At 65.6% G+C, this 113,249-nt stretch carries 105 protein-coding genes and 2 tRNA genes (2 of these 107 running past the window's edge); 53 read left to right on the top strand and 54 right to left on the bottom strand.

What is annotated here, in order from left to right; translation table 11 throughout:
• Nucleotides 1-139, top strand: partial view of a ribosome maturation factor RimM gene (gene rimM / locus AC1ME3_RS01065; RefSeq protein ID WP_480954479.1) — the final stretch only. The gene continues 362 nt to the left of window position 1, outside the view; the window shows 139 of its 501 coding nt (coding positions 363-501); its start codon lies beyond the left edge, outside the window; the stop codon is at nt 137-139.
• A gap of 95 nt (nt 140-234) precedes the next feature.
• Here rimM and AC1ME3_RS01060 read toward each other — a convergent pair whose 3' ends face one another.
• Complete coding sequence (locus tag AC1ME3_RS01060; protein ID WP_480954478.1) at nt 235-1,140, bottom strand: NAD(P)/FAD-dependent oxidoreductase; 906 nt, start codon at nt 1,138-1,140, stop codon at nt 235-237.
• A 108-nt stretch (nt 1,141-1,248) separates the two neighbouring features.
• On the opposite strand from AC1ME3_RS01060, the gene trmD reads away from it, so the two are divergent.
• Nucleotides 1,249-1,980: a tRNA (guanosine(37)-N1)-methyltransferase TrmD gene (gene trmD, locus AC1ME3_RS01055; protein ID WP_480955879.1), complete on the top strand. Its 732-nt coding sequence runs from the start codon at nt 1,249-1,251 to the stop codon at nt 1,978-1,980.
• Complete coding sequence (rplS, locus tag AC1ME3_RS01050; RefSeq protein WP_031395442.1) at nt 1,977-2,369, top strand: 50S ribosomal protein L19; 393 nt, start codon at nt 1,977-1,979, stop codon at nt 2,367-2,369. The genes trmD and rplS overlap by 4 nt, the downstream gene beginning before the upstream one ends.
• A 1,002-nt stretch (nt 2,370-3,371) precedes the next feature.
• Here the strand turns inward: rplS and AC1ME3_RS01045 are convergent.
• The 6 genes from AC1ME3_RS01045 to AC1ME3_RS01020 form a co-directional block, all read right to left on the bottom strand.
• The gene (locus AC1ME3_RS01045) at nt 3,372-3,911 is read right to left on the bottom strand and encodes a pseudouridine synthase (protein WP_480954477.1); all 540 of its coding nucleotides are present in this window, start codon (nt 3,909-3,911) and stop codon (nt 3,372-3,374) included.
• A gap of 174 nt (nt 3,912-4,085) precedes the next feature.
• The gene (locus tag AC1ME3_RS01040; protein WP_480954476.1) at nt 4,086-5,126 is read right to left on the bottom strand and encodes a hypothetical protein; all 1,041 of its coding nucleotides are present in this window, start codon (nt 5,124-5,126) and stop codon (nt 4,086-4,088) included.
• Nucleotides 5,127-5,240: 114 nt separating this feature from the next.
• A complete protein-coding gene (rpoD, locus tag AC1ME3_RS01035) occupies nt 5,241-7,268 on the bottom strand; it encodes an RNA polymerase sigma factor RpoD (RefSeq protein WP_480954475.1) in 2,028 nt (675 codons plus the stop codon).
• Nucleotides 7,268-9,130, bottom strand: a complete 1,863-nt coding sequence (dnaG, locus tag AC1ME3_RS01030) for a DNA primase (protein WP_480954474.1) — start codon at nt 9,128-9,130, stop codon at nt 7,268-7,270. Before dnaG ends, rpoD begins: the two co-directional genes overlap by 1 nt.
• Nucleotides 9,131-9,144: 14 nt before the next feature.
• Entirely contained in the window at nt 9,145-9,477 is a 333-nt protein-coding gene (locus tag AC1ME3_RS01025; RefSeq protein ID WP_480954473.1) for an endonuclease domain-containing protein, read from the bottom strand.
• 135 nt (nt 9,478-9,612) lie between these two features.
• Nucleotides 9,613-10,065 carry a GatB/YqeY domain-containing protein gene (locus AC1ME3_RS01020; RefSeq protein ID WP_107952276.1) on the bottom strand — a complete coding sequence of 151 codons (453 nt, stop codon included), beginning with the start codon at nt 10,063-10,065 and terminating at the stop codon, nt 9,613-9,615.
• Nucleotides 10,066-10,206: 141 nt separating this feature from the next.
• Here AC1ME3_RS01020 and carA point away from each other — a divergent pair, with 141 nt between their 5' ends.
• The 5 genes from carA to AC1ME3_RS00995 all read left to right on the top strand — a co-directional run bounded on the left by carA (nt 10,207) and on the right by AC1ME3_RS00995 (nt 16,614).
• Nucleotides 10,207-11,508: a glutamine-hydrolyzing carbamoyl-phosphate synthase small subunit gene (gene carA, locus AC1ME3_RS01015; RefSeq protein ID WP_480954472.1), complete on the top strand. Its 1,302-nt coding sequence runs from the start codon at nt 10,207-10,209 to the stop codon at nt 11,506-11,508.
• Nucleotides 11,505-12,074 (top strand): DUF6680 family protein, encoded by a 570-nt coding sequence (locus tag AC1ME3_RS01010; RefSeq protein ID WP_480954471.1) that lies wholly within the window; start codon nt 11,505-11,507, stop codon nt 12,072-12,074. The genes carA and AC1ME3_RS01010 overlap by 4 nt, the downstream gene beginning before the upstream one ends.
• Nucleotides 12,074-15,406: a carbamoyl-phosphate synthase large subunit gene (gene carB / locus AC1ME3_RS01005; protein ID WP_480954470.1), complete on the top strand. Its 3,333-nt coding sequence runs from the start codon at nt 12,074-12,076 to the stop codon at nt 15,404-15,406. Before AC1ME3_RS01010 ends, carB begins: the two co-directional genes overlap by 1 nt.
• 75 nt (nt 15,407-15,481) lie before the next feature.
• The gene (gene greA, locus AC1ME3_RS01000) at nt 15,482-15,958 is read left to right on the top strand and encodes a transcription elongation factor GreA (RefSeq protein ID WP_056052861.1); all 477 of its coding nucleotides are present in this window, start codon (nt 15,482-15,484) and stop codon (nt 15,956-15,958) included.
• Between the two features lie 5 nt (nt 15,959-15,963).
• Nucleotides 15,964-16,614, top strand: coding sequence for a rhomboid family intramembrane serine protease (locus AC1ME3_RS00995; protein ID WP_480954469.1), 651 nt, complete (start codon nt 15,964-15,966; stop codon nt 16,612-16,614).
• Between the two features lie 404 nt (nt 16,615-17,018).
• Here AC1ME3_RS00995 and AC1ME3_RS00990 read toward each other — a convergent pair whose 3' ends face one another.
• The 5 genes from AC1ME3_RS00990 to AC1ME3_RS00970 form a co-directional block, all read right to left on the bottom strand.
• Nucleotides 17,019-17,246 carry a DUF4170 domain-containing protein gene (locus AC1ME3_RS00990; protein WP_056051043.1) on the bottom strand — a complete coding sequence of 76 codons (228 nt, stop codon included), beginning with the start codon at nt 17,244-17,246 and terminating at the stop codon, nt 17,019-17,021.
• 81 nt (nt 17,247-17,327) lie between these two features.
• A complete protein-coding gene (locus tag AC1ME3_RS00985) occupies nt 17,328-17,807 on the bottom strand; it encodes a hypothetical protein (RefSeq protein ID WP_480954468.1) in 480 nt (159 codons plus the stop codon).
• Between the two features lie 103 nt (nt 17,808-17,910).
• On the bottom strand, nt 17,911-18,183 hold the full coding sequence (locus tag AC1ME3_RS00980) for a hypothetical protein (RefSeq protein WP_056062302.1): 273 nt from the start codon (nt 18,181-18,183) through the stop codon (nt 17,911-17,913).
• Nucleotides 18,180-18,533, bottom strand: a complete 354-nt coding sequence (locus AC1ME3_RS00975; protein WP_480954467.1) for a phage holin family protein — start codon at nt 18,531-18,533, stop codon at nt 18,180-18,182. The genes AC1ME3_RS00980 and AC1ME3_RS00975 overlap by 4 nt, the downstream gene beginning before the upstream one ends.
• 4 nt (nt 18,534-18,537) lie before the next feature.
• Nucleotides 18,538-19,026 carry a hypothetical protein gene (locus AC1ME3_RS00970; RefSeq protein WP_121904094.1) on the bottom strand — a complete coding sequence of 163 codons (489 nt, stop codon included), beginning with the start codon at nt 19,024-19,026 and terminating at the stop codon, nt 18,538-18,540.
• Nucleotides 19,027-19,201: 175 nt separating this feature from the next.
• Between AC1ME3_RS00970 and eno the strand changes: the two genes are divergently transcribed.
• Nucleotides 19,202-20,482 carry a phosphopyruvate hydratase gene (gene eno / locus AC1ME3_RS00965; protein WP_480954466.1) on the top strand — a complete coding sequence of 427 codons (1,281 nt, stop codon included), beginning with the start codon at nt 19,202-19,204 and terminating at the stop codon, nt 20,480-20,482.
• A gap of 24 nt (nt 20,483-20,506) precedes the next feature.
• A complete protein-coding gene (locus AC1ME3_RS00960) occupies nt 20,507-20,833 on the top strand; it encodes an FtsB family cell division protein (protein WP_055878455.1) in 327 nt (108 codons plus the stop codon).
• Between the two features lie 142 nt (nt 20,834-20,975).
• Here AC1ME3_RS00960 and AC1ME3_RS00955 read toward each other — a convergent pair whose 3' ends face one another.
• Nucleotides 20,976-21,800: an alpha/beta fold hydrolase gene (locus AC1ME3_RS00955; RefSeq protein ID WP_480954465.1), complete on the bottom strand. Its 825-nt coding sequence runs from the start codon at nt 21,798-21,800 to the stop codon at nt 20,976-20,978.
• Nucleotides 21,801-21,926: 126 nt separating this feature from the next.
• Here AC1ME3_RS00955 and AC1ME3_RS00950 point away from each other — a divergent pair, with 126 nt between their 5' ends.
• Nucleotides 21,927-23,666 (top strand): DUF885 domain-containing protein, encoded by a 1,740-nt coding sequence (locus AC1ME3_RS00950; RefSeq protein ID WP_480954464.1) that lies wholly within the window; start codon nt 21,927-21,929, stop codon nt 23,664-23,666.
• 351 nt (nt 23,667-24,017) lie between these two features.
• On the opposite strand, the gene AC1ME3_RS00945 is transcribed toward AC1ME3_RS00950, so the two are convergent.
• Nucleotides 24,018-25,433 carry an MFS transporter gene (locus tag AC1ME3_RS00945; RefSeq protein WP_480954463.1) on the bottom strand — a complete coding sequence of 472 codons (1,416 nt, stop codon included), beginning with the start codon at nt 25,431-25,433 and terminating at the stop codon, nt 24,018-24,020.
• A 58-nt stretch (nt 25,434-25,491) separates the two neighbouring features.
• Between AC1ME3_RS00945 and AC1ME3_RS00940 the strand changes: the two genes are divergently transcribed.
• A complete protein-coding gene (locus AC1ME3_RS00940; protein WP_480954462.1) occupies nt 25,492-27,621 on the top strand; it encodes a prolyl oligopeptidase family serine peptidase in 2,130 nt (709 codons plus the stop codon).
• A 141-nt stretch (nt 27,622-27,762) separates the two neighbouring features.
• Here AC1ME3_RS00940 and AC1ME3_RS00935 read toward each other — a convergent pair whose 3' ends face one another.
• The 9 genes from AC1ME3_RS00935 to AC1ME3_RS00895 form a co-directional block, all read right to left on the bottom strand.
• On the bottom strand, nt 27,763-28,314 hold the full coding sequence (locus AC1ME3_RS00935; protein ID WP_056062326.1) for a glycine zipper 2TM domain-containing protein: 552 nt from the start codon (nt 28,312-28,314) through the stop codon (nt 27,763-27,765).
• A 77-nt stretch (nt 28,315-28,391) separates the two neighbouring features.
• Nucleotides 28,392-28,688, bottom strand: a complete 297-nt coding sequence (locus AC1ME3_RS00930; RefSeq protein ID WP_480954461.1) for a hypothetical protein — start codon at nt 28,686-28,688, stop codon at nt 28,392-28,394.
• A gap of 129 nt (nt 28,689-28,817) precedes the next feature.
• Nucleotides 28,818-29,111: a DUF1330 domain-containing protein gene (locus AC1ME3_RS00925; RefSeq protein WP_480954460.1), complete on the bottom strand. Its 294-nt coding sequence runs from the start codon at nt 29,109-29,111 to the stop codon at nt 28,818-28,820.
• 51 nt (nt 29,112-29,162) lie between these two features.
• Complete coding sequence (locus AC1ME3_RS00920) at nt 29,163-31,085, bottom strand: alpha-L-fucosidase (RefSeq protein WP_480954459.1); 1,923 nt, start codon at nt 31,083-31,085, stop codon at nt 29,163-29,165.
• Nucleotides 31,086-31,104: 19 nt separating this feature from the next.
• Complete coding sequence (locus AC1ME3_RS00915; RefSeq protein ID WP_480954458.1) at nt 31,105-33,402, bottom strand: GH92 family glycosyl hydrolase; 2,298 nt, start codon at nt 33,400-33,402, stop codon at nt 31,105-31,107.
• Nucleotides 33,399-34,829 carry a glycoside hydrolase family 125 protein gene (locus tag AC1ME3_RS00910; RefSeq protein WP_480955878.1) on the bottom strand — a complete coding sequence of 477 codons (1,431 nt, stop codon included), beginning with the start codon at nt 34,827-34,829 and terminating at the stop codon, nt 33,399-33,401. Before AC1ME3_RS00910 ends, AC1ME3_RS00915 begins: the two co-directional genes overlap by 4 nt.
• Nucleotides 34,830-34,840: 11 nt before the next feature.
• On the bottom strand, nt 34,841-37,375 hold the full coding sequence (locus AC1ME3_RS00905) for a glycoside hydrolase family 3 C-terminal domain-containing protein (protein WP_480954457.1): 2,535 nt from the start codon (nt 37,373-37,375) through the stop codon (nt 34,841-34,843).
• The gene (locus tag AC1ME3_RS00900) at nt 37,372-39,957 is read right to left on the bottom strand and encodes a beta-mannosidase (RefSeq protein WP_480954456.1); all 2,586 of its coding nucleotides are present in this window, start codon (nt 39,955-39,957) and stop codon (nt 37,372-37,374) included. Before AC1ME3_RS00900 ends, AC1ME3_RS00905 begins: the two co-directional genes overlap by 4 nt.
• Nucleotides 39,957-42,278: a beta-N-acetylhexosaminidase gene (locus AC1ME3_RS00895; RefSeq protein WP_480954455.1), complete on the bottom strand. Its 2,322-nt coding sequence runs from the start codon at nt 42,276-42,278 to the stop codon at nt 39,957-39,959. Before AC1ME3_RS00895 ends, AC1ME3_RS00900 begins: the two co-directional genes overlap by 1 nt.
• 251 nt (nt 42,279-42,529) lie before the next feature.
• Between AC1ME3_RS00895 and AC1ME3_RS00890 the strand changes: the two genes are divergently transcribed.
• Both AC1ME3_RS00890 and galA read left to right on the top strand, forming a co-directional pair.
• Complete coding sequence (locus AC1ME3_RS00890; RefSeq protein ID WP_056062350.1) at nt 42,530-43,267, top strand: GntR family transcriptional regulator; 738 nt, start codon at nt 42,530-42,532, stop codon at nt 43,265-43,267.
• 19 nt (nt 43,268-43,286) lie between these two features.
• Complete coding sequence (gene galA, locus AC1ME3_RS00885; protein ID WP_480954454.1) at nt 43,287-46,199, top strand: beta-galactosidase GalA; 2,913 nt, start codon at nt 43,287-43,289, stop codon at nt 46,197-46,199.
• Between the two features lie 147 nt (nt 46,200-46,346).
• Here the strand turns inward: galA and nagE are convergent, their stop codons facing one another.
• The 6 genes from nagE to AC1ME3_RS00855 form a co-directional block, all read right to left on the bottom strand.
• Nucleotides 46,347-48,053, bottom strand: a complete 1,707-nt coding sequence (nagE, locus tag AC1ME3_RS00880; protein WP_480954453.1) for an N-acetylglucosamine-specific PTS transporter subunit IIBC — start codon at nt 48,051-48,053, stop codon at nt 46,347-46,349.
• Complete coding sequence (ptsP, locus tag AC1ME3_RS00875) at nt 48,050-50,545, bottom strand: phosphoenolpyruvate--protein phosphotransferase (RefSeq protein WP_480954452.1); 2,496 nt, start codon at nt 50,543-50,545, stop codon at nt 48,050-48,052. Before ptsP ends, nagE begins: the two co-directional genes overlap by 4 nt.
• A gap of 52 nt (nt 50,546-50,597) precedes the next feature.
• Nucleotides 50,598-51,740, bottom strand: coding sequence for an N-acetylglucosamine-6-phosphate deacetylase (nagA, locus tag AC1ME3_RS00870; RefSeq protein WP_480954451.1), 1,143 nt, complete (start codon nt 51,738-51,740; stop codon nt 50,598-50,600).
• Nucleotides 51,737-52,813 carry an SIS domain-containing protein gene (locus AC1ME3_RS00865; protein WP_480954450.1) on the bottom strand — a complete coding sequence of 359 codons (1,077 nt, stop codon included), beginning with the start codon at nt 52,811-52,813 and terminating at the stop codon, nt 51,737-51,739. Before AC1ME3_RS00865 ends, nagA begins: the two co-directional genes overlap by 4 nt.
• A gap of 81 nt (nt 52,814-52,894) precedes the next feature.
• Nucleotides 52,895-53,695: a copper homeostasis protein CutC gene (locus tag AC1ME3_RS00860; RefSeq protein ID WP_480954449.1), complete on the bottom strand. Its 801-nt coding sequence runs from the start codon at nt 53,693-53,695 to the stop codon at nt 52,895-52,897.
• Entirely contained in the window at nt 53,692-54,714 is a 1,023-nt protein-coding gene (locus AC1ME3_RS00855; RefSeq protein ID WP_480954448.1) for a glycosylasparaginase, read from the bottom strand. Before AC1ME3_RS00855 ends, AC1ME3_RS00860 begins: the two co-directional genes overlap by 4 nt.
• A gap of 246 nt (nt 54,715-54,960) precedes the next feature.
• On the opposite strand from AC1ME3_RS00855, the gene AC1ME3_RS00850 reads away from it, so the two are divergent.
• Nucleotides 54,961-58,017 carry a TonB-dependent receptor domain-containing protein gene (locus tag AC1ME3_RS00850; protein ID WP_480954447.1) on the top strand — a complete coding sequence of 1,019 codons (3,057 nt, stop codon included), beginning with the start codon at nt 54,961-54,963 and terminating at the stop codon, nt 58,015-58,017.
• A gap of 116 nt (nt 58,018-58,133) precedes the next feature.
• On the opposite strand, the gene AC1ME3_RS00845 is transcribed toward AC1ME3_RS00850, so the two are convergent.
• Nucleotides 58,134-59,075, bottom strand: coding sequence for a LysR family transcriptional regulator (locus AC1ME3_RS00845; protein WP_480954446.1), 942 nt, complete (start codon nt 59,073-59,075; stop codon nt 58,134-58,136).
• A gap of 85 nt (nt 59,076-59,160) precedes the next feature.
• Here AC1ME3_RS00845 and AC1ME3_RS00840 point away from each other — a divergent pair, with 85 nt between their 5' ends.
• Both AC1ME3_RS00840 and AC1ME3_RS00835 read left to right on the top strand, forming a co-directional pair.
• Nucleotides 59,161-59,577, top strand: coding sequence for a hypothetical protein (locus AC1ME3_RS00840; RefSeq protein ID WP_480954445.1), 417 nt, complete (start codon nt 59,161-59,163; stop codon nt 59,575-59,577).
• 1 nt (nt 59,578) lies between these two features.
• Nucleotides 59,579-60,628 (top strand): alpha/beta fold hydrolase, encoded by a 1,050-nt coding sequence (locus tag AC1ME3_RS00835; protein ID WP_480954444.1) that lies wholly within the window; start codon nt 59,579-59,581, stop codon nt 60,626-60,628.
• A gap of 188 nt (nt 60,629-60,816) precedes the next feature.
• Here AC1ME3_RS00835 and AC1ME3_RS00830 read toward each other — a convergent pair whose 3' ends face one another.
• Entirely contained in the window at nt 60,817-61,305 is a 489-nt protein-coding gene (locus tag AC1ME3_RS00830) for a metallophosphoesterase family protein (RefSeq protein WP_480954443.1), read from the bottom strand.
• A gap of 145 nt (nt 61,306-61,450) precedes the next feature.
• Here AC1ME3_RS00830 and AC1ME3_RS00825 point away from each other — a divergent pair, with 145 nt between their 5' ends.
• Nucleotides 61,451-61,987 carry a GDSL-type esterase/lipase family protein gene (locus AC1ME3_RS00825; protein WP_480954442.1) on the top strand — a complete coding sequence of 179 codons (537 nt, stop codon included), beginning with the start codon at nt 61,451-61,453 and terminating at the stop codon, nt 61,985-61,987.
• A 40-nt stretch (nt 61,988-62,027) separates the two neighbouring features.
• On the opposite strand, the gene AC1ME3_RS00820 is transcribed toward AC1ME3_RS00825, so the two are convergent.
• From AC1ME3_RS00820 to AC1ME3_RS00810, 3 genes are all read right to left on the bottom strand, one after another.
• Nucleotides 62,028-62,103 (bottom strand) — tRNA-Thr (locus AC1ME3_RS00820).
• Between the two features lie 31 nt (nt 62,104-62,134).
• Nucleotides 62,135-63,007 carry a hypothetical protein gene (locus tag AC1ME3_RS00815; RefSeq protein WP_480954441.1) on the bottom strand — a complete coding sequence of 291 codons (873 nt, stop codon included), beginning with the start codon at nt 63,005-63,007 and terminating at the stop codon, nt 62,135-62,137.
• The gene (locus AC1ME3_RS00810) at nt 63,000-64,319 is read right to left on the bottom strand and encodes a replication-associated recombination protein A (protein ID WP_480954440.1); all 1,320 of its coding nucleotides are present in this window, start codon (nt 64,317-64,319) and stop codon (nt 63,000-63,002) included. The genes AC1ME3_RS00815 and AC1ME3_RS00810 overlap by 8 nt, the downstream gene beginning before the upstream one ends.
• Nucleotides 64,320-64,622: 303 nt before the next feature.
• On the opposite strand from AC1ME3_RS00810, the gene AC1ME3_RS00805 reads away from it, so the two are divergent.
• Nucleotides 64,623-65,210 (top strand): PadR family transcriptional regulator, encoded by a 588-nt coding sequence (locus AC1ME3_RS00805; protein ID WP_480954439.1) that lies wholly within the window; start codon nt 64,623-64,625, stop codon nt 65,208-65,210.
• Nucleotides 65,207-65,500 (top strand): DUF2218 domain-containing protein, encoded by a 294-nt coding sequence (locus AC1ME3_RS00800; RefSeq protein ID WP_480954438.1) that lies wholly within the window; start codon nt 65,207-65,209, stop codon nt 65,498-65,500. Before AC1ME3_RS00805 ends, AC1ME3_RS00800 begins: the two co-directional genes overlap by 4 nt.
• Nucleotides 65,501-65,655: 155 nt before the next feature.
• Here the strand turns inward: AC1ME3_RS00800 and AC1ME3_RS00795 are convergent, their stop codons facing one another.
• Nucleotides 65,656-66,807, bottom strand: a complete 1,152-nt coding sequence (locus AC1ME3_RS00795; protein WP_480955877.1) for a glycosyltransferase family 4 protein — start codon at nt 66,805-66,807, stop codon at nt 65,656-65,658.
• A 103-nt stretch (nt 66,808-66,910) separates the two neighbouring features.
• Between AC1ME3_RS00795 and radA the strand changes: the two genes are divergently transcribed.
• From radA to AC1ME3_RS00760, 7 genes are all read left to right on the top strand, one after another.
• Nucleotides 66,911-68,281, top strand: coding sequence for a DNA repair protein RadA (gene radA, locus AC1ME3_RS00790; protein ID WP_480954437.1), 1,371 nt, complete (start codon nt 66,911-66,913; stop codon nt 68,279-68,281).
• 394 nt (nt 68,282-68,675) lie between these two features.
• Complete coding sequence (locus AC1ME3_RS00785; RefSeq protein ID WP_480955876.1) at nt 68,676-69,008, top strand: hypothetical protein; 333 nt, start codon at nt 68,676-68,678, stop codon at nt 69,006-69,008.
• 48 nt (nt 69,009-69,056) lie between these two features.
• Nucleotides 69,057-69,617, top strand: coding sequence for a YkgJ family cysteine cluster protein (locus tag AC1ME3_RS00780; protein ID WP_480955875.1), 561 nt, complete (start codon nt 69,057-69,059; stop codon nt 69,615-69,617).
• Between the two features lie 59 nt (nt 69,618-69,676).
• Complete coding sequence (locus AC1ME3_RS00775) at nt 69,677-70,243, top strand: CvpA family protein (protein ID WP_480954436.1); 567 nt, start codon at nt 69,677-69,679, stop codon at nt 70,241-70,243.
• The gene (locus AC1ME3_RS00770; RefSeq protein WP_480954435.1) at nt 70,240-70,671 is read left to right on the top strand and encodes an iron-sulfur cluster assembly scaffold protein; all 432 of its coding nucleotides are present in this window, start codon (nt 70,240-70,242) and stop codon (nt 70,669-70,671) included. Before AC1ME3_RS00775 ends, AC1ME3_RS00770 begins: the two co-directional genes overlap by 4 nt.
• On the top strand, nt 70,671-72,434 hold the full coding sequence (locus AC1ME3_RS00765; protein ID WP_480954434.1) for a cation:proton antiporter domain-containing protein: 1,764 nt from the start codon (nt 70,671-70,673) through the stop codon (nt 72,432-72,434). Before AC1ME3_RS00770 ends, AC1ME3_RS00765 begins: the two co-directional genes overlap by 1 nt.
• Complete coding sequence (locus AC1ME3_RS00760) at nt 72,431-72,760, top strand: DUF423 domain-containing protein (RefSeq protein WP_480954433.1); 330 nt, start codon at nt 72,431-72,433, stop codon at nt 72,758-72,760. The genes AC1ME3_RS00765 and AC1ME3_RS00760 overlap by 4 nt, the downstream gene beginning before the upstream one ends.
• Nucleotides 72,761-72,911: 151 nt before the next feature.
• Here AC1ME3_RS00760 and AC1ME3_RS00755 read toward each other — a convergent pair whose 3' ends face one another.
• The 3 genes from AC1ME3_RS00755 to AC1ME3_RS00745 are packed head-to-tail and all read right to left on the bottom strand — an operon-like array spanning nt 72,912 to nt 74,712.
• Nucleotides 72,912-73,052, bottom strand: a complete 141-nt coding sequence (locus AC1ME3_RS00755; protein WP_082444318.1) for a DUF2256 domain-containing protein — start codon at nt 73,050-73,052, stop codon at nt 72,912-72,914.
• The gene (gene aroB / locus AC1ME3_RS00750; protein WP_480954432.1) at nt 73,052-74,152 is read right to left on the bottom strand and encodes a 3-dehydroquinate synthase; all 1,101 of its coding nucleotides are present in this window, start codon (nt 74,150-74,152) and stop codon (nt 73,052-73,054) included. The genes AC1ME3_RS00755 and aroB overlap by 1 nt, the downstream gene beginning before the upstream one ends.
• The gene (locus AC1ME3_RS00745) at nt 74,149-74,712 is read right to left on the bottom strand and encodes a shikimate kinase (RefSeq protein WP_056062416.1); all 564 of its coding nucleotides are present in this window, start codon (nt 74,710-74,712) and stop codon (nt 74,149-74,151) included. The genes aroB and AC1ME3_RS00745 overlap by 4 nt, the downstream gene beginning before the upstream one ends.
• 101 nt (nt 74,713-74,813) lie before the next feature.
• Between AC1ME3_RS00745 and AC1ME3_RS00740 the strand changes: the two genes are divergently transcribed.
• The 4 genes from AC1ME3_RS00740 to AC1ME3_RS00725 are packed head-to-tail and all read left to right on the top strand — an operon-like array spanning nt 74,814 to nt 78,642.
• A complete protein-coding gene (locus tag AC1ME3_RS00740) occupies nt 74,814-74,948 on the top strand; it encodes a hypothetical protein (RefSeq protein ID WP_258191373.1) in 135 nt (44 codons plus the stop codon).
• Entirely contained in the window at nt 74,932-76,767 is a 1,836-nt protein-coding gene (locus AC1ME3_RS00735) for a hypothetical protein (RefSeq protein WP_480954431.1), read from the top strand. Before AC1ME3_RS00740 ends, AC1ME3_RS00735 begins: the two co-directional genes overlap by 17 nt.
• Nucleotides 76,768-76,808: 41 nt before the next feature.
• Nucleotides 76,809-77,663 (top strand): tyrosine-type recombinase/integrase, encoded by an 855-nt coding sequence (locus tag AC1ME3_RS00730; protein ID WP_480955874.1) that lies wholly within the window; start codon nt 76,809-76,811, stop codon nt 77,661-77,663.
• 31 nt (nt 77,664-77,694) lie between these two features.
• Nucleotides 77,695-78,642 carry an acetyl-CoA carboxylase carboxyltransferase subunit alpha gene (locus tag AC1ME3_RS00725; RefSeq protein WP_480954430.1) on the top strand — a complete coding sequence of 316 codons (948 nt, stop codon included), beginning with the start codon at nt 77,695-77,697 and terminating at the stop codon, nt 78,640-78,642.
• Nucleotides 78,643-78,746: 104 nt separating this feature from the next.
• On the opposite strand, the gene AC1ME3_RS00720 is transcribed toward AC1ME3_RS00725, so the two are convergent.
• Together AC1ME3_RS00720 and AC1ME3_RS00715 are read right to left on the bottom strand one after the other, a co-directional pair.
• Nucleotides 78,747-78,920 (bottom strand): Flp family type IVb pilin, encoded by a 174-nt coding sequence (locus AC1ME3_RS00720; RefSeq protein WP_480954429.1) that lies wholly within the window; start codon nt 78,918-78,920, stop codon nt 78,747-78,749.
• A 126-nt stretch (nt 78,921-79,046) separates the two neighbouring features.
• A complete protein-coding gene (locus AC1ME3_RS00715; RefSeq protein ID WP_480954428.1) occupies nt 79,047-79,250 on the bottom strand; it encodes a Flp family type IVb pilin in 204 nt (67 codons plus the stop codon).
• Between the two features lie 31 nt (nt 79,251-79,281).
• Here AC1ME3_RS00715 and AC1ME3_RS00710 point away from each other — a divergent pair, with 31 nt between their 5' ends.
• From AC1ME3_RS00710 to AC1ME3_RS00700, 3 genes are all read left to right on the top strand, one after another.
• Nucleotides 79,282-79,722 carry a (deoxy)nucleoside triphosphate pyrophosphohydrolase gene (locus AC1ME3_RS00710; protein WP_480954427.1) on the top strand — a complete coding sequence of 147 codons (441 nt, stop codon included), beginning with the start codon at nt 79,282-79,284 and terminating at the stop codon, nt 79,720-79,722.
• A gap of 412 nt (nt 79,723-80,134) precedes the next feature.
• Nucleotides 80,135-80,749 (top strand): hypothetical protein, encoded by a 615-nt coding sequence (locus AC1ME3_RS00705; RefSeq protein WP_480954426.1) that lies wholly within the window; start codon nt 80,135-80,137, stop codon nt 80,747-80,749.
• Between the two features lie 149 nt (nt 80,750-80,898).
• Nucleotides 80,899-81,423, top strand: coding sequence for a hypothetical protein (locus AC1ME3_RS00700; protein WP_480954425.1), 525 nt, complete (start codon nt 80,899-80,901; stop codon nt 81,421-81,423).
• Between the two features lie 831 nt (nt 81,424-82,254).
• Here AC1ME3_RS00700 and AC1ME3_RS00695 read toward each other — a convergent pair.
• The gene (locus AC1ME3_RS00695) at nt 82,255-82,524 is read right to left on the bottom strand and encodes a hypothetical protein (protein WP_480954424.1); all 270 of its coding nucleotides are present in this window, start codon (nt 82,522-82,524) and stop codon (nt 82,255-82,257) included.
• A gap of 57 nt (nt 82,525-82,581) precedes the next feature.
• Nucleotides 82,582-82,842: a hypothetical protein gene (locus AC1ME3_RS00690; protein WP_480954423.1), complete on the bottom strand. Its 261-nt coding sequence runs from the start codon at nt 82,840-82,842 to the stop codon at nt 82,582-82,584.
• A gap of 218 nt (nt 82,843-83,060) precedes the next feature.
• Between AC1ME3_RS00690 and AC1ME3_RS00685 the strand changes: the two genes are divergently transcribed.
• The gene (locus AC1ME3_RS00685) at nt 83,061-83,258 is read left to right on the top strand and encodes a hypothetical protein (RefSeq protein WP_480954422.1); all 198 of its coding nucleotides are present in this window, start codon (nt 83,061-83,063) and stop codon (nt 83,256-83,258) included.
• 1,008 nt (nt 83,259-84,266) lie between these two features.
• On the opposite strand, the gene AC1ME3_RS00680 is transcribed toward AC1ME3_RS00685, so the two are convergent.
• Nucleotides 84,267-84,599 carry a hypothetical protein gene (locus tag AC1ME3_RS00680; protein WP_480954421.1) on the bottom strand — a complete coding sequence of 111 codons (333 nt, stop codon included), beginning with the start codon at nt 84,597-84,599 and terminating at the stop codon, nt 84,267-84,269.
• A gap of 218 nt (nt 84,600-84,817) precedes the next feature.
• On the opposite strand from AC1ME3_RS00680, the gene AC1ME3_RS00675 reads away from it, so the two are divergent.
• Complete coding sequence (locus AC1ME3_RS00675; protein ID WP_480954420.1) at nt 84,818-85,477, top strand: SOS response-associated peptidase; 660 nt, start codon at nt 84,818-84,820, stop codon at nt 85,475-85,477.
• Nucleotides 85,478-85,498: 21 nt separating this feature from the next.
• On the opposite strand, the gene AC1ME3_RS00670 is transcribed toward AC1ME3_RS00675, so the two are convergent.
• The 5 genes from AC1ME3_RS00670 to AC1ME3_RS00650 form a co-directional block, all read right to left on the bottom strand.
• Nucleotides 85,499-85,843, bottom strand: a complete 345-nt coding sequence (locus AC1ME3_RS00670; protein ID WP_480954419.1) for a hypothetical protein — start codon at nt 85,841-85,843, stop codon at nt 85,499-85,501.
• Between the two features lie 88 nt (nt 85,844-85,931).
• Complete coding sequence (locus tag AC1ME3_RS00665) at nt 85,932-86,459, bottom strand: ion channel (RefSeq protein ID WP_480954418.1); 528 nt, start codon at nt 86,457-86,459, stop codon at nt 85,932-85,934.
• A 106-nt stretch (nt 86,460-86,565) separates the two neighbouring features.
• Nucleotides 86,566-87,834, bottom strand: coding sequence for a Y-family DNA polymerase (locus AC1ME3_RS00660; RefSeq protein WP_480954417.1), 1,269 nt, complete (start codon nt 87,832-87,834; stop codon nt 86,566-86,568).
• On the bottom strand, nt 87,831-88,307 hold the full coding sequence (locus tag AC1ME3_RS00655) for a LexA family protein (RefSeq protein WP_480954416.1): 477 nt from the start codon (nt 88,305-88,307) through the stop codon (nt 87,831-87,833). Before AC1ME3_RS00655 ends, AC1ME3_RS00660 begins: the two co-directional genes overlap by 4 nt.
• 3 nt (nt 88,308-88,310) lie before the next feature.
• Nucleotides 88,311-88,514: a hypothetical protein gene (locus AC1ME3_RS00650; RefSeq protein ID WP_480954415.1), complete on the bottom strand. Its 204-nt coding sequence runs from the start codon at nt 88,512-88,514 to the stop codon at nt 88,311-88,313.
• Nucleotides 88,515-88,649: 135 nt separating this feature from the next.
• On the opposite strand from AC1ME3_RS00650, the gene AC1ME3_RS00645 reads away from it, so the two are divergent.
• The 3 genes from AC1ME3_RS00645 to AC1ME3_RS00635 all read left to right on the top strand — a co-directional run bounded on the left by AC1ME3_RS00645 (nt 88,650) and on the right by AC1ME3_RS00635 (nt 89,716).
• A complete protein-coding gene (locus AC1ME3_RS00645) occupies nt 88,650-88,886 on the top strand; it encodes a YozE family protein (RefSeq protein WP_480954414.1) in 237 nt (78 codons plus the stop codon).
• 122 nt (nt 88,887-89,008) lie between these two features.
• Entirely contained in the window at nt 89,009-89,350 is a 342-nt protein-coding gene (locus AC1ME3_RS00640; protein ID WP_480954413.1) for a hypothetical protein, read from the top strand.
• Nucleotides 89,351-89,527: 177 nt separating this feature from the next.
• Nucleotides 89,528-89,716, top strand: a complete 189-nt coding sequence (locus AC1ME3_RS00635; protein WP_480954412.1) for a hypothetical protein — start codon at nt 89,528-89,530, stop codon at nt 89,714-89,716.
• Between the two features lie 185 nt (nt 89,717-89,901).
• On the opposite strand, the gene AC1ME3_RS00630 is transcribed toward AC1ME3_RS00635, so the two are convergent.
• Nucleotides 89,902-90,405: a TIGR02594 family protein gene (locus AC1ME3_RS00630; RefSeq protein WP_480954411.1), complete on the bottom strand. Its 504-nt coding sequence runs from the start codon at nt 90,403-90,405 to the stop codon at nt 89,902-89,904.
• A gap of 304 nt (nt 90,406-90,709) precedes the next feature.
• Between AC1ME3_RS00630 and AC1ME3_RS00625 the strand changes: the two genes are divergently transcribed.
• Together AC1ME3_RS00625 and AC1ME3_RS00620 are read left to right on the top strand one after the other, a co-directional pair.
• The gene (locus AC1ME3_RS00625) at nt 90,710-90,928 is read left to right on the top strand and encodes a hypothetical protein (RefSeq protein WP_480954410.1); all 219 of its coding nucleotides are present in this window, start codon (nt 90,710-90,712) and stop codon (nt 90,926-90,928) included.
• Nucleotides 90,929-91,434: 506 nt separating this feature from the next.
• Nucleotides 91,435-92,094, top strand: a complete 660-nt coding sequence (locus AC1ME3_RS00620; protein ID WP_480954409.1) for a site-specific integrase — start codon at nt 91,435-91,437, stop codon at nt 92,092-92,094.
• Between the two features lie 27 nt (nt 92,095-92,121).
• Here AC1ME3_RS00620 and AC1ME3_RS00615 read toward each other — a convergent pair.
• A tRNA-Cys gene (locus tag AC1ME3_RS00615) sits at nt 92,122-92,195 on the bottom strand.
• A gap of 285 nt (nt 92,196-92,480) precedes the next feature.
• Here AC1ME3_RS00615 and AC1ME3_RS00610 point away from each other — a divergent pair.
• The 6 genes from AC1ME3_RS00610 (at nt 92,481) to AC1ME3_RS00585 (ending at nt 101,493) form a co-directional block, all read left to right on the top strand.
• Nucleotides 92,481-93,461: a helix-turn-helix domain-containing protein gene (locus AC1ME3_RS00610; RefSeq protein WP_480954408.1), complete on the top strand. Its 981-nt coding sequence runs from the start codon at nt 92,481-92,483 to the stop codon at nt 93,459-93,461.
• A gap of 364 nt (nt 93,462-93,825) precedes the next feature.
• Nucleotides 93,826-94,485 carry a protein-L-isoaspartate O-methyltransferase family protein gene (locus tag AC1ME3_RS00605; protein WP_480955873.1) on the top strand — a complete coding sequence of 220 codons (660 nt, stop codon included), beginning with the start codon at nt 93,826-93,828 and terminating at the stop codon, nt 94,483-94,485.
• Nucleotides 94,486-94,495: 10 nt separating this feature from the next.
• Nucleotides 94,496-96,025, top strand: a complete 1,530-nt coding sequence (locus AC1ME3_RS00600; protein ID WP_480954407.1) for a TolC family outer membrane protein — start codon at nt 94,496-94,498, stop codon at nt 96,023-96,025.
• Between the two features lie 35 nt (nt 96,026-96,060).
• Nucleotides 96,061-96,633, top strand: a complete 573-nt coding sequence (locus tag AC1ME3_RS00595; RefSeq protein WP_480954406.1) for a DUF2497 domain-containing protein — start codon at nt 96,061-96,063, stop codon at nt 96,631-96,633.
• A 66-nt stretch (nt 96,634-96,699) separates the two neighbouring features.
• The gene (locus AC1ME3_RS00590; RefSeq protein ID WP_480954405.1) at nt 96,700-99,507 is read left to right on the top strand and encodes a valine--tRNA ligase; all 2,808 of its coding nucleotides are present in this window, start codon (nt 96,700-96,702) and stop codon (nt 99,505-99,507) included.
• A 474-nt stretch (nt 99,508-99,981) separates the two neighbouring features.
• Complete coding sequence (locus tag AC1ME3_RS00585) at nt 99,982-101,493, top strand: MATE family efflux transporter (RefSeq protein ID WP_480954404.1); 1,512 nt, start codon at nt 99,982-99,984, stop codon at nt 101,491-101,493.
• A gap of 150 nt (nt 101,494-101,643) precedes the next feature.
• On the opposite strand, the gene AC1ME3_RS00580 is transcribed toward AC1ME3_RS00585, so the two are convergent.
• From AC1ME3_RS00580 to AC1ME3_RS00565, 4 genes are all read right to left on the bottom strand, one after another.
• Nucleotides 101,644-102,408 (bottom strand): NYN domain-containing protein, encoded by a 765-nt coding sequence (locus AC1ME3_RS00580; RefSeq protein WP_192238889.1) that lies wholly within the window; start codon nt 102,406-102,408, stop codon nt 101,644-101,646.
• 10 nt (nt 102,409-102,418) lie between these two features.
• Nucleotides 102,419-102,799, bottom strand: a complete 381-nt coding sequence (locus tag AC1ME3_RS00575; protein ID WP_480954403.1) for a DoxX family protein — start codon at nt 102,797-102,799, stop codon at nt 102,419-102,421.
• Between the two features lie 235 nt (nt 102,800-103,034).
• Nucleotides 103,035-103,511 carry a transcription elongation factor GreB gene (gene greB / locus AC1ME3_RS00570; RefSeq protein WP_480954402.1) on the bottom strand — a complete coding sequence of 159 codons (477 nt, stop codon included), beginning with the start codon at nt 103,509-103,511 and terminating at the stop codon, nt 103,035-103,037.
• 71 nt (nt 103,512-103,582) lie between these two features.
• Nucleotides 103,583-105,580, bottom strand: a complete 1,998-nt coding sequence (locus AC1ME3_RS00565) for a lytic transglycosylase domain-containing protein (RefSeq protein WP_480954401.1) — start codon at nt 105,578-105,580, stop codon at nt 103,583-103,585.
• Nucleotides 105,581-105,670: 90 nt separating this feature from the next.
• Between AC1ME3_RS00565 and dapA the strand changes: the two genes are divergently transcribed.
• The 6 genes from dapA to AC1ME3_RS00535 form a co-directional block, all read left to right on the top strand.
• Nucleotides 105,671-106,555: a 4-hydroxy-tetrahydrodipicolinate synthase gene (gene dapA / locus AC1ME3_RS00560; RefSeq protein WP_480954400.1), complete on the top strand. Its 885-nt coding sequence runs from the start codon at nt 105,671-105,673 to the stop codon at nt 106,553-106,555.
• A 209-nt stretch (nt 106,556-106,764) separates the two neighbouring features.
• Entirely contained in the window at nt 106,765-107,247 is a 483-nt protein-coding gene (smpB, locus tag AC1ME3_RS00555) for an SsrA-binding protein SmpB (protein WP_055879372.1), read from the top strand.
• Between the two features lie 40 nt (nt 107,248-107,287).
• Entirely contained in the window at nt 107,288-107,836 is a 549-nt protein-coding gene (locus AC1ME3_RS00550) for a DUF2062 domain-containing protein (RefSeq protein WP_480955872.1), read from the top strand.
• 83 nt (nt 107,837-107,919) lie between these two features.
• Complete coding sequence (locus AC1ME3_RS00545; RefSeq protein WP_480954399.1) at nt 107,920-109,998, top strand: M13 family metallopeptidase; 2,079 nt, start codon at nt 107,920-107,922, stop codon at nt 109,996-109,998.
• Nucleotides 109,999-110,175: 177 nt separating this feature from the next.
• Entirely contained in the window at nt 110,176-112,221 is a 2,046-nt protein-coding gene (locus tag AC1ME3_RS00540) for a M13 family metallopeptidase (protein ID WP_480954398.1), read from the top strand.
• A 548-nt stretch (nt 112,222-112,769) separates the two neighbouring features.
• A protein-coding gene (locus AC1ME3_RS00535) for a hybrid sensor histidine kinase/response regulator (protein ID WP_480954397.1) crosses the window boundary here: on the top strand, nt 112,770-113,249 show its 5' end (the start). The gene runs 1,896 nt beyond the window's last position; the window shows 480 of its 2,376 coding nt (coding positions 1-480); the start codon lies at nt 112,770-112,772; its stop codon lies off the right edge, out of view.

Raw genomic sequence — 113,249 nt, 5'->3', positions numbered from 1 at the left:
GGGCGACGTGATCGAGATTGAACGACCGCCTGTCGACGATAAGCCTGGCAAGCGCTTCATGATACCGATGCGCTCCGAAGCCGTTCCCGAATGGGATGCCGACCGGCTCATTGTAGAAGCGTCGTTCGCAGCCGAGTAATAGCTTTAACTACTGCTTCCTTGTTCTCCCGCGAAGGCGGGAGTCCAGTCTGGGTCCCCGCCTTCGCGGGGAAACAATCTCTTTCGAGCGTGCGGTTACCGCCGCAAGGGTTTTTGTTCGGCGAGCATGTTTCGGATCGTCGTGGCGGCGACGCCGGCTTCTCCCATTGCGTGACTGATCTGGTCGAGACCCTTCACCACGTCGCCGGCCGCGAACAGGCCGGGGATTGAGGTTCGCTGGTGGGAGTCGACCTCCAGACATCCGTCCTCGGATGCGCGCGCGCCTGCCGCGACGGCGAGTTCCGAACGGATGACCGATCCGAGCGCTGGATAGATGCTGTCGAACGACAACCGTCCCTCGACCGTGTCCAAAGCCAATTTGTCTCCCTCGATCGCGTAGTTGCCGCAGGGGCCTCCGACGCGGACGATCCCGGCTTCGTCTAGCGCCGCTTCGCATGCCGGATCGAGATCGTGGCCGCCCTCGGGCGCGATCAGCGTTACGTCCTTTGTGTAGCCGCGCAGGAACAGCGCCTCGCGCATGCCGTGGTCGCCGGTGCCGATGACGCCGACGCGCCTGTCGGTGACTTCGTAGCCGTCGCAGATGGGGCAGTAGCGGAGGAGGCCGGCTTCGAGCGCTTCGTCGTGGATGGCGTCGGGCATGTCGGGGCGGTTGTTCACGACTCCGGTGGCGAGCAGCACGCTCCGGGCTCGTGCGCGGCGATCGCCCAGCCGAACGGTGAAGCCATCGTCGTCGACCTCGATCGCATCGACCCGCACACCCTCGCGCACTGCGCCGTACGTCTCCGCCTGCTCCAGCATCCGGGCTAGCAGGTCCGTGCCGCGGATGCCTTCGGGATAGCCGGCATGGTTGTGCGTGCAGGGGATCAGCGCAGCGCGGCTGCTGCCGCAATCGAACAGGCGGATCGAGAGGTGGAAGCGCGCGAGATAAATCGCCGCGGTGAGGCCCGCCGGGCCGGCGCCGATGATGATGCAATCGTCCATTCGCCGCGAGCGTTTCGCCAGCGTAATTGTTCCACTGCGCCGATCCGTATAGGTGCTGGGCGCATTCGGCGCCGCACGCCGGCGCAACCGCATAGAGAATTGGACGCTGTGACTTTCGCTGCCACGATATTGACGCTGTATCCGGAGATGTTTCCGGGGCCGCTGGGGACGTCGCTCGCTGGGCGCGCGCTGGGGGAGGGGCGGTGGTCTTGCTCGCCGGTGCAGATCCGGGACTTTGCGACGGACAAGCACAAGTCGGTGGATGATACGCCGGCGGGGGGCGGGGCCGGGATGGTGCTGCGGGCCGACGTGGTGGCCTCGGCGATCGACAGCGTTGCCGATAGGCGGCCGGTGCTGGCGATGACGCCTCGGGGGAAGCCTCTCACCCAGGAGCGGGTTCGCGAACTCGCGCAGGGCCCCGGCGTCACCATTCTCTGCGGGCGGTTCGAGGGGTTCGACGAACGCCTGTTCGAGGCGCGCGAGATCGAGGAGGTCTCGATCGGCGACTACATCCTGTCGGGTGGCGAGATGGGCGCGCTGGTGCTGCTCGATGCTTGCATTCGGCTGCTGCCCGGCGTAATGGGCGCGGCTTCTAGTGGGGATGACGAGAGCTTCGAAACGGGGCTGCTCGAATATCCGCACTATACCCGACCTCAGATATGGGAAGGGCGCACGATCCCGCAGGTGCTGCGATCGGGGGATCATGCGAAGATCGCTGCATGGCGCAAACGCCGCGCGGAGATCGATACACGGTCACGGCGACCGGACCTTTGGGAGCGCCATGAGGGCGTTCGGGTCCAGTCGCCCTCTGGCGCGCAGCGACACGAGGACGAGACATGAACCTGTTGCAGACGATCGAAGCCGAGAACATCGCGAAGTTCCTGGCCAACAAGACGATCCCCGATTTCCGCCCCGGCGACACGCTGAAGGTCGGCGTGAAGGTCGTCGAAGGCGAGCGCACGCGTATTCAGAACTACGAGGGCGTGTGCATCGCGCGCTCGAACAAGGGCATGGGCTCGAACTTCACCGTGCGTAAGATGAGCTTCGGCGAGGGCGTCGAGCGCGTCTTCCCGCTCTACTCGCCGAACGTCGATTCGATCGAAGTCGTCCGCAAGGGCGCCGTGCGTCGCGCCAAGCTGTATTACCTGCGTGGCCGCACCGGCAAGGCAGCGCGTATCGCCGAGCGTCGCGACATGCGCCCTGCCAAGGGCACCGCAGCCGCCGAGTAATCGGAGACTGTTCGAGTTGAAGAAGGGCGCGGGGGCGATGGTCCCCGCGCCCTTTTTCGTTGTGCGCGGGGTGGGGGCTGGCTGGCGGGGTAAGGTGTTGGAAGTACTGCCGATTGTTGGCGTTTCGCGTTTATGCTGCAGCACGGAAGTATAGGAAGTGTAGACGCTGGGAAGCTTTCTTGTCGTGGGGGTGGCGTCGGGGTGTGAGGGCGGTTTCGAGGTTAAGGGGGTGGGCGCGGGCATTCGGTGACGGTGCGCTTCTCCGGGCGTGTAGGACAGCCGATTAGCTCGCCGGCCAGTGACGGCGGTCGTGGTGCCTGTCCCTAGGGACATGGGACGGTTATTCGGTCGGACAGGGATGCGCCTTCCTGCGCAGGCCGACTTGCGCTTCCTTGTTCTCCCGCGAAGGCGGGAGCCCAGTCTGGGTCCCCGCCTTCGCGGGGAAACACGTCTTGCTGGCGGATTGGGATGGCTGCTCGTTTGAGGCGTGAGGGGCTTTGCCACGCTGAGCACGCTCGCGTGGACATGCCCCACCCCGACCCTCCCCTGAAGGGGAGGGAGTTTTCGTCGGGCCACCATGCAATTTCGGCGCGTCACGCGACGCACCGACATCCCGGCGCAGGCGGGGAGCCCTATCCTCGGGACTTATGATCACGTCGCGCAACGCAGCGCAGCTAAAGGACTGGATTCACGCGAAGGCGCTAAGGCGCGAAGAGAAGACCGGGCAAGTGCGCTAAATTAGCTGCTTCTCTTCGCGTCTTAGCGCCTTCGCGTGAACATGCCCTTCTCCGTCATCCTGACGAAAGTCAGGACCCAGGATCACGAACGCCGCGCTGCTTGGCTTTGGGTCCTGACTTTCGTCAGGATGACGGCGTGGGTGGGGGGCGTTCCGCTTGCAATCGCCAACGCTGCCGTATGGAGGACGCACTTATGGGGGGTGTGAGCCTCAGGGGCCCACAGACCAACGCCAGCCCTCCTCGACCACCCGTCAGGCGTCAGGCCTCAGGCGTCGCGCCACGCGCCGGGCTCCAGACCCGCCACGGTCCAGTCGCCGATGCTCCACCGGACCAGCCGCAGCGTGGGGTGGTCGATCGCGGCGGTCATGCGGCGGACTTGGCGGTTGCGGCCTTCGCGGATCGTTATCTTCAGCCAGCAATCGGGGATGCTCGCGCGGACCCGGATCGGCGGCACGCGCGGCCAGAGGTCGGGTGCTGCGATCCGCTCGACGTCGGCGCGGGCAGGGCCGTCCTTCAGCACGATGCCGCCCCGCAACCGATCGAGCGCGTCCTCGCCGGCATCGCCCTCGACCTGCACGAGATAGGTCTTGGCCAGCTTGAACTTCGGGTCCGCGATCCGCGCCTGGACGCGACCGTCGTCGGTCAGCAGCAACAGCCCTTCGCTATCACGGTCGAGCCGCCCCGCCGGATAGACGCCCGGCACATCGACGAACTGCGACAGCGTCGCGCGCGGGGTCGGACTGTTCACGTCGGTGAACTGGCTGAGGACGTCGTATGGTTTGTTGAACAGGATTATGCGGGGCATGGTGGGGCTTTAGAGGGATTGTCGAGCGGGTTCGATCTTAATTCTTCCGCTTAACAGCAGGATCAGGCGAAGCGGGACGTTCCAGGTGGGATCAGCACTTCCGATCGTTGACGGCAAGCGATCCGACAAAGGAGACGGAACAGCGGAATGGACGAGCGAACACGACCTATCGCGCTAATCCGACGACCCTATATCCGAGGGTGTGTTCATTATGGGAAAGCCCTCTTTCCATTGCGACTGAAAAATGTATCGGGATCCAGCTACGATCTGGCCGTTGGGAAGCTGAACCAAACGCGTAGTTAGTGCGTGCGAAAAGGGCTTGATATTCTGGTCGCAACATACGGAGATAAGAATCTCGAAAACATTACCTAGCGATAAAACTGAATCTTGGAGGAACTGAACTAAGTCCTGCTTCGGCAATCCACTGGTTCGGTGTTCGATCTCAATCGTTGGTGGCGTAATTGTCCCGAGCGGCGACAATTCGTAATCTCGAAATATCACATTTTGTTCTAAACGTGGATGCTCTAGGGTATTACGCCAGTCAACGACCGTACGAAGGTAGTTGATCGCTCTGACTAAGTCATCGCGAAGTTCATCATCCTCATTAAATATCGTTTCGAAAACTCGCTTTAACGACTGTGACCAGCCTTCTTTTGCGTCGGATTTCGGGTAGAACATCTGAGCTAGGCGTACGGTTGAAGATCGCGCACTTGCGAGATGGCCAATTGACTGGTTCGACCTACCTCGAAGGTTCTGCGTTTTTGGTAGTTGGCCTATGTTCGGCATTCCGAATTGGAATTTTTCGCGAGTGGTCATCTCGCTGCGAGATAGCTCACGAATATTATCTGAGATTTCGGCTAACTCTTGCGCAATCGAGAGCGCTTCTGAAAAGGCGTCTTCTCTATCAAAGCCCAGAGGTAAATATTTCTTATCTTTAAAGATCGTCATTGCCATACCAACGGTCTGTTGAACAAATTCAGTCGTGGCTCCGTATTCAAGCTCGAGTTTTTGAACGACATTCGGGATTGCGGGGTTGATACGATCAGGATCGATTTTGTCGGCAAACACGCTGGAAGAGATGCCGGTTTGGCCCAGTACGTACATCCGATGTTGGCGCTCACAGCCAAAAATCGCTACGATGTTGCCGCATTCATCGGGTGATTTTGCGCTGACTGCGCCATCACGAAATAGATCAATCGGTCTATCACCAGCCACACCAAGATCCTTATTTTTTGCTACGATAGCTTCACGCAGACTCCGCAGGCACAATAAAAACAGGCCGCGGTGTTTCCACCGCGGCCTGTTCGTTCGATCAGCAATCCCCAACCCTTACTGGTCGAGGAAGCTCCGCATTTTCCGCGAGCGCGACGGATGCTTCAGCTTCCGCAGCGCCTTCGCCTCGATCTGACGGATGCGTTCGCGCGTCACCGAGAACTGCTGGCCGACTTCCTCGAGCGTGTGATCGGTGTTCATGCCGATGCCGAAGCGCATGCGCAACACGCGTTCCTCACGCGGGGTGAGCGACGCCAGCACCCGCGTCACCGTCTCCTTCAAGTTCGCCTGGATCGCGGCATCCACCGGGATGATCGCGTTCTTGTCCTCGATGAAGTCGCCGAGATGCGAATCCTCCTCGTCGCCGATCGGCGTTTCGAGGCTGATCGGCTCCTTGGCGATCTTCATCACCTTGCGCACCTTCTCCAGCGGCATGGAGAGGCGCTCGGCCATTTCCTCCGGGGTCGGTTCGCGGCCCTGCTCGTGGAGGAACTGGCGGCTGGTGCGGACCAGCTTGTTGATCGTCTCGATCATGTGGACCGGGATACGGATGGTCCGCGCCTGGTCCGCGATCGAGCGGGTGATCGCCTGGCGGATCCACCACGTCGCATAGGTGCTGAACTTGTAGCCGCGGCGATACTCGAACTTGTCGACCGCCTTCATCAGGCCGATATTGCCCTCCTGGATGAGATCCAGGAACTGCAGGCCGCGGTTCGTGTATTTCTTGGCGATCGAGATCACCAGCCGCAGGTTCGCCTCGACCATTTCCTTCTTGGCGATACGCGCCTCGCGCTCGCCCTTCTGGACCATGTTGACAATCCGGCGGAACTCGGTGAGCGCCATGCCGGTCTGCTGCGTGATGTCGGCGATCTCCGCACGGATGCGCTCGACCGCCTCGCCCTCGTTGGCGACGAACGCGGTCCACTTCTTGTCGACCTTGTTGACCGTCGTCAGCCAGTTCTCGTCGATCTCGTGACCGATATAGCGATCGAGGAAGTCCTTGCGCGGCACCTTGTGGCGCTCGGCGAGGCGCAGCATCTGGCCGCCAAGCGCGGTCAGGCGACGGTTATAGGCATAGAGCTGATCGACCAGATATTCGATCTTGGCGTTGTGGAACTGGACGCTCTCGACTTCCGCCGTGAGTTCCTCGCGCAGCTTCTGGTACTTGCGCTCGTCGGCCGCGGAGAAATCGCCGCCGATGCCCATCGCGTCGACGCGCGACTGCTGGATCTTACTGAACTTCTTGTAGAGCGCGGTGATGCTGGCGAACCGCTCGAGCGCGATCGGCTTGAGCTGCTCTTCCATCTGCGCGAGGCTGAGGGTGTTGTCCTCCTCCTCGTCGTCCGATGCGCGCGGAGCACGACGCTCGCCGTCCTCGTCCTCGTCGGCGGACGGCTCTTCGGGCTCGGCTTCTTCCTTGAACGAAGGGCCGGCGTTCTTCTCGCTGATCTCGCCGTCGTCGGCTTCGCCGTCCTCGGCCATCGCTTCAGGCGCGGGGTCCTTCGACAGCATCGCGTCGAGATCCATGATCTCGCGCAGCTGCATCGTGCCCTCGTTCAGCGCGGTCGACCAGTCGATGATCGCGTTGAAGGTGATCGGCGATTCGCACAGCCCGAGGATCATCGTGTCGCGACCCGCCTCGATGCGCTTGGCGATCGCGATCTCGCCCTCGCGGCTGAGCAGCTCGACCGCGCCCATCTCGCGCAGGTACATGCGGACCGGATCGTCGGTGCGATCGATGGTCTCTTTCTTTTTCTCGATCGCGGGGCCTGTGTCGGCATCCGCGTCGGCGGCCTCCGGCTCGTCCTCGTCGTCCTTGGCGGGCTCGGTCTCGCCGTCCTCGCCGGCTTCGTCGTTCTCGACGATGTTGATGCCCATCTCGCTCAGCGCGGCGCTGATGTCCTCGATCTGGTCGGACGACATCTCGCCCTGCGGCAGCGCTTCGTTGAGCTGCTCATAGGTGATGTAGCCGCGCTTCTTGGCGCGCGCGATGACCCTCTTGATCGACGCATCGTTCATGTCGATCAGCGGCGCATCGCCGGTTTCGTTCGTCTCGGCGGGTTCCGCCATGTTCGCCTTAGCCATCAATCGCCCTCGGTACCCAACGCTCGGGCGTCTTCGTTCGACTGTACAAGATTTGCAAGTCGGACTTCCAACGCCTGTTTCTCTCTTACCATAGCCACTTGTCGTTCGAACGCATCTTCGGTGAAGTGCGTCTGCATCGCCGCGGTCGCCTGCTTGAGTGCCGCGTCTACCTCAGGGCGGGCGACCATGATCGCGATCGCCTCGTCGAGGTCGGCACGGACTCGGGCTGGATCGGCCGTGGTCTGCGTGAACGAATAGGGCATCGTATCGGCTCTCAACAGGTCACTCGCGACTGAATTGAAACCAGACCTCGCCAATATGGTGAGCAAGCGCCCGCTATCAAGCTTCTGGTCCTCAAGTGCAACATCTACGACCGCTTCGAACAATCGCCCGAGCGCGCCGTCGATCATTTGGAGCGAGCCGAGCACCTCCATATGACGCGCGATCTCGACCGGGTGGCGGATCAGGCCGGCGAGCACCGCCTTCGCCAAGACGCGGTCGATGCCGGTGGCGAGGAAGGCCTTCGCGTCTTCGGTGACCGGTGCCGCCGGGGGCTTCCAGCCGCCCTTGGGGCGCTCGCCGCGGGGGACGAAGGGGGCGCGGACGGGTTTGAAATGTTCGTAGAAGCGGTTCTTGAACTCGGCGTGGTATTGCTGCTTCACCGAGGGGTCGGCGATGCCTTCCGCGAGTTCGTGGAGGCGGCGCTTGAGGCCGGCGCGCTGTTCGGGGGTGTCGAGCGCCTCGGCGGCGACTTCGGATGCCCAGAGCCGGTCGACGAGCTGTTCGGGGGTTTTCAGTAGCGCCTCGAACGCGCCGGGGCCACCGGCGCGGACGAGGTCGTCGGGGTCCTGGCCTTGCGGGAGCGTGACGAAGGCGAGGCTGCGGCCGGGCGCGAGCAGGGGCAGCGCGCGGTGGGCGGCCCGGAGCGACGCCTTCTGGCCGGCGCCGTCGCCGTCGAAGCAGAGCAGGGGGACATCTACCATCCGCCACAGTCGTTCGAGCTGCGCTTCGGTCAATGCCGTGCCGAGCGGGGCGACCGCTTCGCCGAAGCCCGCCTGGGCGAGCGCGATGACGTCCATATAGCCCTCGACCACCAGCACGCGGCCGGATTTGCGCGAGGCTGGGGCGGCCTTGTCGAGGTTGTAGAGCGTGCGGCCCTTGTCGAAGAGCGGCGTGTCGGGGGAGTTGAGGTATTTCGGCTCGCCACCGTCGAGCACGCGCCCGCCGAACGCGATCGTCCGGCCGCGAGGGTCGCGGATCGGGATCATCAGGCGGCCGCGGAACCGGTCGTACGGGTCCTTGCCTTCGACCGATATCAGCATGCCGGACTCGACCAGCATGGGGTCGCCGTAATCCTTCAGCGCGGTTTTAAGCTTGCCGCGTGAGTCCGGAGCGAACCCCATGCCGAACGCGCGCGCCGTCTCGGGCCTGATGCCGCGGCGGTCGAGCAGGGCGCGCGCTTCGGTGCCGGGGAGGCCGTTGAGTTGCTCGGTGAACCAGTCCGCGGAGTCCGACATGACCTCGTGCAGGCCCTTGGCGCGCTCGGCCTTGGCGGCGGACTGGCGGTCCATCGCGGGCATGTCCATACCGGCGGCCTGCGCGAGCTCCCTGACGGCGTCCATGAAGGGCAGGCCGCGCTGGTCGGTCATCCACTTGATTGCGTCGCCATGCGCCGAGCAACCGAAGCAATGGTAGAAGCCTTTGTCGTCGTTGACGTAGAAGGAGGGCGTCTTCTCGTTATGGAATGGGCAGCAGCCCTTGTGCTCGCGCCCGGCCTTGGTGAGCTTGGTGGTCTTGCCGACGAGGGCACTGAGCGAGGTGCGGCCGCGGAGTTCGTCGAGGAATTGCGGGGTTAGCGCCACTTAACTCGCCCCGCCTACGACAGAGCCCCCCCGCCCGCTTGCGGGAGGGGGCTGGGGGGGGGCACGCGCTCGGTTCCGATCGCAGCGTTCAGAATGGTCTCCAATACGCCGGGCATGTTCGAGGTCAGATCGTTGTTCCAGAAGCGGACGACGCGGTAGCCGGCGGCTTCGAGCTGCTTCGTGCGGACTTCGTCATGAGGTTGGGCTTCGACATGCTGGCTGCCGTCTAGCTCCACGATCAGCTTGTGCGAGCGGCATACGAAGTCGGCGAAATACCCGGCGATTGGCATCTGGCGGCTGAACTTGAGATCCTGCAACCTGGAGCCTTTCAGCTGACGCCATAACATCTGCTCGGCATTCGTCGCTTCGTTGCGGAGGTCGCGGGCCCTCTCGGTTGGTCTGTCCAGCCGATGGCGCGGGCCCACCCCTCGGTCCCCTCCCGCTTGCGGGAGGGGAGGAAGAAGGGGGCCGCGCTCATCCATTTACGACAGCGCCGCCTTTACCAGGCCGCTTGCCTTGCTCATGTCCAGCTCGCTGGCGTGGCGGGCCTTCAGTTCCGCCATCACCCGGCCCATGTCCTTCATGCCGGTCGCGCCGAGCTCTGCCTTGATCGCCTCGATCGCCGCCGATGTTTCCGCCTCGCTCATCTGCTGCGGCAGGAAGCGTTCGATCACCGCGACCTCCGCGGTCTCCGCGTCGGCGAGCTCCTGGCGGCCGCCCTTCGAGAACATCTCGATCGACTCGCGGCGCTGCTTGACCATCTTCTGGAGCACTTCGACCACCAGCGCGTCGTCGCTCTCGGGCGCTTTCCCGGTGCGCGCCTCGATGTCGCGGTTCTTGATCGCGGCCTGGATCAACGAGATAGCGTTGCGGCTCTGCTTGTCGCCGGCCTTCATGGCGGTCAGCTGCGCAGCCTTGATGTCGTCGCGAATCATGTACTGGTCTTTCAGGTGGTTCGTGCGTAGCCCGACGGGATAGCGCGTCCGCCGCCCGTTTAACAGATTGACGCTGCGGCACGCCGGCCTTAGCGGACACCACTTAGCGACATCGTCAACGTAAAGAGAGTGCCCAGCCTGATGGCCGACGCCCAGCCTATAGCCATGCCTGCCGGTGCAACAGGCGTCCTGGTCCTCGCCAATGGCGACGTGATCTGGGGTCGCGGGTTCGGCGCAGAGGGCAGTGCGGTCGGCGAAGTGTGCTTCCACACCGCGATGACCGGCTATCAGGAGGTGCTGACCGACCCGTCCTTCGCCGGGCAGATGATCTGCTTCACCTTCCCGCACATCGGCAATGTCGGCGCGAACCCCGACGACGTCGAGGCGGACGACCCGCACGCGCTCGGCATCATCGTCCGCGAGGACGTGACGCAGCCGTCGAGCTTCCGCGCGGTCGAGGGGCTGGATGGCTGGATGAAGCGGCATGCGCGGATCGGCCTGTCGGGCGTCGACACGCGTGCGCTGACGCGGCGGATCCGGGTTGCGGGCGCGCCCAACGGGGTCATCGCGCACTCGGCGAGTGGCGAGTTCGACGTGGCGGCGCTGCTGGCGATGGCGTGCGCATGGCCGGGGCTGGAGGGCATGGACCTCGCCAAGGACGTGTCGACCGAGATGCATTATGGCTGGGGTGAGGATGCTCCCGGCGGTGTCTGGAAGCTGGGCTTCGGCTATGGGGACAGCTCGCAAGCAGGAGAGGGCGCTTCTGCTCCCCTCCCGCTCGCGGGAGGGGTCGGGGGAGGGGCTGACCAATCAGCGCCGACCCCGCCTGAGGCCATGCCCTCCCCCGACCCCTCCCGCTCCGCGGAAGGGGAGCAGAAGGCCCGCCCCCACGTCGTCGCGATCGATTACGGCAGCAAGCGCAACATCTTCCGCAACCTCGTCGAGGCAGGCGCCAAGGTCTCCGTCGTTTCCGCCACCGCCAGCTTCGACGACGTGATGGCGCTCGCCCCCGACGGCATCTTCCTCTCGAACGGCCCCGGCGACCCCGCCGCGACCGCCGACTACGCGGTGCCGGTGATCCGCCAGCTGCTCGAGACCGGCAAGCCGCTGTTCGGCATCTGCCTCGGCCACCAGCTGCTTGGCCTCGCGGTCGGCGCGACCACGACCAAGATGTTCCAGGGCCACCGCGGCGCCAACCACCCGGTCAAGCGCCTGTCCGACGGCGCCGTCGAGATCACCAGCATGAACCACGGCTTCGCGGTCGAGCGCGACAGCCTGCCCGCCAACGTCCGCGAGACGCATGTTTCGCTGTTCGACGGGTCGAACGCGGGGCTGGAACTGACCGACAAGCCGGCGTTCTCCGTGCAATATCATCCGGAAGCGAGCCCAGGTCCGCAGGATAGCCTGTATCTGTTCGAGCGGTTTGTAGGGATGCTGCAATGATCTTTGGACTGAAGATCTACGAGTTCGTGACGCTGATCGGCCTCTTCGCAGGGCCAATTTCCGCCGTATTGATTACATTGTGGAGTCAGCAGCGAACAAGCGTTCGGGATCGTCAGTTGCAGACGTTGCGTATGTTGCTCAACACAAGGCATCTACCCGCTGACCCGGCCTACTCTGTCGCGATCAACATGATACCGGTTGAATTTAATAGAGTGACCGGGATCATGTCCGCATGGACTAGCTACATTGAATCAGTTCACTACCGCGCATCTGACGAAAATAAAGAGCGTCACCAGCAAGATATGTCAATCAAGCAGACGAAGCTTATATTTGAAATATCACAACACCTCTCATACAAACTGTCTGAAACGGCAATCCAGTCGAGCGCTTATGCCTCGCAAGGGTTTGTGGATCGGGATCAGCTAAATATACAGGCGCAAGTTGCTTGGATCAGGATCGCAAATGCTCTCGAAGGTCAAAACGCAGCGGCTGGACTACCTGATCCGCCACAGCCGGATCAGCTAATTCCTGAACAAAAGAACGATTTGCCGGAAGCTCACCTCTAATGCCAAAACGCACCGACATCTCCTCGATCCTCGTCATCGGCGCAGGACCCATCGTCATCGGCCAGGCGTGCGAGTTCGATTATTCGGGCACGCAGGCGATCAAGGCGTTGAAGGAGGAGGGCTATCGTATCGTCCTCGTCAATTCGAACCCCGCCACGATCATGACCGATCCCGAGCTGGCCGACGCGACCTATGTCGAGCCGATCACGCCTGCGATCGTCGCCAAGATCATCGAGAAGGAGCGTCCGGACGCGATCCTGCCGACGATGGGCGGGCAGACCGCGCTGAATACCGCGCTTGCGCTGTTCCATGACGGTACGCTCGAGAAGTTCGGCGTGACGATGATCGGGGCGGATGCCGATGCGATCGACATGGCGGAGGACCGGCTTAAATTTCGCGACGCGATGGACCGGATCGGGCTGGAAAGCGCGCGCTCGGCTATAGCCCATACTGTCGAAGAAGCCTTGGAAGGTCTTGAGAAGACCGGGCTTCCGTCGATCATTCGGCCGAGCTTCACGATGGGCGGCTCGGGCGGCGGCATCGCGTATAATCGCGAGGAATTCATCGCGATCGTTCGCAACGGGCTCGACCTGTCGCCGACCACCGAGGTGCTGATCGAGGAATCGCTGCTCGGCTGGAAAGAATACGAGATGGAGGTGGTGCGCGATCGCAACGACAACGCGATCATCATCTGCTCGATCGAGAACGTCGATCCGATGGGCGTCCACACCGGCGACTCGATCACGGTCGCGCCGGCGCTGACGCTGACCGACAAGGAATACCAGATCATGCGCAACGCATCGATCGCGGTGTTGCGCGAAATCGGTGTCGAAACAGGGGGTTCGAACGTGCAGTTCGCGGTCAATCCGAAGGACGGCCGGCTGGTCGTCATCGAGATGAACCCGCGCGTCTCGCGCTCGTCCGCGCTGGCGTCCAAGGCTACCGGCTTCCCGATCGCGAAGGTCGCGGCGAAGCTGGCGGTCGGCTACACGCTCGACGAGATCGAGAACGATATCACGGGGGCCACGCCTGCCGCTTTCGAGCCGACGATCGATTACGTCGTGACCAAGATTCCGCGGTTCGCGTTCGAGAAGTTCAAGGGCGCGTCGAACACGCTCGGCACCGCGATGAAATCGGTCGGCGAAGTGATGGCGATCGGTCGCAACATCCACGAATCGATGCAGAAGGCGTTGCGCGGGCTCGAGACGGGCTTGAGCGGGTTCAATCAGGTCGATCATCTGGTCGGTGCGCCGCGCGCGGAAATCGAGGCGGCGCTGGCTGTCGCGACGCCGGACCGGTTGCTGGTCGCGGCGCAGGCGTTGCGCGAGGGCTTCACGGTCGCCGAGGTGCATGCGATCGCCAAGTACGATCCGTGGTTCCTGGAGCGGATCGCCGAGATCATCGCGGCCGAGGCCGAGGTGATGAAGGACGGCCTGCCGATCGACGCGCCCGGTATGCGTCGCCTGAAGAGCATGGGGTTCAGCGACAAGCGGCTCGCATGGCTGGCGCTGCAATCCGCCAATCTGCGCGGCATGAACCGCGGGATCGCGCGTGGCTCGGGGCTGATCCACGAGGTCGTCAAGGCGATGACCGGCGGCGTCACCGAGGAGGAGGTGCGCCAGCATCGCCTGAAGCTCGGCGTGCGGCCGGTGTTCAAGCGGATCGATACGTGCGCGGCCGAATTCGATGCGAAGACGCCGTATATGTACTCGACGTACGAGGCCCCGAGCTTCGGCGAGCCCGAGAACGAGTCCGAGCCGACCGACCGGAAGAAGATCGTCATTCTCGGCGGTGGGCCGAACCGGATCGGGCAGGGGATCGAGTTCGATTATTGCTGCTGCCATGCGTGCTTTGCGCTGGCGGATGCGGGCTATGAGACGATCATGGTCAACTGCAACCCGGAGACCGTCTCGACCGATTACGACACGTCGGACCGGCTGTATTTCGAGCCACTGACCGCCGAGGACGTGCTCGAGATCCTGCATGTCGAGCAGCAGAACGGCACGCTGGTGGGCGTGATCGTGCAGTTCGGCGGGCAGACGCCGCTGAACCTTGCGCGGGCGCTCGAGGCGGCGGGCATTCCGATCCTGGGGACGACGCCGGACGCGATCGATCTGGCGGAGGACCGCGAGCGGTTCGCGGCACTGATCACCAAGCTCGGGCTGTTGCAGCCGGCCAATGGCCTGGCGCGGAGCCGGGACGAGGCGGTCGCGGCAGCGGAGCGGATCGGCTATCCGGTGCTGATGCGGCCTTCGTATGTGCTCGGCGGGCGGGCGATGGAGATCGTCGATACGATCGGGCAGCTCGAGCATTACATCGCGACCGCGGTGCAGGTGTCGGGCGACTCGCCGGTGCTGATCGACCAGTATCTGCGCGATGCGATCGAAGTCGATGTCGACGCGATCTGCGACGGCACCGACGTGGTGGTCGCGGGGGTGTTGCAGCATATCGAGGAGGCGGGCGTCCATTCGGGCGACTCTGCGTGCTCGATCCCGCCATATTCGCTGTCGGCGGAGATCATCGCCGAGATCGAGCGGCAGACGGTGGCGCTCGCGCATGCCTTGTCGGTGGTGGGCCTGATGAACATCCAGTTCGCGGTGAAGGATGGCCTGGTCTACCTCATCGAAGTCAACCCGCGTGCGTCGCGCACCGTGCCGTTCGTCGCCAAGGCGATCGGCGCGCCGATTGCCAAGATCGCCGCGCGCGTCATGGCGGGCGAGAAGCTGGTCAACCTCCCGAAGATCGACCGGCATATCGACTATTATGCGGTGAAGGAGGCGGTGTTCCCCTTCAACAAGTTCCCCGGCGTCGATCCGGTGCTGTCACCGGAAATGAAGTCGACCGGCGAAGTCATGGGAATCGATCCCGATTTCACGATCGCGTTTGCCAAGGCTCAGCTCGGCGCGGGGACGATCCTGCCGACCAAGGGCAATGTCTTCGTCAGCGTGAAGGACGGCGACAAGGCGATGATCGTCGAGGCGGTGAAGGCGCTGGTCGACACCGGTTTCTCGATCGTCGCGACCGGCGGGACTGCGGATCACCTCGCACTTGCCGACTTGCCGGTCGAGAAGGTCAACAAGGTGGCGCAGGGTCGGCCGCATATCGTCGACCGGATCAAGGACGGCGATATCGCGCTGATCTTCAACACCACCGAGGGGTGGCAGAGCCTCAAGGACTCGCAGCCGATCCGGGCTTCCGCGCTGGGACAACGCATTCCGTACTTCACGACCGCGCCCGCTTCGCTCGAAGCGGCGAAGGCGATCGCCAAGCTTTCGACGCACAGCCTTGAAGTACGGCCGCTGCAATCCTATTATTCGCAGTCGCACGACTGATCCCGACATGAGAATGATGTGTGGGCGGGGCTGGTACAGGGCCTCGCGCGGGGAAATGGATTTGGGGACGAGATGATGGCGACCGTCGAAAAGATGCCGATGCTGCAGGAAGGCTATGAGACGCTGAGCGCGGATCTGAAGCGCCTGAAAGCCGAACGTCCGACGATCGTCGACGCGATCGAAGAGGCGCGCGCGCACGGCGATCTGAGCGAGAACGCGGAATATCATGCCGCGAAGGAGCGTCAGGGCCAGGTCGAGGCATCGATCTCGGACATCGAGGACAAGCTGAGCCGCGCGCAGATCATCGACCCGAAGGACCTGTCGGGCGACAAGGTCGTGTTCGGCGCGACGGTGACGTTGCTCGACGAGAACGACAAGCCGGTGAAGTATCAGATCGTCGGCCAGACCGAGGCTAACGCCAAGACGGGGCGGATTTCGTACAATTCGCCGCTGGGGCGCGGGCTTATCGGGCGCAAACTCGACGAAGAGGTTGAGGTCACGGTGCCGGCCGGCGAACGCTATTACGTCGTCTCCAAGATCGAGTTCATCTGAGCCTTATGCAATTTTTCGAGACGCGGGCGACGGCGATCATCACGATCGTGACGGTCATCGTCTCGGGATTCCTGGTGCTGAGCGGATCGCTTGGGTATTGGGCGGTGAACGCCGGGTTCATCCCGTTGCGGATGACCGATCTCGGTATTCCGAGCGAGCATATGTTTGTCGTGCCGGCCTGGGCGACGCCGCTGACCGCGACGTTGATCCATGGGGGTTGGGCGCACATCGCGCTGAACCTAGTGATGCTGGTGTATTGCGGGCAGTTCGTCGAGAAGGCGCTGGGGACAGTCGGGCTAGTCGTTCTGTATGTGCTGGGCGCGTATGCGGCGGCGGCGGGGCATTGGGCGTTCGGGCCTGACTCCACCGCGCCGATGATTGGCGCCAGCGGTGCGATCTCGGCGGTCGTTGGGGCTTATGCGCTTTTGTATGGCGAGCGGCGGGCGCAGGCGATCGGTCCGGTGCCGGCTGGGGTCGTGCATGTCGTTTGGCTTGCCGCCGCGTGGATCGGGATCCAGTTGCTGATGGGGCTGGCCGGGTTTGGGGCTTCGGTTGGTGCTAGCGGGCCTATTGCCATTGGCGCGCATATCGGTGGGTTTCTGGCGGGGTTGGTGCTGGCTCGGCCTTTGTTGCTCTGGCATTACCGGGCTGCTTGAGCCGCCTGTCCCCTACAGGCGTTCGTTCCGCCTCACGGTGTTCCACACCCACGCCCATCTCCACCCGTCCGTCCTGAGTAGCTGCTGAGCGTGTCGAAGCGGCGTATCGAAGGACAGGTTGGTGGGCGGAACCTGTGCTTCGATACGAGCCCTCGATACGGCTCTGCGAGCCTACTCGGTCTCTACTCAGCACGAACGGAAAGGGGGGGCGCTGCCTTTGGCGTCTCTCCCACTCCCGAACGGGAGAGGGGAGGCGCAGTTTTATACGAAATTGATGGTCAGAGAGGTACTGTCAAATCCGTCATCCCCGCGGAGGCGGGGATCCATAGCCTATGTCGTTGCGATCAGGTCGCTACGTCAGCCAGTATGGGTTCCCGCCTTCGCGGGAATGACCGAAAAAGCCGTTACGCTACAGTCGCGCCTAGATTCGGCTCGAGCATCCGGTGCAGATGCACCACGACGAACTTCATCTCGGCATCGTCGACGGTACGCTGCGCCGCAGCACGCCAAGCCTTCTCGGCGCTGGCGTAATCCGGGAATACGCCTACGAATTCGATCTTGCTCAGATCGTTGAAATCCAGGGTACGCGGGTCGCTGACGCGGCCGCCGAATACGAGGTGGAGCTTGCTCATGCGCTTGCTTTCCTAGGGAGGGGGTTGCCGCCTCCCTAGCGTGTTCGACCCGCGGTTTGAACCCTTAGACGCCCTATCTTCTCAAACGGCAGGCTTTTGCGAAACCGCCTTCGCACCTGCGGTACCGGCCGTCGTCACAGCCTTGACGATACCCTCGAGCAAGCCCTTGGCCTGGTCGCGCGCGTTATCCTTGGTCAGGCCGAGTTCGCCGAGTTCCGAACGGCCGGCGTCCTTGGCTGCCGCGGTCGCCGCGACGAGCGTCTCGCTCAGGCGCTTGCCGACGGGGGCGAGCAGTTCCTTCTCGCGCGCCGAACGCGGGATCAACGCGCCGGCGAGCGCGCCGACAGCGAGGCCGCCGACGAGGATGCCGAGCGGGTTGGATTCGAGGTTGTTGACGACGCGCTTGGTCTTCTCACGCGAGACTTCGAGAACCTCCGAGGCCTTGTCGCCTGCGTCGTGATAGACCTTCGACGCGGTCTCGCGGACGGTGTCGAGGCCTTCGCGCAGGCGGCTCTCGGTCTCGTGGGCGGCGTCGTTGGCGGTGGTCTTTGCGTCGGTCATGGAAAATGTCCTTCTGGTGGCAAGCTGCTCGCCGTTCAATGCAATGAGGGTTCAACGCGAGCCGGGACTTCTAGGTTTCAATACGGTGACGCGGTCAGTGCGGTCACCGCCCGCGGCGGAACAGTCCGACGATCCGGTGACGCGCGAGGAACAGCCCGGCGACTGCGGCGAACCCGGCGGTCGGTCCCGGATTGCGCTTCACTGTTTCCACGCTGGCGCTGAGCGCGGCGGTGCCGGCATCGGCGACGTCGCGGCTGGCGTTCAGTGCGAGCTTCCGCGGATTGAGCCGGTCCTGCAACTGCCCGATCGTCATCATGACGCGCTGGCGGGCGAGGGCCGATTCGATCTCTGCGGCGGCGACTTTGGCGGATGTCATGATACGGGCTCGCTCTTCATCTGAAGCTTCGACTTGCCGATCATCGCCAGGATCGCCGCCACTGCGAGGACGGCCACCACGACGATGGCGGTCGCCCATCCTGGCCCCACCAGCGTCGCCACCGTCAAGATCGCACCGACCAGCAGTGCGATCAGCGCGGCCAAAGCCAACACGCCGGCGACCGCAAAGAACATCGCGGCCGACTTGTACGCGCTGGCGGTCTCGCCGAACTTCGCCTTGTAGACAGCGACTTCCGCAGTCGCGAGGCTCTTCGTCTCGGTCGCCAGGCGACCGACGATCGACACGAGGCTCTCGTCCTCGCCGGTCGCGAACGTCAGTGGATCGACCAAGACGTCAGACCTTCGAGTTGGCATCGACGCCCGACTGCACCAGTCGCGCGACGACGAAACCGATGGCGGCTGCTGCACCCACGGCGATCGCGGGCGACTTGCGCACGAGTTCGCGCGCGTCGTCGAACAGCTCGTCGATATCCTTGGCCTTCACCTGGTCGGCGAAACCCGAGACGCTGTCGGCGGCGCTGCGGGCATAGCCGCCGTACTGCGAACCGAGCTTCTCATCGACTTGGCCGGCGGCGTCGGTCAGCAACTGCGCGACCTGCTCCAGCGCGCCGCTCGCGCGTGCCTTGCCGTCCTCGGCGAAGGTGCGGACCTTGTCGGTCGCCTGCGCGGTGTACTTGTTGGCGCCGTCCTTGATCGCCTGCTTCGCGTCGCCGGCCTTGGCCGAGACATCGCCGTTATCGATCGTCTTGCTGAGCTCGGTCCCGACCTCGTTCGCGGTCGTTTTCAGGTCGTTGACGGTGTCGTTTACGCTGGTGTCGGCCATGACGGTCCCTTTCAGAATTGTTACGCCCTCAACACCGTCGTTGGAGCACGGTTCCCGAACCGTCGCGCGATTGCACGACACTATTCTCGGATGTCTGCGCGATTGCCCGATATGGCGTGAGACGGTAGAGGCGGCGCGAACGACCCGGCACCGGGATTTGTAGGAGCATCGTTACGTGACCGCAATCATCGACCTTCATGCACGCCAGATCCTCGACAGCCGCGGCAATCCGACCGTCGAGGTCGACGTGCTGCTCGAAGACGGCAGCTTCGGCCGCGCCGCCGTGCCGTCGGGCGCGTCGACCGGCGCGCACGAGGCGGTCGAGCGTCGTGACGGCGACAAGACCCGCTGGGGCGGCAAGGGCGTCGACGGCGCGGTCGACGCGGTCAATGACGAGATCACCGACACCGTGCTCGGCATGGATGCGGAGGACCAGTCGGACCTCGATCGCGCGATGATCGAACTCGACGGCACCGAGAACAAGGGCCGGTTGGGCGCGAACGCGATCCTCGGCGTCAGCCTCGCCGTCGCCAAGGCTGCGGCCGAAGCGCGTGGCCTGCCGCTGTACCGTTATGTCGGCGGCGTGCAGGCGCATCTGCTGCCGGTGCCGATGATGAACATCATCAACGGCGGCGAGCATGCCGACAACCCGATCGATTTCCAGGAATTCATGGTCGTGCCGGTCGGCGCGTCGAACATCCTCGAGGCGGTCCGCTGCGGCTCGGAGATCTTCCACACGCTGAAGAAGGGCCTGAGCGAGAAGGGCCTGTCGACCAGCGTCGGTGACGAGGGCGGCTTCGCGCCGAACATCGGCAGCACCACCGAGGCGCTCGACTTCATCATGTCGAGCATCGAGAAGGCGGGGTACAAGCCTGGCGAGGACGTGATGCTCGCGCTCGATTGCGCGGCGACCGAGTTCTACAAGAACGGCAAGTACGACATCTCGGGCGAGGGCCGGATCCTCGAAAGCGGCGAGATGGCGGAGTATCTCGCGGACCTGACGCGCCGCTACCCGATCTTCTCGATCGAGGACGGCATGGGCGAGGACGATTGGGAGGGCTGGAAGACGCTCACCGACCTGATCGGCGACAAGGTCCAGCTGGTCGGCGACGATCTGTTCGTGACCAACCCGAAGCGTCTGAAGCGCGGGATCGACCAGGGTATTGCGAACTCACTGCTGGTGAAGGTCAACCAGATCGGCACGCTGACCGAGACTTTGGAGGCGGTGTCGATGGCACAGCGGGCGAAGTACACCGCGGTAATGTCGCATCGTTCGGGCGAGACCGAGGACTCGACGATCGCCGATCTGGCGGTCGCGACCAACTGCGGTCAGATCAAGACGGGCAGCCTCGCTCGGTCGGACCGGTTGGCGAAGTACAACCAGCTGATCCGGATCGAGGAAGAGCTGGGTGATGCGGCGCGCTATGCGGGTCGCGACATCCTGATCGGGGGCTGATAGGTTCGGAAACCGGAGGACGACATGGCACGCGTGACGACGAAGACCAGCAAGTTGCGGAAGACGATGCGCAAGGCCGCGTGGCCGGCGCTGGGGCTGACGCTGATGGCGTTCTTCGGCGCGTATGCCGTGCTCGGGCCGAACGGGATGTTCGCGTATGGCGACTACAAGCGCCAGCTTGCGAAGCGCGAGCAGGACTATGCCGCGCTCGATCGCAAGCGTGAGGTTTTGAAGAACCGGGTAGCGTTGCTGAACCCGGATCACGCGAACCCGGATATGGTCGACGAGATGGTCCGCAAGGAACTGAACGTCGCGCATCCGGACGAGGTTATCGTCCCGCTGGGGAATTGAGATTTCGATCCTCCCCCGCCAGGGGGAGGTGGCAGGCGCTTACCTGACGGAGGGGGAGGAACGGGAAACCTCTGTTTCGCCGTCCTCCCCTCCGTCACCTTCGGCGACACCTCCCCCTTGCGGGGGAGGATTCAGGCTGGCGTTACCGACCGAGGAAGGTCAGCAGGTCGTTGGTGAAGCGATCGCTCTCGGTGATCGTCAGGCCGTGCGGGGCGCCGTCATATTCCACCAACTGCGAGTCCGCGATGCCCTTGGCGGCGGCGCGGCCGGTGGCGTCGATCGGCACCGTCTTGTCGCTTGTCCCGTGGACGACCAGCGTCGGTACGCGGAAGGCCGCCAGATCCTGACGGAAGTCGGTGTGGCCGAACGCCTTGGCGCACTCCAGCGTCGGGTGAAGGCCCGCCTGCATCGCCAGACTCCAGACCCAGTCGACGACTTCGTCGCTGACCGGCGAGGTGATGAACCCGACGCCGAGGAATTGCTGGAGGAAGGTCTTGAAGAACGCCGGGCGGTCGTCTTCGATACCGGCGCCGATGCTGGCGAGCGTCTCTTCGGGAACGCCGTCGGGATTGTCGTCGGTCTTGAGCATGTACGGCACGACCGACGAGATCAGCCCGGCGGCGACCACGCCCTTGCCCTCGTAGCGGCTCATGTAGCGCGCGATCTCGCCGCCACCCATCGAGAAGCCGACGATCGTCGCGTCGGTGTTTGCGCCGGTTGTTTCCATGACGTCGGCCAGATCGTCGGTCAGGGTGTCGTAATCGTAGCCGGTCCAGGGCTGGCTCGAGCGGCCGAAGCCGCGGCGGTCGTAGGCGATCGCGCGGAAGCCGGCGTTGGCTAGCGCCATGGCTTGGGCGTCCCAGCTGTCGGCGTTTAGCGGCCAGCCGTGCGTCAAAATAACCGGGCGACCGGTGCCCCAGTCCTTGACGTAAATGTCTGTACCGTCACGGGTTTTTACGTAGGGCATGAAGCAATCCTGTCTCTCGAGTGAGGTGTGCGTTCAACGGCTCATCGTGCGCGCCGTTCCGCACGCTGGCGTACCGAAGCTTCGACTGGCAGCATGGCGCCAGACGAATCGAGAGGTGGAGACAGGATGCGGATCGGACTTTTGACGACGGCGCTCGGCGCGGTCCTGGCCTTGAGCGCGTGCGGTCCTGCAAAGGCTCCTTCCACTACACAGGCTCCCGCTGCGCCTTCGTCCGTCGTAAAAAGCGACTGGGCGGGGTTTCGCGACGGGTTCATCGATGGCTGGTTCAAGATCGATCCGGCCAACGCTGTGTACCAGGGCAAGCACGACTATGACGGCATGCTCGGCGACTGGAGCGCGGCTGGGCTGAAGCGGCAGGCGGACTTCCTCCATGGCGCGATCGACAAGGCGGCGGCGTTCAAGGATCTGAAACCCGACGAGGCGTTCGAGCGCGACTATCTGGTGCAGGTCGCCAAGGGGAAGCTGTTCTGGCTGGAGGATGCCGACCAGCCGCATACCAACCTGACCTGGTACATCAGCGCGGGGCTGGACCCGAACGTGTACGTCGCGCGCAACTATGGCACGCCGGCGCAGCGGATGAAGGCGCTGACGGCGCTGTTCGAGAAGATCCCGGCGGCGACGGGGACCATCAAGGCGAACCTGAAGACGCCGATGCCGCTGAGCTTCGTGAACATCGGCGTGGCCGGGTTCAACGGGTTCGCGGACTATTACACCGGCGACGCGGTGAAGGCGTTTGCGGGCGTGAAGGATGATGCGGCGCAGAAGCGGTTGGTGGATGCGGCCAAGGCGGCGTCAGTGGCGATGCGCGATCTCGCCAAATGGACCGAGGGACAGCGGGCGACCGCGACTCAGGATTTCGCACTGGGCGCGGATCGGTTCGCGCGGATGGTGTCGGCGACCGAGGGCGTGGATACGCCGCTTGATCAGCTTGAAGCGGCGGGTGTCGCAGATTTGAAGCGCAACCAGGCGGCGCTGGCGCAGGCTTGTGGTCTGTTCGCCAAGGGGCAGACGATCGTCGCGTGCATCGCCAAGATTAATGCGAACAAGCCGGTCGGTGGCCCGGTCGCGGAAGCGAGGCGCCAGATCCCGGGCTTGCGGAAATTCGTGATCGATCACGACCTGGTGACGATCCCCGGGACCGAGCAGGCGCTGGTCGAGGAATCGCCGCCGTACAACCGGCAGAACTCGGCGTATATCGATCCGCCGGGACCGTTCGATAAGGGCGTGCCGTCGATCTATTATATCTCGCCGCCCGATCCCACGTGGACCAAGGCGGTGCAGGACGCGTTCGTGCCGGGGAAGGACGACCTGCTGTTTACCTCGGTGCACGAGGTGATGCCCGGGCATTTCGTCCAGTTCCTGCATGCGAACCGCTCGCCGTCGCTCTTCGGGCGGCTGTTCGTGGGGTATGCGTTTGCGGAAGGGTGGGCGCATTATGCCGAGGAGATGATGTGGGAGGCGGGCCTCAACAACGGCGATTCGGAGACGCATGTGGGGCAGATCTCGAACGCTCTGCTGCGGGATTGCCGGTATCTTTCGGCGATCCGCATGCATGCGAAGGGGATGACGCAGGAGCAGTCGTTCCGGATGTTCGTCGACGAGTGTTACCAGGACGAGGGGAATGCCAAGCAGCAGGCGGCGCGGGGGACGTATGATCCGGCGTATCTGAACTATACGATGGGTAAGTTGATGATCCGCAAGCTGCGGGCGGATTGGACTGCGACGCGGGGTGGGCGGAAGGCCTGGAAGGCGTTCCATGACGCGTTCTTGAGTTATGGGGGGCCGCCGATTCCTTTGGTGAGGAAGGCGATGATGGGGGAGGCTGAGGCGACGGCGGCTTTCTGATTTGGGGGCGGTTGCACCACATTTCGCACCACCCCGGCGGAGGCCGGGGCCCAGTTGGGGAACGTTGCTAACGACGGGCGGCCCTCCGTTACGCCGACCTTTCCAACTGGGCCCCGGCCTTCGCCGGGGTGGTGTTATTTTTGGGGAGGTCGTCGCGTTTCCTCAGAAGCTTGTGTCCCCGCGAAGGCGGGGACCCAGACTGGGCACCCGCCTTCGCGGGTGAACATTCTTCTTCCTGCTGCTCCCTCTCCCCCTTCCGGGGAGAGGGCTGGGGTGAGGGGCTGTTTCGGGCGTGGCGCTGCTGGGCTGCCCCTCACCCCGACCCTCTCCCCGGAGGGGAGAGGGAGTAGGTCACCTTGCCTGGGAGGCCGGTTGCACGTCTTGCGTTTCCTCGGTCGGCGGGTTCCGGATCGAGGGGCGGAGGCGGCTTAGGCTGCATAGGCCTGCCACTAACGCCAGGCCTGCGGCGACGAGGGGCGGGGTCATGCCGGCGCCTACGCCCATGGCCAGGAGGGCGGCGACCAAGGTAGCGCCGGTGGTCTGGCCTACCAGGCGGACCGTCGAGACGAGGCCGCCTGCCGCAGCTGCGCGTTCGCGGGGGGCGCTGCCGATGATGAGGCGTGCGTTCGGGGCCATGAACATCCCGAAGCCCGAGCCGCACAACGCCATTCGCCATGCGATGTCGAAATACCCCGGATCGGCCGGCATGTAGGCGATCAGCAGCAGCGCGCAGATCGATACGCCCATGCCGATCCCGCCGAGCAACCCCGCCGGGTAGCGATCCGACAACCAGCCGGAGAGCGGCGCGACGAACATGTTCGCCAGCGGCCATGGCGCGATCGCCGCGCCGACTTCCGCCGCGCTGAAGCCGTAGGCGTGCGTAAGGCGGAACGGGGTCGAGAGCAGCAGCGTCATCTGTGCGATGAACGCGGTGTAGGCGCCGATCGCCGACAGCGCGAGCACGGGCCGGGCGAGCAGATCGATCGGCAGGATCGGCTTGGTCTCGCCTTGCTCGCGCTTCACGAAGAACCAGCCGATCACCGCGCCGGTCAGGACGATCGCGGCGGAGACGATCGGGCTGTCGCCGTGGACCGCGCTTTCGGCGCCGCCGATGACGAGGCCGATCATCGCTGCGCACATCACCGCGCCCAGCACGTCGAAGGGTTCGTCGTGTTTTCGTGGTTCGGGTAGCGCGCGGCCGAGCAGGAGCGACGCGATCGCGAACGGGACTGCGCTGGCGAACACCCAGGGCCAGGGGGCGATGGCGAGGACGAGGCCGCCGATCGTCGGGGCAAGTGCCGCGGAACTGGAGACGACGACCGAGTTGATCCCGAGCCCGCGGCCGAGTTGCTTTGTCGGGTAGATCGAGCGGATCAGTGCGGATGAGACGCTGAGCGCCGCTGCGGCACCCAGGGCTTGCGCGGCGCGGACGACGAGCAGGAAGGGCAGGCTCTTGGCGAAGAAGCAGAGCAATGTCGCTACGGTGAAGAGCAGCTGGCCGTATTGGTACATGCGCTTCAGGCCGATGCGGTCGCCGAGCCCGGAGAACGGGAGCAGCGCCATCGCCAGGATCAGCTGGTACACCGTGACCACGGTCACCACCGCGCTGCTGCCGACGTTCAGGTCGCGCGCGATCGTGGGGAGTGCGACGGTGGCGATGCCGCCGTCGATGATCGTCAGCGCCGTGCCCGCTGAGATTGCGGCGATGGCGACGAAGCGGCGCGGCTTGGGCAGGCCATCGGCCGCCGATATCTGGTCCGGTTGCATTGCGGACCGCGATAGACCCCGGCATGTATCACGCCAAGCAAATCAGGGAGATACTACGATGCGGGTTCTGGCTTCGATGCTTGCGGCGACGATATTGAGCGGTAGCGCCGGACTTGCGGGCGGTGCCGCGCTTGCCCAAGTCGCACCGATGACCAAAACGAACACTGCCGCTGACCCGTATATCTGGCTCGAGGACAAGGATGGCGCAAAGCCGCTCGCCTGGGTCGAGGCGGAGAATGCGAAGACGTTGCCGCGGCTGCAGAACGATCCGCGCTACAAGACTTTCTATGCCGAGGCGCTGGCGATCGCGTCGGCGAAGGATCGCATCCCGATGCCGAACCAGATGTTCGGGCGGATCTATAATTTCTGGCGCGATGCCGAGCATCCGCATGGACTGTGGCGTTGGACGAGTGCTGCCGATTACGCGAGCGCCACGCCGAAATGGACCACCGCGCTCGATCTCGATGCGCTGGGCAAGGCCGAGGGCAAGCAGTGGGTGTGGAAGGGGTCAACCTGTCTCCAGCCCGAGGAGCGGCTGTGCCTGGTCGCGCTGTCGGAGGGCGGCGAGGACGCGGTGACGTATCGCGAGTTCGACCTGTCGACCGGCGCGTTCGTCGCGAACGGCTTCATGCTGCCGAAGTCGAAGCAGGATGCGAGCTGGGTCGACAAGGATACGCTGCTGGTCGCGCGCGACTGGGGGGCGGGGACGACGACCCAGTCGGGCTATGCTTTCGTGTTGAAGCAGGTGAAGCGTGGGGCACCGCTGACCGCCGCGACCGAGGTGTATCGCGGTGCGGCGACCGACCAGGGGGCGACCGGGGCGGACGTGCTGACCGACGAGAAGGGCAATCGGCTGGTCGTGATCCAGCGCCGCAAGACGTTCTTCGGTGCGGACAAGCTGGTGTGGACGCCGGCGGGGACGCGGCCGCTCGCGCTGCCCGATCGGACGTTTCCGGCGGGGATGATCGACGGACAGGTGATCTTCTCGACCAGCGATCCTTGGGGCACGATCCCCGAGGGGGCGGTTGCTTCCGCGCCGCTATCCGAAGTCGAGAAGGGGACGATCAACCCGACGATCGTGTTTGCACCGGGGCCGCGCCAATCGGTCGACGGGATGGCCTTGACCAAGTCGAAGCTGTTGCTGGTGGTGTCGGACAACGTCCGTGGTCGTGCGTCGGTCTATACGCATGGGGCGGGGGGCTGGACCGCCAAGCCGATCGCGCTGCCCGACAATGCCTCGATCGATGTCGCGAGCACGACCGATCGTAGCGACGATGCGTATCTGACGGTGACCGGGTTCCTGACGCCGACCTCGCTCTATTCGCTGGATGCGGACTCTTCCGCTGCACCAAAACTGATCAAGACGCTGCCGGCGAAGTTCGATGCGTCGAACGATGTGGTCGAGCAGTTCGAGGCGACGTCCACGGACGGGACTAAGGTACCGTATTTTGTGGTCCACAAGAAGGGCATCACGCTCGACGGCACCACGCCGACGATCATGACGGCGTATGGCGGTTTCCAGGTTTCGATGACGCCGAGCTATTCGGGGAGCACCGGTAAGCTTTGGCTGGAGCGGGGCGGGTCGTACGTTCTCGCCAACATCCGTGGCGGCGGCGAGTTCGGGCCGAAATGGCATGATGCCGGGCGCAAGACGAAGCGGCAGGTGATCTACGACGATTTCGCTGCGGTCGCGAAGGACCTGTTCGCGCGGAAGCTGACGAGCCCGGCCAAGCTGGGGATCTATGGCGGGTCGAATGGCGGGTTGCTGATGGGCGTCGAGTTCAACCAGCATCCGGATTTGTGGAAGGCTGTGACGATCCAGGTGCCGCTGCTCGACATGATTCGGTACGAGGGGATCGCGGCAGGGGCGTCGTGGGTCGACGAATATGGCTCGGTGACGGTGCCGGCGGAGAAGGCGTTCCTCGAGACGATCTCGCCGTATCAGAACATAAAGAAGGGCGTCGCGTATCCGGAGCCGTACATCTGGACGACGACCAAGGACGACCGCGTCGGGCCGCAGCATGCGCGGAAGTTCGCGGCGCGGTTGAAGGAATATGGGCTGCCGTATCTGTATTATGAGGATACGGCGGGTGGCCATTCGGGTGATGCGGATATCGAGCAGGGGGCTCGGTTGCAGGCGTTGCAGATGACGTATTTCACGCAGAAGCTGGTCGGAGTGGCGAAGTAAAACCTGTGATCCTCCCCCGCCAGGGGGAGGTGGCAGGCATCGCCTGACGGAGGGGGAGGAAGGGGAAACCTCGGTTCCGTGTCCTCCCCCTCCGTCACCTTCGGCGCCACCTCCCCCTTGCGGGGGAGAATCGATCGTCGATCAGCGGCAGCGAACCTGGCTGTTGTTCTGGTCCACTGCACGCCCGGCGAGCCCACCTGCCGCTGCACCGAGCAGCGAGCCGACGATCCGCGAACGACCGCCGTCGATCACGTTGCCGAGGATACCGCCACCGGCCGCGCCGATGATCAGCCCGGTCGTGCCGTCGTTGCGCTTGCAGTAATATTTGCCGTCCTGGCCCGCATAGACGCGGTCGTTGGTAGACAGCGTGCGCTCCTGGTAGTTCGGACCTGCACGGTAGTAGCGTGATGGGTCGTAGTTACCTTCGTCGCGCTCGTCCGGATACGCTTCCTGATAGCCGCCGCTGCGATCGGGCGCGGTGCGATAGCCGCCCTGTGGCGCGTAGCCGCCGCGGTTGCCGCGGACCGACTGGTAGCGATCGAATTCCTGGCGGAAGATCTGCAATTCGCTGTCGAGGCGCGATTGGGCGGCGGCGAAGCGCGCGTCGTCGGCCTGCGACTGCGCGAGCGCGGGGGTGGCGGCGGAGAGGCAGGTAGCGGCAATCAGTGCAGCCGTACCGAGAAAACGCTTCATGATCCGGATCCTTCTAAAAGGTCACAACGAGAGTGGGCGGCAGCATCGCGCCACCGCCCACTCGATTTCAAGAATTATCAGCGGCAGATTTGCACGCGGCGGTTGTGGCGCCATTCGGTGCGGCAGCGGCGGTTGTTGTTCCAGTTGCGACGATCGTGATCGCGACCACGCCAGCGGCGGTCGTCATGACGATCGCCGCGATGGTCGTTGTGGCGATAATCGCGGCGGTCGCCACGATGGTCGCGGTGGTCGCCGCGATGATCGTTGTCGCGATACTGCTGGCTGTATCCGCGCTGAGCCTCTGCGGGGGCGGCGGCGCCGAGGCCGAGTGTCGCGAAGGCCAACCCGGCAGCGATGAGATGCGTAAACTTCATGAGATGTCCTCTCGAACCCGACAATCGGGATGCGCCGTTGATACGGCTTTTGAGAGACATCGTTCCTGAACGGGGTTGTTGGCTGGCGTACAGGTTGGGCGCGCCAGCCGGGGATCGGTAGGCCCTATGTTAGCCGGGGAGCCCCTCGATCACGAACACGCGGTAGTCGGCACCCTTGAGGCGGTGCTGCAGCGCGTCCTGATAGGCCGGGCTGTCATACCAGGCGTGCGCCTCGGCCACGTCGGGGAATTCGAGGATCACGGCGCCCTCGACAGCCTGACCTTCGAGCGTCTCGACCGCGCCGTAGAACGCCAGGGGCTTCAGCGTGCGGCCTTCGCGGGCCAGGGGTGCCTTGGCCTGGTATTGCTTCATCTCTTCGGGATCGGTGACTTCGTTGCGCACGAATACGACATAGGCGGTCATCTGGATTCTCCTTCTGCGGCGGCAGGGTGGCAGCGAATATACCTATGCCCGTTACAATGCGCCTGGTTTCGGCCTGAACGCGCCGAGGCCGGCGATCGCCAGTCGTTGTGCGGGAATCGCGGTTTCGGCGAACGAGAAGCGCAGGTAGCGCGCTAAGGTCGGTCGGGCGAAGGCGATACGCTGCGCGGCGAGGGCGTAGGCGATGTTGGGGAGTTCGCCCTTGGCGATCTCCTGCCAGGTCTTGCCGTCGGTGCTCGCCTCGACCAGGTAGCCTTTCGGCGGGGCGGTGTTCGCCATCACCGCGCGCGACGGGACCAGGACGAAGCCGGCAAGCGTCTCGGTCGCGGCGAGGTCGATCGTGACCGAGGCGGGTGTGCCGGGCGCAGGCGCGGGCAGGGTCCAGGCAGTCGCGCTGTCGTCGTCGAGTAGCGCCTTGGCACCCGGCGCAGTGGCGGTGACGATCGACCAGCGGCTGGTGACGACGGTCGTCGTGTCGGTGTTCCGGACCGGGGCGACGGGCGCGGGTGCGACCTGACGGAAGAGCGCGACTTCGCTGATCGCGGGGCAGGCGGTGCCTTCGAGGATGCGCAGGCGGAGGCGGCGGGGGGCGATCGGCGTGTCCAGGCGGACGATGCGTTGCGGGCCGATCCCCGAATGCTCGGCGAGCTTGCGCCATTGTCCGCCGATCTCGGCGTCGATCGCGAACCGGGTCACGCGGATGCCGAGCGGGAGATACTCGCGGAGGCGGATGAGGTCGAACGATCGACCCGGCGGGAGGTCGAGCGTCAGCGTCGGGTTGGTAACGGCGTCGGGCGTCGACCAGTAGGTGTCGCGGTTGCCGTCGAGCACCGTGCTGGCCGCATAGGTCTTCCCGCGAACGTGGCTGGCCGATGCGACCGCACCCTTTGCGAGATCGGTGGCGAAGGTCGCGGCCTGCGCCGTGCCGAACGACTTCAGCGTCTCGACGTCGATGTCGGCGAGGCGACCGCGGCGGTCGGGCGGCAGGTTGAGGTTGAGGTTGGTGCCGCGACCGACCGACTCGTCGTGGAGCTTGATCAGGCGCGCGGGCGTCTTGACCTTCGAATCTTCGTCGGCGTGGTAGAACCAGCCGGGCCGGATCGAGACGTCGGTCTCGGCGGGCCACCAGAGCGCCGCACCGCGCACGCCGGAATTACCCTCGGACTGGACATAGGGATGGTTCGGCATCGTCGGCCAGCACGGATCACCGGCGACGCCGTCCTCGTTCCCGACCCAGCGCAGGTCCGCGCCGAGTGGGTCGAAGGTGCAGGCCATCGGCTGATACTGGTGGACCAGCGCGACGATCGACGGCCAGTTATAATATTTCGGTGCATCGATCTTCCGCGTGTCGCGTGCGCCGCCGTAATAGCCATCGCCACCGTTCGCACCGTCGAACCAGAATTCGAACAGCGTGCCGTAGCGCGTGCAGAGCTCGACCACCTGCTTGCGGAAATACTCGACATAGGCCGGGCGACCATATTCGGCGTGGTTGCGATCCCAGGGCGAGAGATAGAGGCCGAAATCGAGCCCGGCACGACGGGTGGCGCGCTCCATTTCGCCGACGATGTCGCCCTTGCCGTCCTTGTAGGGGCTGTTGCGGATGCAGTGTTCGGTCAGCATCGTCGGCCAGAGGCAGAAGCCGTCATGATGCTTGGCGGTCAGGATGATGCCGCGCATGCCGCCTGCTTTTGCAGCCGCAACGATCTGGTCGGGCGAGAAGTCGGTCGGGTCGAAGAGCTTCGGATCCTCGTCGCCATAGCCCCATTCGCGATCGGTGAAGGTGTTGATCGAGAAATGGACGAACGCATATTGCTCGCGTGCGTGCCACGCGAGCTGCCGCTTCGAGGGCGTCGCACCCCAGGGCTTCGGCGCGGTTTCGCGGCCGGCACCGATCGCGGGCGTGGCGGTGGCGGCAAGGCCCGAGGCGAGCAGCAGGCGGCGGGAAACTTCGGTCATCATCGTCTCCGGGAGAGGCTCAGGCAGCGGGCTGGCCGAACGAGGGCGGTCGGTCGACGAGCTTCGCGCCGAATGCAGGGTTCGGCGTGGCGGACATGGCGAAGCGGAGCGTGCCGCCCGCCGCGAGATCGGCATGCGATATCCAGCTTTTGGTCCATGGTTTGCCGTTCCACTGGACCGCCGCGACATAGGGCGTGTCGGCGCGGTTTCCGGGGGCTTCGACGACCAGCTTGCGACCCTTGCCGACGCGGACTTCGGCGTGGGTGAACAGCGGAGAGCCGAACACGTACACCGCCGCGACCGGATCGACCGGATAGAAGCCGAGTGCGGACATCACGAACCACGCGCTCATCTGGCCGCAATCGTCGTTGCCGATGATCCCGTCGGGCGCGTTGCGGTACATCGTGTCGAACAGCTTGCGGACCAACGCCTGCGTCTTCCACGGCTGGCCGACATAGGCGTAGAGATACGGCACGTGCTGGTCGGGCTCGTTGCCGTGCGCATATTGGCCGAGCAGCCCGGAGATGTCGGGCGGCGCGTCCTTGGGTAGCGTCGACGGTGCGGCGAACAGCGCGTCGAGCCTTGCGGCAAACTTCGCGTCGCCGCCGAAATGCGCGATCTGGCCATAGAGATCGTGCTGGTTCAGGAACGTGGTCTGCCAGCCGTTCGCTTCGGTGAAATCGCGATAGCGCTTGGTATGGCCGAGCTGGATCGGGTCGTAGGGCGTCAGCCAACTGCCGTCGGCGAGCTTTGGTCGCGCGAGGCCGATCGCGGGATCGAGCACGTTACGGTAGTTGCGGCTGCGGAGACGCAGGCGATCGGCGTCGTCTTTCGCGCCGGCCTTCTGCGCGAGCGTGGCCATCGCCCAGTCGTCGTAGGCGTATTCCTGCGTTCGGCTGACCGACTCGTCGACGACGTCCGCGGGGAGATAGCCGCGTTCGATGTACTTGCCCCGCGCGCGGCTGTTGACCAGGTCGGGGGCGGCCGGATCGAATGCGCGCATTCGGATCACGGGCCATGCCGCGGCATAGTCGGCGTCGATACCCTTCGCAGCGGCTTCCGCCATGATCGCGACCGAGTGCGAGCCGATCATCGTGCCGGTCTCGACTCCCTGGAGCGGCCAGCAGGGCGGGCCGTACGCGCTTTGCTGCGTCTGGCGGATCAGGTCGCGGACCAGCGATTTCGCGCGATCGGGTGCGACCAAGGTCAGCAGCGGGTGAAGCGTGCGATACGTGTCCCAGGTCGAATAGGTGCTGTACGCCTGTTCGCCTGCGGGCACGCTGTGGATCTCGCGATCGAGCCCGACATAGCGGCCGTCGACGTCGGAGAAGAGCGTCGGCGCGATCATCGCGTGATAGAGCGCGGTGGTCATGATGACGCGGGCGTCGTCGGTGCCGCCCTCGACCTTCACAACCTTCAGCGTGTCGGCCCAATTCCGGATCGCCTGGCGTCGCGCGACGTCGAACTCGCGGAAATAGGACGCGGCGAGGTTGGTGCGCGCGCCGGCCATGTCGACCGCGGAGACGGCGGTGCGGACGACGATCGGCGCGGCGCCGGCGTTATCGTAATGCAGCACCGCGCGGACGCGGTCGGCGGTGACGATCGCGCCGTTGACGCTCTGCGTGTCGGCGTAGAGCGTGATCCGGTCGGGCTTTGGCGACACGTGCATCGCGAAATGGATGCGGCGGCCCTTTGCCCAGCGGAACGTGCGGCGGCTACCGGTGAGCGTGCCGTCGGTATCGAGCTCGATCCGGCTCTCGTCGATCAGCGGGCCTTCGCCGGGGCGGCTGTCGCGGTAGTTGCCGAGATCGACCAAGAGATGGCCGGGGCCGGCGGGGAAATGGTGACGCTGCCACCCGACGCGCGTCTCCGCGGTCAGTTCGGAGCGGACGCCGTTGCCGAGCGTGACGGCGTAATAGCCGGGCTCAGTGACTTCCTGCGTATAGGTCTGGCGATAGCCTTCGCCGCGCTTGTCGGGTGCGCCGGGCAACAGCTTGACCGCGCCGCGACCGGGGACGACGAGCACGTCCATCAGGTCGGCGATACCGGTGCCCGACAGATGCGTGTGCGAGAAGCCCATCATGGTCGGGTCGCCGTGATGATACCCGGAGCAGTTCGCCCAATTCTCGGTATCGGTGTCGGGGCTGACCTGGACCATCCCGAACGGCATAGTCGCGCCGGGATAGGTATGGCCGTCGCCGCCGGTGCCGATCCAGAGATTGGGCGCGGCCTTTGTGGACCGTGCGGCGGCGGGCATCGCGCCGGTGATGGCCAGCGCACCGCTGGAGCCGAGCAGGGCGCGCCGGGTGATCTTCATAGTGCGCTCGCCAATAGTGCGGGGCGGGTGTTCGCCAGCTGAACGATCAGTTCGCCGAACAGGCCGTTCGCCCAAGCGAACCAGGAGCGGGTGAACTTGGCGGGATCGTCCTTGTCGAACGCCTCGTGGATGAAGCCGGTGTCGGCATCCGTGTCGCGCAGCATCCGCAGGCACGCGCGGACGGTTGCGTCGTCGGCACCCGCCAGCGCACGGACGATCAGCGACATCGGCCAGATCTGGCCGAGCCCGACATGCGGTCCGCCGATCCCCTCGGCCTTGGTGCCCTTGAAGAAATACGGGTTGGCGTCGCTCCAGGCGGCTTGCGCGGTGCGGCGCCAGAGCGGATCGGTGGCGGGGACGCAGCCCATATACGCCAGCGCGGAAAGCGACGGCACGTTGGCGTCGTCCATGAAGACCGCGTTGCCGAAGCCGTCGACTTCGAAAGCCCAAACCTCGCTGCCATCGCGCAGGCGCATCCGGCCGTGCGCGACGAGCGCCGCCTCGACTTCGTTCGCCAGCGCGGTGGCATCGGCGGCGAGCGCGGTGTCGTGGCGCGCTTCGTTCGCGACGACCGCGAGTTCGCGCAGGGTGGTGACCGCGAACAGGTTGGATGGGATCAGATAGGGGTAGACGCAGGCGTCGTCGGAGGGGCGGAAGCCGCACTGGATCAGGCCGTTGGGCTTGGCGGGGTTGCCCCAGCCTTCCAGCGCCATCGTCTCGGTGTTGCGGTTCGAGGATCGCAGGAAGCTGTAGGGGCCGCGACCGTCCTTGCGCTGTTGCTCGCGGTAGGTGCGGATGCTGGCGCGGGCGGCCTCGGCCCAGGTAGCGTCGAACGGCGTCGCGTCGCGCGTCGCCTGCCAATAGCCGTAGGCGAGCCGCATCGGATAGCAGAGCGAGTCGATTTCCCATTTGCGCTCCGCGACGCCGGGTTTCATCTCGGTCTGGTCCTTCAGCGCCCAGCTTAGGTCGGTCTTCGCGGTCGGGCTTTCCATGAACGCGTTGGCGTAGGGGTCGATCAGGATCGAGCGCGACTGGCGCGCGATCAGGCCGCGGAACAGCGTGCGCAGCGCCGGGTCCTCGCGGACGAGATGGAGATAGGGGCGAAGCTGCGCGGAGCTATCGCGGAGCCAGAGGCACGGGATGTCGCCGGTGATGACGAACGCGTCGGGCGCGCCGCCGACGGTCGACATGCGGACGGTGGTGTCGAGCGTGTTCGGGTAGCAGTTACCGAACATCCAGCGGAGCTTCGGGTCGCCGATCCGGGCGGAGACACGCGCGATCTCGCGTTCGACCGAGCGGCTGGTGAAGTTGCGGTCGGCGAGCGCTGGGCGCTTGCTCGGCAGCGAGGGGCGGGCGGCGAAGGCGGGTGTGCCGACGAGCGCGAGGCCCCCGGCGACGCCGCCCGCCATGACGGTGCGGCGGTCCATGTTCGCGGCGCTCACTTAGGCAACTCCACCGTCGTGCCGGTGATCGTCAGGTCGTTCCACTGGCCCGCGCCGTCACCGGGCTGGCCGCCGCCGATATAGAGGCGGTAGGCGCCGGGGACGATCGTCCGCGTGCCGTCGCGTGCGACGCTGCTCATCGAGCGGGGATCGATCGTGAGCGGCACGGTGCGCGATTGGCCGGGCTTCAGCGCGACGCGGCCGAAGCCGACGAGCTGGCGTTGGAGGACGGGGGTGGTCGAACCGCCGGCCTTGGCTGCGGGCGCAACTAGGTAGGCCTGGACGACTTCTTCGCCGACGCGATTGCCTGCGTTGGACAGCTTGGCGCTGACGGTGAGCGGCCGTCCAGCGGCGACGCTAAGCGTGGGCCTGGTCGCGGCGTAGGCGAAGTTCGTGTAGCTCAGGCCGTGGCCGAAGCCCCAGAGCGGCGTGCCGGTGAAGTAGCGGTAGGTGCGCTCCTTCATCGTGTAGTCGGTGAAGGCGGGGAGGTCGCCGGTGGTCTTGTAGAAGGTGACGGGGAGGCGGCCCGACGGGTTGTTGAGCCCGGCCAGCGTCTCGGCGATCGCGGTGCCGCCGGCCTGGCCGGGATACCAGGCGGCGAGGATCGCATCGGCCGATGCCGGATCGACCGCGACCGCGCTTCCGCTGGTGAGGACGAGGACGATGGGCTTGCCGGTGGCCTTCAATGCTTCGAGCAGGCGGACCTGCGCTGGAGGCAGGCCGATGTCGGTGCGGTCGCCGCCGACGAAGCCGGGGACGCTGACCGAGAGTGCTTCGCCTTCGAGATCGGGCGACAGGCCCATCACGGCGACGATCACGTCGGCGTCGCGCGCGGTGGCGACCGCCTGGTCGAGCAACGGCTGTGCGGGGGGGCTCCAGAGCAGGCGGACGCCTTCGTCGTCGCTGCGGTGATCGAGTTCGAGGCGGAACGGGACGGGCTTGCCGTCGCTGGTGAGCGTGACCTCGACGCGGCCTTTCTTGACCTCGCCTGCGGAAAGCTGACGGTCGCCGATCCAGAGCCGGACGGCGTCGTGAGTCACGCAATCCTTCCAGCAGGCGGGGACGTCGACGACCAGCGGATAAATGCCGGCGGCGGGGGGCGTGAAGGTTCCGGTCCAGCGCACGCCGAACGTCTTGGCGAGACCGGGGGCGGGGCTCGCGCGGTTGTGGTCGATGTCGATGTGGCGATCGGTGCGCGTCAGGGTCGGTGCGCCGACGCCCGCCTGCGCGGCGAAATACTCGGTCTTCAGGCCGCCGGCGAAAACGGTTTCGGGGACGGGTACGGCCGCACCGTCGGCGAGCGACGAGCCCTGCGCATAGCGGACGTTGGCGGCGCCGAACTGCTTGCGGATGCCCTCCAGCGGGGTGACGGGGGCGACCGCGGTGCCGTGGTAATTGCCTTGCAGCACGCCGAGATCGTCGGCGTCCGCGCCGATTACCGCGATCCGGCTGCCGGGTTTCAGCGGCAGGCGGTTGGCGTCGTTCTTGAGCAGGACGATCGATTTCCGCGCGGCGTCGAGCGCGAGCGCACGGTGGGCAGGGGTGTCGACCTGGTCGGTGCCGATGCTGCGCCACGGATTGGCCGCGCCGAACACGGTGCCGAGCGCGCGGCGGGCTTCGAGCGCGCGGATCAGCGCAGTGTCGACTTCGGCTTCGGTGACGAGGCCCTGGCGAACCGCGGCGGGGAGGGCGGCATAGGCGCTGCCGCAATTGAGGTCGGTGCCGCCTCGTATCGCGGCGGCGGCGGCGCCCGCGGCGTCGAGGCGGTAATGGTGGTAGAGGCTGATGTTCGACACCGCGTCGCAGTCCGACACGGTGAAGCCCTTGAACCCCCAGTCGCGCCGCAGCCGGTCGATCATCAACGCCGACGATGCACAGGCGGGGACGCCGTGGATCGAGTTGTACGCGCACATCAGCGACTGCGCCTTGCCCTCGGTGACGGCTAGCCGGAACGCGGGGAAGTAGGTCGCCTCCAGGTCATAGGGGCTGGGATCAACGTCAAAGCTGTCGCGCCCGGCTTCGGGGCCGCTGTGCACCGCGAAGTGCTTCGGGGTGGCGATGACCTTGGGGTGGAGCGGGTCTGGGCCCTGCAACCCGCCGATGAACGCAACGCCGAGGCGGCCGGTCAGATACGGGTCTTCGCCATAGGTTTCCTGGCCGCGGCCCCAGCGTGGATCGCGGAAGATGTTGATGTTGGGCGACCAGATCGTCAGCCCCTCGTAGATCTTGCGGTTCGCGCCGACGTCCTGCACGTTGAAGCGCGCGCGCGCCTCGGTCGCGACGACGTCGCCGATCTTCGCGACCAGCGCGGTATCCCAGGTCGCGGCCATGCCGATTGCCTGCGGGAAGACGGTCGCGTGGCCATTGCGCGCGAGACCGTGGAGCCCCTCGTTCCACCAGTCGTACGCGGGCAGGCCGGCTTTCGGATCGGCGGGCACGGTGCTCTGCAACTGCGCCGCCTTTTGTTCGAGCGACATTTGCGCGACAGCGGTCGCCACCGGGTCGGCGGACGCGAGCAGGAGCCAGATCATCGGGCGAGGGTCCTCAGTGTAAGCGCCTTGCGCAACGTGGCGGCGGAGACGTCGGAGACGACGTGGATGGTGACGCTCTCGCCCGGCAGCAGGTCGAAGCCGTCGTCGGACGGTTGCGCGGCGACCGCACCGAAATCGAGCATCACCGCGCGGGCGAGGTTGGTCGCGGTAATCTTCACGTTAGTGCCGGTCCAGCGAACGCTAAGGCCGGGGTCGGGGTACGCCATGTCCTTGGGCAGGGCACGTTCGATGATCGCCCGGCTCGTGCCGCCGTTATCGAGCTGCAGATCGGCCACCGCGTAGCTGCCGGTGGGTGCGGCGGTCCCGAACAGCGCGTCGTCGGACAGCGTCGCGACCAGCCTCGACGATAGCGGCTCGAGCATCAGCGCGGCGGTGGTGTCCTTCAACACCTTGCCGTCCATCGTCATCGTCCGGACCCGCCAGCGGGAGTCGACCAGCGTGGTCGCGTCGGAGATGAGCGAGATACGCGTCGCGCCGTCCTTGCGCTCGGCGACGATCGCTTGCGGCGCGAAGAACCGCCGGGCGGCGTAGTTGAGCAGCTTCCACCGGCCGGCATGATCGATGCTCGCCCAGCTGATCGAGGGCCAGACGTCGTTCAACTGCCAGTAGAGCGAGCCCATCGTCACCGGGCGACAGGCGCGGTGATGCGAGGCGGCGATGCGGATCGCCTCGGCCTGGTTGACCTGCGTGAGGTAGACGAGATCGGCAAAATCGCGTGCGGGACGCAACCGATCCCGCAGGTACATCATCAGCCGCTCATTGCCTTCGCCGGCGAGGAACTTCTGGTGTGCCTTCATCACCGGGCTGTCCGCGGCGAGCGTGCCCTTGCCGGCGAATTCGCGGATCGTCGACAGGTCCGGCATCGCCTGGAAGCCATATTCGGACATGAAGCGCGGGCAGCTGTCGAGATAGTTCTCGACCGGCTTGGAGCCCGACCAGACGTCCCAGAAGTGACGGTCGCCGTCCTTGTCGGTGTCGACGGGGCCCTCGTAATTGGTGGATGGCGAACCCGGCCAATAGGGCGTGCCGGGGGCGTTGCGCGTCACGGCTTCGCGCAGCACGCGGTCGAACAGCACGGCCATGCCGGCGCCGATGCGTTCCTGCTCGTCGGCACCGACCGCCTTCTTGAACGCCTTCCGGTCGGACCAGTTCTCCCAGCCCGACAGGACCTCGTTGCCGCCGGCCCACAGCACGACGGAGGGATGCGATCCGATCCGCGCGACCTGTTCCTCGGCCTCGATCCGGACGTTCTCGCGGAAGGCGGCGTCGGGCGGCGTGACGCTGCCGCCGAACATGAAGTCCTGCCACACCATCAGGCCCATCCGGTCGGCGATGTCGTAGAACGCGTCGTCCAGATAGGTCCCGCCGCCCCAGATACGGACCATGTTCATGTTGGCGTCGCGCGCGCCCTTCAGGATCGTCTCCATATAGGCGGGGGTGACGCGCGCCGGGAAACTGTCGAACGGGATGATGTTCGCGCCCTTGGCGAAGATCGGCGTGCCGTTGACCTTGAACCCGAAACTGCCGTCCTTGCGGATCAGTTCGACCGTGCGCAGGCCGATCCGCTTGGTCACGCTATCCTCGGGCGTGGGCTCCGCGCCGCCCAGCGAGGCGGTGACGGTGTAGAGCGGCTGCGCGCCATAGCCGACCGGCTGCCAGCGCTTGGGATCCGCGATCGCCAGCGGGATCGAGACCGCGTTGGTGCCCTTGACGAGCGTCACCGTCCGGTCGACCGAGACCGTCTTGCCGTCCGGTCCGGTAACCGCGGCGCGGATCGTCGCGACGCCGGGCGTCTCGACGGCGATGTCGAGCTTTGCCGTCAGCCGCGCCTCGGTCGGCGTCAGCGCCTCCTGGTCGACCCGCAGCGTGTCGATCCGCGCGTCGTCCCAGATCTCCAGCCGCACCGGTCGCCAGATGCCGGTGTTGACGATGCGGGGACCCCAGTCCCAGCCATAATTGTATTTGGGTTTGCGGATATAGGGCGAGGTCTGCTTGCCCTTGGGCTCATCGCCGAACGCGCTGTCATATTCGCCGGGCAGCGGGTTCTTCTCGGCGAGCACCATCGGCTGGAGGGGGCGGATCGGCGAGGCGATCGTCACCAGCACCTCGTTGCGTCCGACCTTCAGCACCGGCTGCGCATCCACGCGCCAGCGCCGGTGCGCGTTGTCGGTGGTCAGCAGGACCGTGCCGTTGACGCTGACCGTCGCGAACGTGTCGAGCCCGTCGAACACGAGGTCGAGGTGATTGCGCTGCATCATCGCCGGGGTGACGTCGAACACGCGACGGAACTGCCATTTGGTCAGCCCGGCCCACTGGATCGCCGCCTCGTTGGTACCCTTGAACGGATCGGGCACACGGTGCGCCGCGATCAGGTCCTGCTGCACCGATCCGGGGACGGCCGCCGGCAGCCACGTGGCCTCGCGCTTGTGCGCGGCGATCGCGGCGGTGTCGGTCGGATCGATCCGCACCTGCCACGCGCCGTCGAGCGGCACGACGGTCTTGGGCGAGGCGAAGGCGGGCGCGGCGAGCGCGATCAGGGGAAGGATGAACCAGCGACGCATCAGCGTGTCTCCGACAGGGTCATGCGCTCGACCGCGTAGAACGGGTCGGACGTGGGGGAGGTGAATTGGAGGCAGATGTCGCGGTCTCCGGCGATCGTCGGCAACGTCCCCTTGACGCTGAAGCGGGTCGGCGCGGTCTTCGGATCGGGCAGCGGGAAGGTGCCGGCGATCACCGGTTTCGCGCCCTTCACGGTGCAGCCGACCAGCACGAGCAATTCGCCGTGCGGGGTCACGTTGTAATGCTGGCGGACCTTGGTGACGTCGTGCGCGAGGCCCCAGTTGCGCGGCAGGCGGGCGATATCGATCGTGAACCCCTTGGCGACGTCCATCGGCGCGGCGGGGTAGGCGGTGCAGGTATCGAAGATGTCGGCGTTGAACACCGGCGCGTTGGTCTGTGCCTCGGAGGTCAGCGGTAGGCGGAGGATGAGCGAACCGGCAGGGCAGGCGATCATGTCGGACGCGGTGCGGGTCAGGAGGGCCTGGCGCCCGGTCTCGAACAGGCGAGGTTCTGCGACCGGCTGGCCACTCGCATCGAACGCGGCAGCGCGGATCGACACGCCGGGTTTGACCGACAGCGGTGCGGTGTAGGCGGTCGAGCGCGCGGTCGGCACCTTGCCGTCGAGCGTGTAGCGGATCGTGCCGTACGGCGCTTGCGTGGCGAGCACGACCTTTGCCTTGTTCGTGCGGAGCGCATCGCCGGGCGTGCCCTCGAGCGTGTAGCCGACTGCGAACGCGCTGTCCGCGACCTCCAACCCCGACTTCCGCCAGCGCTGAATCTGCGGCTGGACCCGGTCGAGGAAGCCGGTGAAGTCGCGCTTGTCCTTGCCCGACCACGTGATCTCCGCGAGCGCAGCGGCGCGCGGGAAGATCAGGTGCTGCATCTGGTACGGCGTGACGATGTATTCGCTCCACAGATTGGCCTGCGCGCCGAGCACGTGCTGCGCCTTGTCCGCCGAGATGCCCGTCGGCATCGGCTCGTAATTGTAGACCGTTGCGAGCGACTGGATTGCGAGGCGGCCGGGTGGTTCGTCGCGGCGATCGCTTTGCAGATTGTCGAAATACAGCGTCGGTGCGGGCGACAGCACGACGTCGTGGTTCTGGTTCGCGGCATCGACCGCGCCCTTCTCGCCGCGCCATGACATCACCGAAGCGGATGCGGGCAGGCCGCCTTCGAGGATTTCGTCCCAGCCGATCAGGCGACGCTTCTTGCTGGCCAGATAGGTGCCGAACTGGTCGATCATCCAGCTTTGCAGGCCGTTCTCGTCCTTGATGCCGAGCTTCGCCATCTGCGCCTGGACCTCGGGACTGCGTTCCCACTGGTCCTTGACCGCCTCGTCGCCGCCGAGATGGATATAGGTGCCGGGGAACACCGCCATCAGTTCGTCGAGCACCGTCTTGACGAAGGCGATGCCCTTGGGGCCGGGGTTGAAGAGGTACGGGTTGACGCCCCATGCGTTGCTGACGCGCGGCGTGTCGCCGATCACGCCGAGCTCGGGATAGGCCGCGACGAGTGCCTGCGCATGGCCGGGCAGGTCGATCTCGGGGACGATCACGATGCCGCGTTCGGCGGCGTAGGCGACCAGCTTGCGCAGTTCGTCCTGCGTGTAGAAACCGCCGACGCGCGTGCCGGGCGCTTCGCCGGTCGAGGGGCTGGTGCGCATGCTGCCGATCTCGGTGAGCTTCGGATACGCCTTCACCTCGAACCGCCAGCCCTGGTCGTCAGACAGGTGCAGGTGCAGCGTGTTGAGCTTCACCGACGCCATCTGGTCGACGATCGCGTAGATCGACGGCAGCGACTGGAAATGCCGTGCGGTGTCGACCATCAGCCCGCGCCAGCCGAAGCGGGGGGCGTCGTCGATCGTCACGGCGGGGATGCGCACGGGTTGGCCGAACGCGCGATCGGGGCTGATGAGTTGGGCCAGCGTCATCGCTCCGTAGAGAAGCCCGGCGTCGCCCGACGCAGTGATCTTCACGCCGGACGCGTCGACGGTCAGCCGGTACGGTTCGGCGCCCTTGATCGCGGCGTCGCGAACGAAACGGATATTGCCGTTCGGCGACGTCCGGAGAGCGAGCCCACGTTCGGTCTTCACATGCGCGATAAGCAGGCGCGCTGCGGCGGCGGCACCGGCGTCGGAAGGATCGGCGGTGATTGTCGCACCGTTGGCGATCGTGAAGCTGCCGGCGGTACGGGTGATTGCGGAAGGTTGCGGTACCAGCGGCAGGCGGTCCTGCGCCTGGGCAGGGATCGCGCAGAGAGCGGCGGGAAGCAGCGCCGTTGCCGTCAGCAAGCGCCCGGCATTTCGGTTCGCGGTTGCACGCATGTCGACTGCTCCCTGTATCGGCTCCTGACGGCCGCTGGTCGAGGAATGTAACCAATATAAGTCCAGACACAACCCCGTCATTTGACAGCAAGCTTGTGCCGCTCTGACAGGAGATCGGACGTTGGGCGGTCAGGGGACATACCAATATGGCCCATGGATTTAGTCTGGTTGCCGACCACGCGGTCCTTGGCTACGCTACCATAAGGGACGCGGCAAGGCTCGCTTTGAGCTGCCGGTCGGAGGGGGAATACATGGCGTTTTCCGATGACATCGGACGCTTTCGCAAGGGAAATCCATCGCCGCTCTACCTCCAGTTGCAGGAACTGATCCGCAACGCGATCGGCGAGAAGCTGTTGGTACAAGGCAATGCGATCCCGGCCGAGCGCGATCTCGCGATCGAGTACGACGTATCGCGGATCACCGTGCGCAAGGCGATCGGCGGACTGGTCGAGGAGGGGCTGCTCACGCGCAGGCGCGGCGCGGGGACGTTCGTCGCCGGACGCGTCGAGAAGAGCTTCTCGAAGCTGTCGTCGTTCAGCGAGGACATGGCGGCGCGAGGCCGCACGTCGAGCAGCAGCTGGATCTCGCGCTCGGCGGGGCAGGTGAACCCGGAGGAGGCGATGGCGCTGGGGTTGTCGCCGGGGGCGGCGGTGTTCCGCTTTAACCGCATCCGCTATGCCGACGAAGAGGCGATGGCGCTCGAATTCTCGACCATCGCGGGATATTGCCTGCCGTCGGTCGAGGTGGTCGATGACTCGCTCTACACCGCGCTCGAGAACGCGGGGAGCCGGCCGGTACGCGCGCTGCAACGCCTGCGTGCGGTGCCGTTCGGGGGCGAGCATGCGCGGATGCTGGGCGTCGACGCGGGCCATGCCGGGCTGCTGATCGAGCGCCGCGGTTTCCTGCGCGATGGCCGGGCCGCGGAGTTCACGCGCTCCTATTACCGCGGCGATGCGTACGACTTCGTCGCCGAACTCGCCGATATCTGACCTTTACCGAGAGCATTCGATGAACCGACGTGAGCTTCTTGTTGGCACGGCGGGCGCCGGTGCTTCTCTGGTCGTGGGGCCGATCGAGGTCGGGTTCGCGGCGAGCGTAGCGAAACAGCGCGGTGCTGGTGCGCTGCCGATGCCGCAGCCGACGCGGACCTTGCCGTCGCCCGCGCTGGTGCAGGATCCGTCGCGGACGCTGATCGAGCGCGGGTGGCTGTTCCACGAGGGCGACGTGATCGCACCACCGCCCGAAGGTCACAACGCGACCTATCTCAGCGTCAAGGCGGGCAACGCACTCGGTGCCGCGGCGATGGCGTATGACGATTCCGACTGGCAGTCGGTTCGGTTGCCGCATGACTGGGCCTCCGCGCAGCCGTTCGTGAAGACCGCAAGCGTGTCGCAGGGCTTCCGTGCACGCGGTATCGGCTGGTACCGGCGAACGCTGCGGCTCGATCCGGCGGACCGCGGCAAGACGATCGGGCTGCAGTTCGACGGGATCGCGACCAACGCGACGGTCTGGGTCAACGGCAGCGTCGTCGCGCACAACTGGTCGGCGTACAACAGCGTCGAGATCGACCTGACGCCGTTCGCGCGGTTCGGCGACGACCTCAACGTGATCGCGGTGCGCGTCGACGCGCAGGCGATGGAGGGCTGGTGGTACGAAGGCGCGGGAATCTATCGCCATGCGTGGCTGATCCGCCGTGCGCCGGTGGCGATCGTGACGGACGGCGTGCACTGCGATCCGAGGCGCACCGAGAATGGCGCGTGGAGCGTGCCGGTCGAAGTGAAACTCGGCAGCATCGATCGCGCGTCGGTCGGCGTGACGGTGGACGTCGCGCTGCTCGATCCCGAGGGCAAGCGCGTGGCGGGCGCGCAGGCGGCTGCGACGGTCCTGCCGCTCGAACGCGCGACCGCGATGGTGACGCTGGCCATGCCTGCGCCGCGCCTTTGGTCGATCGAGACTCCGACGCTCTATACCGTGGTGACGCACGTCCTGCGCGACGGGGCGATCGTCGACGAGCGACGGATTCCGGTCGGCTTCCGCACGATCCGGTTCGATGCGGATCGCGGCTTCCTGCTCAACGACCGGTCGGTGAAGCTGAAGGGCGTGTGCCTGCATCAGGATCATGCCGGGGTCGGCACCGCGATCCCCGATGCGCTGCTGCGCTGGCGGCTGGAGCGGCTGAAGGCGATGGGCTGCAACGCGATCCGCTGTTCGCACAACGCGCCGGCCGCCGAGCTGCTCGACCTGTGCGACGCGATGGGCTTCGTCGTCATGGACGAGAACCGCCAGTTCAATCCGGCACCCGATTACATGGCGCAGCTCGAATGGATGGTCCGCCGCGACCGCAACCACCCGAGCGTGATCCTGTGGTCGGTGTTCAACGAGGAGCCGATGCAGGGCACCGAGGCGGGTGTCGAGATGCTGCGGCGGATGGCGCACGCGGCGCATGCGCTCGACGACAGCCGACCGGTGACGGGCGCGATGAACGGCGCGTTCTTCGATCCGATCAACGTGTCGAGCATTTTCGACGTGGTCGGCTTCAACTATTATCAGGGCGACTACGACCGCTTCCACCAGCTCAACCCGACCAAGCCGATGACGAGCTCGGAGGATACCAGCGCCTATGAAACGCGCGGCGCGTTCGCGAGCGATCCTGCCGCGCATGTCCAGTCGTCCTACGACGTCGAGGCGGCAAGCTGGGGCGATACGCACCGCGCGACATGGAAGAAGATCGCCGACCGCCCGTTCGTCGCGGGCGGGTTCGTGTGGACCGGGTTCGATTATCACGGCGAGCCGACGCCGCACGAATGGCCGACGATCTCGAGCTTCTTCGGCATCCTCGACCTGTGCGGGTTCCCGAAGACTGCGTTCGATATTCATCGTGCGCACTGGGTCGATGATGCTGCGGCCGTCAGTCTTACGCCGCACTGGACTTGGCCGGGACGCGAGGGGCAGCCAGTCGTGGTGCTGGTGATGAGCAATGCCGAGCGCGTCGAGTTGCGGTTGAACGGCCGGAAGGTCGGCGAGCAGGCGGTCGACCGGATCATGGGCAACGAGTTCAGCGTGGCCTATGCGCCGGGGCGGATCGAAGTTGTCGCGATGCGCGGCGGCAAGGTTGTCGCGATGGCCGCGCACGAGACCGTGGGCAAGCCGGTCGCTTTGCGGCTGACGCCGGCGCGGACCGTGATGGCGGGCGACGACGAGGATACGCAGCCGGTGACGATCGACGCGATCGATGCCGCCGGGCGTCACGTACCGACTGCGAACCTGCCGACGCAGTTCTCGGTCGAGGGCGCGGCGATCATCGGTGTCGGTAATGGCGATCCGAACAGCCACGAGCCGGAGAAGGGCAATGCGCGGTCGCTGTTCAACGGGCTGGCGCAGGTCATCGTGCAGGCGGGAACGGGCCGAGGGCGGATCGTGATGACCGCGACTGCGCCGGGATTGAAGCCGGCGCGGCTGGTGATCGACCGGGCCGCGATCGTACCGCGGGCGCAGATGGCTGCGACCTATGGTGAGCAGGCGATCCGGGAATGGCGTCGCTCGCCGGCTTTCGCTGCGCGGCCGGATCCTGGGCTGGCGCCGATCGATGGGGATAATAACAGTTGGGCGTTCGTGCGGAGCGGCACGCCGGTCCAGGCTGCGGCGGAGGGGCGTTGGCGGCTGTACCGCGCGAGCGTGACGCCGTGGCGGCGGATCGGTGTAGAGGGCGGCACAATCCGCTTTGCCGCGATCGCGGGCAAGGCGGAGCTGTGGGTGGATGGCCAGCGGCTCGCGTCGAAGACTGGGGTGGAGGCGGGGCCGCTTGAGGCGGCGTTGCCGGCGGGCGGTGGCGTGCGCCAGATCGTGCTTGTGGTGGAAGCCGCCGCGGACGGGGTTTCCGGTATCGTTGGCCCTGTGTCGCTGGAACCGCTAGCGCGCTGACGCCGCAATTTACTGAATCCTCCCCCGCCAGGGGGAGGTGTCGCCGAAGGTGACGGAGGGGGAGGACGCGCAACAGGCGTTTCCCTTTCCTCCCCCTCCGTCTGGCAAGTGCCAGCCACCTCCCCCTGGCGGGGGAGGATCAGCGGGTTACCGGGCCAGCGCCGTCAGGACCGCGTCGGTCGCCAGCACGTGAAGCTGGCCGGGCGCGGGGCGGGCTATCGCGCGGACACCGAGCTTCGCCAGTGCCGCATCGTCTGCCAGCGCGATATCGCCCAGCTCGACGCGCAGTCGCCCGGTATGGCGGCTGGCGGCAAGGACGTTCGCTGCACCGCCAAGCGCAGCTTCGGTCGCCGAAGACAGCGTGATCGCATCCGCCGCGACCTGCGCTGCCGGTTCGACGGTGAGGTCTTCGCCCAAGGCCAACGCGTCGCGGATCTCGACCGACACCACATCCGCGATCGGCCCGAGCACGACCTGGAGCGCGGAGTTCGACGGCCGCAGGATACCGCGAGCGCCAAGTGCCTTCAGTGCGGCGTCGTCGACCGCGGACTGGTCCACCACGATCAGGCGAAGACGCGTCGTGCAGGCGCTGACCGTAGTCAGGTTCGCCGGCCCGCCGAGCGCACGGGCGAACGCCGCACCACGACCGCCGGGCTGCGCTGCGGTCGTCGGCGCCGCGACAACGTCGGTCTCGCGACCCGGCGTCTTCAGGTCGAAGCGACGGATGAAGAAGCGGAACACGACGTAATAGATCGCGGCATAGGCCAGGCCGACCGGGATCAGCAGCAACGGCCGCGTCGCCTTGCCGTAGTTCAGGACGTAATCGAGCAGCCCGGCCGAGAAGCCGTAACCGAGCTTCACGCCAAGCAGCGCCATGATGACTTCGGACAATCCGGTTAGAACCGAATGGATCGCATACAGGACCGGCGCCAGGAACATGAAGCTGAACTCGATCGGCTCGGTAACGCCGGTCAAGGCCGAGGTAAGGGCGAGGCTGGCGAGCATCCCGCCTACGGCGCGACGGCGTTCGGGCAGCGCTTCGTGGTACATGGCAAGGCAGGCCGCGGGCAGGCCGAACATCATGACGGGGAAGAAGCCGGCCATGAACGATCCTGCGGTCGGATCGCCCGCGAAGAAACGTCGCAGGTCGCCGTTCACGCCGTGAAAATCGCCGATCACGAAATAGATGATGTTGTTGATCAGGTGATGCAGCCCGGTCACGAGCAGCAGGCGGTTGAGCAGTCCGAACAGGAACAGCCCGACGTATCCCGATCCGGCGATCGACAGACTCATCGTGTCGATCGCGGTGCCGATCGTGCCATAGCCCCAGCCGATCACGCCACCCAGCACCAAGCCGGCGACGCCGCTGGCGATCGGGACGAACCGTCTGCCGCCGAAAAACGCCAGATATTCCGGCAGCTTGATCGTCGAGAAGCGATTGTAGAACAGGCCTCCCACCAATCCCGACAGGATGCCGATCGGCACGTCGAGCCGGGCGATGGACTTAGCGCGCCATGCAGCGATCGCCAGGTCGGCGCCGACGCCGGTCAATCCGGCGGTCGTCTCGGGCGGGATGACCAGCAGGACCTTGGCGCCCTCGGTCGCGACGAGGAAGCAGACGACCCCGGCGAGACACGCCGCGCCGTTGCCGTCGCGCGCGAAGCCAGTTGCCACGCCGATCGCGAAGAGCAGGCCGAGATGCGAGAAGATCGCGTCGCCCGCCGCACTCAGGAAGGCGATGTCGAGCAGGTCAGGCTGGCCGAGGCGGAGCAGCAGGCCGGCGATCGGCAGCACCGCGATCGGCAGCATCAGCGCGCGGCCGAGCGGCTGGAGGGCTTCGAGGATCGATTTCATGCGGTGAACTCCCGGGCGAGCGAGCGGACGTCGGCGGCGGATCCGCATTGCAGCGCGGCGGCGGCATGTGCGCGGCACGCCTCCATCGTCAGCGTGGCGACCAGCGCCTTGATCTCGGGCACCAGCGCGGGTGCGGACGAGAGTTCGGTGACGCCGAGCCCGATCAGGATGGGAACGGCGAGCGGGTCGGACGCGAGCCCTCCGCACACGCCGGTCCAGCGGCCATGCACCGCGCCGCCCTTGCAGGTCTGCGCGATCAGCCGGAGGACGGCGGGGTGCAGCCCGTCGATCCCGCTCGCGACCGCCGCGTTGCCGCGGTCCATCGCCAGCGTGTACTGCGTGAGGTCGTTGGTCCCGACCGACAGGAAATCGGCCTCCGCGGCAATCAAGTCGGCGGTGACGGCGGCGGCGGGAGTCTCGATCATCACGCCTACGGGCACGTGGTCGCCGATGCCGATCTCTGCGGCGACGCGGTCGACCACCGCGCGAACGGCGCGCAGTTCGTCGAGGCTCGCGATCATCGGCACCATGATCCGGCATTGCCCCGCGGGCTTTACCGAAAGGATCGCACGGACCTGATCCTCCAGGATCTGCGGGTGCGCGAGGCCGACGCGGATGCCGCGCAGGCCTAGCGCGGGGTTCTCTTCCGGCGCCATCGGCAGATACGGCGCCGGCTTGTCGCCACCGATGTCGAGCAGTCGGACGATCAGCGGGCGGCCGTCGAGCGCGTCGGCGATCGCCTGGTAATCGGCGGTCTGTTCGGCGACCGTCGGCGCGGCATCGCGTTCGAGGAATAGGAATTCGGTGCGCAACAGGCCCGAGCCTTCCGCGCCGTTCTCGACCGCGAGGTGCGCATCGCCGAGCGCGCCGAGATTGGCGAACGCCTCGATCCGGGTACCGTCGGCCATGCGGCAGGGTTCGCTCGCCCGCGCGAGGGCTTCGGTGCGGCGGACCTGCGCCTGGACGATCCGGACCTGCGTGGCGACGAGCGTGTCGGCGTCGGGATCGATCCGCAACAGGCCGTCGCCGGCATCGAGGATCACGGACGTGTCGTCGGTTACAGAGTTCAACGGCGCGCCGATCGCGACCAGCGCGGGGAGGCCCATCGTCGCGGCGAGGATCGCGACGTGCGAGGTCGGACCACCCCGCTCGACGCAGAAGCCGACGATGTTCGCGCGGTCGAGCGACAGGACGTGCGACGGCAGCAGGTCGTCCGCGAGCAGGATCGTGTCGGGCGGGAACGACAGCGGCGTTGTCTCGACCCCGGCGATCAGCGCGAGCAACTGGCGTTCGAGATCGAGCATGTCGTCGGCGCGCTCGGCGAGCCGCGGGTCGGTGCTGGTGCGTAACGCGTCGGCCTGCGGACGGATCGCGGCCCGCCACGCATGACCGGCGCTCTCGCCGCGCGCGATGCCGCCGCGCGTCGTCTCGTGGAGCATGGGATCGGCGAGCATGGCCGCATGCGCCTCGACGATCGCGCGTTCGGGACCGGTTGCGGTGCGGGCGCGGTCCGCGAACCGGGTCGACAGCGTCGTGACGGCCGCATCGAAGCGTGCCTCCTCGGCGGCGACGCCTTCGCCCTGTTCGGGGACGACGATGTCGGCGGGACGGAACCAGCGTGCCCGGCCGATCGCCAGGCCGGGTGCCGCTGTGACGCCGGTCAACGCGCCGTCGACTGCGGGGCGGGCTGGCGAGGGGGCGACGACTGGCGCGGGGGCGGGGGCTTCTGCGAGCTCGTCCATGCCGCTCTCGATCAGGTCGCAGATCGCGGCGAGGGCGGTGGCGGCATCGGCGCCGGCTGCCGTCACGATGATCGTCTCGTTGTAGCGGATCGCCAGGGCGAGCAGGGCGATCGGGCTGCGGACGTTGGCGGTCTTGTCGCCGGATGCGAGCGTCACGTCGGCGTCGAAGCGCTTGGCTGTCGCGGCTAGGCGGGCGGCGGGGCGGGCGTGGATACCGTGGGGGAGCGGAACGACGACCGTGCGTGTGTGCGTCGTGCCGTCCTGGGTGGTGTCGCGGCGTGCGACCGCGTCGCTGGGTTCGAGCGTCACCAGCGGATCACCGACCGCGACCAGTTCGCCGGAGACTGCGTGGACGATGCTGAACCGGTCGGGGTTGACGATGACGATCGGCGTGACGACCGCTCGGGCTTCTTGCACCAGCAGATCGAGGTCGAAGCGGATCAGCGGCGCACCGCGCTCGACCGTGTCGCCGACTGCGACGCACGGGCTGAACCCGCGTCCGCCGAGCGCGACCGTGTCGAGCCCGATATGGATCAGGATCTCCGCACCCTCGGGCGTGGCGAGCGTGATCGCGTGGCCGCTCGGCAACAGCGTCAGCACCGTGCCGGCGCAGGGAGCGTAGAGACAGTCGCCGGTCGGATCGATCGCGACGCCGTCACCCAGCATCCGCTCCGAGAACACCGCGTCGGGGACTTCGTCGATCGGCGTTGCCCAGCCCTGCATCGGCGCGGTCAGGAGGATGGAGGCCATGGGTGCGTTCTCGATACCAAAAGGGAAGGGCGCAAAAGCAGGGTGGAGGCGGTCAGGCCGCGCTCGCCCCACCGATCCATGTGCCGACCGGATGCAGGTCGCGGGTGAGCACGACCCAGTCGGCGGTGCGACCGACCTGCAACGTGCCGCGCTCCTGCGACAGCCGCAGGAACGCCGCCGGATAGGTCGCCGCCATCGCTGCCGCGATCTCGGGCGCGACGCCGAGCCGGTCGACGGTGTTGCGGACCGCGCCCGCCATGTCGAGATCGGAGCCCGCCAGCGTGCCGTCGACACCGACACAGCGGCCATTCTCGACATGGATCTCGCGGCCCTGCAGCACGAATGACTTCTCGGCCGCGCCGACGCATGGCATCGCGTCGGATACCAGCATGAACCGGTCGTGCGGGCGTGCGCGCAACGCGATCCGCAGCACCGCGTCGTCGACATGGAAGCCGTCGACGATGATCCCGCAATACACCGTCTGGTCGTCGAGCACCGCGCCGACCACGCCCGGGGCGCGGTGGACCAACGGCGACATCGCGTTGAACAGATGCGTCACGCCGGTGATCCCGGCGGCCATCCCGGCGCTCGCAGTGGCGTGATCCGCATCGCTATGGCCGATGCTGATGAGCACGCCGGCGGCGGTCAGCGTCGCGATCTGTGCCGCGGTCACGCGCTCGGGGGCGAGCGTCACCATGACCCGGCCGAGACGGGGGCGGGTCAGCAGCGCGAGCAGGTCGTCGTCGAGGTCCTGGAAGCGCGTTGGGTCGTGGATGCCCTTGCGTGCCGGGCTGATCACCGGGCCCTCGATATGGATACCCAGGACGCCAGGAACGCCCGCGAGGATCGCTGCGTCGACCGCGTCGAGCGCGAGCGCGATCACGTCGGGCGTGTCGCTGATCAGCGTCGGCAGGAACGCGGTGGTGCCGAACGGCCGGTGCGCCGCGCCGATCGCGGCGATGCCCTCGACCGTGGGCGTGTCGTTGAACAGCACGCCGCCGCCGCCGTTGACCTGCGTATCGACGAAGCCGGGCATCAGCCAGCCGCCATCGAGATCGATTGCGTGATCCACAGCCTGATCAGAGGTTGCGTCGCCGATCTGCGCAATTCGACCGTCCTCGACGACGATCGTCGCGCCGTTCAGGACGCCCGCGGGGGTGACCACATGGCCATTCGAAAACCGGAAGATCGTCATAACGTGCGCGTCACCTTGCTGAGATGCGACGGTGCGTCGGGGTTGAACCCGCGCGCGAGCGAGAGGGCGTTGACCATGCGATAGAAGCTCTGGATCATGAGGATCGGCTCGATCGCCGGGTGTGCTTTCAACGCGGGCAGGACGCCGTCGTCGCTGCTGCCGTCGAGCCCGGCATCGGCGAGCAACACGCCTGCGCCACGCTCGGCGAACTCGCGCGCCGCATCGCGCACGCCGTCGCCGGCCGCGTCGGAGGTCGCGAGCGCGAGCAACGGGAAGCCGTCCTCGACCAGTTGCATCGGGCCGTGGCGCACTTCCGCCGAGCTGAACGATTCGGCGTGCAGCGCGCAGGTTTCCTTCATCTTCAGCGCCGCCTCGTTGGCGATGCCGAAGCCCATGCCGCGCGCGATCACGAACAAATTGGTCGCGGTGCGCAGCGGAGCGACGGCGGCCGACCAGTCGAGCGCCCAGGCGCGTGCGAGGTCGGCGGGGAGGGCTGCGACCGCGCTACGCAATGCGTCTTCGTCGGCCCATTCGGCGGTCAGCGCGGCGAAGGCGGCGAGCGAGCAGATGTAGGATTTGGTCGCCGCGACCGACTTTTCCGGTCCGGCACATAGCGGGATCAGCGTGTCGGCGGTTTCGGCGAGCGGCGAAGTCTCGTCGTTCACGAATGCGACGACATGCGCGCCGGCGGCTTTCTGCGCAGCGACCGCGGCGAGCAGGTCGGGGCTGCGACCGCTCTGCGATACCGCGATGCACAGCGTGTTCCGCGCACCGAGCGGTGCGTCGTAGATCGACACGACCGACGGCGCCGCGGCGGCGACCGGAATGCCGGTCTTCGTCCAGATCAGATACTTGCCGTACACCGCCGAGTGATCCGACGAGCCGCGCGCGCAGGTCACGACGACCGCGGGCGGGGCGCTACGAAGACGCGCACCGAGCGCCGCGAACGCCGCGGCGTTGGTCGCGAGCATCCGTGCGACGGCCTCGGACGATTCCGCAGCCTCGCGGAACATCAGCGTCGCGGTTTCCGCGATGGGAGGCGGTGTTAGCGGAGGCGGGGTGGCGTCGTGCATGGCGGCTCGCTTCGATTGGCGTTCGGCGAGGAGCGAGAGGCCCCCCGACCCAGACCGGTTTGAGTAAGTTATGGATTGGTATTATTCAAGCGCCGGATGTCCGGCCACCATGTTCGCCAGTCGCTCTACCGCGTCGCGGTTCGTCGCTGCGCGTCCCGGCGAGGCGAAGCCGAAGCGTAGTTCGGCTGGATCGGCGGCGGTCGTCATGGGCGCGCGACACGAGGCGTGGACTTCGCGGACACCGGTCGCGAGGATCGCAGGCAACGTCTCCGGCGAGACCCCGCTTCCCGCGAGCACGATGATCCGACCGGCGGCTTGTCGGTGCAATGCCGTCAGCATCTCAACGCCATCGACCGCCTTCGGGGCGCCGCCCGAGGTCAGGATCCGGTCGAAGCCGAGCGTGACGGCGGACTCGAGCGCTTCGGGCATTTCGCGACACAGATCGAACGCACGGTGCAGCGTCAGCGAGAGTGGGCGTCCGCGAGCATCGCCCAGCGATCGGGCATGGGCGACCCAAGCGGCGAGGGCGGGCACGTCGAGCCGGTGGTCGGCATCGAGCGCGCCGATGACGATCCCCGCCAATCCGGCTTCCGCCGCGGTGCGAATGTCGTCGGCGATCAGCGCCTGCTCGCGCGGCGTATAGACGAAGCCGCCTTCACGTGGCCGGGCCAGGAGGTGGACGGGTACACCGGACACCTCCGATGACGCCGCCGCTGCCCGGATCAGCGACGCGGGCGGTGTAAGCCCACCGACGCCGAGCGCCGCGCACAGTTCGATGCGGTCCGCGCCGCCGGCGATCGCCGCGTCGATACCGTGCAGATCCTCGACGCAGACTTCGAGCATCGTTCGCGCGCCGCGCACCATGTCTTCCGCGACGGTCACGCCTGGAACAGCGACCGCGCCTTCAGCACCGTCGTCTTGCCGCGCGCGTCGGTGACCGCATAGGTAAAGCCCGGCAACAGGCAGAACGCGCCGACATTGCCCTTCGTGTCGAGCGCGAGGAAGCCAACCTGGACACCGCGGATCGCATCGCCGCGCAGCTTGGCGATATGGCGGACGACCTCTTCGCACGCCTGTTGCGGCGTCGACCCGCCGCGCATCGACGCGACGACGCGCGCCGAGCCTGCGACGCGAGTCACTTCTTCGCCAAGCCCGGTCGAAGTGGCACCACCGACGCCTGCCTCGACGTACAGGCCCGACCCGACCTGCGGCGAATCGCCGACCCGGCCGCGCATCTTGAACGCCATGCCGGAGGTCGTGCAGGCGCCCGCCATCCGCCCGTCGGCCGTGCGTGCGAGCAGGCCGATCGTGTCATGGTCGAGCGCGCCGCCGGGTGTGCGGGTGATACGGTTCTCGCTATTGGCTTCGGGTTGGTATTTCGCGGTCTTCAGCCAGTCGCGCCATGCCTTTTCCGATTCCGGGGTCAGCAGCGACTGTTGCGGAAACCCCTGGTCTCGCGCGAACCGTGTCGCGCCTTCGCCGACGAGGAAGGTATGCGGCGTCCGCTCCATGACGCGACGCGCGACGGAGATCGCATGCACCGTGTTCTCCAGCGCGGCGACGGCACCGACCCCGCCGACATCGTCCATGATGACCGCGTCGAGCGTGACGTGGCCGTCGCGGTCGGGATAGCCGGAATAGCCGACGCTATGATTGGTCGGATCCGCCTCGGGTACCATCGCGCCGGCCTCGACCGCGTCGATCAGCGAGCCGCCCTTGGCGAGTTCCGCGAAGGCCACCGTGTTGGCGGCGGCGCCGAAGTCCCAGGTCGACAGGACCATGGCACCCGTCGCCGGGGCGTCCGTCGCGGCACCCGATCGGGCAGTCGCCCGAGTCGCTACGAATGGTATCATCCCCAGGCCGCCCAAGCCGGCGAGCAACGACCGTCGCGTGTTCTGCATCAGATCCCCCTTGCGTTCTTGTCTGCACGCTATCGCAAGGAGATGGCGACCGCCAGTAGTGACGCCGATTTGCAACATTCCAACGCAAATGTTCTAGACCGGTATTGCTTCGGCATTGACTGGCGACGTGTTTTGACCAAACCAGTACGGGCAACCGGTATAGCGCTATCACGCAACCGGGCTTTTTTAGGGGTAGGTATGAACTTCGGCCATTCTGTTTCGCGGATCGCGCTCGTCGGATCTCTCGTGTTTTCCGCTACCACGGCTTTCGCACAGGACGTGCCCGCGCAGGCCGTGACGCCCGCCCAGGCTGCCGCGAGCACGCCCGCCGAAGCCAAGGTCGAGGCGGATGCCACCACCGCAACCACCGCTGTCGATCGCGACACGCCGAAGGACGACACGATCGTCGTGACGGGATCGCGCATCCAGCGTCCGAACATGACGTCGGCGGCGCCGATCACGTCGGTCACCGCGCAGGACATCCGCGCGCAGGCTGCGGTCAACGTCGAGGACGTGCTGAACCGCCTGCCGCAGATCGCGCCGGACAGCCAGCAGACCTATAACGACTCCGACGGTCGCCAGCGCATCAAGCTGCGCAGCCTCGGGTTCGAGCGCACGCTGGTCCTGATCGACGGCAAGCGCCTCGGCACGCAGAACGGCCAGGACGTCGGCATCATCCCGCCGTCGCTGCTCGAGCGGGTCGACGTGCTGACCGGCGGCGCCTCGTCGGTCTACGGGTCGGACGCGGTCGCGGGCGTCGTCAACTTCGTCCTGAAGAAGGATTTCGAAGGCATCCAGCTCGACGGCAACTATAATTTCTACAACCACAACAACAAGGACACGGTCGTGTCGTCGCTGGCGCGTTCGTCGGGCTTCAGCAGCCCACGCGGCCTGACCAACGATGGCGGTCGTGCCGATGTCACGCTGACCGCGGGCAAGAAGCTGTTCGACGGCGCGCTGCGGATCAACGGCTTCGTCAACTACAAGCATACCGACGAGGTGCTGTTGTCGGCCCGCTCGAACTCGGGCTGCTACCTGACGCAGGCGACGCTGAACGCGCCGCTTTCGTGCGGCCTGACGCCGAGCAGCTCGACCAGCGGGCTCATTTCGCCTTTGGACGCGAAGGGCAATCAGCTCGGGCCACAGTACGTCAATAATCCGAACGGAACGCGGGCCTTCGTGCCTTACGGTCAAGGCGTCGGCAATGCGTCGAACTACTTCAGCAACTACGCATACCAGCGCCCCTCCGAGCGCGTGAACGCAGGCGGCTTCGTCAGCCTGGACATCGCACCCGACGCAGAGCTCTACGCATCGGGCATCTGGTTCCGCGACAAGTCGTACAACAATTATCCGGCAATCGCGGGCGGCAAGGTTCAGGTCAGCTGCAACAACCCGTTCCTTTCGGGCGGTCAGGCCGCCGCGCTTTGCGGCACTAATGCAGGTACGGGGACGTCCGTTCCGATCGACCTCCGCTATCGTCTCGGCGAGGGCAACGACCAGCCCGACGCCTATCTGAACACCGGCGTCCGCCTGACCGGCGGCGTTCGCGGGAAGGTCGGCAGCGCGTGGACCTATGATGTCGGCGGCGTCTACGCCCGCAACCATCAGGATTACTCACCAAGCTTCGTCAACTCGGCCAACCTGCAGAACTCGATCAACGTCGGCGGCACGCGCGCAGCCCCGACCTGCGCCACTACGACGGATGCCGCCTGCGTTCCCTTCGATATCTTCAGCGCCGGCAACACCAACCCCGCGCTGATCGATTATCTGTATGACCAAGGGACGTCGGCAACCACGGGTACGCTGTACGACGTGCAGGCCAACGTCACCGGCGACCTCGGCAAATACGGGATCAAGTCGCCGTTCGCCGAGCAGGGCGTCGCGATCGCGCTGGGCACGGAATATCGCAAGGATACGCTCAAATCGACCGCCGACAGCGTGTATCGAGCAGGTCTGGGCGGCACCGACAGCTACCTGAAGCAGGACGTCTGGGAGGCTAACGTCGAGGTCCAGGCGCCGCTGGTCGAGCACAAGCGCTTCGCCGACCTGTTGCAGGTTAACGGCGGCTACCGCGTGTCGAAGTACAGCAGCAACCCGAGCACGTTCAACACCTGGAAGGTCGAGGGCATCTACGCCCCCGTCAGCGACCTGACGTTCCGCGCTTCGTTCAACAAGGCGCAGCGCGCACCGACGGTGACCGAAATCCGTCAGGCGACCAACGTCGATTTCGCGTCGGGCGGCGCAGGCACGTTCAACGATTTCTGCGCACCGACGGTCGTCCGGAACGCCGACGGTACTGCCGTCAAAAATGCGAATGGTACGATCCAATACGGTGCACCAACCGCTTCGCGTGATGTCTGTCGGGCAACCGGCCTGTCCGATGCGCTCTACGGCAGCCAGACTCTGCTGTGCAGCAACGGCACCACCCCGAACGGCTCGGCGGCATGCACGGTACGCTCGGGCGGCTACACCGCCGATCCGGAAACCGCCTACACGCAGACCTATGGCCTGATCGTGAAGCCGCGGTTTGTGAAGGGCTTGGTGTTCTCGGTCGATCGCTACCAGATCAAGATCAACGATTCGCTCGGGTATAACGACTACAGCTATTATACCGATGGCTGTCAGCGTTCGAACGGCGACGCGTTCTTCTGCCAGGGCATCGTCCGCAATCCCGGCACCGGTACGCTGTATTCGACGGCCGGGAGCAATCCCACCACCGGCTTCATCCGCCAGGGCACGACGAACTATTACACTTCGATCGCACGCGGTTACGACTTCCAGGCACAGTACACGCTCGACCTCGCCAGCGCCGGCAAGATCGACTGGAACTTCAACGGGTCGCTGACGACGTTCGCGGGCGGCCAGGACTCGCCGGTCCAGCCGGAGCGCAACTGCGCCGGGTATTACGGCAACGGTTGCGGCCAACTGATCCCGAAATGGTCGCACGGCCTGCGCGCGACGTACACCACGCTCGACCGCGGCTTCAGCGCCTCGTTCAACTGGCGCTATGTCGGGTCGCTGACCAACGCGGACAATTCGGGTGATCCGGCGATCGGTGGCACGGACGCGCGCGCGCGGACCAGCTACTACCGGGTTTCGCCGAAGAGCTATTTCGACCTCGCGCTCAACTTCGCGATCGACAAGCAGTTCTCGCTGCGCCTGATCGCCAACAACCTGCTCGACAAGAGCGCGCCGATCGTTCCGGACTCGTACAACGTCGCCCTCGCGCGCACGAACACGATCCCGCAGCGCTACGACTCGCTGGGCCGCAACCTGGCCGTGGGCGCGACCGTCCGGTTCTGATGTTGACCTGACCATGGCTCGTGTCGAGGGACACGCGCTATCGCCCCCGAATGATGATCCTCCGTGCCTCCGGGTGCGGGGGATTTTTCATGTCGGCGATGCTGATGCCCGACCGCCTAGCTGTCGCGGTAGGACCATTGGCTCGCAACCGTTTGCAGGCCATTGAGAAGCGAGCGGATGCGGCGAGGAATCTGGCGGCGTTCAAGTCGAACCGCATGGATCGCGGTCTCCGTGACCCGCCAGTCGCGGAGCAGTTCGACGACGCGTCCGTCACGCAGGTCCTTCAGCCCTACCCACGCTGGCAGCCACGCCAATCCCACCCCCAAGCGCATCAGCGACCAGATTGCCCCGACGTCTTCCACCACCAGCCTGGGCCGCGGCGGGTGGCGGACCGGCGAACCATCGGCAGGGTTCGCGAACTGCCATGCCATCAACCGGCCAGACCCGGGCTCGCGAAAGCCGATCTGCTTGTGGTCGACGAGATCCGCAGGCAATTGCGGCGTTCCCATGAGGTCCACATAGCGTCGCGTCGCGCACAGGATCCACGGGAAGCTGCCGAGCGGTGTCGCGACAAGGCCGGGTTGCCCGGCCAGCGGCCCGCCGTACCGGATGGCGACGTCGATCCCCTCGGCAGCAAGATCGAGCGTGCCGTCGTCGATCTTCAACTCCAATTCGATATCGGGATTGGCGCGGAGGAGCGCGGGGACCTGAGCGGCAAGCCGTGCGCGAATCAATGGCGCCGGCGCGCTCAGTCGCACGCGCCCGCCCGAACCGGTTGCGGCGGCATGGTCGAGCGTCGCCTCGAGCCGCTCTGCTTCGCGCAGCAGATCGCGAGTCCCGTCGAGCAGGCGCTCTCCCTCCGGTGTCAGCGAGAGCGCGTGCGTGCTGCGATGGAGCAGCCGGACCCCGTGCATCTGTTCGAACCGCGACACGGCCTTGGATAGAGCGGAGGTGGTCGTTCCGGCACGCCTCGCTGCCTCTGCGAACGATCCGGCTTCGACCACCCGCGCAAAATGCAGCAGGTTGATGAGGCGCTGGAAGTTGGGCGGTGTGGACACGAAGGCAACTCCATGATGCGCCGTCAGTGGCTACAGAAGGCGAGGCAGTTGCGCGATATCCTCCTGATCAACAAGGAGGACGGGTGTGCAGACGAACCTGGAGTTGGACGAAAAGGTCCTGAACGATGCCGCGCAGGCGATTGGCGACGGTCCGGTCGTCATGGTGAACCTGCTCAGCTACCGCGACACGCCGAATTATCCCGCCAACTTCACCGCCGCAAAGTCGGACTCCCGCAGCGGCTATCACGAGGGGTATGTGGGCGGCTTCCGTCGAGCTTGCGCGGAACTCGGGATCACCCCCGAACTGCTTTATGCGGGCGTACGCGTCGCCACCCTTCTGGGAGGGCAGGGCGATAATTGGGACGAGGTCGCTATCGTCCGATACGCGCGCTTTGCCGATCTTCGCCGGCTCCTGACGAGCGACATCTATATCAGGGAGGCCAAGCCTCATCGCCTTGCCGTGTTGGCCGACTGGCGCTTCATCGCGACGCGGGGGCGCTGACGTGACCTTCAATCCATCGCGTTCCGGCATCGTGCAGACGTCGCGGCACCGGACTGCCTTCCTCGAAGCCGGACCGGTTGATGGACCGCTCATGATCTTTGCGCATGGCTGGCCCGAACTCGGGATCATCTGGGAACACCAACTCAAGCATTTCGCCGCGATGGGCTGGCGTTGCGTCGCTCCCGACATGCGTGGTTATGGTGGCGCGTCGGTGCCGACGCGAACCTGCGACTATGCCGTGCGGGAAATCACGCGCGACTTGGTCGAACTGCACGACGCGCTTGGTGGGGCTCCCGCGATATGGGTGGGGCATGATTGGGGTTGCGCGCCCATATGGTCGATCGCCGCCCACCATCCCGAGCGGTGCCGCGGGGTAGTGGCCCTCTGCGTGCCGTACTTCGCGCGTGGCAACACGGCCGAGACCATGATCGCGACCGTCGACCGTCGGCTTTATCCGATCGACCGCTATCCGGCAGGGCAGTTCGACTATTGGCTGTATCATCGAGAGCATGCCGGTCCCGCTGCCGATGCCCTGGAAGCCGACGTGCGCGCGACGATCGCAGCCTCATTCCGGCGCACGTCGCCGGAGGTCGTCGGCCAGCCGTCGAAGTTCTCCGACCTGCGCTCACGGGGTGGCTTCTTCGGCCCGGGGCGACGCGCACCGTTGGTGGCACGGGACGAAACGATGATGAGCGACGCGATGTTCGAGGCGTTCGTCGTCGCCTTCGAACGATCGGGCTTCCATGGCGCGAATGCCTGGTACCTCAACGATGCCGACAACGCGGCCTTCGCACGCGAGGCACCAGGGTTCGGCCGGATCGACCTGCCGGCGCTCTTCGTCCACGCCGCCTGGGACACGGTGTGCGACACGGTCCATAGCGACCTGGCCGAACCGATGCGGGAGGACTGTACGGCGCTGACGGAGATCGTCGTGGAGGCCGGCCACATGCTGATGTTGGAGAACCCGGACGCGGTCACCGGTGCGATCGAAGATTGGCTTGACGACGCTTTGATGAAGAAAGAATGCGGACTGGCGCATTCGTCGGGCTAGGCGAGTTTGGCCCTGCCGGCGTTTGCGAATACGGTGGATATGCCAGTCAGCGTGTCCTGTACGGGCCCCCTTTCGGGCAAGCGCTGACGCAGTCATGATGGTTTCGGTGAGGCCTATTTCTTCTCCAGCAGAAGGCAGGCCGTAAAACCGACCGCAGGCTTGTCTCGCGGTCGCTTGCCCAGCGTCGATCAAGGCGGCCCGATCAGGCTGTCGAGCGAGACCGGCGTAAAATCGTGACCGTCGACGCCAACGTCGAACTGGCGTGGCACCGGTTTCAACCTTCCGTGACTGTGTCCGTGAAGGTTCAGCGCGCCGCGATGCTGCCCATTCCAGCTCCGAAACGGATAATGGCACAAGACGAGTTTGCGGCCGCGCAGCTCGATTTCGGCATAGTCACCCACGCTTGCCCAGCCGTCCGCGGCGAGGGTGGCATCCGGATCGTTGTTGCCGCGCAGCAAGTGCTTGATGCCGTTCAGTCGGGACAGCAGTTCGGCTACATCCGTCGGGCGACGTGCCATGTCTCCCAGGTGCCACACAACGTCGTCCGGGCTGACAACGGCGTTCCAGCGCTCGACCAGCGCCCCGTCCATCTCGGCCGTGTTGGCGAACGGTCGTCGTGAGATGTTGATGGTGCGATGATCGCCAAAATGCGTGTCGGCTGTAAAGAATACGCTCATGCGCGCTGCAACGTCCGTCTGCGTGTCATCGTTGAGCAACGAGCGCCGACCTCAAAGGTTCGGCCCAGTCGTGAGGCAACGCCTTACATTGAGTAGAACACGACCTATCTCGCGGCAGCGCATGACATCCGAACGACCCTTGATCTTGGCGATAGGCGACAGTCTAGTCGCCGGTTACGGCCTGGTGGCTGCCGATAGTTTTCCGGCACAACTGCAGGCGTCTCTCCGCAAGACGATCCCCGCAGCGCGCGTCGTGAATGCCGGGGTATCGGGTGATACCACGGCTGACGTCCTGAGGCGCTTGCCCCGCCTGTTGTCCGGGCTAGACCAGCGACCGGTACTCGCCATCGTTCAAGTGGGGCCGAACGATGTTTTGCAACAGGTTCCTGCGGCGCGTACCAGGGCGCAGCTCGAGCAGATCCTGCTCAGCTTGAGCAGCTGTGACATTCCCGTATTGCTGACGACCGTCGATCCCCCGGCGTTCATCCGCGACAGGGCTGCGGCGTATCTGGGTATCCACGCGAAGCTGGCTGCTGAACACGGTGCGACCGTCTGGCCCTTCTTTCCACCCGACGTGTTGGGTCACGCGAACATGGTACTGGTGGATCGCGTACATCCGAACGCGAAGGCGATTGCAGCCGTGGTCGCGGCAATGCTGCCTACTGTCGAGCGGATGCTGTAACGCTGAACCCCAAGTGCATCACGCGCTGGTCAGTCCGAAATGGTGCCGGTTGCAGGAATCGAACCCGCGACATCCAGTTTACAAAACTGGCGCTCTACCAACTGAGCTAAACCGGCCCGTTCGCGTCAGGCGTAATCGCCCAATGCTTCAAGATACGCCGAAGGTCCAGCCCTCGGTTTGCGCGATATGCGATGTCATCGCCGCCGGGTGCCAGAGTTCGGGGCGATCGGCGTTGGCGCGGAGCCACGCGGCGGTGAGGATCGCGTCGGTGGCGTGGTCGTCGTAGCGAGGGAGCGGCTGGTGCGGCTGGCTGCCGAGATTGGCGAGTGCCGTGTCGAGCGAGTTGCCGTCGCGCATCTTGCTGAGCCCCTTGCGGATACCGGCGGCGCGCGCGGCGATCGTGGTGTAGATCTCGACGATCAGCGGACCTTGCGACGGCACCGGATCGAACGGCCAGACCGGTACGCGGCCGGCCAGCCTATGCAGCACACGCATCCCGGTGAGGCTCGACTTGCCGACCTGCGCCGCGCCGACGAGGTTGAAACAGCTCGTCGGGGATAGGCCCATTGCGCGCTGTCCGTGCTCGCAGACGCGCATCCGGCCGGCGCCACCGGGGAACAGGTCGCCGCAATCGCGATGTTGGCGGAAGTGGCGGCGGATTTCCGGGTCGGTGAGCAGGCTGGAGACCGCGAGATGCGGGTCGGCTGCGGAGGCATCGTCGACCATCTTCCATAGGGCGCGGGCGTCGGGCGGACTGTCGGGCGCGCCGGGAAAGTATCCGCCTTTGTCCACGAACGGGAAGGCGGGGGAGAGGTCGAGCCCGATCAGCATCGGCATGTCCTGGTCGAGCAACCAGTCGAGGACATCGTCGCGAGACCATGCGCTGGCACCTGGCGGGGCGAGCAAGGTCGGCGCCGCATCGCCTGTCTCGCAGACCGCGACCGCAATACCCTTGTGCCGATGCCCTTGCGCGCCGGACCAGTCGATCGCCGCAAACCGCGTAAAGCGGGGTTCAGCCATTCTTCTCGGCGCGCAGGCCGTCCCAATAGGCAAGCCGTTCCGACAGGCGCTTCTCGAACCCGCGTTCGGTGGGCGTATAGAAGGTCTGCGCGCTCATCTCGTCGGGCCAGTAATCCGAGCCTGAAAACGCATCCTCCGCATCGTGATCGTACGCATAGCCCTTGCCGTAGCCGATATCGCGCATGAGTTTGGTCGGCGCGTTGCGGATCGACGCGGGGGGCATCAGCGAGCCTGTCTCGCGCGCCGATTTCCACGCCGCCTTCTGCGCCTTGTAGACCGCGTTCGATTTGGGTGCGGTCGCGAGATAGACGCAGGCCTGCGCGATCGCGAGTTCGCCTTCGGGGCTGCCGAGAAAGTCGTACGTGTCCTTGGCGGCGATGCACTGGACCAGCGCCTGCGGATCGGCGAGGCCGATATCCTCGACCGCGGCGCGGGTCAGCCGGCGGAGCAGGAACAGCGGTTCCTCGCCCGCAGTCAGCATCCGCGCGAGATAATAGAGCGCGGCCTGCGGGTCCGAGCCGCGGATCGATTTGTGAAGCGCGGAAATGAGGTTGTAATGCCCCTCGCGATCCTTGTCGTACACCGCGACGCGGCGTTGCAGGAAGTTCGACAGCCCGGCGGGATCGAGCGGCTCGGGCAGGTTCACCGAGAACAACGTCTCTGCCTGGTTGAGCAGGAAGCGACCGTCGCCATCGGCGCTGGCGATCAGCGCGTCCCTGGCGGGCGGGGTGAGGGGCAGGGGGCGCTCCATCTCCGTCTCGGCGCGGTCAAGCAGCAGTTCGAGTGCGCCACGACCGAGGCGTTCGAGGATCAGCACCTGCGCGCGGCTGAGCAAGGCGGCGTTGAGTTCGAACGAGGGGTTCTCGGTGGTCGCGCCGACCAGCGTCACCGTGCCGTCCTCGACATAGGGCAGGAAACCGTCCTGTTGCGCGCGGTTGAAGCGGTGGATCTCGTCCACGAACAATAAGGTGCGCTTGCCGATCTTGGCGTGCTCGCGTGCTTCGGCGAACGACTTCTTGAGGTCCGCGACGCCGGAGAACACCGCCGAGATCGCGACGAACCGCAGGTCGACCGCATCGGCGAGCAACCGCGCGATGGTGGTCTTGCCGGTGCCGGGCGGGCCCCACAAGATGATCGAGGACAGGCGGCCGGCCGACACCATCCGCCCGATCGCGCCTTCGGGGCCGGTGATGTGATCCTGCCCGACCACCTCGCTTAGCGTCCGCGGGCGCAGGCGGTCGGCGAGCGGCGCGTTTTCGGGGTGCGTTTCGGTGGGGGCGGCGGGTTCGAAGCCCGCGAAGAGATCGGCCATGGGGGGAAGATAGGGGCGGGCGACCGGTTTGCCCATCCGTGGCCATCCAAGCGCGCTCGTCATCCCGAGACGTACCGTCTTCCTCCCAAGGATCGTCATCGTCACAAGCGTCGTCATCCTCGCGAAGGCGGGGATCCATACTGGCTGACGGCATGCATGCTCGCTCGGTTCGAGGGTCTGGGTCCCCGCCTCCGCGGGGATGACAGGGGAAGACGACATAAAAATTGCCGCGTACCTCTTGAACCAGAAACAGTCTGCGATATATCGCAACTCATGATTGAAGATATATCGGAGAACACTCAAATGCGTTTTGGTATGGGATATGGAGCCTGGACCGGTGGCCCGCGGGCTGATGGCGAAGGACGGGGTCGGCCGGGTCACGACGGCCACGGTCGACATGGGCATGGACGCGGCGGCCCTGGTGGTCGGCGGCGGCTGTTCGATGGCGGTGAGCTGAAGCTCGTGATGCTGAAGCTGATCGCGGACGCGCCGCGCCACGGCTACGACCTGATCCGCGAGATCGAGGGGCTGACCGGGGGTGGCTATGCGCCGAGCCCGGGCGTCGTCTATCCGACGCTCAGCATGCTCGACGAGATGGGGCTGATCGAGGAGCAACAGTCCGAAGGCGCGAAGAAGCGCTTTGCGGCAAGCGACGAGGGCCGCGCGCATCTGGCCGAGAATGCGACCGTGGTGGACGGCCTGTTCGCGCGGCTGGCGGCGGTCGGGGCGGAGTCCGAGCGGACCGATGGTGCGCCGATCCGGCGGGCGATGGGCAATCTGCGGCAGGTGCTCCAGCACCGGCTGATGCGCGAGGACGTCAACGAGGATACGCTGCATGAAGTTGCGGCGTTGCTCGACGAGGCGGCCCAGAAGATCGAGCGCTTGAAGTGAGCGTCTCGGTCGCACGCGTGCCGACGCATTCGGCGAGCAAGTATCTCCAGCAGCTCGCCAAGCACTGGAGTCACAAGATGGAGGTCACATTTTCGGAAGAGGAGGGCCGCATCGCCTTCCCGAACGGTGCCGTGCTGGAGATGCGCGCGGACAGCGAAACGCTCGACGTCGCGCTGACGGTGCCGGAGGGTGAGGACGTCGATCGGATGCGCGAGGTGGTATCGAGCCACCTCGACCGCTTCGCCTTCCGCGAAGCGCCACTGACGTTCGACTGGGCTACGGCACCCTGACTAAATCCTCCCCGCAAGGGGGAGGTGGCTGGCCCTTGCCAGACGGAGGGGGAGGCAAGGGAAACCGCTGTTCCGTGTCCTCCCCCTCCGTCACCTACGGCGCCACCTCCCCCTGGCGGGGGAAGATCGCGCGGGCGGCACTGAGAAATTTCGGCCTAGGTACCCCGCCGCGCCATTACCTCGAGATACGTGTCCAGCACCGTCTGGTTGATCGTATCCCAAAGATACCCGGCGGCCTTGTCGTGCCCGGCCCAGCCCATCGTTTCGCGCAGGCCCGGCTCCGAAACGATCCGCCCGATAGCATCCGCATACCCGGCGATATCGGTCGGCGGCACGAGAAATCCCGTCACGCCATCATCCACCAGCCCCACCGCGCCCGACGCCCGCGCGGCAACCACCGGCACTCCCGCCGCCATAGCCTCCAGCGTCACGTTGCCGAACGTCTCGGTCACGCTCGGATTGAAGAACACGTCCATCGACGCGACCGCGCGGCCGAGATCGTCGCCCGACTGGAACCCCGCGAACACCGCGCCCGGCACCCGGCTCGCAAACCATTCGCGCGCCGGCCCCTTGCCGATTACCAGTACCTTGTGCGGCACGCCGCGCTGCTCCAGCTCGCGGATCACGTCGGCGAAGACGTCGAGCCCCTTTTCCTTCACCAGTCGCCCAAGAAACCCGACCGCAACCTCGCCGTCCGCTATCCCGTGCGCACGTCGCCATTCGAGATCGCGACGTGTTGGCGTGAAGCGATCGTGGTTCACCCCGCGCGACCAGATCGCGGTCGGCGTCGTCACGCCCCAGTCGCGGACGATCTCCGCCATGCCGCGCCCCGGCACCAGCACTTCGTCGACCCGGTTGTAGAAGCGCTTGAGGATCTTCACCATCACAGGCTCGAAGAACGCCATCTTGTAATAGCGAAAATACGTTTCGAACCGCGTATGGAACGACGCCACCGTCGCGAGACCACGGCGACGGCCATAGCTGACCGCGCGGTGACCCAGGAAATCGGGCGCCGACACGTGGATGATGTTCGGCGCGAACGCGTCCAAGTCGTGCCGGATCGCGGCCGGCAGCCCGCGTGCCATCTTGTACTCGCCGCGGCCTGCAGGCAACGGTAGCGATGGAACCGAAACCAGGTCGCCGACAGGCGGAAATGCAGGATTTGAATTGGTTGGCGAATAGACGCGGACCGTCACGCCCTTCGATAGCAGATGGCCGACAAGCAAGTTCAGCGTCTGGTTCGCGCCGTCGCGAACGTAGTTATAGTTGCCGCTGAACAGGGCAACGCGCAGGTCGGTGGCATTCATCGTCGCGCGGATAACGCCGTGTGCCGTCAAGCGCCACTAAATCCGCAACATAGACTGGCCGCCAGCCATTGATGTTCCCGTATCGTTCTCGTACATCGGCGGTATGGCGAAACCCCAGAAGCGTTATGTGTGTCAGGCCTGCGGATCGGTATCGCCCCGCTGGGCTGGGCAATGCAGCGACTGCAGCGAGTGGAACACGCTGGTCGAGGAGGCGAACACCGCCGCCACGCCGTTCCATTCGAAGCACAATCTCCAGACTGGTGGCCGCGCGATCCAGCTCGTCGGGCTCGATGCCGAGATCAAGCTGCCCGACCGGATGGCGACGGGTATCGCCGAACTCGATCGGGCGCTGGGCGGTGGGTTCGTCGAGGGTTCGGCGACGCTGATCGGCGGTGACCCCGGCATTGGCAAGTCGACGCTGCTGTTACAGGCAGCGGCGAAGATGGCGCTCGCCGGCCAGTCGGTCGCATATGTTTCGGGCGAGGAAGCGGCGGACCAGGTCAGGTTGCGGGCGCGGCGGCTCGGGCTAGGCAACGCACCGGTGCAGCTCGCGGCGGCGACTTCGACGCGCGACATCCTGACGACGTTGCAGACCAAGCCGCCGGCGATGCTGGTGATCGATTCGATCCAGACGATGCACTCTGACCTGATCGAAGGCGCACCCGGCACCGTCAGCCAGGTCCGTGCATCGGCGCAGGAGCTGATCCGCTTCGCCAAGGAGCGCGGGACGGCGGTGGTGCTGGTCGGGCACGTGACGAAGGACGGCTCCATCGCGGGCCCTCGCGTGCTGGAGCATATGGTCGACACGGTGCTGTCGTTCGAGGGCGAGCGTAGCCACCAGTACCGCATCCTCCGCGCGATCAAGAACCGCTTCGGCGGGACCGACGAGATCGGCGTATTCTCGATGCAGACCGAGGGGCTGGCGGAGGTCGGCAATCCGTCGTCGCTGTTCCTGACGCACCGCGACGATGCGATGACGGGGGCGACGGTGTTTCCGGCGCTGGAGGGGACAAGGCCGGTGCTGGTCGAGATCCAGGCGTTGACGGTACGCTTGGCGTCGGGTGCGACACCGAGGCGTGCGGTCGTCGGCTGGGATTCGGGGCGGCTCGCGATGATCTTGGCAGTACTGGAGGCGCGGTGCGGACTGAGTTTCTCCAATGCCGAAGTCTATCTCAACATCGCCGGCGGTTACCGGGTGCAGGACCCTGCGGCGGATCTGGCGGTTGCGGCGGCGTTGATCTCTGCGATGTCGGAGCGGCCCGTGCCAGTCGACGCGGTGGCGTTCGGCGAAGTCGCGCTGTCGGGCGAGATCCGCCCGGTCGCGCATGGTCCGTTGCGGTTGAAGGAAGCGAGCAAGCTCGGCTTCGAACGCGCATTGGTGCCGGCGTCGATGACGGGGGAGAAGAGCGGGATGAAACTGTCGGGGTTCAAGACGCTGGCGTCGTTCGTCGACCACATGATGGGGCGTGGTTAGGCACCCGAAACCTTGTTTCCCCGCGAAGGCGGGGACCCAGACTGGACTCCCGCCTTCGCGGGAGAACAAGGCAGCGTCGTGACAGGGTGGGCGGCCCGTTGATATCCGCTCGCTTAACTCGCGCTCTAAAGTCGCTTGCCTTGTCATCCTTTTATTGTTGGGCCTGATTTGACCCAAGAAGAGCCCCACCCCGGCGGAGGCCGGGGCCCAGTTGGGAGACGCGGATGGCGACCGCTACGCTTAATTACTGCGACCTCTCCAACTTGGCCCCGGCCTCCGCCGGGGTGGGACGGTGGGGTGTTTTCGATCACCGGTTAATCAAACCGCACGCAACGGCACCGCGTCCCGCCAATCCACCACCCCCGAACGCATGGCCTCTCGCGACAGCCATGCTATGGCCGCCGGCATGGCGAACACGAAAAGCAATACCGGTACCGTCGAGGTCGACGGCACCCGATACGACTGGCACCTCCAGCGCGAACCGCAACACACGGATGCCGAAGGCTGGAAGGGCATGACGATCTCGTTGTTGCAGGACGATGCCAAGCGCGAAGCCCTGCTCGAGTTTCCCGCGCCGAAACGCCTGTTGAAGGGGTTGCCGCGCGGGCGGCTCCAGATCGACGACGCGACGATCTCTCGCGGCGTGCGGGCGGCGTTGGCCGCGGGATGGGAGCCGATGTCGCGGGGCAAGCCGATGGTCTTCACGGTGGATTCCGAAGGGAATTGAACCGTGGATCGGCGTGAAACCCCGACCCCGATGGACGCGCGCACGCGGATGCAACCCCATACCGACGTGGAGACCGCGCTGCTCGGGCCGATCCTGCCCGATCGAGCGTGCGGCGATTGCACCGCGTGCTGCACCGAACTGACCGTGGACACCCCCGAGTTCGGCAAACCCGCGGGCACGCCGTGCATCCACCTCTCCAATAAGGGGTGCGGCATTCATGCGGTTCGCCCGCGCATCTGCCGGACCTGGTTCTGCGCCTGGCGACGGGTCGCGGGTCTGCCCGACGAGGCGCGGCCCGACCGGTCCGGGCTTGTCGTCTCGCTCAATTTCGTCAAGGAACCGCAGAACTGCCTCGAAGGCGTCTCGATCAACGTCCGCGTCCTCGCCGGCAGCAACGCGATCGCGAACGGCATGGCTGCCACCGTGCTCGACAGCGTCTGCAACCAGCTTGTCCCGGTGTGGTTCAGCGACGGGTCGAAGAAGATGCTGATGCATCCCGACACCGACGTCGCCCGCTTCGTCCTCTCGGGCGAGGCGGCGCCCGCGCATCTGCAGGACGAAGTCGCCGCGTGGTGCGAGCGCTACGGTGTGTTCGGTTCGAACCACTAGAGCGCGTCGGTCGCCGCGCGCACTAGCGGTTCGCGCCGCGCGTCCCTATTCCAGAGACCATGAACCTCACCGCCCTAGACATCGTCGTCCTGATCGCCGTCGCAGGGTCCGCGGTGCTGGGGCTCGTGCGCGGGTTCGTCACCGAAGTGCTGTCGATGTTCGCCTGGGTGGCGATGGTGGCGATGTTGAAGCTGTTCCACATCCCGCTCGCCGCCGCGCTGTCGCCGATGGTCGGGACGGTCGGCGGCGCGGCGGTGCTCGCGTTCGCGATCATCACCGGCGTGACGTATATCGGCGGGCGGCTGGTCGCCAACGCGATCGGTGCGCGGACCCGGACGTCGATCCTTGGGCCGGTCGACCGTGCGCTGGGCTTCGGGTTCGGCGCGCTGAAGGGGCTAATCCTCGCCAGCCTCGTCTTCCTGCTCGCGACGCTCGTCATGGACACGATGAGCGGCGGCCCGTCGCGGCGGCCCGGCTGGATGACGACATCGCGGACCTACCCGCTGCTCAACGCGACGAGCGCGGGGATTGCCGATTTCGTCGACCGCCGCCGCCGCGGCAAACCCGTTTTCGGCGCAACCACGCCGCCTTCCCGATCCGATAACGCAAGCGAGCCGAAGCCATGAGCGCGCCCCTTTACAATGCCGAGATCTTGCGCCTTGCCGCGACGATCCCGCATCACGAACGCCTGCTTGAGCCGATGGCGACCGCAGAGCGACGCTCGCCGATCTGCGGCAGCCGTGTGACGATCGACGTCGCGGTCGACGACGAGGGCAAGGTCAGCGAGGTCGGCCTGCTGGTCCGCGCCTGCGCGCTAGGCCAGGCATCGTCGTCTCTTCTCGCGTCGAACATCCTCGGCCGCACCCCCGCCGAACTCGCCGCAGCGCGCGACGCGCTGACGGCGTGGCTTGCGCGTGAGGGCGATGCACCGGATTGGCCGGGGATGGATATCTTCACCCCCGCGCTCGACTACACCGCGCGCCACCCCTCGATCCGGCTCGCGTTCGAAGCGGCTGCCGAAGCTGCCGATACCGCTGCAAAGGCCAAAGTCTGATGGCGGAGGGCACGTCGCCGTCGCTGCTCCGCGACGGCGTCGTACTGCTCGGGTTCGGGCTGATGTTCGTGCTGCTGTTCCGCCGGCTCGGGCTCGGTGCGACGCTGGGGTATCTGGTCGCGGGCGCGGTCGTCGGGCCGCATGTGCTCGGCCTAGTCGGCGATGCGGAATCTAAGCTCGGGTTCGCCGAACTCGGCATCACGTTGCTGCTGTTCATCGTCGGGCTCGAACTGAACCCGTCGCGGCTGTGGAAGATGAAGGAGGAGATCTTCGGTCTCGGCCTTCTCCAGGTCGCGATCTGTGGCCTCGCGATCACCGCGATCGTCTGGGTCGGCGCGAAGTTCTCGCTCCCCGCTGCGCTCGCGCTCGGCCTGCCGCTCGCGCTGTCGTCGACCGCGCAGGTGCTGCCGATGCTGCGCTCGTCGGGGCGGATGCGCACCCCGTTCGGCGAACGCGCGTTCTCGATCCTACTGTTCCAGGACCTCTCGATCGTCCCGCTGATCACGATCGTCGCAGCGATGAGCCGCAACCCTGCGGACGCTAACGCGCCTCCGGGCTGGCTGCTGGCGATCTATACTGTGTTGGCGGTCGTCGGATTGGTCGTCGCAGGGCGCTTCCTGTTGCGTCCGTTCTTCCGGCTGATCGGCAATCTCGGCGAGCGCGAGATGTTCGTGTTCGCCGGCCTGTTCACGGTCATCGCCAGCGCCGCGATCATGGAATGGCTCGGGCTGTCGACTGCGCTCGGCGCGTTCATCGCTGGCGTAATGCTCGCGGACAGCCCGTATCGGCATGAACTCGAGGCCGATGTCGAGCCGTTCCGCTCGATACTGCTCGGCCTGTTTTTTCTCGCGGTCGGCATGGTGCTCGATCTCAACGCGATCGCCGAACGCCCGTTCTTCGTGATGGCGATGGCCGCCGCGCTGATCGCGACCAAGACCAGCGTCATCATGCTGATCGGCATGGCGTTCAAGATGACGTGGCGGCAGGCATTCGCGCTAGGGCTACTGCTCAGCCAGGGCGGCGAGTTCGGCTTCGTGCTGTTCGCGCAGGCGCAGGCGGGGCTGCTGATCGAGCCGCAGGCCGCCAGCCTGTTCGGCGCGATCATCACGCTGTCGATGGCGACGACGCCGTTCCTGATGGGCATCACGCGGCGCTTCCGGACCGAGCCGATCGCCGAGGGGCAGGAGCGCGACGGCCCCAAGGTCGACGGCGCGAACGCGATCATCGTCGGCTATGGGCGGTTCGGCCAGACGGTCGGCCAGATGCTGCTCGCGCAGGATATCCCGGTGACGCTGATCGACACCGATATCGAGATGATCGATATCGCCGGCGAGTTCGGCGCCAAGGTCTATTACGGCGACGGCACGCGGCTCGACCTGCTGCGGCAGGCGGGCGCGTCGGAGGCGGAGATCATCTGCTTCTGCATGGACGGCGACCAACTCGATCCCGACACGATCGAGGGCGTGCACGAGGCCTTCCCGGATGCTGCCATCTATGTCCGCGCGTTCGATCGCCGCGCGCTGGTCAAGTTGAAGAACACGTCGGCGACCGCGGTTGTGCGCGAAGTGATGGAGTCCGCGGTGAAGATGGCGCGCCTGGTCATGCGCGGGCTTGAGATTGCGCCGGCCGATATCGATCGCGCGGAGGAGCAATACAGGGCGCGGGACAAGGAGCGGTTGCAGTTGCAGATCGATTCCGGCGACATGCGCGCGGCGCGTGCCGAGACCGCCAAACGCTTTCCCTGGGGGAATGATACGCAATGATCATTGCCATTCTTGCGGCCTTGTCGGGCGCGATCGCGGTCGCGGCGGGGGCGTTTGGCGCGCATGGCGCGAGTGGGTCGGCGGCGGAGTGGCTGAGGACCGGTGCGCAGTATCAGCTCGTCCACGTCGTCGCGGCGCTGGTCGCGATTCGAATGGAGGCGCGGGGGCCAGCTTGGCTGTTCGTGATCGGTGCGGCGATCTTCGCGCTGACGTTGTACGCTATGGCCTTAGGTGCGCCCCGCTGGTTTGGCGCGATCACGCCGATCGGTGGGGCGTTGTTGATCGGTGGCTGGCTGTGGCTGGCGTGGAGTGCGGCCCGACCCTGACCCGTAGCCGTTTTAGAAATCCTCCCCCGCCAGGGGGAGGTGTCACCGCAGGTGACGGAGGGGGAGGAACGCGCATCACCGGTTATCGCTTTCCTCCCCCTCCGTCTGGCAAGTGCCAGCTACCTCCCCCTGGCGGGGGAGGATCGCACAATCACCGCTTCTTCCGGCACGCGTCCGAGCAGTAGATCACGCTGTCCCAGTCCCGCGCCCATTTCTTGCGCCACGTGAACGGGCGTTCGCACGCCGGGCACACCTTGGTCGGCAGGTTCTGCTTGGCGACACCGTTGGGCATCAGCGGGGCTGCGCGTCGAGGAAGGTTTCGACGTCGGCGAGGTCGACCGTCTTGTCGAGATACGTCTGGCCGATCCCGCGCGCGAGCAGGAAGGGGAGGGTGCCCGCCGCCATCTTCTTGTCGTGGCGCATGTGATCGACCAGCCGCGCGCCGCTCGCGCCGATTTTCGCAGCCGCCAGACCGTCGGGAAGCCCGACGTCCCGCCAGTGCGCTGCGACGCGCTCCGAGTCCTGACGCGAGCAAATCCCCTGCGACGCCGAGAACCCGAACGCCAGCGAACAACCCGCCGCGACACCCTCGCCGTGGATCAGCGCTTGCGAGAACCCGGTCTCCGCCTCCAGCGCATGGCCGAACGTATGTCCGAGATTGAGCAGAGCGCGTGTCCCGTTCGTCTCATTCTCGTCCGCCGCGACGATCCGCGCCTTCGCCGAAACGCTGTGCGCGATCGCGTACTCGCGCAGGCCGATGTCGCCGCTCAGCAACGCGGCGCCATTCGCCTCGCACCATTCGAAGAACGCGAAGTCGTCGATCAGCCCGTATTTCACGACCTCGGCATAGCCCGCTCGCAACTCGCGGATCGGCAGCGTGTCGAGCACCTGCGGATCGATCAGCACCATCACCGGCTGGTGAAACGCGCCGATCAAATTCTTCCCGGCCTTCGTGTTGATCGCGGTCTTGCCGCCGACCGAGCTGTCGACCTGCGCGAGCAGGCTCGTCGGGATCTGGACGAAGTTGCACCCGCGCTTGAGGATCGAGCAGGCGAACCCGACCAGGTCCCCCATCACGCCGCCACCCAGCGCGACGACGTGATCGCCGCGCTCGACGCCGAGTTCGAGCAGGCGGTCGCAGAGAAATTCAAGCGTCGCCCAGCTCTTGCTGCCCTCGCCCGGCGCGAGGACAATCGCCTCCGATGCGATCCCCGCAGCGGTCAGCGAAGCCTGCAACGTCGCGAGGTGGACCGACAAATTTTCGTCGGTGACGATCGCCACCCGCCGGCCCTTTGCAAGCGGCGTAAGGAACTCACCCGCCCGCGCCAGAATCTCCACTTCGATATGGATCGGGTAGGTCCGCGCACCCAGTTCGACGGTAACGGTCTTCATCGGCCAAGCGCCCTCAGGATAGCGGCGACGGTCGCTTCGTGCGGCGTCTTGTTGCTGACAATGTGAATGTGCGCCTGCGCGTAGATCGGGTTGCGAACGCGCGCCAGTTCGGCAAGCACTTTCCCCGCGTCGCGGTTCCGGAGCAGCGGGCGGGTGTCGCGCCGGCCCACGCGCTCGACCAGGATGTCGGGATGCGCGCTGAGCCACACCGACACCGCATCGCGCAGAATCAGCGCCCGCGTGTCGTCGTTGATGAACGCGCCGCCGCCGGTCGCGATGATCTTGGGCGTGCCGTCGATCAGCCGCGCGATCACGCGACGCTCGCCATCGCGGAAATACTCTTCGCCGTATTTGGCGAAGATCTCCGCGACGGTCATCCCCGACGCAGCCTCGATCTCGTGGTCGGCATCGACGAACGGCAGGTTCATGCGCAGCGCGAGACGGCGGCCGACGGTGGTCTTGCCGACGCCCATCAGCCCGACGAGGACGATCGGGCGATCGATCGGGGCAGGGCGGCGACCGCCCGAAGGTCCGCCGGAAGGGTTGTGGCTTTGCAACATCGTAGCCCGCGCTATACAGCGGCTCCGCGCGAGGGCAAAAGCTCTTGGCGCGCGATTTTCTGCCCCGTTCACTACCCCTGTCCACTACAAGGTTACGTCGTATGTCCCGTTTCATCGTCTCGGTCGTCGTCGTTCTTGTGGTCGTGGTCGGCGGCCTGTTCCTGTTGGCAGGCCGCGCGACCGAGCGTCCGCAGAGCCACGTCGAAAAGGCCGTGACGCTTGCGAACCTCTCTTAAGGCATCCTTAGCGGCGGCGGTTGCCGTCGGAGCCTTGGTCGCGCTGGCACCGGCGATCGGGCAGGATCGGCCCGAATCGATCCTGCCGCCGGGGTTCGGCGAACCGACGCCTGCGCCCGCACCGCGACCGACGCCGCCTGCCGGTACGCAGGCGGCACGTCCAACCGATCCCGCGCAACCGACTGCTCCGGCTCCGGCACCCGCGCAACCGGGCGCGATGATCCAGCCTCTGCCGCCGACGACGCCGGGCGACGCGCCGCTGGTGCCACCCGTCGCGACGCCTGCGCCGGTCGATCCGGCCGTGCTCGCGCAGTACGAGATGCCGGCGTCCGCGCGTCGGTCGCTCGCGACGGTCGGCCCGGTCACGGCGAGCGAAGGCGGTCTCGATACCGATGCGTTCGGTGAAGCGGACGGCCAATATGTCGAGACGCTGATGCGCCGCCTGAGTGCACCGCTCCCGTCGCGCTGGATGTCGATCCTGTTGCGGCGCGCGCTTGTGTCGCATGTCGACACGCCCAGCCGCACGAACGGCGCGGACTTCGCTGCCGAGCGCGCGTGGCTGTTGCTGCGGATGGGCGAATCGGTCGCGGCGCGCGCGGTCGCGCAGAACGTCGACACCGACAATTACACGCCGAAACTCTATCAGATCGCGATGAACACCGCGCTGGCGACGGGCGATCCGGCGGGCCTGTGTCCGCTGGTGACGGGGGCGATGCGCTATGCCCCGTCGCGCGGCTGGACGATGGCGCAAGCGATGTGTGCCGGGCTGTCGGGCAATCCCGCGCAGGCAAGCCCGCTGATCGCGACCGCCAAGCGCCGCAATGTCGCCAGCGGGGTCGACCTGCTGCTCGCGCAGAAAGTCGTCGGCGCCGGCGCGCAGGGGCGTCAGGCCGTGACGATCGAATGGGACGGCGTCGATCGGCTGACCGCGTGGCGGTTCGGGCTCGCGATGGCGACCGGCGTCACCGTGCCGGACGACCTGTACGGCACCGCGGGTCCACAGGTGAAATACTGGCAGGCGTTGTCGCCTTCCGTCGCGCTCGGCGATCGGCTGGCCCCGGCCGAGGCTGCGGCAGGGCAGGGGGTGCTGTCCAGTGCCGCGCTCGTCGATCTCTACGCTGCGGCTGCGACCGACGACGATACGCAGAGTGGCGCGACCGCGACCGCCAACGATCTCCAGACGGCCTATGCCGATCGCAATCCGGATTCGCGACTCACCGCGCTGCGTCAGTTGTGGGGCGGCGCGACCGCGCGTCCGAACTATGCGCGGCTGGTGCTGACGGCGCGTGCGGCGTCCCGGTTGAACCCCAATCTCGCCAAGGCCGACGCCGATCTGCTGGTCGCTTCGATGCTGTCCGCGGGGCTCGATCGCACCGCGGCGCGCTGGCTGGGCTCGGTACCCTCCGGCAGCGACGCCTGGGCGATGATAATGCTTAGCGATCCCGACGCGTATCGCCGCCTCAGCTATTCCGACCTTGCCTCCTACACCGGTGGCGAAGGCGATTCGGCGTTAAAGCAGCGCATGCTGTTCGCAGGGTTGGCAGGCCTTGGTCGCCTCAACCAGGGCGATATCGAGCGTGCGGCACAGTCGCTTGGCGTTCGCATCGGTACGGACAACGCCTGGACCCGCGCGCTCGATCGCGCGGCGCGGGACGGCCAGGCCGGGACCGTCGTCCTGCTCGCGGCGGTCGGCATGCAGGCGGCAAGCTGGAAGGACATCCCCCCGGAAGCGCTGTACCGCATCGTCGGCGCGTTGCGCGGGGTCGGTCTCGACGGCGAGGCGCGGATGATCGCGGCCGAGGCGATCGCGCGCGCGTGAGCCACGCCAGCGATCGCGCGCTGATCGATCGGTTCTTGGAAATGATGACTGCGGAGGTCGGGGCCGCGGCGAACACGGTGGCGGCTTATCGCAGCGACCTGACGCTTGCCTCGCAGGCGCTGGAAGGCGGATTGGCCGACGCGGATGCCGACGCGCTGGCCAAGCTTGCGAGCGGGTGGTCGGCCTTGTCGCGCTCGACCGTGGGCCGAAAGTCCGCCTCGCTCCGCCGCTTCTTCGCGTTCCTCGCCGATGAAGGCCACCGCGCGGACGATCCCGGCAAGGCGCTCCCGCGGCCGGGCACGGCACGCACCTTGCCGAAAATCCTCAGCCACGCCGATGTCGACCGCCTTTTCGCCGCGATCGCCGAGCGCGCCGCCCGCGATCCGCTCGACCCCAACGATTTGCGGTTATCCGCGTTGTTCGAACTTCTTTACGGATCCGGCTTGCGCGCGACCGAACTCGTCAGCCTGCCGCGCAACGCCGTCCATCCCGACCGCCCATTCCTGATCCTGCGCGGCAAGGGCGGGCGCGAGCGGCTCGTCCCCATCTCCGACCGAGCGCGCGCCGCCGTCGCGGTCTGGCGCACCCATGTCGCGACCGACCGACTCTGGCTGTTCCCCTCGGGCAAGGGCCATCTCTCGCGTATCCGCCTGTATCAACTCGTGAAGGCGATAGCCGCCGAGGCAGACATCCCCCCCGACCGTGTCAGTCCGCACGTGCTGCGTCACGCCTTCGCCACGCATCTGCTCGCCGGCGGTGCGGATCTGCGCGCGCTGCAATCGATGCTCGGCCACGCCGATATCGCCACCACCGAGATCTACACGCACGTCGATTCGAGCCGCCTCGTGGAGCTCGTCAACACGCGTCACCCTCTGGCGGATATGCCGCCGCGTTGACGCGAGCGATCTCGCGCCGTAACCGCCGCTGATGCCAAGCTTCCTCGACTTCGAGAAACCGATCGCCGAACTTCAGGGCCGGATCGACGAACTCCGCGACACCGCCGCCGAAGGCAGCGTCGACCTTGCCGCCGACATCGCCCGCTTGCAGGCGAAGTCCGACAAGCTGCTGAAGGACACGTTCGCGCGCCTGACGCCGTGGCAGAAAACGCAAGTCGCCCGCCATCCCGAGCGTCCGCACTTCAAGGATTACGTCGCCGCGCTGTTCGACGAGTTCGTGCCGCTCGCCGGCGATCGCGCCTTCGGCGACGACCAGGCGATCATTGGCGGCTTCGCGACGTTCCGTGGGCGGAAAATCATGGTGCTCGGCCATGAAAAGGGCGACGACACCGCGAGCCGCCTCCGCCACAATTTCGGCATGGGCAAGCCCGAGGGATACCGGAAAGCGATCCGCCTGGTCGAACTCGCCAACCGATTCGGCCTGCCGATCGTGACTCTGGTCGACACTTCCGGCGCGTTCCCCGGTATCCAGGCCGAAGAGCGTGGCCAGGCGGAGGCGATCGCGCGTTCGACCGAAGCGTGCCTCAACGCCGGTGTCCCAATCGTCTCGGCGATCGTCGGCGAAGGCGGCTCGGGCGGCGCGGTCGCGCTGGCCGCAGGCAACCGCGTACTGATGTTCGAACACGCGATCTATTCGGTGATCAGCCCCGAAGGCTGCGCGTCGATCCTGTGGCGCACCGCCGACAAGGCGCCGGAAGCGGCTGAGGCGATGCGGATCACCGCGCAGGACCTGCTGGCGTTCGGCGTCATCGACGGGATCGTCACTGAGCCGCTCGGTGGCGCGCATCGTGATCGTACCGCGGCGATCGAATCACTCGGCGGCGCGTTGTCGTCCGCGCTGGGTGAACTTGCAGCGCTTGCCCCCGCCGACTTGCGCCGAGAGCGTCAGGCCAAGTTTTTGAAGATGGGGCGTCTCTGAAAGCTGTCAAACCCGAGATCGGCCAAGGTCTAAGGCGGTGTTAAAAACTACGGCGGCAAAACCAGGTTTTGCCGCCGTAGCTACGTAATCAGATTGCGCTGCTCTTATCCAGCGGTCGAGTTCAGCTTGCCGCTGATCCGGTTGAACGTGCCGCTCACGCTCGTGCCGAGGTTCGTCATCGCTGCGATGGCAGCAACGGCGATCAGCGCGGCGATCAAGCCGTATTCAATGGCGGTCGCGCCCTTGTTGTCCTTAAAAAACTTGCGGATCATCTTCATTCCGGTCTCCATCGTTTCGATTGCGTCTGTGTCACCCGGCTGCACCGGACGGACCGGATCAGCGAGTTAAGGGATACAAGTGGTTGGTTGAGAAAGGTTTAAAGCGACTGTCGTTTCTTTTGCGGCTTAGCGCGCGTTGGCGACCTTCGTATTGACGTTGCTCCACAGGCTGGTCGTCGAGGTGCCGAGTGCGGTGGCACTGGCGATCAGCGCGATCACGACCAGCGCAGCGATCAGTCCATATTCGATTGCGGTCGCCCCCCGTCTTTCGCGCATCACGCGCGGAATCGTTCGGATGACGGCAAGCGTCGCGACGGATATAGAGCTCATGGATCCGGTCTAACCGCGGGGAAATTAAGGAATGACCAACGATCCGTCCGCATCGGGACCGATGCTTGCGGCGCCGTTGCTGCTGCCCGTCGTAGCGGCCGCGCTCGTCGACCTCGAAGGCCGCGTGCTTCTGCAACAACGTCCGGAGGGCAAATCGCTCGCGGGTCTCTGGGAGTTCCCCGGCGGGAAGGTCGAGCCTGGCGAGACTCCCGAGGCGGCCCTGATCCGCGAACTGGAGGAGGAGTTGGCGATCGTCGTGCCGCATGCCTGCCTCGCACCCGCTACGTTCGCCAGCGCGTCGCTCGGCGATCGCCATTTGCTGTTGTTGCTCTACATCACGCGGAAATGGACCGGCGTGCCGCGCGCGCTCGAAGCGACCGCGTTGCGCTGGGTAAAGCCAAACGAGATGCACGCGCTGCCAATGCCGCCCGCCGATCGCCCGCTGATCGGCCTGCTCGACGCTTTGATCTGATCGTTGTGCATCGTTGGTGGTCAGGTCCGTCGTAAGGCATCCAGACGTCGCGATTATGCACCCGACACGCCCGTCCGTTGGTTGACGCGCGGGTATGTCGGCTCGTCGTCCATCTTTGGCTCGTCACCAAGGCGGGTCGGCATACTCCGTGTTCAAAAAAGCGCTTGATCCCGGACGCTTGCAGGCGCATGAATTCTTCGCTGGCTACGTCCCAAGACCGTATCCGGCCATCCGGACTGCGGCTCGCGCGCGTTATTCCCTTTTCTCGAGCGAGCCGTTTCCGTCAAACCCATCGGTTAGCGACGCGGTCCGATGTGTGCCGACAGCGTGTATCGTTCGACCATTGTGCAACTCGAAGCGGGTAGGCTGCCGAACGTCTTCCTGAGTCCTCCGCTTCGGGGTAGCTGACGTCATGGCCCGTGCGCAAAAATTGAAAGTCTATCGGACACCCGCGGGGTTCAACGACGCGTATGTGGCGGCGCCGAGCCAGAAAGCTGCCCTGGAGGCCTGGGGCAGCGACCGGGACCTGTTCGCTCGCGGTATCGCCGAGCGCGTAACGGACCCGGCCTTGACCGCCGAGCCGCTGGCGTCACCGGGCGTCGTCATCAAACATTCCCGCGGGACCACGGCGGAACAGATCCGGTCGATGCCGGACCCTGCGCCGCGGTCGGAGGAGGACGAGGGGACGGATCACGCAACCGCCTCGACACGCTCTCGAAAAACCAAGACGGAGACACCGGCACGGCCTGCGTCCAAACCGAAGCCTGCGCCGAAACCGAAACCGAAACCGAAACCGGGCAGCGCCGAACTCGAAGCGGCCGAGGACGCCCTGGCGGCGGTGAAGTCCGAGTACGACCGCAAGATGAAGGCGTTGGTCGATCGGGAAGCCGTGCTGGCACGAGAACGCCGTCACCTCGAACAGCAACAGCGCGACGACATCGGTGCGGTGGAAGCCACCGTCGAGAACGAGCGCAGGACGTATGACGATGCCATGCGCCAATGGCGAAAGTCCAAAGGCAGCAGTTAGCGTGCCCTCGTCGTGTCGACGCCAGCCTTCGCGGACGGACAATGCCTCGCATGGTTCTAGGTTACCGCGCCGCTAACCCTCATTTTGGGGAACGATCGGCCCGTGGCATGGCTTTTAGGGCCATCTGCACCTCTATTCCGACTGGATCGATGATGAGCACGAACCTGGTATCCGCGGTTTTCGACACGCACGCCGACGCGGAGCGCGCCGTCTCCGACCTTCGTAGCGCAGGCGTGAACGACGCCGCGATTTCGATCGTCGCGCAGCACGAGGGCAAGACCATGACGACCGATGGCACTGGCAACGATACGCAGGAATTCGTCGGCAAGGTCGCCGCGGGCGCGGGTATCGGCACGCTGCTCGGCATCGCAGCGCTTGCGATCCCTGGTGTCGGCCCCCTCGTCGCAGCCGGAGCGATCGCGTCCGCCGCGATCCCCGGGGCCGCGATCACCGGCGCCGCGCTTGGTGGCGCGGTGGGGGGCCTGGAAAAGGTCATGACCGATCACGGCGTAAGCCGGGTCGACGCGAGCTATTACGAAGGGCGGATCAACGAAGGCGGCGTCTTCCTCTCGGTCGATACCAATGCGGCGGGTATCACCGCGGAAGACGCGGCAGACATACTCTACCGCGCGGGCGGCCATAGTTCGACGCGCACCAAGGTCGCGGTGGCGTAACCGTCGGAACTTCCGAGATGATGAAAGGTGGGCGCTCTGTCTGTAGAGCGCTCATCGTTTTGGTCCTGCTCCCATCGCAGCAAGCCGGTATTTGTATCTGATTTCCGCGAACCGAGCCGGATGACGGCGCATTCACTGGAGGCCCGACCGGGAATCGAACCCGGGTGCGAGGATTTGCAGTCTTGGTACTTAGCGTTCCCATACATTCCGAGGGGTTCCCAAGCCATTTGACAGACGTGCTTTTCATGGCTTGTCTTAGCTTGGGACATTCCCTGAACCCCCGTGTAATTCCGGGCACGATTACACAGGAATTACGCCAAGCTGCGGGCGCGTGCACTAGCCCAACCGACTGGTCTAAACCCCGTACCGCTTGTTGCCGCCGCTAGTGATGCAATACCGTCCACCACGCGGTCCGACGCAGATGTTGCGGCCAGAGCATGGGCAGGATCCGCCGCCATAGTTGTAACGGGGCGCACTTCGAGCTCGGCCCTTTCGCCGTGTCGAACGATGCGGCGAACTGGACCAGAACGAAGATCGGCGACTAGGCCGGCTAATGCGCTCCCCGTTCGTATGGACGCTACGGTTCACAGCACGGGTCTGTCGCAAGCTTGGAGCGGTTGGCGTCCGCGGTGCTTTGCTCGCTGACATAACGCGAGGCTACCCAGCAGCTTCGTGGCGTATGGCGGATCAGCGACCAATGGTCCCGGCGCCGCTATACGGACACGTCGGTACCGGCAGGGATTCGGGCAACGATTCATCCGATTGCGGTTCAGAGGTGTGCGCTCGACACTGGTATAGCCGAGCTGAACGCGGCACTCGCCGATCGGGGGCTTACCGCTTGGTGTTCAGCGTGCCAGCGCTAGTCATCCGATACGTATCGCGGGTCTGTTGAGCACCGTCTGCCGTGATCCCGTCGTACTGGCGCCAAGCAGCAGCAGTGTTGCATACCCGCGTGGCCATGAAGGAGCCTGTTGCGTTCATCGACCGGCAAATCTTCTTCTCCTTCTCCGGCTTTGCAACGCTTTTGGCGGGTTGATCCGAGTTTTGAGCGCCCACGGCGACTGGGCTGATAACCAATGCAACTGCGATCAAGATTTTCATCGTGGGTCTCCATGCCTGTACCAGGCCCACTAGGGGCGATTGCTCGTCCGGATGGATTTAGTGTGGCACGCCTGTCGTCGTCATTCGATACACGTCTCGGGTCTGTTGCGCGCCGTCGGCAGTAATGCCATCGAATTTGCGCCAGGCTGCGGCGGTGTTGCATACGCGCGTCGCCATAAAGGAGCCCGTCGGCGTCAACGACCGGCATATCTTCTTATCTTTGGCTGGCGTGTCGGTCGCCTTGGCCGGGCCTTGCGAAGTTTGGGCGTTTACCCCAGTGGGCGCGAGGATCAGCGCAACTGCTGCTAGAAATTTCATTCTTCGACTCCTGCCTCTTGCTAAAAACTATACGATTAATCTTTGTACGCAAGTACGTCATGACGGCTGACGTTCTCCGCTATTGTCGCGTCTGTTCGGATGTGGCCGCACTCTTGAACACGCGTCCATCCTCTTTTGGGACAGGTGCGAGGAAGCAATCCTCGCCCTACAGCGTGCGGGACTATAGGCGGTGAGCATCTGCTGGTTAGGAGCGTTACATGCTTGAGTTCCTGGCGATCGTTCCCGCAGTGGCAGCGATGTCGATCGGCACGCGCTCAGTGCTTAAATCTCGTTCACGTCGACAAAGGTCAGAACGCCGCCAGCAGCGTCATAAGCGAGAAGCTGGGCTTTGGTGGGCAACGATGTGGCTGTCGAAGGACAAGCGTCAGAAAAAACTAACCTACCGACAGGACTGAAGACCTACGTGCCCAACGCAATGAAGATACTCTGTTCGCTTATTTGCCACCGTCGAATGAAGGGGAAGGTCTGGCACGATACATCAGATTGGCGATCCGAATGCGCCAGATGTGGGATCCCGATGATACGGGATCACCGAACTAGTAAATGGCGTGCGTTTCGGCCCGGCGACGCTTCGCCCAACCGTAAGGACGCGTCTCCTTCGGGCACAGGGCGGAAGTGACATCGCCGGGAGTTGTGACGATGAAAGGGTTCAACAGTCGGCCAGCCGCAATGTTATTGGCGCATATCTCCCCACGCTGAGTGCCGCGGTGCCGGCCGCTATGTCACGACAGGCGCAAGAAGTTTCGTAGGACGCGCGTCGGGGCGCCGGGCGTCTTTCAGCAACTCAACGAGCCCTTGGCCTTCAAAGGTAAATGGCGGAACGCGCCGATCCGGCATAGATACCCGCACCCCATTCAACGCGCCGGCCCGAAGCGTCTGTAGACCAGCTACCAGCGCCGCCAGCGTGCCTTCACCGATTATGACAGACTCGTCGCCACGACGTTCGACGGCGACCGCGTTCTCGTTCCACAGTGGCATACGTTAGCTTTCCCCGCCCTGATTCTCTAACTTGCTCGAAGCGTAATCGAAACGGGGCCGGTATGGTTTTAATTCGTGTTGATCTGCCGCACGATGATACTGTGCCGGTAGCTCGCGGTAGAGCGTCGAGCAAACCACGACAGGTATAATATTGTGCAGTTATACTGGACCGACTTCACGGTACCCGGGTCGGGCTTGCGGTGTCAGGGACAGGAGGGCTTGCCGCATGGCTTTCACGGCGTCCCGTTTGCCCGCGCTGGTAGATCGAGCCTCGTTGACCCTGCCCAACTCCCCTACCGTCAGCGGACGCCCAAGCTGCCGTTCGTAATGCGAGATGAACCTGCTGGGTTTCATCTTACGATCATAGGTCAGGTCGTCGGCATCACCTAATGTTAGAACCTGCTGTCTTACGTTCCACAGCAGCGTTACTGCTTCGTTTCATCCGTCGCGACTGCACCCATCGTCATTGCCAGCAGCGATGCCCCCCGTTGTTCGTGATCGAGTTTTAGCAGCCGGACCCAGTGCGCTATGTGCTTCCCGGCCGCCTCGATGCCTTTGCGCTGGAGCTGCGGCGTCGTCAGGTTCGTATCGTTTTGGATGACCGACGCGATCGAAAGCGCGAAGAAGTCGATGATGTCGTCGGCGACCAGCTCTTGGTCGGCCGAGTTTGCCGCCAGGTACTGCATGACGATGGGCATCATCTCCTGGAACAGGTCGATCTTGGCCTGGTCATCTACCTTCATGATGTCCGCGGGCATGCTGGCGTCCTCCGTTTGTGACATGTATTGCGCGGGGCCGGGCAGCGAAAGGCGTGTCCGATTGGTCTCGCCAGTATCGGAGTCGTCATGAACCCCCCTCGAGAATGGTTTCAGCCCAAGATCATAGGCATTGGATGGACACCGCGAACCTGGGAGGGCTGGGCGATCCTTGGCGCCGTGATCGCGATCGGCGCGCTTGTCGGTCGAGTGAACTTCTAATGTGTAATCGAGCAAGGTTCGCCGGCGAGCCGGAGACCATCACCGAACGCTTCGGTGCAGACTGGCTTGCCGATAAGCCCATGGACAACCGGTTCGACCCGAAGGAATTGCGCCCGTTCGGTCGGGCGTACGTCGTGCGGAACGAAGGTGAGCGCCGCGGGCTCGACGTGATGGAGTGGGACGTCTTGGCGGGGCAGGCCAAGCAGGCTGGTCGCAAAGTTGCACAGACCAACGTCCGGACACTTCATCTCCCACAATGGCGCTCGCTCGTCACCGAGCCAGCGAACCGCTGCCTCATCCCGCTTACGGAATTTTGCGAGTGGGCGCGCGAGCCCACCGACCTTGGCGACGGCAAGAAGCCGATCAAGGGGGAGATGTGGTTCGGTGTGACCGACCAGCCCGTGTTCACGATCGCCGGCTTCTGGCGACAGGTCGGTGACCGGCGCTACTTCGCGATGGTCACGTGCGATGCGAACGAACTGGTGGCACCGATCCACCCCAAGGCGATGATCACAATCCTGCGGCCGGACGATCACGATCGGTGGTTGAACGGTAGTTATGACGACGTGCTGGCGTTGCAGCGACCTTACCCGGCGGATCTAATGACGGTGCGGGGGCCGGTATTCCCGACGCGCACGGTGACGCCTCGGCTGATCTAAGCACGGTCCCCTTGGTCCCGCTCAGGTTTTGGCCAGACCAGGTTGGGCCGGATCGACCTCCACCTTCGTGTCGCTGGGTTCGAAGCGGATCGTCCAACGGGGATACCCTTCCGGCGAAACTTCAATGTCAGGCAGGCCGATCGGATCGGTACCTGTTTCGACCCAGCCAGCGCCGTGGCACCGGTCGCATGCCATTCGCCTGCACCGGAAACTGACGAGATCGATCTCAGTATTCCACTGCCCGCGGCCCTTGCAGACCGGGCACATGGCATCCAGGCTGCCATTACGCGGTTGAAGGGGCACGACGTCGAACGCGTGGGGGCTGTTTGGTCCGTCGCAGTGAACGATATTGCTGGCGTGGGGCATACGATCTCAATTTTAAGTTTCGTACTCTAACGCCGGGTTTCGTCGTGCAGATCCCGTTACGCTGTCATCTCCCTCCGGAAAATTCGTCTCATCTACCGCTGTCTGAATGTTGTTCACCTTCCGCCCAGGGTGTCAGCGCCAGCCGCTGCCGAAACTCATCAAGGCATTGGGCGCGACGCGTCGGCTCCTCATCGTGCAGGTAGCGCCGCATGTCGGCCTCAAGTCGGGCTGCAGCGGCAAAGCTCCCGTCTTTGGTCGGCGTCATCATTCCCCGAATCGCCGCGATGTCTTCCTTCAACTGCTCCTGCTCACCGTGGGTGAATGCATCGCTGTCCACGATCAGCTTGGCCGACATGATCGCCGTCATCATGGGGAAGGCGAAACCTGGACCGAAGTGCATGAGGAAGAGCGCTACCGCCCTACCGGTCTTCGTCACGGGGTAGATGTCGCCGTAGCCCGTGGTTGTCGCTGTGGTGAATGCCCACCAGAATGAGTCGACCGCGTCATATTTACCCTCGGCAATCTCGAAAATGATCGCTGATGTAGTGACGGTGACGAAGTAGATTACCGCGACGAGGAGAAACGATCGGCCCATTAGCGATGCGAGTTTCTTCATAGCCCACCCTCGTTGGCGCCCGCCCCCGGACAACTGCGATGAAGCGTATCGCTGTTCGCGTCATTGATCTACCACTGTCGTGAACGGGCGCATGAAGGGAATGCGACTACGCTCGAACTGTCGGCACCTCAGAGATGTCGGTCGTCCATGCTGGTGACCGCATCTCCGACCGCATCTTCCACTCTCGCTTGAACCCCTGCGACGCCGTCACCGCAGTCCACGTGCCGAACCTGCCGTTGATGGTGTCGAGTGCCCCCATTAGTCGGTCCCGCTTGGCTGTATCCTCCTCGAACAGCGTGCGCGGCCGCTCGTTCTCGGGAAGCAGATCGTCGAGCATGATGCCCGCCTTTGTGTAGGCGTAGCCATCGCGCCACACCCTATCAGCGCCGCGCCTGGCCGCCGCGATGAGTTCGAGGCTGTCGTTCGTCATCGGGTGCAGCGTGACCATACGCGATGCCCCATACTGGGGCCGGTCGGGCTTGTGCTTGTTCGTGTGGAAGAACACGGTCAGCCGGGCCGCGACGAGCCCGTGCGATCGCAGTTTCTCGCCAGCTCGCAGCGCGTATTGCGACAGCGCGCCCATCATCCGCTCAAAGTCGCAGATCGGCGTCCCGAACGATCGGGTGACCGCCATGCCCTTCCGCCGCGGCTCGACCGATTCAACGGCGTTAGACGGGACACCGCGCAGCTCGGCCACTAGGCGTTCGAGGACGACGGTCCCGACGGCGCGGGCCTGCTTCATAGGCATCTCACGCAGCGCGCCGGCGGTATGAATACCAAGATCGGTCAGCTTGCGTGCGGTGGCGCTGCCAACGCCCCACACGTCACCGACCGCGAAGGCGTGCATCACATCGCGGCGCACATCGTCGTCGCGAAGATCGGCCACGCCTTCGAACTGGGGGTCCTTTTTGGCAGCGGCGTTCGCCAGCTTCGCCAGCGTTTTGGTTTCTGCGATGCCGACGCAGGTGGAGATCGTCGTCCAAAGCTGGACTTGAGCACGCATCGCATTGGCGTGGGCAACGAGATCCCGGCCCTCAAATCCCGCCAAGTCCAAGAATGTCTCGTCGATCGAGTATATTTCGAAGTCGCGGGCGAAGGACTCGCAGGCGGCTATTACCCTGCGCTGCATGTCACCGTAGAGGGCGTAGTTTGACGAGCGAACTTGGATGCCATGCTGCCGAACCTTGTCGCGCAGGTGGTGGATCGGATCGCCCATTTTGATCCCAAGTGCCTTCGCCTCAGCCGACCGGGCGATCGCACATCCGTCGTTGTTCGACAGGACGATGACCGGCACGCCGACCAGGCTGGCATCGAAGGCGCGCTCGCAGGAGACGTAATAGTTGTTGCAGTCGATCAGGGCGATCGGCGTGCTCATGCCATCTTGCGCGCGACGCCGACGACCGTGCCCCATATCTCGACATGCTCATCGACCAGTATGTCCGCGAACCCTTCGGCCTCGGGAACGAGCCAGTGACGGCCGTCGACGTAGCGCAGACGCTTCAGGGTCCGGTCGCCATGCACCAGCGCCACGACAATCGCGCCGGCCTTGGGCTTCTTGGCTCGGTTCACGACGATGAGATCACCGTCGTTGATTCCTGCACCGGACATGGACCGGCCATCGACGCGCATGATATAGCTCGCAGCCGGATGCTCGACGAGCCACGCGCCCAGGTCGATCGGTTCCTGCATGTCGTCCTGCGCAGGCGACGGAAACCCGGCTTGCGTATGGACGAGGAAGAAAGGCACCTCGCACGGCACCAGTTCGAACGGGACGTCGTGGAGCCGCAGCACCTCATCGCGACGGTTCAGCGGGACGACGACGGGTCGGCCTGAGTTGGTCGAGCGCATGATCTATAGGATCGCGGCGAAGAGGAGTTGGTCGTGCTGCGCAGCCAGAACCGATCGCGCCTCCTGGGCAGCGCCGACCGCCTGCCGGTACTCCGCAGTTCCGAACCGTTCGGCCTCGTCGAAGCTGAATTGCACCGCATCAACCGGTGGATAGACGTTGTCGTATATCACGCGGGCAGCCGCTCTCAGCCGCAGATCGTGCTGCATTTCGTTGCTCCGTCAGTATCGAATCGCCGGTCGTGGCCTGTCCCTAGCTAGGCGCGATCCCCGCTGATTCGCAAGAACATTGCAAGAACGTCAATGTGATGCGATTGGCGGCCCAACGATTCGAGGGACGCGAGAATGACCAAGCACGATGACGACCAGCAGGAGCCGAAGCCAGTGTTTGGCCAGTGGCTTATGGCGCAGAAAGACCGAAGCGATCTCGTTGGCCAATTGGCGGCCGGCGCTGTCGTTGATCGGCGCTTTCCCCGCGACGGCGATCCGGAGACCGTGCGCAAACATCTCAGCGCCATGCAGGCTGAGGGCGACATGTTTGCGGCAGTCGATGATGCCGAATCCGACTGGCTGTCCGCTTGATGCAGGACGCATGGCAGCAGGCTTTCGCGCTGATGGCTGTTCATGGGCAACGCGCTGGCTAACGGATCCGCGCCCGGCAAGTCAGCTTGTGCGTTGAACGTGCCAGACCAAAGGAGATCTCGATGACCGAACGCGACACACCCGAACCCGTCGACAACGTCAGCATCAAGTCCGGCGATGCGGATCGAACCGCGGATGGCTTCGGCAAGGGCAAAGGCTACTCCGGCGACGAATACGACAGCTCCGACCATGCACCGGAACGCCACCTGCAGAACCGTGATGGCGCTCACAGCGCGGGTGCCGACGAGCCTGCCGACGGTCGCGACATCCCGCCGGAAGCAGGCAAGCGCGCCTACATCGATAACAAAACTGGCGAGGTCCACGGCAGCGGGTCGGGTGCTGGCGGTGGCAACCCCGGTGAGGACATCGACCTCGACACGTCGCGAAGCGGCCCCGAGAAATGACATACAGAAGGGGCGAAAGCCGATTGCACGAGACGACTTCGTGGTCAGCGCGTTGATCCATCGAACCAACAGGAGAGCAGTATGCCAGACGTAGATCCCAGCAATTCCTACGGAACACCTGAGGGGCCGGAACTCAATACGCGCAACGTTCCAACCGCTCCACCGCAGGAGCGGACCATGACTGACGGCAAGCAGACCGACCCAAGCGAAGCTGACTTCAATGAAACTGCAAAAAGGAGCGCCGAGGCCGGCATCGCGGACGAAAGCGCGGCGTACGAACAGGCGATCGAAGGCGACGATGACGAGGTTGCCGAGGGCAAATGGAAGTCTACCGACGACGGCAGTGGCACGAGCGAGACCGACTGACCGATCATGCAGTGTCGCGGTAAGCGGAACAGGACCTTGCCTGCCGCGACAGGGATCGCCCACTTCGACACCGCTGGCCCGATAGCGCCGAACTTCTATCGTTCCCGATATTGAGGGTTAGCGGCGTGGTAACCTTGAACGCGATGTCGCGGCGGAATCGAACAGATACACTTGCGAAGGATCCGCTAGGCTTCGTCGTTTGAGATCGGCTTGCTTGCCGCTATCTGCACCGGCTTGCCGATCACAGGGCGGCCGGTCGGCCACCGCCGAGCAATGCACCGCTCCTTGGCGACCCGCGCGATCGTGACCGCATCGCCCTGATTGCCGCCCAAGACGTGATAGGCTTTCGCGTCTTCGCCGGCGTAGAAGCCGACATGACCGCCACCGGGCCGCTCGAATACCAGCACTGCGCCAGGAGCGAGGCGTTCAGGTCGAAGCGCTTTACCCCATGTTGCCCATGATGTCGCGCGGACGGCTATCGTAGCCGGTTCGATACCGTCTTCTTGCAGGCAGTACGCGACGAACACGCCACACCAAGGGACGCTATCTGCGTTGTAAATCATACCCAGCACCTTCGTACCGAGCCGCTTCGCCCAGCCGAGGATCGTCGGGCTGTTTGCCGATCCTGCCGCTTCCTTGGTTCCCAGTTTCGCCCGCGCCGCTCTCAGCCACTTCGGCTCGTTCGCCACTATGATCTCGCCTTACTTTGTCACCGGTCGGAGTGTCAGCAACCGCTCTGCCACCTCTGCGGTGGGGTTGCTGACGAGGTGTTCCAGCCTACTGGTAGCCGCCGTTTTCTTCGCGCTCTTTGGCAGCGTCCTCCTGCACCTTTTCCATCTCCTCAGCCTCTTCGGCCGGGGTCGCGTCGTCGGTTTTTGGTTCGTCGATCATGATCATCTCCTCGCTCTTCCAACGCGCAGCGCAGCTTTCGGGTGCAGCGGTTCGTTACCCCGTGATGCGTTCGTAATGTCGGACGCGATACTGGAGAAGACAATGCGATTCGTTCAGATCGAGACAGTGCCTGCAGGCAATGCGCTGGTGGACATCGACAAGCTGACCCACGCGGTACCCGAAGGGGAGGGGTCTCGCTTGTTCCTAGGGGCACAGCATATCGACGTGCCGCATTCGCTATCCGAACTTGAGAACATCCTGGCCGGCCGCGAGCGGACCGACGACGGCGAGAGCAGCACGGCGGGCTTCGGCATCCGATAGGACTGATAAGGTTATAAGCGCCCCGCGTGTCCGGTGACTGAAGCAGGCGGGGCGCTGAGGATGGCATGGCCCCGTGCCTATCTTCAAGGCACGGCGCGCCTTACGGCGACCGCGGAACGGCCGGAGGCGCTCAGTTGGCGCTAGGGTAAAACCCGGAGTGCCTTCGCAAATACTAGCGGCTACAATGCGTTCGTCGCGGCGAGCATCATTTTCGTGCTCGTCACACGCGCTCGTCGCGACATTGCTTCAAACTGGGACTTACGAAGGATTGCTTACCGTATAGGGAAGTGACAGTATCGTGACATCGCAGCGGATTGAGCATTCCCAAGACGCCTCTCCGCTGCGATGCCCCGTTTTCATTGGACCGCCGTAAACTGGGCCGACCAACCGGCGCGTCGATCGCTGACATGGACGGGCTACAGCTCCTGCCCGATGATCTTGTCTTTTAAGCCCTTTTGGTAGGCGTATTTGACGTAGCCTTCGGCGTTCGTCTTCGACCGCTCGACGTGCCGGCGATCCCGAAAGCCGCAGAGCGCCGCAAGACGATCACGATCCTAACGGACGAGCAGAGCCAGGCATTGATGCAGGGCCCGATCGGGGATCAGGACCTCCGTGTGCGGTTGTTTGTGGCTTTCAGGCTGAACGCTGCGATGCGCCACCGCGAGATACTATCCGTGCGATACGACCAGATCGACTTTGCAAATCGTCGCATATTCATTCCCGAGGCGAAGGCCGCGCGAGCAGCCTATCCCGGCGGCCCTCGCGGACGCGCTGCAACGCCAACGCCGAATGGAAAACGATCAGGACGGGTGGGTATTTCCGACGCTGAAAAGCAGGCGAAACACGGGCATCGGACGAACATGGCGCGGCCGTTCCTTCGGTCGGTGATTCGCGCGCAGCTCGACCCCGACAAGGTAACGCCCCACACGATGCGCCACACGGCGATAACGCGGCTGGTGAAAGCTGGCGTCGACCTGCCGACGATCCAGCGTATCAGCGGGCATAAGACGCTGGCGATGGTCCTGCGCTACACGCACGTCCACGGGCTGCATATCGATGCGGCAATCGACGCACTCAGTCGGCCTATTCCGAACGCAGTTACACAGGAACTACACACGCCCCTTGAGGGGAGGGCAGGTAAGGGGGGGGTAAGATTGTCTCACTAAAGCGCCGTAAATCAGCAGCTTAGTCACTGGAGGCCCGACCGGGAATCGAACCCGGGTGCGAGGATTTGCAGTCCTCTACGTCACCACTCCGCCATCGGGCCCCGATTGCGTGAAGGCGGCGCAAATGCTTCGTTTTTCCACTGCGGTCAACCGGCAGTTGCGGTCCGCAGCGGAATAATCCGCCGGGGCAGCGGCGTCGCGTTGTCGCAGACGGTGTTCATCCGGCGTTAGCGCGATGGCCGCAATATCGTGCCACGCGCTTGGACCCGTATCGTGACTCGCGCATGAAAGCGTCTTTGCTTAAGGTTAAATGCAACGACGCGAATAGCTTTGGGGGCGGGCGCTTGAGGACGGACAGGATTGCGGGCGGCACGAATACGACGGGCGTGGATGATGAGGTGTTTGCGATGCCGCCCGGCATGGCGATCCGGTATGACCGGCCCGCCGCCGCGCTCGCCGACTATATCACCGGCTATCACGTCTATCGAACCGACACGGGTAGCGAAGCGGGGCAGGTGGACTGGTTCCTGCCGGCGACCGCCAACGTGCGGATCGCGATCGATGCCGGGCCGATCGCGGTCTCGATCGGTCGGCGGACCTACGACCCGCTGCCTGCGGCCAGTCTGTTCGGGCCGACCAACCAGGCGTTGAAGGCAGTGACGCATGGCGGCGTGATGATCGGCTTCGGGATCAGCGCGCTGGGATGGGCGCGATTGTTTCGGCGATCGGCCGGCGATTTGCGCAACCGCATCGTGCCGCTGGAAGACATGCTCGGCAAGGCCTTCACACGCGACCTGGTGGCTGCCTTGCAGGGCGCCCCGGATGATGCCGCCGTCGCGCCCATCCTAGATTCGATGTTGCTCGCGCGGCTTGGGGCGCCGCATGCCGATGCGCCGCAAATCCGGCAGTTGATGGAGATACTCGCGACCGACGGCCCTACCGACATCGCGTCCGCCGCCGCACAACTCGACATCCCGACGCACGCGCTGCGCCGCCTGTCGGTGCGCCATTTCGGGTTCCCGCCCAAGATGCTCCTCTTGCGCGCACGGTTCCTGCGGTCGTTCGTCCGGCTGATGATGGCCGGCGGCGAGGCGGATTATACGACGATCGACCGCTCGTATTTCGATGCCTCACATTTCCTGCGCGATTCGGCGACCTTCCTGGGAATGACCCCGCGACGGTTCATGGCGCTGACCAAGCCGTTCCTGAAGGCAAGCCTCAAGGCGCGGAACGCAGTGCTGGGATCGCCGACGCAGGTGCTGCACGACATCGAAAAGGCGCCGGCTCGCGATGCGCTGCCGCGCGACTCGAGCCGCGCGACGCAACAGCGGGTCATTTCGCGGGACGGTTCCGCGATCGGGTGCTAAGGACGGGCGCAGAGGTGTTGCCGGGATTTCTCGTGCGCCCTCGACGCCCCGTTCGCGGCATCTCGGTGTCACACGGGCGGGCGGGGCGTCTCCCAGTTCCCGGGTTGGTGCCCCCACATCGATGACAGAGCCGCAGTGATCGTGGCGAAATCCGATCAACCGATGCTTGGCGTCGCCGTGCCCACGCGATAACAGACGCACCATATCCGGCCGCGCGATATCGGAGCGATCCGAAACAAGTGTATTGCGTGGCTAAAACAGTTGTGCGACAGGATGCGCCATGACGACGACGACTCTCGATACTCCCTCGCTCGCAGCCGAGACCCATGACATCGGCGGGTCCAACCCGTCTGCCGCGGCGGCGATGTCCTCCGCTCCCGTAACGTTCGACGCAATGCGGCATACGATGGTGGCGAGCCAGTTGCGCACCAACGCGGTCAACGACCAGCGTGTCGTCGCGGCGATGGCACGCGTGCCACGCGAGGCATTCATGCCCGCCGACGTTCGTGCGCTCGCCTACCGCGACGCGACGATCCCACTGGGACGCGGGCGTTACGCCAACCTGCCGATGGCGACCGGCCGTTTGCTCACCGAAGCCTATCTGACCGCGACCGACCGCGTCCTGCTGATCGGTGCTGCGACCGGCTACACCGCCGCAGTGCTGGCCGAGATCGTCGGCTCGGTCGTCGCGGTCGAGAGCGATCCTGCCTTGCTGGCGATCGCCCGCGAGGCACTCGCCGGAACCGGCAACGTCGAACTCGTCGAGGCACCGATGCAGGACGGCCACTCTGCCGGCGCGCCTTATGACGTGCTGATCGTCGACGGGGCGATCGAGACCGTGCCCGACGCGTTGATCGCGCAGGTCAAGTCGGGTGGTCGTGTCACGGCAGGGATCGCCGAGCGCGGACTGACCCGGCTCGCATCGGGCCGCAAGACCGATGGCGGGTTCGCGCTCTCGGCGTTCGTCGATGTCGAATGCGTGAGCCTGCCCGGCTTCGACGCCCCCAAACCCTTCCGGTTCTGAGCAGAAAACCATGGCCCGCGCCGCACTTCTCCGCAGTCTGCTCCTGAGTGTTGCGCTGACGTATAGCGCTGCACCACTCCACGCGGAGACGCTGCGAGAGGCGCTGGTCAAGGCGTACAACACCAACCCGACGATCACGGCCCAGCGGGCTACCCTGCGCGCCACCGACGAGAATGTGCCGATCGCCCGCGCGTCGGGCCTGCCATCGGCAAACGCGACCGGCGATCTCACCGAATTCCTTGTCACCGGACAGAACAGCTTCGTCGCGCCGCCTCGCCAGGCGGTGGCGCGGGCGAACGTGTCGGTGCCGCTGTACCAGGGCGGACAGGTCCGCAATTCGGTTGCCGCGGCGAAGACCCGCGTCGAGGCAGGCCGTGCGACGCTTCGTAGTACCGAAGCCGATTTGTTCACCAACGTCGTCGCAGCGTACATGGACGTGATCCGCGACGAGGCGATCGTTGGCCTGAACACGCAGAACGTCCGCGTGCTCGACGTCAACCTCCAGGCCAGCCGCGATCGCTTCCAGGTCGGCGACCTGACGCGCACAGACGTGGCGCAGTCCGAGGCGCGGCTCGCACTGGCGCGCGCACAACTCCAGTCCGCGCAAGCCAATCTGATATCCAGCCGCGAAAGCTATATCCAGTTCGTCGGAACACCGCCCGGCACGCTAGATACACCGCCGACGTTGCCGCATTTGCCCGACAGCCCCGCCTCCGCCGTGACCGTCGCGATCGACAACAACCCGGTGCTGATCGCTGCCGCCAAGGAGCGGGACGCGACCCGCTATGACGTCGGCGTCGCGCGCGCGAGCCGGCTCCCGCAGATCAGCGCAGTGGGTGGCGCGAGCTACACCAATTATCTTGGTTCGATCGCATCGGTGCCAAGTGGCGTCAACACGATCCCCAACGCCAACAAGGCGGTGCAGGCCGGGCTGTCGCTGACGTTGCCGTTGTTCCAGGGCGGGCGCCCCGCAGCACAGGTTCGCCAAGCCGAGGCGTACCAATCGCGCGCGATCGAGAACGTCACCGCAACCGAGCGCAACGTCATCGCTCAGGCGCGTTCCGCCTTTGCCATCTGGCGATCGTCGGAGCAGGTGATCCAGTCGTCGGAAACCGCGGTCAACGCCAACAAGCTGAGCCTCGAAGGCGTCCGCGCCGAGAACAGCGTCGGCACGCGCACGATCCTCGACATCCTCAACGCCGAGCAGGAATTGCTCAACAGCCAGGTGACGCTCGTCACCGCGCGGCGCGACGCGTATGTCGCGGGCTTCGCATTGCTGGCCGCGATGGGCCAGGCCGAGGCGCGCGACCTTGGGCTCGACGGCGGCGTGCTCTACGATCCGGTCGCGAACTACAACCGCGTCCGCCACAAGATCTGGGATTTCGGCGGCGACGGCGAGCCCGTGCCGGTCGCCACCCGCACCGCGCAGACGCCCGCGCAGAACGCCACGGTTCAGGCGCAGTACGACCCGTTGCTCGATACGCCGGTTGACAGGAACCCCGCCTTGACGACAGGTAAGGACGCGCCGAGCCGCCAATAGGGGCGCGCGGGGCAACGGGGTTTGGGATGGTCCGGATGGGGGATGTCAGCGGCGAGCCGTCGATGGAGGAAATCCTCTCGTCGATCAAACGCATCATCGCGGAAGAGGGCGATACGCCCGGCCGTTCGCGTCGGCCTTCGCGCGCGACGTCCGCGCCGGTCGATCTCGATCCGGCCTATTTCGACGACGACCACGACGACGAGATCCTCGAACTGAGCGACCCCATGCCCGATCGCACGCCGCGCCCGCCCAAGTCCCCGGTGCTCAATGCCGTCGATACGCCGCCCGAACCACGCCACGCCGCGCCGCAAATGACCCCCCAGATGACATCGCCCAAGCCTGCGCCGAGTGCCAAGCCGCAGCCGGCCACCGATGCCGCAGCCGAGCCGATCGTCTCGCGCCACACCGCCGCTGCAACGCGCGCGCCGCTCGAGGCGTTGACGCGGATGATGGTAAAACCCGAGACAGGCAATGACGGCACGCTGGAGGGCCTGGTGCGCGAAATGCTTCGCCCGATGCTGCGCGAGTGGATCGACGCCAACCTTCCCAACATGGTCGAGGACATGGTCTCGCGCGAGATCGCGAAGATCATGAACCAGCAGCCCTAGGCTCTCAAGACACGGGCGCGGATGCGAGGCTGGTTTCCTCGCGTCGCGCTCGCTAAGGCTCGACGCATGAGCGAGCTTCCCAAAACCTTCGACCCGGCCTCCATCGAATCGCGCTGGTACGCGCATTGGGAGGCGAGCGGCCAGTTCCGCCCCGACCGTCCGAACGCCGAGCCGTGGACGATCGTCAACCCGCCGCCCAACGTCACGGGCTCGCTGCACATCGGGCACGCGCTCGACAACACGCTGCAGGATATCCTCACCCGTCATGCGCGCCTGAAGGGCAAGGATGCGTTGTGGGTGGTCGGCACCGATCACGCCGGCATCGCGACGCAGATGGTAGTTGAGCGCCAGATGGGCGCGCTTAATCCCCCGCAGAAGCGCACCGACCTGACGCGCGAGGAATTCGTCGCGAAGGTCTGGGCGTGGAAGGAAGAGAGCGGCGGCGAGATCACGCAGCAGCTCCGCCGGCTCGGCTGCTCGATGGACTGGGCGAACGAGCGCTTCACGATGGACGAGGGCTTTTCGAAGGCCGTCCTGAAAGTGTTCGTCGACCTCCACAAGCAGGGCCTGCTCTACCGCGACAAGCGCCTGGTAAACTGGGATCCGGGCCTCGGCACCGCGATCAGCGACCTCGAGGTCGAGACGCGCGAGATCAAGGGCAGCTTCTGGCACCTGCGCTATCCGCTCGAGGACGGCGCCCTTGGACAAGAGGGGGGCTTCATCGAGGTCGCGACCACGCGGCCCGAGACGATGCTCGCCGACATGGCGGTGGCGGTGAACGCCTCCGACGAACGCTACACCGCGCTGATCGGCAAGCAGGTGAAGCTGCCGATCACCGGACGCCTGATCCCGATCATCGCCGACGACCATGCCGATCCGGAGCTGGGCTCGGGCGCGGTGAAAATCACGCCGGGACACGACTTCAACGATTTCGAGGTCGGCAAGCGGGCAGGGATGGCTGCCGGGTCGATGCTCAACATGCTTGATGCGAAGGCGCGCGTCGTCCAGGTGTCCGACGGGCTGATCCCCGCCGAGTTGCTCGGGCTGACGACCGCGGAGGCGCGGAAGGCCGTCGTCGCGCGGCTGAAGGACGAAGGCTTCCTCATCGCGCACGTCGACAAGGACGGCGAAGAGCACGACGCCGAGCCGCGCACGATCCAGACGCCGTATGGCGATCGCTCGGGCGTGGTGATCGAGCCGTGGCTGACCGACCAATGGTATGTCGACGCGAAGACGCTCGCCCAGCCCGCGATCGAGGCGGTCCAGACCGGCGCGATCGATATCGTCCCCAAGACCTGGGAGAAGACGTTCTTCAACTGGATGGACAACATCCAGCCTTGGTGCGTGTCGCGGCAGCTTTGGTGGGGACACCAGATTCCGGCGTGGTTCGGTCCGGACGGTACGCCGTACGTGGCCGAGACCGAGGCCGAAGCGCAGGCTCTTGCGGGTGAGGGCGTGACGCTAACGCGCGACCCCGACGTGCTCGATACTTGGTTCTCCTCGGCCCTCTGGCCCTTCGCCACACTCGGCTGGCCCGAGGCGGGTGCCGTTCCCTCTCCCCTCCGGGGAGAGGGCCAGGGTGAGGGGCAGCCAAGCAGCGCAGCGCCCGGTACGACCCCTCACCCCGACCCTCTCCCCGCAGGGGAGAGGGAGCAGAAGCAGCTTGGCGGCCGCTACCCGAACGACGTGCTCATTTCCGGCTTCGACATCCTGTTCTTCTGGAACGCGCGGATGATGATGCAGGGGCTGCACTTCATGAAGGACGTGCCGTTCCGCACGCTCTACCTGCACGGTCTCGTCCGCGCGGCGGACGGCGCGAAGATGTCGAAGTCGAAGGGCAACGTCGTCAACCCGCTCGGGCTGATCGACACCTACGGCGCCGACGCGCTGCGCTTCTTCATGGCGGCGATGGAGAGCCAGGGCCGCGACATCAAGATGGATGAGAAGCGCGTCGAGGGCTATCGCAACTTCGCCACCAAGCTGTGGAACGCCGCCCGGTTCGCACAAGCCAACGGCATCGTCGCCAGCACGACCTTGGAGGCACCACGCGCGGACCTCGCGGTCAACAAGTGGATCATCGCCGAGACGATCGCGACCGTCCAGACGGTCGACCTCGCGCTTGCCGATTACCGCTTCGACGGCGCCGCCAACGCGATCTACCAATTCGCGTGGAGCCGCTTCTGCGACTGGTATCTCGAACTGATCAAGCCGCAGATGGTTGGCGACGAGCGTGGTGTCATTGATGACGAATCGAAGGCGGTCGCGGGCTGGGTGCTCGACCAGATCCTGGTCCTGCTCCACCCGTTCATGCCGTTCATCACCGAAGAATTGTGGCATGCGATGGGCCCGCGCGATCACGACCTGATCGTCGCGCAATGGCCAATGGCTGACGCTCGCGCGCTCGATCCCGAGGCGAGCAAGGAAGTCGACTGGCTGATCCGCCTGGTTCAGGAAATCCGCACCGCGCGGAATGAACTGAACGTGCCGCCGGGCGCGCGCCTCCCGCTCCACGTCCGTGATGCGAACGCGGTGACGCTGGCGCGGCTCGAACGCCAAGCGCCTGCGCTCGCGCGTCTCGCCCGCGTCACGCATGCCGACGGCGAAGCCACCGGCGGCGCGGCGCAGGTCGTGGTCGACGAAGCGACGTTCGTCCTGCCGCTCGAAGGCGTGATCGACCTAGACTCCGAACGCGCCCGCCTGACCAAGGCGATCGCGGCGGCGGAGAAGGAGCGCGACGCGCTGGCGGGTCGTCTCGGCAACGCCAGCTTCGTCGAACGCGCCAAGCCCGAAGCGGTCGAGAAGGCCAAGGCCGACCACGCCGACAAGGCCGCCGAGGCTGCGCGATTGCAGGCGGCACTCGGCCGCCTGGGCTAACCTGCTCCCCTCCCGCCTGCGGGGAGGGGGTGGGAGAGGGGCGTGCCTCAAGAAGCCGGACGCCAGTACGTACGTCGCGTCCTCCCCTGACCCCTCCCGCGAGCGGGAGGAGAACAAGTGCTTGAAGACCTCGTCGCTCCTGCCGAAGTCCGTCACCCCAGGTTCCGCCGGGATGGCGAACCGGCGGCATAGGCTAGGGAGCCTTCGACCCTCAAATAAGCACTGCCGGTTCCCCTACTCCCCCCCGGCGAAGGCCGGGGTCCAAGCGGGTGACGTCGCTAACTACGCCAGCGCTTCGTTACTGCGACCTTTCCAATTGGACCCCGGCCTACGCCGGGGCGGCATAGTTATTCGGGGCAGGGGACCTACCGGCTTGTTCCGGAGTTCACTCCGCGGCTAGGCAGTCGACATGACAGGGCGCCTGACCGTTCGCCGGTGGTTGCCGGAGCGAATTCGGCCTAACGGAGAGACTGTGTGAGCGACCTTTCATCCGACGTCGAAGCCAGCACCGTTTCCCAGGACCCATCCAGCGCAAAGCCCGACCACCCCCGCGGCAAACCCGGCCAGCGCGACCTTACCACCGGGCACATCGGGCGCACGCTGCTCGCCTTCGCGCTCCCGACGCTCGGTTCGAACATCCTCCAGTCGCTCAACGGCTCGATCAACGCGATCTGGGTCGGCCGCTATCTCGGCGAGGGCGCACTCGCGGCGACGTCGAACGCCAACATCATCATGTTTCTCACCTTCGGCGCGGTGTTCGGCTTCGGCATGGCCGCGACGATCCTGGTCGGGCAGAGCTTCGGTCGTCACGACCTTGAGGGTGCACGCCGCGCGTTCGGCTCGGCCGTCGGTCTCGTACTCGGCGGTGCGATCGTGATCGCCGCGCTCGGCTGGGTGTTCGCGCCCGAGATACTGCATCTGCTCGCCACCCCCGGCGACGCGATGCCGCTCGCGCTTGCCTACCTCCGCGTGATCTTCCTGGGCCTGCCCGCGTCGATGATGATGGTTTTGCTGATGATGGGACTGCGCGGGACCGGCGATTCGATGACGCCGCTGTGGTTCATGCTGCTCAGCGCGATCCTCGACAGCGGGCTCAACCCGTTGCTGATCGCCGGTATCGGACCGTTCCCTCAGATGGGCATTGCCGGCTCGGCGATGGCGACTTTGGTCGCAAGCCACGTCTCGCTGCTCGGGCTGATCGTCTACATCTACAAGCGCGACCTGCCATTGCGGCTGCGCGGCAACGAACTCCGCTACCTGATCCCCGAGCGCGCGCTGACCGGGACAATCGTGCGGAAAGGCCTGCCGATGGGCGCGCAGATGCTCGTCATGTCGACCGCCGGCCTCGCGATGGTCGGGCTGGTCAACCGGCTCGGCGTCGACACCGCGGCGGCCTATGCCGTGTCGCAGCAACTCTGGACCTATATCCAGATGCCCGCGCTAGCGATCGGCGCGGCGGTTAGTTCGATGGCGGCGCAGAATATCGGCGCGGGGCGGTGGGACCGGGTCGGTGACATTACGAAATATGGTCTGCTCTTCAACGTAGCGTTGACCGGTGCGATGGTTGCAGTCGTGCTGCTGTTCGATCGCCCGGTGATGACGCTGTTTATCGGTGGCTCGAGCCCCGCGCTGCCGATCGCGCGGCATATCCAGCTGATCGCGAGCTGGAACTTCATCCTGTTCGGGATGACGATGGTGCTGTTCTCGACCGTCCGCGCGAACGGAGCCGTGATCGCGCCGCTGATCGCGCTGATCGTCGCGCTGTATCCGGTGCGGATCGGCTTCGCGTTGATGGCAAAGCCGTGGCTCGGCGCGGATGCGTTGTGGTGGAGCTTTCCGCTCGGATCGCTCGCGACGCTGGCGATCGCGGCGTGGTATTATCGCTATGGAAATTGGCGGAAGGGCGCGCTGGTGGTGCCTGACGACAGTGAGGAACAGGCGCACGGAATGAGTGAGCCGGGCGGGCGGTTGCAGCCTACGGGGTGAGGGGCTCGATCTAAACTACCACCCCGGCGAAGGCCGGGGCCCAATTAGGGAACGACGGTGGCAGAGGCCAGCGCTTCGTTACTACGACCTTTCCAATTGGGCCCCGGCCTTCGCCGGGGTGATGCACTCAATGGTGGTTGTCGAAGGGGCCTACCGGAGCCGCTTCACGAACGAGCGCCCACCTTCGCGGCGTTCGTGCTGGAAGTTCGGAATCGTCTCGATCAGGTCCGACAGGCGATTGAACCCGTAATTGCGTGCATCGAAGCTCGACCGGTTACCCGCAAGCTGGCCGAGTTCGGCGACGCTGGCATACCCCTTCTCGTCGCGCTTCACCGCATTGTACGCGTCGATCAGGAGCTTGATCACCTGTTCGTCGATAGGCTGCGCGGTCTTCGGCCGAGCGACCGGCGCCGGCGTAGCGGGCTTCTCGCCAGCCACCGGAGCGGGCGCGGGCACCTGCATCGGCTGCGACGTCTCGTTCAGCGCGCCGACGTCGATGAACCGCGTACACGCCTGGCGGAAACCCTCCGGCGTGCGGCTGGTGCCGAAGCCGTACACCGGGATGCCGTCCTGCCGGATGCGCGTCGCGAGCGGCATGAAATCGCTGTCTGACGACATGATGCCGAACCCGTCGATGCGCCCGCGGAACAGCAGGTCCATCGCGTCGATCGTCATCTTCATGTCGGTCGCGTTCTTGCCCTTGGTCAGGTCGAACTGCTGCTGCGGCTCGATGCCGTGCTTGATCGACATGTCGCTCCACGCCTTCAGCGCGGGCTTCGACCAGTTGCCATAGACACGCCGGACGTTGACCGTGCCGAGCTCGGCAAGGACGGTCAGCACCGGGTCGAGGGTCGCCGCGGACGCATTGTCCGCGTCGATCAGGAGGGCGACGTTGCGCGTTGTGGTATCGATCATGCGCGCAAGGTTAGCCGCGCCCGCGCTGCGCGTCCACGCTCCAGACACCGCCACCGGCGGCGGCAAGGTACAGGAAGACGAAGCAGTAGAGCACCGCCGCCTCGCCGCCATTGGCGATCGGGAAGGGACCCTGTGGCATGTGCGCCATGAAATACGCGACCGCCGACATGCCCGACAGCACGAACGCGACCGGCCGCGTGAACAGGCCGATGATCAACAGCCCGCCACCAACGACTTCGAGCGCGCCGGCGACCGTCAGCAACGGATTCATCGGCATCGGGAAGGGGGGCAGGCCGAAGAACTTCGAGATGCCGTGGCTGAAGAACACCAGCGCGACGACGATGCGCATGACGCTGAGCAGGCGGGCGGACCAGGTGGCGGGTATCGGCATGGGGTATCCTCGAGTGTCGTTGCGTGGGCGAAACGTCACACGGGAGCGGGTCGAGGTCAATTCGCGTAGATCGAAACGGATCGTTGACGGGACGCGCTCCCACGATCCTCGCCCGCCAGGGGGAGGTGGCACCGTAGGCGACGGAGGCGGAGGACACGGAACAGCGGTTTCCCTTACCTCCCCCTCCGTCTGGCAAGCGCCAGCCACCTCCCCCTTGCGGGGGAGGATCGCAACGTCAGGGGTAGGCGATTGCCATCACCTCATATTCGCGCTCCCCAGCGGGCAAATCCACGCGTCGCACATCGCCGATCGCAGCACCACGCAAGGCGCGCGCGAACGGCGAGTTCCAGCCGATCCGCCCGTTGCTCGCGTCGGTCTCGTCGTCGCCTACCAGCGTCAGCACACGCTCGACGTCATCCTCGTCGGCGACCGTCACGCACGCGCCGAACCACACGCGCGAGCGATCTTCCTGCGCGGCGGGGTCGACGACCTTGGCCGCCTTCATCCGCTTCGACAGCCAGCCGAGCCGGCGATCGATCTCGCGCAGGCGCTTGCGGCCGTAGATGTAATCGCCGTTCTCGGACCGGTCGCCGTTGCCTGCCGCCCACGAGATAACTTCAACCAAGGCCGGGCGCTCGGTCGACAGGAGTTGCTCGTATTCGGTGCGGAGTACGGCGTAGCCGGCGGGGGTTATGTAGTTGGGGCGATCCATGCGCTCGCCTACCATGTTCTCCCGCGAAGGCGGGAGCCCAGTCTGGACTCCCGCCTTCGCGGGAGAACAGCTCAACCCGGTCGGTTCTTCCCCAGATACCACGACAATCGCGCCGCGCCCCGGCTCTTCGCCCGCGCGGGGTTCATCAGGTCGTACACCACCGCATTCTCCAGCACGCGCTGCACATAGTTGCGCGTCTCCTGGTACGGGATCGCCTCGACCCAATCGACCATGTCGATAGCGCCCGTCCGCGGATCGCCGTTCGCGCGGAGCCATTTGTTCACGTTGCCGCCGCCCGCATTATACGCCGCCACCGCCAGCGGATAACTGCCGTAATTGGCGTAGACCCGCTGGAAATAGCTCGACCCCAGCATGATCGACATGTTCGGATCCGTGGTCAGTGCCGCCTGATTATACGCGAGGCCAATCTTCCCCGACTGCTCGCGCGCGGTCGCCGGCATCAGCTGCATCAGCCCGCGCGCGCCGGCGTGGCTCACCGCAGCACGATCGAACTGGCTCTCCTGGCGCGAGATCGCGTGGATGATCGTCCAGTTGTCCTCATACCCCGCCGGCACCGACACCATCGGGAAACCGACCGCGGAATAATCGCTGAGCCCGTTCGCCAGCGCGCTCCGCCCGACCATCACGCCCAGGTCCGGCCGGTTGATCGTCTTCGACAGTTCGGCGGCCAGCAAATGATCGGTATCGGTCGTCGCATCCGCCGCGATCTGGCGGACGAACGCGGTCTGGTCCTGCCAGTCGCCGATCTGTCCGAGGAACTTGACCGCACGCACCGTCTCGCGCCGATCGAACGCCGCACGCGTCGCCGCATCGATCGCCACCGAAGCAACCGACGGCGGCGCAACCAGCGCTCGTCCGGTGCGCTCGTTCGCCAGCTGCCCATAATATTGATCGCGGTACCCCGCCGCCTGGCCGTAGAACGCCGCCGCCTGAGGCGCCAACCCGGCCGCCTCCGCCGCACGACCCGCCCAGTAATACCCCTTCGACCGGACCTGCGGCGAGCGCGAGCCGCGCGCGTAACGGTCGAACAGCGTCATCGCGTCCGCCGGTCGCCCGAGCTGCTTCATCGCCACGCGCCCGCCGAGCCAGGCGAGATTGGTATATTCGTCGCGCTCGGCATAGGATTTCGCCGCGATGTCTGCGCCAAACGGATACGCGTCGTCGATCTGCCGCGCGATGTCGTAGGCGACCTGGTACTGCCCGTCGTTCGCCGCGCCGTTCGCGTTGGTGACGAGCACCTCGTACCACTCGGCCGCATTCCCCGGACGCGTCACGAGCGACCGAGGCCGCGCCAACCACGCCCGCGCCGACGGACTGGCGCCCGAATTGCGCAACCACTGCGCCCGGTCCGCGACATACCCCGCATCGTTCGCATACAGTGTCTGCGTCGAGGCCGAGATATCCGACGCGTTCGGCGCATTCGTCCGGAACGCGAGCCTTGCCGCGAAGATCGGCCGCCGCGCCGCACTCGTCCACACCAGTTGCCGTTGCGCCGCGCCGGTCTGGCCCGCCCACAACAGCGCATCCATCCGCGCATCCTGATCGTCCGGCGTCAGCGCACCCGGAAAGCCCGACACGACCATCGCCTCGTCGGTCGGCGTCAGGCCGGCGCTCCGCCACGCCGTCCGCACCGCCGCATAGGCCTGATCCCGCGCGCCGGTCGCCTGCAAAGCCCGCGCATAGGCAACGCCGCCCGAGGCGGACTGTGGCGGATAGCGACGGAAAAACGCGACGACGCTCGGCGGCGATCCGGTCGCCGCCTTGCGCTCCGCTGCACGCCGGTTGGCCGTCTCGTTAGGCCACCCCGGATGCGCCATCAGGAAGCCCGCATAGCTGTCGAACGGCAGCGCATCGGTCTGCTGCAACGCCCGCCACTGCGCGATGGTCGAGGCGATCGCGCCATCCGTCGCCATCGGCTGTGTGTTGGGGCCCATATTGGCCAATTGCGTGCTGTAGCGATCCAGCGTCTGCTGCCCGCCTCCCGACGCGGCGACCGTCCCCGCCACGACTGCAAGGAGAAGGCTCGTTTTAAACATCGATGCTACCATGTGGACAGCATACGCTCCGAACCCGTATCTGTCCTGAACGAAATCCGGATTTTGCAAGACATCCGGCGCAACAGGACCGCAGGCCACCGCATGTTTTCAGGATCTATTCCGGCGCTCGTCACGCCGTTCGCCGCCGACGGCAGCTTCGACGAACCCGCCTATCGCGACTTCATCGAATGGCAGATCGTCGAGGGCTCGTCGGGGCTGGTCGCATGCGGGACGACCGGCGAGGCGGCGACCTTGTCGTACGACGAGCATTTCCACGTCGTCCGCGTCTGCGTCGACCAGGCGAAGGGCCGCGTCCCCGTCATTGCCGGTGCGGGCTCGAACGACACGCGCGTTGCGTCCGCCAACCTGCGCGCCGCGAAAGAGGCCGGTGCGGACGCGGCGCTGATGGTGCCGCCGTATTACAACCGGCCAGGGCAGGAGGGCATCTTCCGCCATTTCGAGGCGCTCGCCGAGACGACCCCGCTGCCGATCATCCTCTACAACGTCCCCGCGCGGACCGTGACCGACATCCAGCCGGCCACGCTCGCGCGGATCGTCGCGGCGTTTCCGGATGTGTTCGTCGGGGTGAAGGATGCGAGCGGCGTCCTCGCCCGCGTTTCTCAGCACCGCGCGGCGTGCGGGCCGGACTTTTGCCAGTTGTCGGGCAATGACGATATGGCGCTGGCGTTCAACGTCATGGGCGGCACCGGCTGCATCTCGGTAAGCGCCAACGTCGCGCCGAAGCTGTGCGCTGAGTTTCAGGCGGCGTGCCAGGCGGGCGATTTCGTCAAGGCGCTGGCGTATCAGGATAAGCTCTATCCCCTGCACGAAGCGCTGTTCACCGACGCCTCGCCCGGCCCGGTGAAGTACGCGATGACGAAGGTGCGGGCGGGCTTCCCCGAGACGCTCCGCTTGCCGATGACCCCCGCGGGCGACGCGTCGCGCGCAGCCGTCGACGCAGCGTTGGCGCGCGCGCGCCTAGTCTGAGCCGGGATCACGATTCTCCCCCGCCAGGGGGAGGTGGCTGGCGCTTGCCAGACGGAGGGGGAGGGAAGGGTAACTTCGGTGGTGTGGTCCTCCCCTTCCGTCACCTTCGGTGCCACCTCCCCCTGGCGGGGGAGGATCCAGAAGAGGGCGTCAAGAAACGTAAGGCTGCGCTTCCCCTAAGCCCTCCGACCTCCTACATCGCGCGTCCCATGGCACGTCCCAAACCCCCGACCTTCGAGAAGACCAAGATCGTCGCCGAGAACCGGCGCGCGCGGTATGATTATTATATCGAGCAGGTGTTCGAGGCGGGCATCGCGCTCACCGGCACCGAGGTGAAGGCATTGCGCGGCGGCGAGGGTTCGATCGCCGAGGCCTATGCCGAGGTGAAGGGCAAGAACGTCGTCCTGGTGAATTCGAACATCCCCGAATTCAGCCACGGCAATCGCTTCAACCACGAGCCCAAGCGCCCGCGCAAATTGCTGCTCCACGAGCGCGAGATCAACAAGATGTTCGGGGCGGTCGCGCGTCAGGGCATGACGCTCGTGCCGCTGATGATCTACTTCAATTCAAAGGGCCGTGCGAAGATCGAACTGGCGCTCGCCAAGGGCAAGCAGAACCACGACAAGCGCGATTCGGTGAAGGAACAGGACTGGAAGCGCGAGCAGGGCCGGATCATGCGGGATCGCGGATAACTGACGTGGCGCCGGTGTCGATGACCCTATCGTCTTGAGCATATTCGGGCGTCTCGCGGCGTGGTCGCATCGCAATCTGCCGACTCGCGAATCGATGGAGAAGAACCGTCTCCTCCGTCCCGTCGCGCACCGCGTGCTCGCGCCCGAGTTGTGGCGTTTCACTCGCCGATCGGTCCCGCGCGGTGTTGCGCTGGGCATGGTCGCGGGCATCCTGATCCCGGTCGCGCAAACGCCGGTCGCGGCGATCTTCGCATTGCCGTTCCGCGCTAATGTGCCGACCGCCGCGCTCACCACCTTCATCACCAATCCGCTGACCACCCCGCCGCTCTGGATCGCAGGCTATTGGATCGGCTCGTCGCTGCTCCGCCTCGACGCGCATGTCCCCGGCCAGCCCGTCGCGGACGCTGCGGCTCGGACCGAATGGATTCCGTGGCTGATGCAGGCGGGACCCGCCACCGCGCTTGGCCTGCTCGTCATCACGGTCGTCTGTTCGGTCGGCGGCTATGCGCTCAGCGCGCTCGGCTGGCGGTTGTGGATCGCGCGCAAGTGGCGGCACCGCCACGACAATCGTCACGGTAATGTTTCGTAACATTTGACACCGGTTGGAATTGACGGACCGTCCTATCGGCGTAGAACACACCGCATCCTGAAGATCTTTCTCCGAGGTTCTTGATGCGTAAGTCGATTGTTACCGTGATCCTGCTCGCGTCCGCCGCATCGGCTTTCGCGCAGACGCAAACGGGGCCGAACACCCCATCGCCGACCCTCGCCAAGGCGGCAAAGGGCCCCGTCGCCGCCAAGGACGCCAGCAAGCCGCAGATCGGCGATTTCGGCTTCGACATGGCGGGCCGCGATACCAGCGTGACGCCGGGCACCGACTTCTTCGATTACGCGAACGGCGGCTGGGTAAAGACCACGCCGATCCCCGCCGATCGCTCGTCCTACGGCATGTTCCACGTCCTCCAGGACCTGTCGCTCGAGCGCACCCGCACGATCCTCGACGTCTCCGCCAAGACACCTGGCGACAAGGTCGGCGATTTCTATTCCAGCTTCATGGACGAGGCCGCGGTCAACGCGAAGGGCGCCACGCCCGTCAAGCCGATGCTCGCCGCGCTCAAGGCGACCAGGGACAAGACCGCGCTCGTCACCGAGATCGCCAAGCTCCAGCGCATGGGCGTCGGTGGCCTCGTCGGCGTCGGCGTGCAGCAGGACGACAAGGATCCGACCACCTATGTCGTCAGCCTCGGCCAGAGCGGCATTGGTCTCCCCGACCGCGACTATTATCTCAAGGACGACGCCAAGCTCGCCACCATCCGGACCGCGTACGAGGCGTATCTCACGCGGATGTTGACGCTCGCCGGCGAGCCCAACGCCGCCGCCCGCGCCGCCGCCGTCTTCAATATGGAGAAGGGCCTCGCCACGGCGCACTGGACGCGGATCGAGAGCCGCGACGCCGACAAGACCTACAACAAATGGACCGCCGCCGACTTCGCCGCGAAGGCGCCGGGCTTCCCCTGGGCGCAGTACATGACCGCGATGGGCGTCACCGGCCGTCCGTTCTATCTCGTCGCACAGCCGAGCGCGGTGACGGGCGAGGCGAAGGTGTTTGCCGACACGCCGGTCAACGTCCTGCAGGACTATGCGATGCTCAAGGTGCTGCGTTCGTACGCGCCGTATCTGTCGAGCGATTTCGACAAGACCAACTTCGCGTTCTACGGCACCACGCTTTCCGGCACGCCCGAGCAGCAGGTCCGCTGGAAGCGCGGCGTCTCGACCGTGTCGGGCGCGATGGGCGAGGCGATCGGCCAGCAATACGTCGCGAAGTATTTCCCGCCCGCGTCGAAGGCCGCAGCCGACGATCTCGTCAAGAACGTCATCGCGGCGATGGGCGAGCGCCTCCGGAACCTCGAATGGATGGCGCCCGAGACCAAGACCAAGGCGCTCGCCAAGCTTGCCGCCTTCACCCCGAAGATCGGCTATCCGGACAAGTGGCGCGACTATTCCGCGCTCCAGATCCAGCGCGGCGATCTCGTCGGTAACGTGTCGCGCGCCAACGCGTTCGAATATGATCGCGACCTGAAGAAGCTGGGCCAGCCGATCGATCGGGCCGAGTGGTTCATGACGCCGATGACGATCAACGCCTATGCCAACCCGACGATGAACGAGGTCGTCTTCCCGGCTGCGATCCTCCAGCCGCCATTCTTCGATCCGAAGGCGGACCCGGCGGTCAATTACGGTGGCATCGGCGCGGTGATCGGCCACGAGATCAGCCACCACTTCGACGACCAGGGCCGCAAATACGACCTCAACGGCAAGCTCACCGACTGGTGGACGCCGCAGGATGTCGCGCGCTTCAAGGTCTTCACCGATGCGCTCGTGAAACAGTATGACGCGTACGAACCGCTTCCCGGCCAGCACATCCAGGGCGGCCTGACGCTCGGCGAGAACATCGCCGATCTCGCCGGCCTGACGGTCGCGTACGACGCGTATCACAAGTCGCTCGGCGGCAGGCATGCGCCGATCATCGACGGCACGACCGGCGACCAGCGTTTCTACTACGGCTGGGCCGGCGTCTGGCGCACCAAGTTCCGCGACGCCGCGCTCCAGCAGACGTTGCTGTCCGACCCGCATTCGCCCGGCCACCAGCGCGTCCTCACGGTCCGCAACCTCGACCCGTGGTACGCCGCGTTCGGCGCCAAGCCCGGTGAGAAAAGCTACCTCGCCCCCGCCAACCGCGTCCGTATCTGGTAAATACTACACCGTCGCATACCCGACCTTGCACCACCCCGGCGAAGGCCGGGGCCCAGTTGGGGGACAGACGTAACGGCGGACTGTCCCCCATTACCGAGACCTTTCCAACTGGACCCCGGCCTCCGCCGGGGAGGTGGTGTTGGTGGGTGTGTGCCAACGAAATTCTAGGAGAACCCCATGAAGTCCTTCATCGTCGCCGGCCTACTCGCTGCAACCGCCATCACCGGCGTCACCGCCGCCATCTCGCAAACGGCTGAGCCGACCGTGCCAGCAGCCGCCCCGACCGGTGCGCAATACGGGACGTTCGGCTTCGACGAGAAGGGCATGGACAAGGCCGTCCAGCCCGGCGACGATTTCTACACCTTCGCCAACGGCAACTGGTCCAAGACCACCCCGATCCCCGCCGACAAGTCGAACTACGGCTCGTTCAACCTCCTCTCCGACCTGTCCGAGACGCGCACCCGCGGCATTCTCGACACCGCCGCGAAGGACCCGAACTCGAAGATCGGCCGCGCGTACGCGACGTTCCTCGACACCGGCACGATCGAGGGCAAGGGCCTCGCGCCAATCAAGCCGTGGCTCTCCAAGATCGCCGCGCTGACTGACCACGCTGGCTACCCCGCCCTGCTCGCCGAAGCAGACCGCGCCGGGATCGGCGGCCCGTTCGGCGGCGGCGTCGGCCAGGACGACAAGCTCCCTGAGCAATACGCGCTATCGCTCGGCCAGTCCGGTCTCGGCCTGCCCGACCGCGATTACTACCGCAGCGCCGACGCCAAGCTGGTCGAGGCGCGCAACGCGTACCGCGCGCACATCGTCAAGATGCTCACCCTCGCCGGCGAACCCAACGCCGAGGCCCGCGCCACCGCACTGCTCGCGTTCGAGACGGAGATCGCCAAGGTCAGCTGGACCCGCGTCGACAGCCGCGACGCCACCAAGACCTACAACAAGATGACCGTCGCCGACCTCGCCAAGCGCGCGCCCGGCTTCGATTTCGCGGCCTACTTCAAGGGCATCGGCACGCCCGTCCCGACCGTCATCGTGGCGCAGCCCTCGGCGATCACCGGCATCGCCAAGCTCGTCTCGACCGCACCGATCGGCGTGCTGAAAGACCAGCTGATCCTCCGCTCGCTCGACGGCTATGCCGACGTCCTCCCCAAGGCGTTCGACGCCGAGCAGTTCGCGTTCTACGGCACCGTCCTCGGCGGCACGCCCGAGCAGGAGGCCCGCTGGAAGCGCGGCGTCCAGTTCACCTCCGGCGCGCTCGATGACGAGGTCAGCAAGCTCTACGTCGCGCAGTATTTCCCGCCCGAGACCAAGGCCGCGGCCGATAAGCTCGTTAAGAACGTGCTCGCCGCGATGGGCCGCCGGATCGACAAGCTCGAATGGATGGCGCCCGAGACCAAGGTCAAGGCGCACGCCAAGCTTGCCGCCTTCACGCCGAAGATCGGCTATCCAAGCCAGTGGAAGGATTTCTCCGGCCTGACGATCACCTCGGGCGATGCGTTCGGCAACGAATGGCGCGCGAACGAATGGCAGCACCAGGATAATATCTCCAAGCTCGGCAAGCCCTTGCAGCGTTGGGAATGGGGCATGACGCCGATGACGGTGAACGCCTATGCCAATTTCGGCATGGTCGAGATCGTCTTCCCCGCCGCGATCCTGCAGCCGCCGTTCTTCGATCCGAAGGCCGACGACGCGGTCAATTACGGCGGCATCGGCGCGGTGATCGGCCACGAACTGAGCCATCATTTTGACGACCAGGGCTCGAAATACGATGCGAAGGGCCAGCTCACCGACTGGTGGACGGCCAAGGACATCGCCGGCTTCAAGGCGCTCACCGGCAAGCTCGGCGCGCAGTATGACGCGTACGAACCGCTGCCCGGCATGCACGTGAAGGGCCAGCTGACGATGGGCGAGAACATCGCCGATCTCGCCGGCCTCACTGTCGCGTACGACGCGTACCACACGTCATTGGGAGGCAAGACCGCGCCCGTCCTCGACGGGTTCACCGGCGACCAGCGCTTCTACCTCGGCTGGGCGCAGGTGTGGCGTCGCAACTACCGGGAAGCCAACCTTCGTAACCGCTTGCTGACCGATCCTCACTCGCCGTCGCAGCAGCGCGCGTGGGTCGTGCGGAACCTCGACCCCTGGTACGCGGCCTACAAGCCGACGCCGGGGCAGAAGCTGTACCTGACGCCGGAGCAGCGCGTTCGGATCTGGTAAGGGTTTCCCTCGGATAGCGGGGGGAGCGGAAACTGGGCGCGTCTTTCTGAGGAAAGCGCTCAAGGCAGCCCAACCCCCAACGATCCCCCCTCCCTGAAAGGGAGGGGCAGGGGGTGGGTCGGCCGCTTGGGGAGGGCATCGTCCACCAACGGGCCGACCCACCCCCAACCCCTCCCTTCCAGGGAGGGGAGCAGAAAACCGCCGTCGTTCGCCGGGCGGTGACACCCCCGTTCCCCCGCGAAAGCGGGGGCCCAGCATCAAAAACGCTACCACCCGCAACCCTGGACCCCCGCCTCCGCGAGGGAACGGCAGGGGAGTGACCTACGGACCCCATCCACGACGACCACCCCGGTGAAGGCCGGGGCTCAGTTGGGGGACGTTGCTGACGACGGTCGGCACATCGTTATTACCACCTCTCCAACTGGGCCCCGGCCTCCGCCGGGGTGGCGATTTCTCCTAGCGAACGTCGCCTGCGATACGAGTAACCACGGCAACACCACCGCAACCCGCTTGACGCCTAACCCCGCAACAGCGGATGACTCCCCGCAATGGCATCGCTCGCTTTACCCACCCCCGCCCGCAACGCAGCATTCGTCGCCATCGCCTCGGGCGTAGCCGCCGCGGCGATCGTGCTGTTGCTCGTCGGCAGCTGGATTGCCGCCGCCGGGTTCTTCGCCGCCGCCGTCATCGTCATCGGCGCGCTGATCGCGTGGCGCCTGCTCAATCCGGTCGCCAAGGACGCGCCGCGCCCGGTCGACTGGGACCTCACCCGCACCGTCGCCGAAGCCGGCACCGACGCCCTCGCGATCACCGACCGCGCCGGGCGCCTCGTCTGCGCGAACGACGCCTACGAAGCGCTGTTCGAAGGCTTCCCGACGCCCCCCGGCCTGCCGCTCGACGAAGCCGGCAACGCGGCACTTGCCGACGCCGGCCGCTCCGCGTGGCGCGACGGTACCGCGCAGGTCGACCGTCTCAACGCCCGCAACGTCTGCCTGTCCGCGCAGATCGCGCGCGCCGGCGACGATGCC

It is taken from the genome of Sphingomonas sp. BL2, assembly GCF_056680015.1.
The sequence above is the reverse complement of the archived record's forward strand: the minus strand, read 5'-3'. Positions and strand labels throughout refer to the sequence as shown.

Bases quoted from the DNA above. Each gene is read 5' to 3' on its own strand.
- AC1ME3_RS01060 (WP_480954478.1), bottom strand. From the start codon at position 1,140: ATGGACGATTGCATCATCATCGGCGCCGGCCCGGCGGGCCTCACCGCG.
- rplS (WP_031395442.1), top strand. From the start codon at position 1,977: ATGAACCTGTTGCAGACGATCGAAGCCGAGAACATCGCGAAGTTCCTG.
- AC1ME3_RS01045 (WP_480954477.1), bottom strand. From the start codon at position 3,911: ATGCCCCGCATAATCCTGTTCAACAAACCATACGACGTCCTCAGCCAG.
- rpoD (WP_480954475.1), bottom strand. From the start codon at position 7,268: ATGGCTAAGGCGAACATGGCGGAACCCGCCGAGACGAACGAAACCGGC.
- AC1ME3_RS01025 (WP_480954473.1), bottom strand. From the start codon at position 9,477: ATGTTATGGCGTCAGCTGAAAGGCTCCAGGTTGCAGGATCTCAAGTTC.
- AC1ME3_RS01020 (WP_107952276.1), bottom strand. From the start codon at position 10,065: ATGATTCGCGACGACATCAAGGCTGCGCAGCTGACCGCCATGAAGGCC.
- carA (WP_480954472.1), top strand. From the start codon at position 10,207: ATGGCCGACGCCCAGCCTATAGCCATGCCTGCCGGTGCAACAGGCGTC.
- AC1ME3_RS01010 (WP_480954471.1), top strand. From the start codon at position 11,505: ATGATCTTTGGACTGAAGATCTACGAGTTCGTGACGCTGATCGGCCTC.
- carB (WP_480954470.1), top strand. From the start codon at position 12,074: ATGCCAAAACGCACCGACATCTCCTCGATCCTCGTCATCGGCGCAGGA.
- greA (WP_056052861.1), top strand. From the start codon at position 15,482: ATGGCGACCGTCGAAAAGATGCCGATGCTGCAGGAAGGCTATGAGACG.
- AC1ME3_RS00995 (WP_480954469.1), top strand. From the start codon at position 15,964: ATGCAATTTTTCGAGACGCGGGCGACGGCGATCATCACGATCGTGACG.
- AC1ME3_RS00990 (WP_056051043.1), bottom strand. From the start codon at position 17,246: ATGAGCAAGCTCCACCTCGTATTCGGCGGCCGCGTCAGCGACCCGCGT.
- AC1ME3_RS00985 (WP_480954468.1), bottom strand. From the start codon at position 17,807: ATGACCGACGCAAAGACCACCGCCAACGACGCCGCCCACGAGACCGAG.
- AC1ME3_RS00980 (WP_056062302.1), bottom strand. From the start codon at position 18,183: ATGACATCCGCCAAAGTCGCCGCCGCAGAGATCGAATCGGCCCTCGCC.
- AC1ME3_RS00970 (WP_121904094.1), bottom strand. From the start codon at position 19,026: ATGGCCGACACCAGCGTAAACGACACCGTCAACGACCTGAAAACGACC.
- AC1ME3_RS00960 (WP_055878455.1), top strand. From the start codon at position 20,507: ATGGCACGCGTGACGACGAAGACCAGCAAGTTGCGGAAGACGATGCGC.
- AC1ME3_RS00955 (WP_480954465.1), bottom strand. From the start codon at position 21,800: ATGCCCTACGTAAAAACCCGTGACGGTACAGACATTTACGTCAAGGAC.
- AC1ME3_RS00950 (WP_480954464.1), top strand. From the start codon at position 21,927: ATGCGGATCGGACTTTTGACGACGGCGCTCGGCGCGGTCCTGGCCTTG.
- AC1ME3_RS00945 (WP_480954463.1), bottom strand. From the start codon at position 25,433: ATGCAACCGGACCAGATATCGGCGGCCGATGGCCTGCCCAAGCCGCGC.
- AC1ME3_RS00940 (WP_480954462.1), top strand. From the start codon at position 25,492: ATGCGGGTTCTGGCTTCGATGCTTGCGGCGACGATATTGAGCGGTAGC.
- AC1ME3_RS00935 (WP_056062326.1), bottom strand. From the start codon at position 28,314: ATGAAGCGTTTTCTCGGTACGGCTGCACTGATTGCCGCTACCTGCCTC.
- AC1ME3_RS00930 (WP_480954461.1), bottom strand. From the start codon at position 28,688: ATGAAGTTTACGCATCTCATCGCTGCCGGGTTGGCCTTCGCGACACTC.
- AC1ME3_RS00925 (WP_480954460.1), bottom strand. From the start codon at position 29,111: ATGACCGCCTATGTCGTATTCGTGCGCAACGAAGTCACCGATCCCGAA.
- AC1ME3_RS00920 (WP_480954459.1), bottom strand. From the start codon at position 31,085: ATGACCGAAGTTTCCCGCCGCCTGCTGCTCGCCTCGGGCCTTGCCGCC.
- AC1ME3_RS00915 (WP_480954458.1), bottom strand. From the start codon at position 33,402: ATGAAGATCACCCGGCGCGCCCTGCTCGGCTCCAGCGGTGCGCTGGCC.
- AC1ME3_RS00910 (WP_480955878.1), bottom strand. From the start codon at position 34,829: ATGGACCGCCGCACCGTCATGGCGGGCGGCGTCGCCGGGGGCCTCGCG.
- AC1ME3_RS00905 (WP_480954457.1), bottom strand. From the start codon at position 37,375: ATGATCTGGCTCCTGCTCGCGTCCGCCGACCCGGTGGCGACCGCTGTC.
- AC1ME3_RS00900 (WP_480954456.1), bottom strand. From the start codon at position 39,957: ATGCGTCGCTGGTTCATCCTTCCCCTGATCGCGCTCGCCGCGCCCGCC.
- AC1ME3_RS00895 (WP_480954455.1), bottom strand. From the start codon at position 42,278: ATGCGTGCAACCGCGAACCGAAATGCCGGGCGCTTGCTGACGGCAACG.
- AC1ME3_RS00890 (WP_056062350.1), top strand. From the start codon at position 42,530: ATGGCGTTTTCCGATGACATCGGACGCTTTCGCAAGGGAAATCCATCG.
- galA (WP_480954454.1), top strand. From the start codon at position 43,287: ATGAACCGACGTGAGCTTCTTGTTGGCACGGCGGGCGCCGGTGCTTCT.
- nagE (WP_480954453.1), bottom strand. From the start codon at position 48,053: ATGAAATCGATCCTCGAAGCCCTCCAGCCGCTCGGCCGCGCGCTGATG.
- ptsP (WP_480954452.1), bottom strand. From the start codon at position 50,545: ATGGCCTCCATCCTCCTGACCGCGCCGATGCAGGGCTGGGCAACGCCG.
- nagA (WP_480954451.1), bottom strand. From the start codon at position 51,740: ATGACGATCTTCCGGTTTTCGAATGGCCATGTGGTCACCCCCGCGGGC.
- AC1ME3_RS00865 (WP_480954450.1), bottom strand. From the start codon at position 52,813: ATGCACGACGCCACCCCGCCTCCGCTAACACCGCCTCCCATCGCGGAA.
- AC1ME3_RS00855 (WP_480954448.1), bottom strand. From the start codon at position 54,714: ATGCAGAACACGCGACGGTCGTTGCTCGCCGGCTTGGGCGGCCTGGGG.
- AC1ME3_RS00830 (WP_480954443.1), bottom strand. From the start codon at position 61,305: ATGAGCGTATTCTTTACAGCCGACACGCATTTTGGCGATCATCGCACC.
- AC1ME3_RS00815 (WP_480954441.1), bottom strand. From the start codon at position 63,007: ATGGCTGAACCCCGCTTTACGCGGTTTGCGGCGATCGACTGGTCCGGC.
- AC1ME3_RS00810 (WP_480954440.1), bottom strand. From the start codon at position 64,319: ATGGCCGATCTCTTCGCGGGCTTCGAACCCGCCGCCCCCACCGAAACG.
- AC1ME3_RS00805 (WP_480954439.1), top strand. From the start codon at position 64,623: ATGCGTTTTGGTATGGGATATGGAGCCTGGACCGGTGGCCCGCGGGCT.
- AC1ME3_RS00795 (WP_480955877.1), bottom strand. From the start codon at position 66,807: ATGAATGCCACCGACCTGCGCGTTGCCCTGTTCAGCGGCAACTATAAC.
- radA (WP_480954437.1), top strand. From the start codon at position 66,911: ATGGCGAAACCCCAGAAGCGTTATGTGTGTCAGGCCTGCGGATCGGTA.
- AC1ME3_RS00785 (WP_480955876.1), top strand. From the start codon at position 68,676: ATGGCCGCCGGCATGGCGAACACGAAAAGCAATACCGGTACCGTCGAG.
- AC1ME3_RS00780 (WP_480955875.1), top strand. From the start codon at position 69,057: ATGCAACCCCATACCGACGTGGAGACCGCGCTGCTCGGGCCGATCCTG.
- AC1ME3_RS00775 (WP_480954436.1), top strand. From the start codon at position 69,677: ATGAACCTCACCGCCCTAGACATCGTCGTCCTGATCGCCGTCGCAGGG.
- AC1ME3_RS00770 (WP_480954435.1), top strand. From the start codon at position 70,240: ATGAGCGCGCCCCTTTACAATGCCGAGATCTTGCGCCTTGCCGCGACG.
- AC1ME3_RS00765 (WP_480954434.1), top strand. From the start codon at position 70,671: ATGGCGGAGGGCACGTCGCCGTCGCTGCTCCGCGACGGCGTCGTACTG.
- AC1ME3_RS00760 (WP_480954433.1), top strand. From the start codon at position 72,431: ATGATCATTGCCATTCTTGCGGCCTTGTCGGGCGCGATCGCGGTCGCG.
- AC1ME3_RS00755 (WP_082444318.1), bottom strand. From the start codon at position 73,052: ATGCCCAACGGTGTCGCCAAGCAGAACCTGCCGACCAAGGTGTGCCCG.
- aroB (WP_480954432.1), bottom strand. From the start codon at position 74,152: ATGAAGACCGTTACCGTCGAACTGGGTGCGCGGACCTACCCGATCCAT.
- AC1ME3_RS00745 (WP_056062416.1), bottom strand. From the start codon at position 74,712: ATGTTGCAAAGCCACAACCCTTCCGGCGGACCTTCGGGCGGTCGCCGC.
- AC1ME3_RS00740 (WP_258191373.1), top strand. From the start codon at position 74,814: ATGTCCCGTTTCATCGTCTCGGTCGTCGTCGTTCTTGTGGTCGTGGTC.
- AC1ME3_RS00730 (WP_480955874.1), top strand. From the start codon at position 76,809: ATGATGACTGCGGAGGTCGGGGCCGCGGCGAACACGGTGGCGGCTTAT.
- AC1ME3_RS00725 (WP_480954430.1), top strand. From the start codon at position 77,695: ATGCCAAGCTTCCTCGACTTCGAGAAACCGATCGCCGAACTTCAGGGC.
- AC1ME3_RS00720 (WP_480954429.1), bottom strand. From the start codon at position 78,920: ATGAAGATGATCCGCAAGTTTTTTAAGGACAACAAGGGCGCGACCGCC.
- AC1ME3_RS00715 (WP_480954428.1), bottom strand. From the start codon at position 79,250: ATGAGCTCTATATCCGTCGCGACGCTTGCCGTCATCCGAACGATTCCG.
- AC1ME3_RS00710 (WP_480954427.1), top strand. From the start codon at position 79,282: ATGACCAACGATCCGTCCGCATCGGGACCGATGCTTGCGGCGCCGTTG.
- AC1ME3_RS00705 (WP_480954426.1), top strand. From the start codon at position 80,135: ATGGCCCGTGCGCAAAAATTGAAAGTCTATCGGACACCCGCGGGGTTC.
- AC1ME3_RS00700 (WP_480954425.1), top strand. From the start codon at position 80,899: ATGATGAGCACGAACCTGGTATCCGCGGTTTTCGACACGCACGCCGAC.
- AC1ME3_RS00695 (WP_480954424.1), bottom strand. From the start codon at position 82,524: ATGAAAATCTTGATCGCAGTTGCATTGGTTATCAGCCCAGTCGCCGTG.
- AC1ME3_RS00690 (WP_480954423.1), bottom strand. From the start codon at position 82,842: ATGAAATTTCTAGCAGCAGTTGCGCTGATCCTCGCGCCCACTGGGGTA.
- AC1ME3_RS00685 (WP_480954422.1), top strand. From the start codon at position 83,061: ATGCTTGAGTTCCTGGCGATCGTTCCCGCAGTGGCAGCGATGTCGATC.
- AC1ME3_RS00680 (WP_480954421.1), bottom strand. From the start codon at position 84,599: ATGCCCGCGGACATCATGAAGGTAGATGACCAGGCCAAGATCGACCTG.
- AC1ME3_RS00675 (WP_480954420.1), top strand. From the start codon at position 84,818: ATGTGTAATCGAGCAAGGTTCGCCGGCGAGCCGGAGACCATCACCGAA.
- AC1ME3_RS00670 (WP_480954419.1), bottom strand. From the start codon at position 85,843: ATGCCCCACGCCAGCAATATCGTTCACTGCGACGGACCAAACAGCCCC.
- AC1ME3_RS00665 (WP_480954418.1), bottom strand. From the start codon at position 86,459: ATGAAGAAACTCGCATCGCTAATGGGCCGATCGTTTCTCCTCGTCGCG.
- AC1ME3_RS00660 (WP_480954417.1), bottom strand. From the start codon at position 87,834: ATGAGCACGCCGATCGCCCTGATCGACTGCAACAACTATTACGTCTCC.
- AC1ME3_RS00655 (WP_480954416.1), bottom strand. From the start codon at position 88,307: ATGCGCTCGACCAACTCAGGCCGACCCGTCGTCGTCCCGCTGAACCGT.
- AC1ME3_RS00650 (WP_480954415.1), bottom strand. From the start codon at position 88,514: ATGCAGCACGATCTGCGGCTGAGAGCGGCTGCCCGCGTGATATACGAC.
- AC1ME3_RS00645 (WP_480954414.1), top strand. From the start codon at position 88,650: ATGACCAAGCACGATGACGACCAGCAGGAGCCGAAGCCAGTGTTTGGC.
- AC1ME3_RS00640 (WP_480954413.1), top strand. From the start codon at position 89,009: ATGACCGAACGCGACACACCCGAACCCGTCGACAACGTCAGCATCAAG.
- AC1ME3_RS00635 (WP_480954412.1), top strand. From the start codon at position 89,528: ATGACTGACGGCAAGCAGACCGACCCAAGCGAAGCTGACTTCAATGAA.
- AC1ME3_RS00625 (WP_480954410.1), top strand. From the start codon at position 90,710: ATGCGATTCGTTCAGATCGAGACAGTGCCTGCAGGCAATGCGCTGGTG.
- AC1ME3_RS00605 (WP_480955873.1), top strand. From the start codon at position 93,826: ATGTCCTCCGCTCCCGTAACGTTCGACGCAATGCGGCATACGATGGTG.
- AC1ME3_RS00600 (WP_480954407.1), top strand. From the start codon at position 94,496: ATGGCCCGCGCCGCACTTCTCCGCAGTCTGCTCCTGAGTGTTGCGCTG.
- AC1ME3_RS00595 (WP_480954406.1), top strand. From the start codon at position 96,061: ATGGGGGATGTCAGCGGCGAGCCGTCGATGGAGGAAATCCTCTCGTCG.
- AC1ME3_RS00590 (WP_480954405.1), top strand. From the start codon at position 96,700: ATGAGCGAGCTTCCCAAAACCTTCGACCCGGCCTCCATCGAATCGCGC.
- AC1ME3_RS00580 (WP_192238889.1), bottom strand. From the start codon at position 102,408: ATGATCGATACCACAACGCGCAACGTCGCCCTCCTGATCGACGCGGAC.
- AC1ME3_RS00575 (WP_480954403.1), bottom strand. From the start codon at position 102,799: ATGCCGATACCCGCCACCTGGTCCGCCCGCCTGCTCAGCGTCATGCGC.
- greB (WP_480954402.1), bottom strand. From the start codon at position 103,511: ATGGATCGCCCCAACTACATAACCCCCGCCGGCTACGCCGTACTCCGC.
- AC1ME3_RS00565 (WP_480954401.1), bottom strand. From the start codon at position 105,580: ATGGTAGCATCGATGTTTAAAACGAGCCTTCTCCTTGCAGTCGTGGCG.
- dapA (WP_480954400.1), top strand. From the start codon at position 105,671: ATGTTTTCAGGATCTATTCCGGCGCTCGTCACGCCGTTCGCCGCCGAC.
- smpB (WP_055879372.1), top strand. From the start codon at position 106,765: ATGGCACGTCCCAAACCCCCGACCTTCGAGAAGACCAAGATCGTCGCC.
- AC1ME3_RS00545 (WP_480954399.1), top strand. From the start codon at position 107,920: ATGCGTAAGTCGATTGTTACCGTGATCCTGCTCGCGTCCGCCGCATCG.
- AC1ME3_RS00540 (WP_480954398.1), top strand. From the start codon at position 110,176: ATGAAGTCCTTCATCGTCGCCGGCCTACTCGCTGCAACCGCCATCACC.